Source organism: Sphaerisporangium corydalis (assembly GCF_025506355.1).
GTDB lineage: Bacteria > Actinomycetota > Actinomycetes > Streptosporangiales > Streptosporangiaceae > Sphaerisporangium > Sphaerisporangium corydalis.
The window spans coordinates 1-85,487 of record NZ_JANZYP010000044.1; the positions used below are offsets into that span (position 1 = coordinate 1).

91 protein-coding genes and 2 pseudogenes are annotated in these 85,487 nt (G+C 71.3%); 46 read left to right on the top strand and 47 right to left on the bottom strand.

The window, feature by feature from the left end; translation table 11 throughout:
- Positions 1-187, top strand: a 187-nt coding sequence (locus tag NYZ98_RS26405) for a hypothetical protein (protein WP_262846059.1), incomplete at its 5' end; no start/stop codon positions are given.
- A gap of 268 nt (positions 188-455) precedes the next feature.
- Here the strand turns inward: NYZ98_RS26405 and NYZ98_RS26410 are convergent.
- Positions 456-1,358 (bottom strand): alpha/beta fold hydrolase, encoded by a 903-nt coding sequence (locus NYZ98_RS26410; RefSeq protein ID WP_262846061.1) that lies wholly within the window; start codon positions 1,356-1,358, stop codon positions 456-458.
- A 155-nt stretch (positions 1,359-1,513) separates the two neighbouring features.
- Between NYZ98_RS26410 and NYZ98_RS26415 the strand changes: the two genes are divergently transcribed.
- Together NYZ98_RS26415 and NYZ98_RS26420 are read left to right on the top strand one after the other, a co-directional pair.
- Positions 1,514-2,683, top strand: a complete 1,170-nt coding sequence (locus NYZ98_RS26415) for a sensor histidine kinase (protein WP_262846063.1) — start codon at positions 1,514-1,516, stop codon at positions 2,681-2,683.
- A complete protein-coding gene (locus NYZ98_RS26420) occupies positions 2,680-3,324 on the top strand; it encodes a response regulator (RefSeq protein ID WP_262846065.1) in 645 nt (214 codons plus the stop codon). Before NYZ98_RS26415 ends, NYZ98_RS26420 begins: the two co-directional genes overlap by 4 nt.
- 725 nt (positions 3,325-4,049) lie before the next feature.
- On the opposite strand, the gene NYZ98_RS26425 is transcribed toward NYZ98_RS26420, so the two are convergent.
- The 4 genes from NYZ98_RS26425 to NYZ98_RS26440 all read right to left on the bottom strand — a co-directional run bounded on the left by NYZ98_RS26425 (position 4,050) and on the right by NYZ98_RS26440 (position 6,957).
- A complete protein-coding gene (locus NYZ98_RS26425) occupies positions 4,050-4,523 on the bottom strand; it encodes a GNAT family N-acetyltransferase (RefSeq protein WP_262846067.1) in 474 nt (157 codons plus the stop codon).
- 86 nt (positions 4,524-4,609) lie between these two features.
- A complete protein-coding gene (locus NYZ98_RS26430; RefSeq protein ID WP_262846068.1) occupies positions 4,610-5,116 on the bottom strand; it encodes a pyridoxamine 5'-phosphate oxidase family protein in 507 nt (168 codons plus the stop codon).
- A gap of 64 nt (positions 5,117-5,180) precedes the next feature.
- Positions 5,181-5,621, bottom strand: a complete 441-nt coding sequence (locus tag NYZ98_RS26435) for a VOC family protein (protein WP_262846070.1) — start codon at positions 5,619-5,621, stop codon at positions 5,181-5,183.
- Positions 5,622-5,712: 91 nt separating this feature from the next.
- Positions 5,713-6,957, bottom strand: a complete 1,245-nt coding sequence (locus tag NYZ98_RS26440) for an MFS transporter (protein ID WP_262846072.1) — start codon at positions 6,955-6,957, stop codon at positions 5,713-5,715.
- A gap of 99 nt (positions 6,958-7,056) precedes the next feature.
- Between NYZ98_RS26440 and NYZ98_RS26445 the strand changes: the two genes are divergently transcribed.
- Positions 7,057-7,932 (top strand): LysR family transcriptional regulator, encoded by an 876-nt coding sequence (locus NYZ98_RS26445; protein WP_262846074.1) that lies wholly within the window; start codon positions 7,057-7,059, stop codon positions 7,930-7,932.
- A 20-nt stretch (positions 7,933-7,952) separates the two neighbouring features.
- Here the strand turns inward: NYZ98_RS26445 and NYZ98_RS26450 are convergent, their stop codons facing one another.
- Both NYZ98_RS26450 and NYZ98_RS26455 read right to left on the bottom strand, forming a co-directional pair.
- The gene (locus NYZ98_RS26450; RefSeq protein WP_262846076.1) at positions 7,953-8,642 is read right to left on the bottom strand and encodes a response regulator; all 690 of its coding nucleotides are present in this window, start codon (positions 8,640-8,642) and stop codon (positions 7,953-7,955) included.
- Positions 8,643-8,670: 28 nt separating this feature from the next.
- Entirely contained in the window at positions 8,671-9,477 is an 807-nt protein-coding gene (locus tag NYZ98_RS26455; RefSeq protein ID WP_262846236.1) for a sensor histidine kinase, read from the bottom strand.
- A 113-nt stretch (positions 9,478-9,590) separates the two neighbouring features.
- Here NYZ98_RS26455 and NYZ98_RS26460 point away from each other — a divergent pair, with 113 nt between their 5' ends.
- Both NYZ98_RS26460 and NYZ98_RS26465 read left to right on the top strand, forming a co-directional pair.
- Entirely contained in the window at positions 9,591-10,286 is a 696-nt protein-coding gene (locus NYZ98_RS26460) for an ABC transporter ATP-binding protein (protein WP_262846078.1), read from the top strand.
- On the top strand, positions 10,283-12,565 hold the full coding sequence (locus NYZ98_RS26465) for an ABC transporter permease (protein WP_262846080.1): 2,283 nt from the start codon (positions 10,283-10,285) through the stop codon (positions 12,563-12,565). Before NYZ98_RS26460 ends, NYZ98_RS26465 begins: the two co-directional genes overlap by 4 nt.
- A gap of 9 nt (positions 12,566-12,574) precedes the next feature.
- Here the strand turns inward: NYZ98_RS26465 and NYZ98_RS26470 are convergent, their stop codons facing one another.
- Positions 12,575-13,423, bottom strand: a complete 849-nt coding sequence (locus NYZ98_RS26470; protein ID WP_262846082.1) for a helix-turn-helix transcriptional regulator — start codon at positions 13,421-13,423, stop codon at positions 12,575-12,577.
- A gap of 140 nt (positions 13,424-13,563) precedes the next feature.
- On the opposite strand from NYZ98_RS26470, the gene NYZ98_RS26475 reads away from it, so the two are divergent.
- From NYZ98_RS26475 to NYZ98_RS26485, 3 genes are all read left to right on the top strand, one after another.
- Positions 13,564-14,343 carry an NAD(P)H-dependent oxidoreductase gene (locus NYZ98_RS26475; protein WP_262846084.1) on the top strand — a complete coding sequence of 260 codons (780 nt, stop codon included), beginning with the start codon at positions 13,564-13,566 and terminating at the stop codon, positions 14,341-14,343.
- 127 nt (positions 14,344-14,470) lie between these two features.
- Entirely contained in the window at positions 14,471-15,418 is a 948-nt protein-coding gene (locus tag NYZ98_RS26480; RefSeq protein ID WP_262846086.1) for an RNA polymerase subunit sigma-70, read from the top strand.
- Positions 15,415-15,846, top strand: a complete 432-nt coding sequence (locus NYZ98_RS26485) for a nitroreductase family deazaflavin-dependent oxidoreductase (protein ID WP_262846088.1) — start codon at positions 15,415-15,417, stop codon at positions 15,844-15,846. The genes NYZ98_RS26480 and NYZ98_RS26485 overlap by 4 nt, the downstream gene beginning before the upstream one ends.
- Positions 15,847-15,903: 57 nt before the next feature.
- Here the strand turns inward: NYZ98_RS26485 and NYZ98_RS26490 are convergent.
- Positions 15,904-16,326 (bottom strand): annotated as a pseudogene (locus tag NYZ98_RS26490) (phosphotransferase); the annotation flags it as partial.
- On the bottom strand, positions 16,266-17,060 hold the full coding sequence (locus NYZ98_RS26495) for an endonuclease/exonuclease/phosphatase family protein (RefSeq protein WP_323802298.1): 795 nt from the start codon (positions 17,058-17,060) through the stop codon (positions 16,266-16,268). The gene NYZ98_RS26495 and the pseudogene NYZ98_RS26490, both read right to left, overlap by 61 nt.
- A gap of 187 nt (positions 17,061-17,247) precedes the next feature.
- Between NYZ98_RS26495 and NYZ98_RS26500 the strand changes: the two genes are divergently transcribed.
- On the top strand, positions 17,248-17,877 hold the full coding sequence (locus tag NYZ98_RS26500) for an acyl-CoA-like ligand-binding transcription factor (protein ID WP_262846090.1): 630 nt from the start codon (positions 17,248-17,250) through the stop codon (positions 17,875-17,877).
- Positions 17,878-18,035: 158 nt separating this feature from the next.
- Positions 18,036-19,601 carry an FAD-dependent monooxygenase gene (locus NYZ98_RS26505; RefSeq protein WP_262846091.1) on the top strand — a complete coding sequence of 522 codons (1,566 nt, stop codon included), beginning with the start codon at positions 18,036-18,038 and terminating at the stop codon, positions 19,599-19,601.
- Between the two features lie 54 nt (positions 19,602-19,655).
- Here NYZ98_RS26505 and NYZ98_RS26510 read toward each other — a convergent pair whose 3' ends face one another.
- On the bottom strand, positions 19,656-21,326 hold the full coding sequence (locus NYZ98_RS26510; RefSeq protein WP_262846093.1) for a CocE/NonD family hydrolase: 1,671 nt from the start codon (positions 21,324-21,326) through the stop codon (positions 19,656-19,658).
- Between the two features lie 103 nt (positions 21,327-21,429).
- Here NYZ98_RS26510 and NYZ98_RS26515 point away from each other — a divergent pair, with 103 nt between their 5' ends.
- Entirely contained in the window at positions 21,430-21,954 is a 525-nt protein-coding gene (locus NYZ98_RS26515) for a GbsR/MarR family transcriptional regulator (RefSeq protein ID WP_262846095.1), read from the top strand.
- Positions 21,955-22,101: 147 nt separating this feature from the next.
- Here NYZ98_RS26515 and NYZ98_RS26520 read toward each other — a convergent pair whose 3' ends face one another.
- Both NYZ98_RS26520 and NYZ98_RS26525 read right to left on the bottom strand, forming a co-directional pair.
- Positions 22,102-22,479 carry a GntR family transcriptional regulator gene (locus tag NYZ98_RS26520; RefSeq protein ID WP_262846097.1) on the bottom strand — a complete coding sequence of 126 codons (378 nt, stop codon included), beginning with the start codon at positions 22,477-22,479 and terminating at the stop codon, positions 22,102-22,104.
- On the bottom strand, positions 22,476-23,291 hold the full coding sequence (locus NYZ98_RS26525; protein WP_262846100.1) for a hypothetical protein: 816 nt from the start codon (positions 23,289-23,291) through the stop codon (positions 22,476-22,478). The genes NYZ98_RS26520 and NYZ98_RS26525 overlap by 4 nt, the downstream gene beginning before the upstream one ends.
- A gap of 182 nt (positions 23,292-23,473) precedes the next feature.
- Here NYZ98_RS26525 and NYZ98_RS26530 point away from each other — a divergent pair, with 182 nt between their 5' ends.
- Both NYZ98_RS26530 and NYZ98_RS26535 read left to right on the top strand, forming a co-directional pair.
- Positions 23,474-24,139 carry an FAD-dependent oxidoreductase gene (locus NYZ98_RS26530; protein ID WP_262846102.1) on the top strand — a complete coding sequence of 222 codons (666 nt, stop codon included), beginning with the start codon at positions 23,474-23,476 and terminating at the stop codon, positions 24,137-24,139.
- Positions 24,140-24,329: 190 nt separating this feature from the next.
- Positions 24,330-24,797: a MarR family transcriptional regulator gene (locus tag NYZ98_RS26535; protein ID WP_262846104.1), complete on the top strand. Its 468-nt coding sequence runs from the start codon at positions 24,330-24,332 to the stop codon at positions 24,795-24,797.
- Positions 24,798-24,812: 15 nt separating this feature from the next.
- Here the strand turns inward: NYZ98_RS26535 and NYZ98_RS26540 are convergent, their stop codons facing one another.
- The gene (locus tag NYZ98_RS26540) at positions 24,813-25,544 is read right to left on the bottom strand and encodes an ankyrin repeat domain-containing protein (protein ID WP_262846106.1); all 732 of its coding nucleotides are present in this window, start codon (positions 25,542-25,544) and stop codon (positions 24,813-24,815) included.
- Between the two features lie 85 nt (positions 25,545-25,629).
- Between NYZ98_RS26540 and NYZ98_RS26545 the strand changes: the two genes are divergently transcribed.
- Complete coding sequence (locus tag NYZ98_RS26545; protein WP_262846108.1) at positions 25,630-26,481, top strand: aldo/keto reductase; 852 nt, start codon at positions 25,630-25,632, stop codon at positions 26,479-26,481.
- A gap of 33 nt (positions 26,482-26,514) precedes the next feature.
- Here NYZ98_RS26545 and NYZ98_RS26550 read toward each other — a convergent pair whose 3' ends face one another.
- Both NYZ98_RS26550 and NYZ98_RS26555 read right to left on the bottom strand, forming a co-directional pair.
- Positions 26,515-28,038, bottom strand: a complete 1,524-nt coding sequence (locus NYZ98_RS26550; protein WP_262846109.1) for an alpha/beta fold hydrolase — start codon at positions 28,036-28,038, stop codon at positions 26,515-26,517.
- Positions 28,035-28,991, bottom strand: coding sequence for an EamA family transporter (locus NYZ98_RS26555; protein WP_262846110.1), 957 nt, complete (start codon positions 28,989-28,991; stop codon positions 28,035-28,037). The genes NYZ98_RS26550 and NYZ98_RS26555 overlap by 4 nt, the downstream gene beginning before the upstream one ends.
- A gap of 97 nt (positions 28,992-29,088) precedes the next feature.
- Here NYZ98_RS26555 and NYZ98_RS26560 point away from each other — a divergent pair, with 97 nt between their 5' ends.
- The gene (locus NYZ98_RS26560) at positions 29,089-30,006 is read left to right on the top strand and encodes a LysR family transcriptional regulator (RefSeq protein ID WP_262846112.1); all 918 of its coding nucleotides are present in this window, start codon (positions 29,089-29,091) and stop codon (positions 30,004-30,006) included.
- Positions 30,007-30,082: 76 nt separating this feature from the next.
- Here the strand turns inward: NYZ98_RS26560 and NYZ98_RS26565 are convergent, their stop codons facing one another.
- On the bottom strand, positions 30,083-31,159 hold the full coding sequence (locus tag NYZ98_RS26565; RefSeq protein WP_262846117.1) for a Glu/Leu/Phe/Val dehydrogenase dimerization domain-containing protein: 1,077 nt from the start codon (positions 31,157-31,159) through the stop codon (positions 30,083-30,085).
- A 77-nt stretch (positions 31,160-31,236) separates the two neighbouring features.
- On the opposite strand from NYZ98_RS26565, the gene NYZ98_RS26570 reads away from it, so the two are divergent.
- Complete coding sequence (locus NYZ98_RS26570) at positions 31,237-31,695, top strand: Lrp/AsnC family transcriptional regulator (protein ID WP_262846122.1); 459 nt, start codon at positions 31,237-31,239, stop codon at positions 31,693-31,695.
- Here NYZ98_RS26570 and NYZ98_RS26575 read toward each other — a convergent pair.
- On the bottom strand, positions 31,685-32,788 hold the full coding sequence (locus NYZ98_RS26575; protein ID WP_262846127.1) for a sensor histidine kinase: 1,104 nt from the start codon (positions 32,786-32,788) through the stop codon (positions 31,685-31,687). The genes NYZ98_RS26570 and NYZ98_RS26575 overlap by 11 nt on opposite strands.
- Positions 32,781-33,476: a response regulator transcription factor gene (locus NYZ98_RS26580; RefSeq protein WP_262846129.1), complete on the bottom strand. Its 696-nt coding sequence runs from the start codon at positions 33,474-33,476 to the stop codon at positions 32,781-32,783. Before NYZ98_RS26580 ends, NYZ98_RS26575 begins: the two co-directional genes overlap by 8 nt.
- 87 nt (positions 33,477-33,563) lie before the next feature.
- Between NYZ98_RS26580 and NYZ98_RS26585 the strand changes: the two genes are divergently transcribed.
- Together NYZ98_RS26585 and NYZ98_RS26590 are read left to right on the top strand one after the other, a co-directional pair.
- Positions 33,564-34,256 (top strand): M15 family metallopeptidase, encoded by a 693-nt coding sequence (locus NYZ98_RS26585; protein WP_262846131.1) that lies wholly within the window; start codon positions 33,564-33,566, stop codon positions 34,254-34,256.
- Positions 34,257-34,306: 50 nt separating this feature from the next.
- Positions 34,307-35,380, top strand: a complete 1,074-nt coding sequence (locus NYZ98_RS26590) for an endonuclease/exonuclease/phosphatase family protein (protein WP_380708651.1) — start codon at positions 34,307-34,309, stop codon at positions 35,378-35,380.
- A 46-nt stretch (positions 35,381-35,426) separates the two neighbouring features.
- Here NYZ98_RS26590 and NYZ98_RS26595 read toward each other — a convergent pair whose 3' ends face one another.
- Positions 35,427-35,822: a RidA family protein gene (locus tag NYZ98_RS26595; RefSeq protein WP_262846240.1), complete on the bottom strand. Its 396-nt coding sequence runs from the start codon at positions 35,820-35,822 to the stop codon at positions 35,427-35,429.
- 108 nt (positions 35,823-35,930) lie between these two features.
- Between NYZ98_RS26595 and NYZ98_RS26600 the strand changes: the two genes are divergently transcribed.
- Positions 35,931-36,905 (top strand): helix-turn-helix transcriptional regulator, encoded by a 975-nt coding sequence (locus tag NYZ98_RS26600; RefSeq protein ID WP_262846135.1) that lies wholly within the window; start codon positions 35,931-35,933, stop codon positions 36,903-36,905.
- A 10-nt stretch (positions 36,906-36,915) separates the two neighbouring features.
- On the opposite strand, the gene NYZ98_RS26605 is transcribed toward NYZ98_RS26600, so the two are convergent.
- The gene (locus NYZ98_RS26605) at positions 36,916-37,761 is read right to left on the bottom strand and encodes an NAD(P)H-binding protein (RefSeq protein WP_262846137.1); all 846 of its coding nucleotides are present in this window, start codon (positions 37,759-37,761) and stop codon (positions 36,916-36,918) included.
- 108 nt (positions 37,762-37,869) lie between these two features.
- Between NYZ98_RS26605 and NYZ98_RS26610 the strand changes: the two genes are divergently transcribed.
- Positions 37,870-38,493, top strand: a complete 624-nt coding sequence (locus NYZ98_RS26610; RefSeq protein WP_262846139.1) for a TetR/AcrR family transcriptional regulator — start codon at positions 37,870-37,872, stop codon at positions 38,491-38,493.
- 194 nt (positions 38,494-38,687) lie between these two features.
- A complete protein-coding gene (locus NYZ98_RS26615; protein WP_262846141.1) occupies positions 38,688-39,749 on the top strand; it encodes a helix-turn-helix domain-containing protein in 1,062 nt (353 codons plus the stop codon).
- Here NYZ98_RS26615 and NYZ98_RS26620 read toward each other — a convergent pair.
- Together NYZ98_RS26620 and NYZ98_RS26625 are read right to left on the bottom strand one after the other, a co-directional pair.
- Positions 39,746-40,171 (bottom strand): peptidase inhibitor family I36 protein, encoded by a 426-nt coding sequence (locus NYZ98_RS26620; RefSeq protein ID WP_262846143.1) that lies wholly within the window; start codon positions 40,169-40,171, stop codon positions 39,746-39,748. The two genes, NYZ98_RS26615 and NYZ98_RS26620, sit on opposite strands and share 4 nt — an antisense overlap.
- Before the next feature lie 131 nt (positions 40,172-40,302).
- Positions 40,303-40,836 (bottom strand): DUF1062 domain-containing protein, encoded by a 534-nt coding sequence (locus NYZ98_RS26625; RefSeq protein ID WP_262846145.1) that lies wholly within the window; start codon positions 40,834-40,836, stop codon positions 40,303-40,305.
- Between the two features lie 345 nt (positions 40,837-41,181).
- Here NYZ98_RS26625 and NYZ98_RS26630 point away from each other — a divergent pair, with 345 nt between their 5' ends.
- Positions 41,182-41,715, top strand: a complete 534-nt coding sequence (locus NYZ98_RS26630) for a GNAT family N-acetyltransferase (protein ID WP_262846147.1) — start codon at positions 41,182-41,184, stop codon at positions 41,713-41,715.
- 22 nt (positions 41,716-41,737) lie between these two features.
- On the opposite strand, the gene NYZ98_RS26635 is transcribed toward NYZ98_RS26630, so the two are convergent.
- From NYZ98_RS26635 to trpB, 3 genes are read right to left on the bottom strand one after another with little or no spacing between them, the layout of a single operon-like run.
- Positions 41,738-42,484 carry a GntR family transcriptional regulator gene (locus NYZ98_RS26635; RefSeq protein ID WP_262846149.1) on the bottom strand — a complete coding sequence of 249 codons (747 nt, stop codon included), beginning with the start codon at positions 42,482-42,484 and terminating at the stop codon, positions 41,738-41,740.
- Positions 42,481-43,266 carry a tryptophan synthase subunit alpha gene (gene trpA / locus NYZ98_RS26640; RefSeq protein WP_262846151.1) on the bottom strand — a complete coding sequence of 262 codons (786 nt, stop codon included), beginning with the start codon at positions 43,264-43,266 and terminating at the stop codon, positions 42,481-42,483. Before trpA ends, NYZ98_RS26635 begins: the two co-directional genes overlap by 4 nt.
- Entirely contained in the window at positions 43,263-44,480 is a 1,218-nt protein-coding gene (gene trpB / locus NYZ98_RS26645; protein ID WP_262846153.1) for a tryptophan synthase subunit beta, read from the bottom strand. Before trpB ends, trpA begins: the two co-directional genes overlap by 4 nt.
- Positions 44,481-44,652: 172 nt before the next feature.
- Between trpB and NYZ98_RS26650 the strand changes: the two genes are divergently transcribed.
- From NYZ98_RS26650 to NYZ98_RS41585, 3 genes and pseudogenes are all read left to right on the top strand, one after another.
- Positions 44,653-45,507 (top strand): SDR family oxidoreductase, encoded by an 855-nt coding sequence (locus NYZ98_RS26650; RefSeq protein ID WP_262846155.1) that lies wholly within the window; start codon positions 44,653-44,655, stop codon positions 45,505-45,507.
- Positions 45,508-45,576: 69 nt separating this feature from the next.
- Complete coding sequence (locus tag NYZ98_RS26655) at positions 45,577-45,993, top strand: tautomerase family protein (protein WP_262846157.1); 417 nt, start codon at positions 45,577-45,579, stop codon at positions 45,991-45,993.
- A 79-nt stretch (positions 45,994-46,072) separates the two neighbouring features.
- Positions 46,073-46,288, top strand: a pseudogene (locus NYZ98_RS41585) (class I SAM-dependent methyltransferase); the annotation flags it as partial.
- 207 nt (positions 46,289-46,495) lie between these two features.
- Here NYZ98_RS41585 and NYZ98_RS26660 read toward each other — a convergent pair.
- From NYZ98_RS26660 to NYZ98_RS26675, 4 genes are all read right to left on the bottom strand, one after another.
- Positions 46,496-47,185, bottom strand: a complete 690-nt coding sequence (locus NYZ98_RS26660; RefSeq protein WP_262846159.1) for a 2-phosphosulfolactate phosphatase — start codon at positions 47,183-47,185, stop codon at positions 46,496-46,498.
- 80 nt (positions 47,186-47,265) lie between these two features.
- Positions 47,266-47,673 carry a hypothetical protein gene (locus NYZ98_RS26665; protein ID WP_262846161.1) on the bottom strand — a complete coding sequence of 136 codons (408 nt, stop codon included), beginning with the start codon at positions 47,671-47,673 and terminating at the stop codon, positions 47,266-47,268.
- A gap of 114 nt (positions 47,674-47,787) precedes the next feature.
- The gene (locus NYZ98_RS26670; RefSeq protein ID WP_262846163.1) at positions 47,788-49,023 is read right to left on the bottom strand and encodes a serine hydrolase domain-containing protein; all 1,236 of its coding nucleotides are present in this window, start codon (positions 49,021-49,023) and stop codon (positions 47,788-47,790) included.
- Between the two features lie 425 nt (positions 49,024-49,448).
- Positions 49,449-49,760, bottom strand: coding sequence for an EthD family reductase (locus NYZ98_RS26675; protein ID WP_262846165.1), 312 nt, complete (start codon positions 49,758-49,760; stop codon positions 49,449-49,451).
- Between the two features lie 239 nt (positions 49,761-49,999).
- Between NYZ98_RS26675 and NYZ98_RS26680 the strand changes: the two genes are divergently transcribed.
- Positions 50,000-50,902, top strand: a complete 903-nt coding sequence (locus tag NYZ98_RS26680; RefSeq protein WP_316249608.1) for a LysR family transcriptional regulator — start codon at positions 50,000-50,002, stop codon at positions 50,900-50,902.
- A 14-nt stretch (positions 50,903-50,916) separates the two neighbouring features.
- On the opposite strand, the gene NYZ98_RS26685 is transcribed toward NYZ98_RS26680, so the two are convergent.
- Positions 50,917-51,555, bottom strand: a complete 639-nt coding sequence (locus NYZ98_RS26685) for a TetR/AcrR family transcriptional regulator (RefSeq protein ID WP_262846167.1) — start codon at positions 51,553-51,555, stop codon at positions 50,917-50,919.
- A gap of 238 nt (positions 51,556-51,793) precedes the next feature.
- On the opposite strand from NYZ98_RS26685, the gene NYZ98_RS26690 reads away from it, so the two are divergent.
- The 3 genes from NYZ98_RS26690 to NYZ98_RS26700 all read left to right on the top strand — a co-directional run bounded on the left by NYZ98_RS26690 (position 51,794) and on the right by NYZ98_RS26700 (position 54,572).
- Positions 51,794-52,537, top strand: coding sequence for an SDR family NAD(P)-dependent oxidoreductase (locus NYZ98_RS26690; protein ID WP_262846169.1), 744 nt, complete (start codon positions 51,794-51,796; stop codon positions 52,535-52,537).
- Between the two features lie 66 nt (positions 52,538-52,603).
- A complete protein-coding gene (locus NYZ98_RS26695) occupies positions 52,604-53,791 on the top strand; it encodes a hypothetical protein (RefSeq protein WP_262846171.1) in 1,188 nt (395 codons plus the stop codon).
- A gap of 43 nt (positions 53,792-53,834) precedes the next feature.
- The gene (locus NYZ98_RS26700) at positions 53,835-54,572 is read left to right on the top strand and encodes a hypothetical protein (RefSeq protein WP_262846173.1); all 738 of its coding nucleotides are present in this window, start codon (positions 53,835-53,837) and stop codon (positions 54,570-54,572) included.
- Positions 54,573-54,605: 33 nt separating this feature from the next.
- Here the strand turns inward: NYZ98_RS26700 and NYZ98_RS26705 are convergent, their stop codons facing one another.
- Positions 54,606-55,763 carry an erythromycin esterase family protein gene (locus tag NYZ98_RS26705; protein ID WP_262846175.1) on the bottom strand — a complete coding sequence of 386 codons (1,158 nt, stop codon included), beginning with the start codon at positions 55,761-55,763 and terminating at the stop codon, positions 54,606-54,608.
- Between the two features lie 89 nt (positions 55,764-55,852).
- On the opposite strand from NYZ98_RS26705, the gene NYZ98_RS26710 reads away from it, so the two are divergent.
- The gene (locus NYZ98_RS26710) at positions 55,853-56,536 is read left to right on the top strand and encodes a TioE family transcriptional regulator (protein WP_262846177.1); all 684 of its coding nucleotides are present in this window, start codon (positions 55,853-55,855) and stop codon (positions 56,534-56,536) included.
- Positions 56,537-56,542: 6 nt separating this feature from the next.
- Here the strand turns inward: NYZ98_RS26710 and NYZ98_RS26715 are convergent, their stop codons facing one another.
- Complete coding sequence (locus tag NYZ98_RS26715; protein ID WP_262846179.1) at positions 56,543-57,274, bottom strand: VOC family protein; 732 nt, start codon at positions 57,272-57,274, stop codon at positions 56,543-56,545.
- 133 nt (positions 57,275-57,407) lie between these two features.
- On the bottom strand, positions 57,408-58,286 hold the full coding sequence (locus tag NYZ98_RS26720; RefSeq protein ID WP_262846181.1) for a sigma-70 family RNA polymerase sigma factor: 879 nt from the start codon (positions 58,284-58,286) through the stop codon (positions 57,408-57,410).
- Between the two features lie 83 nt (positions 58,287-58,369).
- Between NYZ98_RS26720 and NYZ98_RS26725 the strand changes: the two genes are divergently transcribed.
- Positions 58,370-58,819, top strand: a complete 450-nt coding sequence (locus tag NYZ98_RS26725) for a carboxymuconolactone decarboxylase family protein (protein ID WP_262846183.1) — start codon at positions 58,370-58,372, stop codon at positions 58,817-58,819.
- Positions 58,820-58,934: 115 nt separating this feature from the next.
- On the opposite strand, the gene NYZ98_RS26730 is transcribed toward NYZ98_RS26725, so the two are convergent.
- Positions 58,935-60,230: a DUF1479 domain-containing protein gene (locus tag NYZ98_RS26730; RefSeq protein ID WP_262846185.1), complete on the bottom strand. Its 1,296-nt coding sequence runs from the start codon at positions 60,228-60,230 to the stop codon at positions 58,935-58,937.
- Between NYZ98_RS26730 and NYZ98_RS26735 the strand changes: the two genes are divergently transcribed.
- Together NYZ98_RS26735 and NYZ98_RS26740 are read left to right on the top strand one after the other, a co-directional pair.
- Positions 60,217-60,804, top strand: a complete 588-nt coding sequence (locus tag NYZ98_RS26735; protein WP_262846187.1) for an ROK family protein — start codon at positions 60,217-60,219, stop codon at positions 60,802-60,804. The two genes, NYZ98_RS26730 and NYZ98_RS26735, sit on opposite strands and share 14 nt — an antisense overlap.
- 229 nt (positions 60,805-61,033) lie before the next feature.
- On the top strand, positions 61,034-61,597 hold the full coding sequence (locus NYZ98_RS26740) for a TetR/AcrR family transcriptional regulator (RefSeq protein ID WP_262846189.1): 564 nt from the start codon (positions 61,034-61,036) through the stop codon (positions 61,595-61,597).
- A 91-nt stretch (positions 61,598-61,688) separates the two neighbouring features.
- Here NYZ98_RS26740 and NYZ98_RS26745 read toward each other — a convergent pair whose 3' ends face one another.
- Both NYZ98_RS26745 and NYZ98_RS26750 read right to left on the bottom strand, forming a co-directional pair.
- The gene (locus NYZ98_RS26745) at positions 61,689-62,615 is read right to left on the bottom strand and encodes an SDR family NAD(P)-dependent oxidoreductase (protein WP_262846191.1); all 927 of its coding nucleotides are present in this window, start codon (positions 62,613-62,615) and stop codon (positions 61,689-61,691) included.
- Complete coding sequence (locus tag NYZ98_RS26750; RefSeq protein ID WP_262846193.1) at positions 62,612-63,265, bottom strand: NAD(P)-dependent oxidoreductase; 654 nt, start codon at positions 63,263-63,265, stop codon at positions 62,612-62,614. The genes NYZ98_RS26745 and NYZ98_RS26750 overlap by 4 nt, the downstream gene beginning before the upstream one ends.
- An 80-nt stretch (positions 63,266-63,345) precedes the next feature.
- On the opposite strand from NYZ98_RS26750, the gene NYZ98_RS26755 reads away from it, so the two are divergent.
- Positions 63,346-63,900 carry a TetR/AcrR family transcriptional regulator gene (locus tag NYZ98_RS26755; protein ID WP_262846195.1) on the top strand — a complete coding sequence of 185 codons (555 nt, stop codon included), beginning with the start codon at positions 63,346-63,348 and terminating at the stop codon, positions 63,898-63,900.
- A gap of 17 nt (positions 63,901-63,917) precedes the next feature.
- Here the strand turns inward: NYZ98_RS26755 and NYZ98_RS26760 are convergent, their stop codons facing one another.
- Positions 63,918-64,760 carry a helix-turn-helix transcriptional regulator gene (locus tag NYZ98_RS26760; protein ID WP_262846197.1) on the bottom strand — a complete coding sequence of 281 codons (843 nt, stop codon included), beginning with the start codon at positions 64,758-64,760 and terminating at the stop codon, positions 63,918-63,920.
- A gap of 140 nt (positions 64,761-64,900) precedes the next feature.
- On the opposite strand from NYZ98_RS26760, the gene NYZ98_RS26765 reads away from it, so the two are divergent.
- The 4 genes from NYZ98_RS26765 (at position 64,901) to NYZ98_RS26780 (ending at position 69,512) form a co-directional block, all read left to right on the top strand.
- Complete coding sequence (locus NYZ98_RS26765; RefSeq protein ID WP_262846199.1) at positions 64,901-65,923, top strand: aldo/keto reductase; 1,023 nt, start codon at positions 64,901-64,903, stop codon at positions 65,921-65,923.
- Between the two features lie 188 nt (positions 65,924-66,111).
- Positions 66,112-67,539, top strand: a complete 1,428-nt coding sequence (rox, locus tag NYZ98_RS26770) for a rifampin monooxygenase (RefSeq protein ID WP_262846201.1) — start codon at positions 66,112-66,114, stop codon at positions 67,537-67,539.
- 91 nt (positions 67,540-67,630) lie between these two features.
- A complete protein-coding gene (locus tag NYZ98_RS26775; protein WP_262846203.1) occupies positions 67,631-68,110 on the top strand; it encodes a GbsR/MarR family transcriptional regulator in 480 nt (159 codons plus the stop codon).
- A 40-nt stretch (positions 68,111-68,150) separates the two neighbouring features.
- A complete protein-coding gene (locus tag NYZ98_RS26780; RefSeq protein WP_262846206.1) occupies positions 68,151-69,512 on the top strand; it encodes a cytochrome P450 in 1,362 nt (453 codons plus the stop codon).
- A gap of 6 nt (positions 69,513-69,518) precedes the next feature.
- On the opposite strand, the gene NYZ98_RS26785 is transcribed toward NYZ98_RS26780, so the two are convergent.
- Positions 69,519-70,178: a TetR/AcrR family transcriptional regulator gene (locus NYZ98_RS26785; protein ID WP_262846208.1), complete on the bottom strand. Its 660-nt coding sequence runs from the start codon at positions 70,176-70,178 to the stop codon at positions 69,519-69,521.
- Positions 70,179-70,183: 5 nt separating this feature from the next.
- Positions 70,184-71,506 carry a cytochrome P450 gene (locus NYZ98_RS26790; protein ID WP_262846210.1) on the bottom strand — a complete coding sequence of 441 codons (1,323 nt, stop codon included), beginning with the start codon at positions 71,504-71,506 and terminating at the stop codon, positions 70,184-70,186.
- Positions 71,507-71,953: 447 nt separating this feature from the next.
- Here NYZ98_RS26790 and helR point away from each other — a divergent pair, with 447 nt between their 5' ends.
- Both helR and NYZ98_RS26800 read left to right on the top strand, forming a co-directional pair.
- On the top strand, positions 71,954-74,107 hold the full coding sequence (helR, locus tag NYZ98_RS26795) for an RNA polymerase recycling motor ATPase HelR (protein ID WP_262846212.1): 2,154 nt from the start codon (positions 71,954-71,956) through the stop codon (positions 74,105-74,107).
- Between the two features lie 60 nt (positions 74,108-74,167).
- Entirely contained in the window at positions 74,168-74,848 is a 681-nt protein-coding gene (locus tag NYZ98_RS26800; protein WP_262846214.1) for a class I SAM-dependent methyltransferase, read from the top strand.
- 84 nt (positions 74,849-74,932) lie between these two features.
- Here the strand turns inward: NYZ98_RS26800 and NYZ98_RS26805 are convergent, their stop codons facing one another.
- Positions 74,933-75,523: a class I SAM-dependent methyltransferase gene (locus NYZ98_RS26805; RefSeq protein WP_262846244.1), complete on the bottom strand. Its 591-nt coding sequence runs from the start codon at positions 75,521-75,523 to the stop codon at positions 74,933-74,935.
- Positions 75,524-75,780: 257 nt separating this feature from the next.
- Between NYZ98_RS26805 and NYZ98_RS26810 the strand changes: the two genes are divergently transcribed.
- Positions 75,781-76,818 (top strand): aldo/keto reductase, encoded by a 1,038-nt coding sequence (locus tag NYZ98_RS26810; RefSeq protein ID WP_262846216.1) that lies wholly within the window; start codon positions 75,781-75,783, stop codon positions 76,816-76,818.
- Positions 76,819-76,830: 12 nt separating this feature from the next.
- On the opposite strand, the gene NYZ98_RS26815 is transcribed toward NYZ98_RS26810, so the two are convergent.
- Positions 76,831-77,313, bottom strand: coding sequence for an RrF2 family transcriptional regulator (locus tag NYZ98_RS26815; protein ID WP_262846218.1), 483 nt, complete (start codon positions 77,311-77,313; stop codon positions 76,831-76,833).
- Between the two features lie 142 nt (positions 77,314-77,455).
- Between NYZ98_RS26815 and NYZ98_RS26820 the strand changes: the two genes are divergently transcribed.
- Positions 77,456-78,187: an SDR family oxidoreductase gene (locus NYZ98_RS26820; protein WP_262846220.1), complete on the top strand. Its 732-nt coding sequence runs from the start codon at positions 77,456-77,458 to the stop codon at positions 78,185-78,187.
- A gap of 5 nt (positions 78,188-78,192) precedes the next feature.
- Here NYZ98_RS26820 and NYZ98_RS26825 read toward each other — a convergent pair whose 3' ends face one another.
- Both NYZ98_RS26825 and NYZ98_RS26830 read right to left on the bottom strand, forming a co-directional pair.
- Positions 78,193-78,585, bottom strand: a complete 393-nt coding sequence (locus tag NYZ98_RS26825) for an ArsR/SmtB family transcription factor (RefSeq protein ID WP_262846222.1) — start codon at positions 78,583-78,585, stop codon at positions 78,193-78,195.
- On the bottom strand, positions 78,582-79,028 hold the full coding sequence (locus tag NYZ98_RS26830; RefSeq protein WP_262846223.1) for an SRPBCC domain-containing protein: 447 nt from the start codon (positions 79,026-79,028) through the stop codon (positions 78,582-78,584). Before NYZ98_RS26830 ends, NYZ98_RS26825 begins: the two co-directional genes overlap by 4 nt.
- Positions 79,029-79,208: 180 nt before the next feature.
- Between NYZ98_RS26830 and NYZ98_RS26835 the strand changes: the two genes are divergently transcribed.
- From NYZ98_RS26835 to NYZ98_RS26845, 3 genes are read left to right on the top strand one after another with little or no spacing between them, the layout of a single operon-like run.
- Positions 79,209-79,718 carry a PadR family transcriptional regulator gene (locus NYZ98_RS26835; protein WP_262846224.1) on the top strand — a complete coding sequence of 170 codons (510 nt, stop codon included), beginning with the start codon at positions 79,209-79,211 and terminating at the stop codon, positions 79,716-79,718.
- The gene (locus NYZ98_RS26840) at positions 79,715-80,407 is read left to right on the top strand and encodes an ABC transporter ATP-binding protein (RefSeq protein WP_262846226.1); all 693 of its coding nucleotides are present in this window, start codon (positions 79,715-79,717) and stop codon (positions 80,405-80,407) included. Before NYZ98_RS26835 ends, NYZ98_RS26840 begins: the two co-directional genes overlap by 4 nt.
- Entirely contained in the window at positions 80,404-82,896 is a 2,493-nt protein-coding gene (locus NYZ98_RS26845) for an FtsX-like permease family protein (protein ID WP_262846228.1), read from the top strand. The genes NYZ98_RS26840 and NYZ98_RS26845 overlap by 4 nt, the downstream gene beginning before the upstream one ends.
- A gap of 53 nt (positions 82,897-82,949) precedes the next feature.
- Here NYZ98_RS26845 and NYZ98_RS26850 read toward each other — a convergent pair whose 3' ends face one another.
- From NYZ98_RS26850 to groL, 3 genes are all read right to left on the bottom strand, one after another.
- Entirely contained in the window at positions 82,950-83,609 is a 660-nt protein-coding gene (locus NYZ98_RS26850) for an SRPBCC family protein (protein ID WP_262846230.1), read from the bottom strand.
- Positions 83,610-83,688: 79 nt separating this feature from the next.
- Positions 83,689-84,003, bottom strand: a complete 315-nt coding sequence (locus NYZ98_RS26855; RefSeq protein WP_262846232.1) for an ArsR/SmtB family transcription factor — start codon at positions 84,001-84,003, stop codon at positions 83,689-83,691.
- 56 nt (positions 84,004-84,059) lie between these two features.
- Positions 84,060-85,487 (bottom strand): chaperonin GroEL (groL, locus tag NYZ98_RS26860; RefSeq protein WP_262846234.1); only part of this gene is annotated, 1,428 nt, incomplete at its 5' end.

The following is an 85,487-nucleotide window of genomic DNA, read 5'->3' on the forward strand; positions in this document are numbered from 1 at the left end:
CGGCCTGGCCTCCGTAGTCGCTCTCTTTCTCACCTTCGATGCCGGCCTGCCCTCGGGTGCGATCGAACGCGGCTCCGTCTACACCATCGTCATCTGGCAACTCGCCGTCGCCGCCGCGCTCCTGCGCGGCCGGGGCAACTCTCGCGCACCCCGCGACGCCGCGACCGGTGCATCCACAAGCAACTGAGCCGCCGACTCCACCACCTGATCGACGACCAGAATAGCGGGCGACCTGCTCGTGGGAGAGAAATTCGAATGGCATGGGCTAGGAACGTAAGCCCAGCAAGTAGGGCAAACCGGTGCCGTCATCGAACCGGTACGAAGATCATGTTCCTCGCGCCAATTCCTGCACTCAGACTCCCGAAGGCCGGTGGCGCGGTGTGAGATGACGACCGGTCGCGGCCGCGTGCCGTCCTGCCCGGGCCCGGTTCGAGACCGCGCATCGGCATGCGTGCTCAGGTGAGGGCCGCGTGGAGTTTCTCGGCGAACTCCCGGGGGCGCCAGATGTAGCCGGTGTGGTCGCCCGGGAAAGTTGTCGCCTGGGTGCCGAGCCGATCGGCCAGGGTCGAGACGATGCGGGTTGCGATCTTCGCCCGATACCGGCCGACTCCCAGCACCAGTTCGGGCAGTTTCGCGCGGAGGGCGGCGAGGTCGGGACGGTAGCGGGTGAACGGGAGCATCTCGTGGGCCAGCAGGAATTCCTGGTTGCCCTGGATTCGGGGGGCGAAGTCCGGATCAGCGGGATAGTCGGCGTCCGCCGCAGGATCTTCCTCGCCTGGGTCAATTGTCATGAACTGCTGAAATGCCTGCTGTACGCCCCTCGCGCGATACGTCTGGTAGACGGCCTCGTACTTCTCCTGCTGCGCCGCGGCGTCCTGAAGCACGGCCGGCACCGGCGGCTCGTGTGCGACCACCGTGCCGAGGCGGTCCGGGTAGCGGGTGGCGAGTTCGAGCGCGACGATGGCGCCTCCGCTGCTGCCGAACACGTGCGGCGGCGTGTCGATCAGTGTCTTGAGCAGCAGGGCGGCGTCGTCGGCCTGCTGGTCGAGTCGTAGGTCGGCGGACGGCCCGTCGAGGTGGCTCCTGGAGTTCCCGCGGCGGTCGTAGGTGATGACCGTGTAGTGCTCGGCCAGTTCGGGCGCTATGGCGGTGAAGGAACCGGCGTCGGTCCCGCCGCCATGGATCATGAGCAGGGGTGACCCGGAGCCGCGCGTCTCGTAGTACAGCCGTGCTCCCGGTACCTTCAGGTATCCCGTACGGGCCCTGGGCCGGGCTGTCGTCGTGCTTTTCGCGCATGCGCCGAGCAGTATCGCTCCGGCGGCGGCGGATCCCAGCAGCAGTGTTCGTCTGTCGAGCATGAGTCGATTCCAGCCTGGCGCAGACCGCCCGCGACAGCGCGTGAGGTAGGGATTCGCGATGCTGAAACGCCGTGAAGGAGGTGGTGTATGCGACTTTAGTAGGGTTCTCGGTCGGCTTCGGCCGTCAGCTGAATGGCGTTGGCTAGGGTTTCGCCATGGGGCGCGAGCGGGTGGCGGACATCGTCGTGGTGGTCCTGGCCGGCGTCCTTTCCCTGTCGGGAACGGTGACCCAGGTCCCGATTCTCCGCGAGCCGTATGACCTCTTCGTCTTCTGCCTGCTGGTGGCGAGCGCACTGTCGCTTTGGTTCCGCCGCCGGGCACCGGTAGCGGTCGCCTGGCTCATGGCGACGCTCGCGATCATCTTGGTAGCGGCGGTGCGAGTGTGGCCGGGGCTCACGCCGGGGACCCGCCTGGAGCCGGAGATCACGCTGCTCCCGGCGGCCGTCCCCTTCGCCGCGTACGCCGTGGCGGTCTTCGCCCGCAACCGTCGCCTGGCGTGGCCACCGCTGGTCGTGGTGGCCGCCATCGCGTTTTTGGGCGCGCCGCCCTCGTCCCGTGCGATCGCCGTCGCCGGCATGGCCCTCATCCTGGTCGGCGCGCCCGCCGTACTGGGCAGGTACGTCGTGGCACGAGCCGAACGCGTCAGGCGCGGTCACCACCTGCGTGCCGAGCAGGCCCGCAGGCAGGAGCGGCTGCGAGTGGCGGCCGAGATACACGACGTGGTGAGTCATCGGGTGAGTGTCATGGTGCTGCAGGCCGGAGCGTTGCAGCTGACGGCGGCCGACGAGGCGTCCAGACAGGCGGCGGGACAACTTCGGACGACCGGTTGCCAGGCCCTCGACGAACTGCGTGACCTGGTCGGCCTGCTCAACGCCGCCGGTCCTGCGGGCTCGGCGAACACGGGCCTGCTCGAGCCGATGCCCGACCTGTCCGGGCTGGTCGAGTCGGCGCGGTCGATCGGGACGATCGTCGAAGTGGACGGCGCGGAAGGCCCGTGCCTGCTGCCGCCCGTGGTCGGCCGTACCGCGTATCGAGTCGTTCAGGAGGCCCTGACGAACGTGCACAAGCACGCACCAGGGGCCCGGGTCCGGCTCCAGGTGCGACATCTCCCTGCCGGCATCCAGGTGTGTGTCCGCAACACCGCACCGACCAGAGCGGGCGATGCGGTGCTGGCATCGGCGGGTGCCGGTGCCGGTCTGCTCGGCCTGCGACGGCGTATCGAACTGATCAACGGTACGCTGCACGCCGAAGCGTGCGCCGACGGCGGCTATCGGGTTCAGGCGGACCTGCCCTCGGTCCTCCCGGCGGCGGGGGAGAGCCCGTGATTCGCGTCCTTCTGGTCGACGACGACCCGCTGGTCTGCGCACACCTGCGAACGATCCTTGGCACCTGCGAGGACGTGGAGATCGTCGACGAGGCGTACGACGGCGCCGAGGCGCTCGACGCCGTGACCAGGTACCGTCCTGATGTCGTCCTCATGGACCTCCGGATGCCGGGCGTCGACGGCATCACCGCCATCCGTCACATCGCCGCACTGCGCGAGCCGCCGATCGTGGTCGCGCTCACCACCTTCGACACCGACCACCACGTCCTCCGAGCCCTGCAGGCGGGGGCGGCCGGCTTCCTGCTCAAGTCCACCCCGCCTCAAGACCTGATCGGGCTGGTCCGGGTGGCGGCCGACGGCCACACCGTGCTGTCCGACGCCACGACGCGGCGGCTGCTGAACGCCGCCGCCGGCCGCCAGGCGAGCCGGGACGGCAGGCTCACGCTGATCGAGGCCCTCACCAGAAGAGAGCGCGAGGTCCTCGACTGCCTCGGCGAGGGCCTGTCCAATGCCGAGATCGCCCGCCGGCTGCACCTGTCCGAAGCCACCGTCAAAGGGCACGTGTCGCGCATCCTGGTCAAGCTGGACTGCCCCAACAGGACCCGGGCCGGGCTGCTCGCACAGCAAGCCACGCTCGGCTGACACCCGGTGTCGGTACGGCCGAAGCGGAACTGTCACCAGCGGCAGGGGCTTGATCCTCCTGTGCGGCGATCGGCATCCCGGTCGTCCGGCGATGTCGTAGGACTCGACGACGCGGTCGTCCCGCAGCGGGATCATCTGGTCGATGATGCCTGCCCGTTGAGTGATCCGTCCCTGCCGGCAGCGTACATGGCCCAGTCGGCTGGGTTGTCCCCGTCTTGGAGGAAGGCAGGAACGATCTCCATGGAAGCCGGGTTGGAGCAGGTCCAGGTGCGATTAGCGGGTGCGGCTGGGTTGAATTTGGTGAGGTCAAGCGGGGTCTGATTCTGGTCGGAGCGTGGTTGATGCCCCAAAACTGCTCGACGGCATCGCCGCCAGGCGCCCCACCAGCCGGTGATGCACCCGATCCGCGCGACCAACATGTCCCTGCGGACGCAACCCGGCCCTGAACCTCTTCTGCGTCGCGGGAGTCTGAGGACCGGCAGACGCGGTCGGCAGCGTCCCGTGAACTCGTTTCCTGACTTGCGTGGGCACAAGCCGTCGAAGTCCCACCCCCACCGCGAATACAAGGAACTCCTGACCCGATGCCCCAGCGGACCCGGCGCGGGGCGCCCCGCCTACGCCGACCTCTGTCCGAGGAGGATACGAGGGGATGAACGCTCCGGCCTCCGGTGTTCTCCTCAGACTCCGGGACGGTGAGGATCAGGCCGTACGAGGGTGTTCGTGGATCAGGTGGGTGCGATGGGGAGTTCGAGTAGTTCGGTGGGGGAGTCGTAGCCATGGCGCCGGTACAGCGGGGCGCTGCGGTGTGAGGGCCAGACGATGAGGGTGTCCAGGTCATGGTCATGGGCGTAGCGGTTGAGCGCGGTCATCAGGGCGCCGCCGATGCCCTGGTCGCGCCGCTCCGGGGTGACGTAGAAGTTGGTGACATATCCGAGCATGTCCGGGCCGGGGTAGGGACTGGGCACCTTCTCCACCAGGCACAGGAACACGTGCCCGCATGGTCTGCCGTCCCCTTCGGCGAGCCAGGCCCGCCACGGGCCGGCGATCCGGGCGCGCAGCCACTCCTGGCACCCCGCGACGAACTCCGCCTCATCCTGCGGGATCCCCGCATCCTCGTCCTCTGTCTTGAAGCGCCAGCGCAGTTCCGCCAACGCGCGCACGTCACTGATCTCCGCCCTGCGGATCACGGTGTCACCCATGCTCACACTCTCGCACCCGGCATTCCGTGGTGCGTCAGACGTTCACGCGGCGCGGCCACCGGGTCGCCCGGTGACCGGTGCGGCGCTCAGGCGGACCGGCGCTCCTCCCGCTGCCGGATCAGTTCCTCGACCGCGCTTGGCAGAGTCGTCTCGAAGTCGATCAGCTTCGCCCAGGTCGGGGTCACGACGATCCGGACCATGCCGTCGCGGTAGAGGGAACGCACCTCCGCCTCCCATTCGACGCGTTGCTCGGGCGTCATCTCGTAGGTGCTGGTCGTCTGGAGATATTCGGTCGGGATGTCGTCGACGTAGTCCAGATCAGCCCGGCCGCGGACGAGCAGGATCTTCGGCGGGTGCGACTCGGTGTCGATCGTCAGGGCGACCATCGGGTTCACGCTCAAGGCCGTGAGCTTCGGGGCGTTCTTCGGAGTGCACATGACGATCTCCGAGCCGTTCCAGGCGAAGATGATCGGGATGTTGCGGGGTGTGCCGTCCTTGGCGACGTAGGCCAGGCGGGTCACGTCGCGAGCCAGCAGTTCCTGACTGGTCGGCCGGTTCAGAACCTCGGTGATCTCGTTCGGTCGCACGGTCATCCCTTTCGTTGTCGTTTCTCTTGGTCCGTCCAACGGGTCGGCCGTGGTCGGCCGCGACGGGCTGTCAGCTGAGCTGCTCGCTCAGCGCGATGATGATCCCCTCGGGGCCGCGGACGTAGCAGAGCCGGTAGTCGTCCCCATACCGGGCCAGCTCACCGACGAGTTCGGCGCCGTGAGTGCGCAGGCGGGCAACGACGTCCTCGATGTCGTCGACGGCGAACATGACCCGATGCATGCCCAGCGTGTTGTGCGGCGGGTCGTGCGGTCCGGCGCCGATCGCCGCGGGGTTGTGGTACTTCGCCAGTTCCAGCCGGCCGTGACCGTCCGGGGTCGCCATCATCGCGACGTCGCAGCGGACGCCGTCGAGCCCGACGGTGCGGTCCGCCCACAGGCCCTCGATCTGCGCCTTGCCCTCCAGTTCCATGCCGAGTTCTACGAAGAACGCGACGGCGGCCTCAAGGTCGTCGACGACAATGCCGACGTTGTCCAACCGCTGGAGCGTCATGGTGGTTCTCCTTCTTCGTCGCGCGGCCCGTTGTGGGCCGCTGGTGTGCACCTGGCACGGAGTCATCGCCACGTTCTCGACCCCGGACCCGTTACGCGTGAGCAGCTGAGGTAAGCCCACGCGGCTCACCCGGCGCGGGGCCGTCCCCCGGGCCGGTCCGGCAGGGCGGCTGAACCCGGTCCGACAGCCGCAGACCCGGGCTGAGAGCAGCGGTGACGGCGAGCGAGGCCATGGCCATCACGGCCATCGCCGCGCTCGCGGGTACGTACTGCGCGAGCAGGCCGGCCAGCGTGGCCCCGATCGCCTGCATCGCCTTCATGCCGTTGACGTGCAGGCCCAGTGCCTGGCCGCGGACGTTCTCGCCGGTCAGCGCGATCAGGCGCTCCTGCAACAGCAACGTGGCGGCGAAGCCGACCGAGGCCACCGCGGCGGCGCCGGCCGCGACCGGGGTGCTGAGCGGCAGCGCGAACAGCAGGTACGGAGCCGCGAGCAAGAACCGCAACGGGGTGACGAACCGTCCCCGCGCCCCCGGCGGCACGAACCGCCCGGCCGCCAGATCGCCGAACAGCATCCCCAGCGCCGCCGCGACGAACAAAACGGCGGCCGCCCCAGGCGCGTACGGGACGAACAGCGCCTCGCAGCCCACCATCAGCCCGTTCGGCACCCACATCGACAGATAGACGGCCCGGCGGGCACGCGTGGACAGCAGGTGACGATTGACCCGCCAGGTGGCCGCGACGGACGGACGCCCGGCCGACCGCGCCGGCCGGGCCGCGAGCCCGCACCGCAGCACCAGCGCGGCGACGAGCGCCAGCGCCGCGCCGATGGCCAGCGTCATGCGCGGCGACACCACTGTCAGCAGGACGCCACCGGCCGCGAACCCGGCGATCTGCGTCGCGCCGACGGAGATGTTGAGCACCGAGCGGCCGAGCACGTACCCGTCCGGCGGCACGATGTCGCTGAGCAGCCCGTACCGGACGCCACTGCCGACCGAGTTCACCAGGCCCAGCGCGAGGATGACCGCGAACATCGCCCACAGCGGCATGCCCGGCACGGCCAGCGCCGCGCCGGCCGCACCGCCGGCGAGCGCGGTCAGCGTCAGCGCCGTGCGCGGCCGCACCCGGTCGGCCACCGACAGCAGCAGGGTGGCGCCGGCCAGCTCGGCGAACGACGGGCCGAACATGCCCAGTGCCGCCAGCAGCGCGGAGTCGGTAAGGTCGTACACCAGCGTGGCGAGCGCCAGCCCGTTCAGGGTGGTCGAGGCGACCTGCGCGCACGAGGCCGTGAACAGCGGCGCGAACTCGGGCGTGCGGAACAGTTCCCGGTACGTGTGCATGTCGACGAACCTCCAGGTGATCTCGGATACGAGTCTGCCCAGAGGTGTCACATGCGTCGAATGCCACTATTGGCGAAAATCCATAGATACCCTTAATGAATGCTCGATATCGTCCGCCTGCGCGTCCTGGCCTCGGTCGCCGCCCACGGCTCGGTCACCGAAGCGGCCAAGGCCCTGCACTACTCGCAGCCCTCGATCAGCCACCACCTGGCCCGGCTGGAGGCGGCGACCGGTGCCAGGCTCATCCAGCGCGTGGGGCGCGGCATCCGGCTCACCCCCGAAGGTGAGCTGCTCGCCCGCCGCGCCACGGAGATCGTCGGCCGGGTCGACGCCGCCGGCGCCGAACTGGCCGCCCAGCTCGGGTTGCGCACCGGCCGGGTCCGGCTCGCCGCATTCAGCTCCGCCCTGAGCGTCCTGGTCCCTCCGGCGGCCGTGGCCCTGCGCGAGGCGTACCCGAACATCGAACTGCACCTCGGCGACGCCCATCCCACCGCCGCCCGCCGGATGCTGCGCGAGGGATCGGCGGACCTGGCCATCGTGTTCTCCTACGAGGACACGATGCCGGACGACGACATCCGCTACACCTACCTGCTCGACGACCCGGTGTACCTGCTCAGCCGCGAGTCCGGGCAGACCATCGCCGGCCACCGGGACTCGGCGTGGATCGCCGGGTGCCCGAACTGCCGCGGCGACCTCGTCCGGATCTGCGAGGCCGCTGGGTTCAGCCCGGACATCGCGTACAGCAGCGACGACATCCTCGTCCAGCAGGCCTTCGTCGCCGCCGGGCTGGGCGTCACCACCATGCCGGGACTAGCCCTGCGCACCCACCACGCGGACGGGGTCGAGGCCACCGAACTGACCACCGTGCGACGCCGGATCCACCTGGCGGCCTTCGGCGAGCCACCCGACCCCCCGGCCACCGCCGCCTTCATCACCGCCCTGCGCACCACCCTCGACGAGCGCCGTCCCGGCTGACTCCGACGACGAACCGTCTATCACGGGCCTGGGGAGACCAGGCCTGTCTCGTACGCCACCACGACCGCCTGGGCGCGGTCCCGCAGGTTCAGTTTCATGAAGATGCGGGCGGCGTGGGTCTTCACGGTGGCTTCGCTGAGGGTGAGTTCCCGGGCGAGTTCGGTGTTGGACAGGCCGCGGCCCATCAGGGTGAGGACCTCCAGCTCGCGGGGCGTCAGCGCGGAGAGTGCCGGGTGTGCCGACGGCGACGGCGGGGGGTCGGGGGCGAAGCGTTCGACCAGCCGCCGGGTGATGGACGGGGCCAGGAGGGCGTCGCCGGTGTTGACCAGGCGCACGGCGGCGGCGAGGTGTTCGGGGGTGACGTCCTTGAGGAGGAAGCCGCTTGCGCCGAGGCGTAGCGCCGTGTAGACGTACCGGTCGAGGTCGAAGGTGGTCAGCATGATGACGCGGCATTCGGGGACATGCTCGAGGGTCAGCCGCGCCGCCTCCAGGCCGTCCATGGTGGGCATGCGGATGTCCATGAGGACCACGTCCGGTCGCAGGCGGCGGGCCGCCGCCACCGCCTCGGCGCCGTCGGCGGCCTCGCCGACGACCTCGATGCCGCGCACGGTCAGGATCAGGCGGAAGCCCGCGCGGACCAGGGCCTGGTCGTCGGCGATGAGGACGCGCGGGCCTGCGGCGGTGAGGACGCGCGGTTCAGCGGCGGTCATGGTGCCGGGCGGGGGGTACGGGCGGCGGTCATGGCGCCTGCAAGGGGATGCGGGCGCGTACGCGGTAGCCGCCGCCGAGGCGCCGGCGGGCGTCCAGGTGGCCGCCGTAGACGGCGACGCGTTCGCGGAGCCCGAGCAGGCCCCGGCCCGTGCCGTCGCCCTGGTCGGCAGGGGCCGGCGGGGGGTCGCCGGACAGGACGCTCGGCCCGCCGTTGAGCACCTCCACCCGCAGCGAGCGCTCCGCGTACCGGATGGAGATCTCGGCCGGTTCGCGGTTGCCGTGCTTGAGCGCGTTGGTGAGGGCCTCCTGCACGATGCGGTACGCGGTGGCGTCGATGCCGGGCGGCAGCGGGCGCTGCTCACCCGAGATGCGCACCTCGACGGGCAGGCCGGCGAAGGAGATCCGGTCGATCAGCGTGCTGAGCCTGCTCAGGCCGGGCTGCGGGTCGAGCTCGTCGCCGGAGGCTGACGGGGCGAGCAGGCCGAGAAGGTGCCGCAGCTCGGTCATCGTGTCCCGGCCCGCGTTCTCGATGGCCAGCAGCGCCTTGGCGGACTCATCGGGCAGCGTGGCGAGCACGTCGCGGGCGGCGCCGGCCTGCACCACCATGAGGCTGACGTTGTGGCTGACGATGTCGTGCAGCTCGTGCGCGATGCGCGCCCGTTCGGCGTGCACGGCGGTGCGGGCGGCGCTCTGCCGCTCCCGTTCGAGCAGCCAGCTGCGCTCCTCGATGGCCGCGCGGTGCAGCCGCCGCGACCGGGCCAGCGCCGCGCCGAGCCAGCCGGCGGTGGCGCAGGCCACGGTCAGGCTCAGCACCAGCCACGCCGTACCGGACATCAACACGACGTCAGCTTCGCAGAATTCCGTACGGCGAGCGTCATCCTGCGGGTCCAGCGGCTTACATCTGTGGGCCGATGTACGGCGGCCGCAGGCCCTGCACACTTTGCGGCATGACCGAGGACAAGAACGTCGTACGCCTACAGGACGTGCGCAAGGAATATGGCGACACGACCGCGCTGGACGGCGTGAACCTGGAGATCCGCGCCGGGGAGGCGGTCGCCGTGATGGGCCCGTCCGGGTGCGGGAAGTCGACCCTGCTCAACATGGTCGCGGGGCTGGACCGCCCCACCTCCGGAACCGTCGTCGTGCAGGGTGAGGACCTGGGGGAGCTGAACGAGACGCGGCGCGCGCTGTTCCGCCGCCACCGCATCGGCATGGTGTTCCAGTTCTTCAACCTGCTCGACGACCTGCCCGCGCTCGACAACGTCGCGCTCGCCGCGCAGCTCGTCGGCACCCCCGCCAGGCAGGCGCGCGCCCGGGCACTCGAACTGCTCGGCGAACTCGGGGTGGCCGACCGCCGCAACCTGTACCCGGCCACGCTCAGCGGCGGTGAACGGCAGCGGGTCGCGGTGGCCCGCGCGCTGATGAACCGGCCGGCCCTGCTGCTCGCCGACGAGCCGACCGGTGCCCTCGACAGCCGCTCCGGCGAGCAGGTCATGGACCTGCTGCTCGACCTCAACCAGATCGGTCAGACCCTGCTGATCGTGACGCATGACCAGCGCCTCGCCGACCGCTGCGCGAGCCGCGTCGTCGAGCTCGCGGACGGCCGGGTCATCCGCGAACGCGCCCTGGAGCGTACGGCGTGAGCGCGGTGTGGCGTGCGGCGCGCGCGGCGGTACGGCGACGCCGGCTGCAGACCACCGTGATCGGGATCGTCGTCGGGCTCTCCTCCATGCTGATCGTGGTGGGGCTCGCGCTGGTGGGCGCCACCTTCGGCCCGTTCGACCAGGCGTACACCCAGCAGCAGGGCGCCCACCTCGTCGCCTCCTTCGACGGCGGCAAGGCCACCGGCGCCGCGCTCGCGGACTCGGCCCATCGGTCAGGGGTGTCGGCCGCCGCCGGCCCGTTCGGTCAGGCCACCGTCGAGATGACGATCGCGCCCGACCAGCCCCGGATGGTGATGACCGTCGTGGGCCGCGACAGGCCCGACACCGCGGTCGACAAGGTTCATGTCTGGCAGGGCCGCTGGGTCGCCGGCCCCGGCGAGATCGTCATCGACGCGGAGCCCACCGCCGACCCGCCTTCGAGGCTCGACACGGTGACGCTCGGCGACGGCCGTACGGTGAAGGTCGTCGGTTTCGCCTACACGGTGAGCCATTCGGCGCAGGCCTGGGTCTCCTCCGAGGAGATGCGGGCCCTGCGCCCGACCACCCAGCAGATGCTCTACCGGTTCACCGCCGCGGCCACCGCCGCGGAGATCAGCGCGGGCCAGGCGGCCGTGACGGCCGGGATGCCGGCGGGCGCGCTGCTCGGCACCCAGTCGTATCTCACGCTTCGGGCCAACGCCGAACTGAGCGCGGGGATCTTCGTCCCGTTCCTCATGATCTTCGGTTGTTTCGGTCTCGTCGTCGCCGTGCTCATCGTCGCGAACGTGATCAGCGGGGCGGTCGTCGCCGGGCTGCGGCACATCGGCGTGCTGAAAGCCCTCGGTTTCACCCCGAACCAGGTGATGGCCGTCTACCTGACCATGGTGCTGCTGCCCACGGTCGCCGCCGCCGTCCTCGGCACGATCCTCGGCAACGTCCTGGCCATGACCGTGCTGTCCAGCGCCTTCTTCGAAAGCTACGGCGCCGGCGCGTTCCACGTGGCGCCCTGGGTGACCATCACGGCGCTGCTCGGGGTGCCGGTCCTCGTCGGCCTGACCGCTCTGCTCTCCAGCGTCCGCGCGCGGCGCCTGTCGGCGGTCGAGGCGATCAGCGCGGGAAGCGCACCACGGCGCGGCCGGGGCCTTCTCGTCCAGCGCTGGCTCGGCGGGACCCGGCTGCCCCGGGCGGTCAGCCTCGGCGTCGGCCTTCCGCTGGCCCGGCCGGCACGCAGCGCGCTCACCTCGGCCGCCGTCCTGCTCGGGGTGGCCGGTGTGACCGTCGCGATCGGGCTGTCCGGCTCGGTGACCGCCTACGTGGACGCGGACACCCGCGCGGACGCCGTGCAGGTCGAGGTGCGCCCGGCGAGGGGCGGGCCGACGCTGGGCGACCAGGCCGATGAATCGATGCTCCGCGCCCTGCCCGGTGCCGAGCGCGTCGTGGCGCGCAAAGAGCTGACCATGCGGTGGATCGGCGGTCCCGGGCCGGCCGAGGTGCGGTTCTACCGGGGTTCCGACGCCGGCTACGAGATGCTGAAAGGGCGCTGGCCGACCGCCGCGGGCGAGGTGGCGGTATCCTCGCGCTTCCTCACGCAGAGCGGGCTCGCCCTCGGCGGCACCTTCACCCTCGAAGGGGACGGCGGGCGGCTGCCCGTGCGCGTCGTCGGCGAGGTCCTGATGGGCGCCGCAGAACCGGTGCTGGCCAACTGGGCCACGCTGACCCGGATGGCGCCCGGCAGCCGAGCCGACGCGTACGAGGTGAAGCTCGCGGCCGGAGCCGACGACTCCGCGTACGTGGCCGCCGTGACGGCCGGCGACCCCGGTCTCCGCGCCAGGCCGACGCGCGTACCAGGCTCGGTCATCGCCGCCATCTATTCCACCATCACGGTGCTCACCCTGCTGCTGGGCGCGGTCGCCGCCCTCGGTGTCTTCAACACGGTCGTCCTCAACGTCCGTGAACGCCGAAGGGATCTGGGAACGCTCAAGTCGATCGGCATGACCCCCCGCCAGGTGGTCCTCATGATGGTCACCTCGATGGCCGCGCTGGGCTTGGCGGGTGGCCTGGCCGGCATCCCGATCGGCGTCGTGTTCCAGCGGTACGCCATGAACGCCATCGCGCACGCCGCCCAGATCGTCATCCCGGACCACATGCTCGACCTCTACTCCGCGCCGATCGTGGTCCTGCTCGTCCTGGCGGGCGCCGTGATCGCGGCAGCGGGTGCCTTCCTTCCGTCGCGCTCGGCGGCCCGTCTCACCATCGCGGACGCCCTGCGCACCGAGTGATCGACAAGGTCAGTCGCGGGCCTGAGCGTTCGCCGCGGGACGCGGGTCACCGCCGTCCGCGCCCAGGCCCGCGAGCAGGCGCAGCCCGTCCTCGGCGGGGCTTCCGGGGGGCGCGGACAGAACCAGCAGCTCCATGCCTGATTCGCCCGGTAGTGCGAAATTCTCCTGGTGCAGTTCCAGCAGCCCGACCAGCGGGTGCCGGTACGCCTTGCGTCCATGTGTGCGGGCGCGCACGTCCGCGCGGGCCCAGAGGCGGCGGAAGCGCTCACTGCCCATCGCCAGCTCGCCGATGAGCGAGGTCAGGCGGGGGTCCTCGGGGTACTTGCCGGCGGCCAGGCGCAGGTGCCCGACCACGTCGAGGGTGCAGTTCTCCCAGTCCGCGTAAAGGCCGCGCTCGGCCTCCTCGAGGAAGATGTGCCGGGCGGTGTTCAGGCCCGGCATCGGCCGGCCGAAGAGGAGCCCGGCGAGGCGGTTCCCCGCGAGCACGTCCAGGCGGTGGTCCATGATCAACGCGGGCGCGTCGGCGACCAGGTCGAGGACGCGCAGCAGCTCCGGCCGGACCCGCCCGCCCGGCGCCTTCGCGCGGCGGCGGCGCTGCCGGGCGAGCCGGTAGAGGTGCCCGCGTTCGGTCTCGTCGAGGCCGAGGACGCGGGCGAGCGCGTCGATGACCTGCTCGGAGGGCTGGGTCGCGCGGCCCTGCTCCAAGCGCACGTAGTAGTCGACGCTGACCCCGGACAGGTGCGCCACCTCTTCGCGGCGAAGCCCTTCGACCCGGCGGCGGTTGTCGGTGGGGACGCCGACGGCCGCCGGGTCGACCCGGGAGCGCCGGGTCCGCAGGAAGCCCGCGAGATCGTCCATGTCCCCAGTATGGGCCTCGGTGGTGCCCGTGAAGATGGCCCTGTCGTTACCAGGAAGTCCCGTCCGACGGAAGAGGCGCCCCTGAACGCCGGCCGCCGCGGCCCTCCAGGATCGAAGCCATCCGATCCGAAGGAGTTCCCATGAAGACGCTGATCGTCTACGCCCACCCGGAGCCGACGTCGCTGAACGGCTCGCTGAAGGACCTCGCGGTGTCGACATTGGAGACCGCCGGGCACGAGGTACGGGTGAGCGATCTGTACGCGATGAACTGGAAGGCGGTCGTGGACGCCGCGGACTACGGCCCCGACGCCTCGAGTCCGCTGAAGGTCGCCCTGGACTCGGGCCGGGCTTTCGACGCCGGGACGCTCACCCCGGACGTCCGTGCCGAGCAGGGGAAGCTGCTGTGGGCCGACACGATCATCTTCCAGTTCCCGCTGTGGTGGTACGCGATGCCCGCGATCCTCAAGGGCTGGGTGGACCGGGTGTTCACCTACCACTTCGCGTACGGCGTCGGCGAGCACAGCGACACCAGGTACGGCGAGCGTTTCGGCGAAGGCACCCTCGCGGGCAGGAAGGCCCTGCTGTCGGTGACCGCCGGCGGCCCGGAGTCGCATTACGCCGCTCGCGGGATCAACGGCCCCATCGACGATCTGCTGTTCCCGATCCACCACGGCATCCTGTACTACCCGGGTATCGAGGTGCTGCCGCCGTTCGTGCTGTACGGCACCGACCGGATGACCGGCGAGGACTACCCGGACGTCGCCAAGGCCTGGGAGCAGCGCCTGCTCACCCTGGAGTCGACCGAGCCGATCGCGTTCAGGCGGCAGAACTTCGGCGACTACGAGATCCCCTCGCTGCACCTGAAGGAGGGACTGGAGCCCGCGGGCCGCACGGGTTTCCGGCTGCACGTGCGCGGCTGACCGCCGGAGCGCGATTCCTTTCGGGGGCGTCGACGGTCTGTATTACCGAGGCCCTTTGGGACGCTGGAGATCCCGAGGCGGCGGATGATCGCGAGGATATGGTGATGACGGACCGTCAGAGGAATTCGTGGAGCGCACCGAGGCGTTCCGGCGGGAGCTGCTCGCGCACTGCTACCGCATGCTCGGCTCGGTGGACGAGGCCGAGGACCTCGTCCAGGAGACGTACCTGCGGGCATGGCGTTCGTACGGCACCTTCGAGGGCCGTTCCTCGCCGCGTACCTGGCTCTACCGCATCGCCACCAACGCCTGCCTGACCGCGCTCGAAGGGCGCACCAGGCGGGCGCTGCCCTCCGGTCTCGGCGGCCCCGCCGAAGATCCCGATGCCGTGCCGGGGGCGGCCGGCCCCGAGGTGGCCTGGCTGGGGCCGCTTCCGGACACCGTGGTGACCTTCGAGACCCAGGACCCGGCCGCGATCTTCACGGCGCGTGACAGCGTGCGGCTCGCGCTCGTCGCCGCCCTGCAATATCTGCCCGCCCGGCAACGCGCCATCCTCCTGCTCCGGGAGGTGCTGGGCTTCAGCGCCGCCGAGGTGGCGACCATGCTCGGCACCTCGGCCTCGGCGGTCAAGAGCGCGCTGCAACGAGCCCGCGCCCGGCTCGATGAGGGCGCCCTCTCTCCCGAGAACATCACCGAGCCCACCGAACCGCACGCCCGTGACCTGCTCGGCCAGTACATCGCCGGTTTCGAGAACGCCGATATCGCCGCCCTGGAGAAGGCGCTGTGCACCGACGCCGCCATCGAGCTGGTGGGCACGCGGACCTGGTTCTCCGGCAGGGTGACGTGCCTGCGCTACCTCGCGCACGTGATCGGCTCTCCCGGCGACTGGCTGATGACCCCCACCCGTGCCAACGGCCAGCCGGCCGCGGCCACCTACCACCGCACCGGCGACGGAACCCATCAGGCCCTCGGGGTCGCCGTCCTCACCGCCACCCCCACCGGGATCGCCCGCGTCACCGTTTTCCCCGGCGGCCCCGGCCTCGTGGCGAGATTCGGGCTGGACAAGGAGAAGACATGAACGCCGTGCCGTCCGAAGAGGAGTTCCTGGCCTACAACCAGGGCGTCATCAGCGAGTTCCGCGCCAATCACGGCGTGGTCAGCCGGCCGCCGTTCCCGATCCTGCTGCTGACCACGACCGGGGGACGGACGGGGCGGCGGACGACCGTGCCGCTCGGCTTCGCGGTCGACGACGAGGGGCGGGTGTTCGTGGTGGCCTCCAAGGCGGGAGCCCCACGGCACCCGGCCTGGTTCCACAACCTGCGGGCCGACCCGGCCGTGACGGTCCAACTCGGCGACGACTCCTATCAGGCACGGGCCGTCGTGACCACGGGGGAGGAGCGCGACCGGCTCTACCGCAAGGTCTCCGACGGCACCTCCGCGTACGAGAAGAACACCGACCGGGTGTTCCCGGTCGTCATCCTCGAAGGCGTTCCCGCTCCGGCTTGACCGACCCGTCCGCCCTGGCCAGGCACTCGCGGGTGGGCACGGCGCCGCGTGGCACCTCTAGGTGAGCAGCACCTGGTCGAGGACGTGATCACCGATGGCCGCCATGCCGGGATTGTCGGCCGAGTGGGCGGCCAGTGCGGTGCCCATGGCCAGGGCCCAGCCCCGGGCGCGCTCCCAGGTCACCTCGTCGGCGGACACGCGTGACCGGAAGACCTCGCGCGCGTCCTCGTCGAACACCAGCCACGCGGCGGCCAGGTCGGTGGCGGGATCACCGCTGGTGAGATCGCCGAAGTCCAGGACGGCCGCCAGCCCTTCCCGGTTGATCAGGAGGTTTCCCGGGTGCGGGTCGCCGTGGAGCCAGAGGGCGGGGCCCTGCCAGGGGCCGGGTATGCCGGGTCGTTTCCCTGCTTGGCGGGTGGCTAGATGTCGAGGACCAGTGCGCGGTGGTCCGAGATCTCCGGCTCGGCGAGGATCTCGAACCGCCTGACGGCGGCGACGTCGGAAACCAGCAGGTAGCTCGCGTGTCGCACCGGCTTGCGGTAGTGAGACGAGCGGGTGTCGGCCGTGCCGACCAGGTCGGTGAGACCGAGTTCGGCCAGCACTCCGAACGTTTCGCTGTCGGGCAGCAGGTTGAAGTCCCCGCAGACCACCACCAGGTCGCGAGGACCGCGTACCCGGCGTACGAGCTCCGCGAGCCGTTCGGCCTGCCGGCGCCGTGCCGGGGTGTCGCCCTTGCCCAGCGGGTCGCGCAGCCCGTGCACCTGCACGACCGACACCGACCGGCCGGTGGCGCGGTCGACGGTACGCACGGCCAGGGCGATACGGGGCCGGTCCGCGACCGTCCACTCGTCGTGGTCGGCGAACCGCCCGTGCACGAAGTCGGAGTCGACACCGCAGACCGGCAGGTGTTCACCGACCAAGGTAGCCAGACCGAAGTCCTGCCGGTGGCGGCCGCCCGCGCCGTCGTACACCGGACCGGAGTCGCTGGTCACGAAGTACGCCTGGTGGCGCGGCAGCGCGACGCGGACGTCATCCAACAGATCGGCACGTTGCGGCAGGGTGCGCTCACCGTCGTCGAAGCGCGTCCATCCGGTCAGCCCCGGGGTCCTCGTCACTTCCTGCAGGCAGACGATGTGCGCCCCGCTGCCGGGCAGCCAGGTGACGAGCTCGTCGGACAGCGCGCCGCCCCAGGCGTTCACACTCGCGATCCGCACGACGACACACCTGCCATCCCTCGCCCGAGCCCCGCACGCCGACCACCGCCCGCCACGGGCACCTGATCTTAGTCGCCGGAGCCGAAGCGACTGGAACAGGGGCACTGATCGACTCATGCGGCTTGCGGGCGAAATTGTGCGGGATCGGAATTAGTGCGCAATGCGCAAAATGCGGTAGTGTCGTGGCATGGGTACCGACGACGGCGGGCGCGGGGGACTGCGTGAACGCAAGAAGCAGGAGACCCGCATCGCGCTGAGCTGGGCCGCCATCCGCCTCACCGTCGAGCGCGGGCTGGAGAACGTCCGCGTGGAGGACATCGCCGCCGAGGCCGGCGTCTCTCCCCGTACCTTCAACAACTACTTCGCCAGCAAGGGCGAGGCGATCGCCGCCCGGCACCTCGAGCGCACCCGGTCGATCGCGGACGAACTGCGCGCCCAGCCGGCGTCCAAACCCCTGTGGGAGGCCATCAACGACGCGGCGCTGGCCCGGTTCGCGCTCGGCCAGGAAGGCGACGCCCGGCACACGCGCGACCAGCAGTGGGTCGCCGGCATCCGCCTGATGATCGCCGAACCGGCCCTGCAGGGCGAGATGATCAAGGCGGGTGCGGTCGCCGCGGCCGAGCTCGCCGCGGCGGTCGCCGAGCGCACCGGCACCGACGTGACCCGCGACATGTACCCCAAGCTGGTGGCGGGCGCGGTGGGAGCGGCCTTCACCGTGGTCACGGAGCACTGGCTGCTCGCCGACCCCCCCGTCCCGATCATGACGCTCCTGGACGACGCCCTGCGCCGGCTCGCCGCCGGACTGCCCGCACCCTGACCCCACCGCACCACCAAAGCGGATCCCTCCACATCCCTAGATATCCGGCGCACGCCGCGCGGCCGTCATGGCGGGCGGCCCCGGATCCATGTGCCATGCCCTTTTCCGCGCCGGATCGACGCGCCATGCCGTAAATCCCCGCCACAAGGAGGACCACCATGCCCGCCACCGCCCCCGAAGACGTCGTCATCGCCGGAGCAGGCCCCAACGGGCTGATGCTGGCCTGCGAGCTCAGCCTGGCCGGAGTACGGCCGCTGGTACTCGAGCGCCTGCCCGAACGCACCCAGGAGAACCGGGCCAACGGCCTGGTCGGCCAGGTGGTACGCATGCTCGACCGCCGGGGCCTGTACCAACGCCTCAGCGGCGGCACCGAACCACCCAGCCCCAGTCCCTCGTTCGTGTTCGGCGCGATGCCCCTGGACCTCCGCACCCTGGACGACAACCCGCTGTACGGGCTGCCGGTGCCGCAGCGCCGCGTCGAGCAGATGCTGGAGGAACGCGCCACCGAACTTGGCGTCCGGATCCGCCGGGGACACGAACTCACCGGGCTGTCGCAAGACGACCAGGGGGTCACCGCCGAGGTCACCGGCCCCGACGGCCCCTACCGGCTGCGCACCCGCTATCTGGTCGGAGCCGACGGCGGGCACAGCCTCACGCGCAAGCTGTCCGGCATCGGCTTCCCCGGCGTCACCACCGACGGCACCATCTCGCGCACCGCGCACGTCTCCATCCCGCCCGCGATGATCGACCCGGCAACCGGCGGCCTCGACGTACCCGGCTACGGGATCATCCCGCCGTTCATGCACCACCGCACCGAACGCGGCCTGTTCGTGTTCGCCCCCTTCCCCTCCGGCCCGCCCCTGCTCAGCACCACCGAATGGGACCCCGCTGACGACGGCGACCGGCCGCTGACCGTGGAGGAGCTACGGGAAAGCGTCCAGCGCGTGCTCGGAGCCGACCTCCCGCTCGGCCCGCCCCCAGGTCAGGGCCCTCACCTGCTGCGCCGCGGGGCCGGCCGCAACACCCGGCTGGCCGGCCGGTTCCGCGACCGCCGGGTGCTGCTGGCCGGCGACGCCGCCCACGTCCACTCCGCGATCGGCGGCCCCGGCCTCAACCTGGGCCTGCAGGACACGGTCAACCTCGGCTGGAAGCTCGCCGCCGAGATCCACGGCTGGGCCCCGCCCGGCCTGCTGGACAGCTACGAGACCGAACGGCGCCCCGCCGCCGAGCGCGTGGTCATGCACACCCAGGCACAGACCGCGCTCATCAAGCCCGGCGGTGAGATCACCGCGCTACGCGAGCTGTTCACGGAACTGCTCGCCGACCGGCACAACGTCCAGCACGTCGCCGACATGATGGCCGGCGCCGACATCCGCTACGACATGGGGATCGACGACCCGCACCCGCTGGTCGGGCGATGGGCCCCCGACCTGCTGCTGGACACCCCGACCGGCCACGTCCGGCTCGCCGGCCTCACCGCGACCGCCCGGCCGCTGCTGCTGGACCTGACCGAGGACGCCTCACCGGCCAAGGAGGCGGCGGCCTGGCACGATCGGGTCGACACCCTCACCACGCGCTGCCTGGACCCCAACCCCCCGGCCACCGCCCTGCTGCTCCGCCCGGACGGCTACATCGCCTGGGCCTCGGCCGCCCCCCGCCCCACCCCCCACGAGCGCGACACCCTCCACGCGGCCCTGACCCGATGGTTCGGCGCGACCGGCTGACCAAGACGCCACGCCCAGCGGCGGCCGGGTTGGAAGGGTTTGGCAGCGGTGTCTTCATGCCCCGGGCGGTCGGGTGACCGGTAGCACGACCCGTGAGACCGACAGGTCGATCGTCCGGTGTGACGGCAGCATCCTCGTCGAGGTGGCCGGGTCGTCGCCCGTCCCCAGGTTCCGCTCCCAGCGCGGATGCGACCCGCCCGCGACGACCAGCCGAATCCTGTTGCCGCGCGCGAACCGGTGCGCGACGGCGTCGAGCTCCACCCGGACCACGCCCTGGGGCGCCGAAGGGCCGAGCCGGACGAACCCGTCGCCGACGTTGCGTGAGCGGCCCCGGGCGTCCACTTCCGACACGCGTACGAACAGGTCGGCGAAGGGGTTGTCGGAACCGTGGCCCAGTTCCACGACCGGGCTGCCGACGACCTCGACCTCGGTGGTCAATGGGTCCGACGTGAACGCCAGCACGTCGGGACGCGAGGCGAGCGCGCTGTCATCGGTGTAGCCCGCGGTCACTCCGGGGGAGACCTGCGTGACGAACGCTCCACCGTACGTGGGGGTCGGCCGGGCCGGGTCGTAGGTGAACCCGGTCACTTCTCCCGTGCCGGCCGGTCGGGCGGCCAGGAGTCCGCCGGAGCGGGGATACAGGATCCGCTCGTCCGTCACCGGCGGCCAGCGGGGGAGATCGCGCCAGCCCTCGTTCCCACCGCTGACGAACACCTTGACCGGCATGGCGCGGTGCCGGGCACCGGATCCGGCCAGATGCTCGTCGAACCAGGCGAGGGCCTCGGGAAGCAGGACGCGGGCACCCTCGGCACCCCCCTGGGCATGCGTCCACGGGCCCATGGTGAGTCCGGCGTCGACCCCCCGATCGGCCAGCCGCGTGTACCCCGCCAGCGTCTGGCGGAGGAAGCCGTCCTGCCAGCCGCCCTGGATCAACACAGGGACGCGCACCCGATCCAGCGCTTCACTCAGGTCGGCGCGCTTCCACCATGGGTCGCCCAGATCCCGCCGGCCGACCCACTCGCGGTACCAGGGCGCCTTCCCGTCCATCAGCTTCTCGGCGGCGCCGGTCAGGGGAAGCGCCGCCAGGGCCTTCCTGATACGGCCCCGGGACGAGAGGACCGCGAACATGCGCGGCAGGATGGGCTTGTCCTGCTTGGTCGTGACGAACGACCATTCGACCATCGTGCTGAGCAGGAACGCCCCGCCGGTGTAGACGAACGCGCCGAAGTCGTGCGGCGCGCAGGCGATGACCGCGGTCGCCAGTTCTGGAGGCGGGTCCACCAGCGACGCCCACGCGGCGAAGCCGACAGATGAGTAGCCGTGGGCGGCGAAGCGCCCGTCGAACCACGGCCGCTCGCGCATCCAGGCGACGATGTCGGCCGCGTCGTCGACATCCCGCATGTGCGGCTCGAAGGTCCCTCCCGATCCGAACGTCCCCCGGCACCGGACCAGCACGACCCGATAGCCACGGCAGGCGAACATCCCGCCCGTCATCGCCGCGCCGACCATGTTGTAGCCGTAAGGCGAGGTGACGAGAATGGTTCCTGACGCCGTCCCCTCCGGCTCCAGGAGATCCGCCAGCAGCTCGACGCCGTCCCTCATCGGGATCCGCACGTCGCGGGTCACGCTGTAGTCGTTCCTCGAAGCGGGCAGCCGGGCGTACTTCGTCCACAGCAGGTCGGCGAGCCGTCGCCCGAGCGTCCGATCCCTGGCTCGTTGGTTCATCTCTCCTCCACACCACAACTTCCGTCGCCTCGCTTGGCACACAGTAACACCAACTTTCAATAATCACTGAAAGTTCATGCCACTGCGGTACTCTTGCGACGAGATGATCGAAGGGAGCGCCGTGCGCGAAGACGAGATGTTGGAAGCGAGTGTCGTGCGCGAGAACAAGATGGACGAGCTCGGCAAATTCGTCGAACGCTTCGCCTCCACCCTCGCCGACGCCGGCTTCCCCCGCCTCGCCGCCCGCGTCTTCGCGACCCTCCTGGCCAGCGAGAGCGGCCGGATGACCGCGACCGAACTCGCGGAACGCCTGCACGCCAGCACCGGCGGGGTCTCGGGCGCCGTCCGCTACCTGGTCCAGATCCGCCTCATCCGCACAGAACGGGACCCGGGAACGCGCCGCCACGCCTACGTCGTGGACGGCTCGTGGTACGAGTCCACGTTCCTCGCGAACCCGTTCCTCGAAAAAGGCGAGGCCGACCTGCGAGAAGGCATCGCCGTCCTGGGCGACTCACCAGCGGCCGACCGGCTGAACGAGACGCTCGAACTCATCCAGTTCCTCAGGGACGAGACCCGCGCGATGATGCGCCGCTGGCACGCCCGCAAGGCGGCACCGCGAACACGGTGACTCATCTTTCCCAGAGAGGCCGAGCACGGCGACCGCCACGGGAATGGTCCGGCGCACCATGGTGTCTCAGAGCACGGACGCTCCGCCCCGCGTCTGACGGAGAGATCAGAGCCCGCTTCCGCGCTTTTAGGAATAGCGGGGTTTCGGTCAACCGGCAGGGTCGGTGAGGTGGTAGCGGGCGGTGGTGAGGGCCACGTCGATGTCGATACCGAGTTCGCGGACCGTGGCCGCGTAGGCGCGGGCGGCGTCGGTGAGGCGGGCGGTGCGCTCGGTTTCGAGGACCGCGGGGATGTCGCGCACGACGGTGCCCTGGCCCGCCCGGCCACGCAGGTAACCCGCGGCCTCCAGTTCGCGGTAAGCGCGAGCGACCGTCCCCGCTGCCAGGCCGAGGTCGCGGGCGAGTTGCCGAATGCTCGGGAGGCGAGCGCCGACCGCCAGCTTCCCGGTACGGATCAGCGCGGCGATCTGGGTCCTGAGCTGCTCGTACGGCGGAGTGGCCGCGTCCGGATCGATCTCAACGATCACGCCGGGACCTTCGTGGCGGGGCGCGGCCGGGTCCGGATGCCGAACCAGGAGTACAGCGCCGCCAGCAGCATCGCGCAAGCCAGCACGTTCATGACCCAGTTGTAAGGCTCAGGGGCGTCGAGGTCGAGCAGCATGGCCCACATCGCGTCGAGGGCCGCCAGGCACATCAGGGCCAGCGACGCCCCGCTGATGGTCTGCAGCGAGCTCGCCCGGATCCCGTCGTCGGCCTCGCCGAGGTCGGCGGCGCGCACCGGCCGGGGGCGCATGACGATGAACCGGCACGCCAGCCACAGGACGGCCGTGGCCAGCACGATGCCCGCCAGGTCGAGGATCACCTGGGACGATGGCACCTTGGCCTGCGCGGCTTTGGGCCACACCTGGTAGAGCCAGGTATGAACGCCCAGCGCCGCGACGATGAGAACCGGACCCCAGCGCGCTCCCCAGGTCAGGCGGTCACCGGGTCTGCGCACCACGAGGGAGGCTCGGCGCCGGCCTTCGGGCATCGGCAAGGGCGCCCCGACCTCGGCGGCTATCGCACCGACCAGGTATCCGGCGACGCCCAGGAAGTAGTGGTAGCCGCTGGAGGTGAGCACGCCGGCCGCGAGCCAGCCGATCGCCCCGCCCCCGGCCCGCCATCTGCTTGTTCTGGCCAGGTAGGCCGAGAGAACCGGTCTGGTACCGCGAGTGAGGGTGACGTCGTATTCGGTGGCGAACCGGGCGACCCGCCTCCCGGACACCGGCCGGAAACCGATCAGCAACACCAGGACGGGTACGACCAGCAGTCCGACGAGCTTGGCCGTCATCGGTGACATGGCACGCCTCCCTTGCCCACCAATGTACCAATGCGCCGATACATTTGATACGTCGAATCCGACGTTGGAATCGCCCAGCCGTGGCAACTCGCGAAGACCCCCCACGCCGAAGTCGCCCGGGCCCACGTATGATGATGAATGCTTCATGGTAAAGTCACGGCGCGGACGGCGCGTGGTCGCGGGTGCGGCCCCTGCTCAGCGACGCCACCCCCGAGTACGGCGGCACCTCGTTCGTGGAGACCTTCCTGTTCGACGGGGACGACCGTCACCCGGCCACCGCGAAAGCGGTCGGTGGCGGGTCGCTGTTCGTGTTCGACCCGAATGCGAGCTGGAAGAGGATCGATGTCCACCGGGAGGGCGACAGGACCCTGCACGCCTACCTGACGCTGTCCAAGCCGCTGGACTGGTTCGCCGGCATCGACTTCACCGATCCCGCCGCGGCGACCGCCCGGATCGCGCGGGAGGTCGACGGCTGGGCCCCCGAACTGGCCGCGCTGATCACCGGCAGTGACACCGGCCCGGTCCACCGCCCCCACTACGCGCTGCCGGTCGAGCACCGATGGGACAGGGTGGCGGGGGTGACCCTGCTCGGTGACGCCGCCCACCTGCAGCCCCCGAACGGCGAGGGCGCCAACCTGGCCATGCAGGACGGCGCCGAACTCGGCGCGGCCATCGCCGCGCACCCCGGCGACATCGAGGCCGCGCTCACCGAATACGAGCAGGCGATGTTCCCCCGCAGCGCCGCGGCCGCGGCCCAGGGCGCCGCCTTCAACAAGGTACTTCTGGGCGACAACGCGCCCCAGAATCTGATCGGCATACTCACCGGGTCATACCAGTGGTCGGAGTGAGGGCCGGGAGGTCTCACCGGGGATGTGAACGGTGACCGGGCGGCTCCGGGCGTTCCTCTTCCGCCAAGTGGCTTCACGGTAAAGTCACTTGGCGACGAGTACATGGCCGAGCGGGAACGCGGCGACAGGTCGCGATCCGCGCCCAGGAGAAGGGATCCTCGCTTTGACGGAAGGAACGTATCGCGAGGGCATGCCCCAAGGGGACCGCGTCATCGACGCGATGCGGGTCTACTCCGCCGACTATTCCGAGATGACGCACCATTTCGCTCGGTGGCTCGGGGTGCACACCGCGGACGCGGCCGCGTTCGCCGAGATCCTTTCCGCGCAGCGGGCGGGCGCGCCCCTGACCCCGATCAAGCTGTCCAAGAGAATCGGGCTGACGTCGGGTGCGACCGCGACCCTTCTCAATCGCCTCGAAGGCGCCGGGCTGGTCGCACGCTCCCGCGAACACAGCGACCGCCGGCGGGTGACCCTCCGCGCCACACCTGGCAGCGGCCGCGACGCGAGCGTCGTCTTCGAGCCGGTCGCCGAACGAGTGGGCGCCATGATGAACGAGTATCCCGCCGAGTTCCTCAAGGACGTCGAGTCGTTCCTCGACCACCTCCATTCCGTCCTGCGGGAAGCGATCCGGACGCTGCAGGAAACGGCACCGAAGTAGTGGGCGGGCGTCGCCTCAGCCGAGGTCGGACGTTGAGCGTGCCCCCTGGGTGCGCAGCCAGGTGGCGAGGTCGTCGGCGCCCGCGCGCAGCGCGGCGTCCAGCGGTGTGAGGTCGTCGTAGCCGACCCAGTTGACGTCCCCGCCACGCTCCAGGAAGAACCGCGCGGCCTCGCGCTGACCGCCGTGGCAGGAGGACCACAGGCCGTGGGTGATCTCCTCGGCGCCCGGCTGCCGCTCACCGGTGAAATGGGCGGTCACGCGATCCATCAGGCCGAGGGTCGCCGACTCCCACAGCGTGGTGGTGGCCCCCCGTTCGACCAGGCGGCGGGCGGCGTTCCACTGGCCGAACGCGCACGCGTCCGTGATCGCGGTGCCACCGGTGCCAATGCACGATCCGGGCGCCTCGATTTCCGCGCCGGCGTCCAGGAGCGCGTCCAGGACCGGGACGTCGTCACTGCTGGCCGCCCAGTGCAGCGGCGTCTCGGTGTGACCGCCCTCGAACGGGGCGTTCGGATCCGCGCCCGCCTCGACCAGCGCGGCCACGGTCTGCGGGCCGTTCGGATAATGGCCGGGCCAGTCGGTCACCACATGCAGCAAGGTCCGTGACATGCCGCCCTGATCCCCGAACCGGGCGGTCGCCAGCCCCGGATGCTCCCGCAGCAGGCGTCCCAGCCGTTCGACGTCGCCGTCGTGAACCGCGCCGATCGCCGCGACGGCGACCGGGTCCTCCGTGCCCAGATAAGCCATGCCCGACATCCTCCCGCCCCGTAACGATCTTTGGTCGGCGCAGCTGTTATCGTGACCAACTCGATCGAGGGGGAGAGACCAGCACATGACATCGAGCACGTTCCGCATCGGGGGTGAGCGCAGCGTGCGGCGGCTCGGGTTCGGTGCCATGCACCTGCCGACCGCACCCGGACCGGCTCGGGACGCCGCCATCGCCGTGGCCCGGCGCGCCGTCGACCTGGGTGTCACGCTGATCGACACCGCGCACCTGTACGGGTGGGGCGCCAACGAGGAGCTCCTCGCCGAGGCGCTGTACCCCTATCCGGACGACCTGCTCATCGCGACGAAGGTCGGGGTCGCGCCGCCCGACCCCCCGCACGACGCGGCGATCTGCGGGCGGCCGGACTTCCTGCGGGACCAGGTCGAGCAGGGCCGGCTCCGGGTCGACCGGCTCGAACTGCTCCAATTGCATCGCGTCGACCCGGAGGTGCCGCTCGCCGACCAGCTGGGGACGCTGCGCGAACTCCAGGTCCAGGGCTCGATCGGCCACATCGGACTGTCCGAGGTCACCGTCGCCGAGCTCGAAGAGGCGCGGAAGATCATCGACGTCGCGAGCGTGCAGAACCGCTACAACCTGCTCGATCGCGAGCACGAGGCCGTGCTCGACGCCTGTGACGCGGCGGGGATCGCCTTCCTGCCCTGGCGGCCCGTCCACCCCGCGGTGTCGCAGGCGACGACCGAGATCGTCGCCGTGGCCGCCGAACTCGGCGCCACGGCGGCGCAGGTCTCGCTCGCGTGGCTGCTCGGCCGTTCGCCGGTCGTGCTGCCGATTCCGGGCACCGGCACGATCGGCCACCTGGAGGAGAACGTCGCCGCGGCGAGCCTGCGGCTGAGCGGCGACCAGTGGCGGCGGCTCGACCGGATCCAGCCGCGACGGGCCTTCCCGAGCACGGCCTGACGCGGGCACCGCCGGCCGGATCGGGTGCGGTGGTCAGGGACGGCGGGCGGTGACGATCCAGGCGCTGGAGTCGAAGTACACGCCGTCGCCGGTGGAGTGGGCGGCGAGGGTGGCGCGGAGCCGTGTGCGCGCCCGCTCGGCCGCCGCGGTGTCGAGGGTGGCGATCAGGTCGCCGTACTCCCGGAGCAGGAGCACGTTGTCGAAGGCGGCCGCGGTGTCCGGGCCGTAGAAAACGGGCTCGTGCACGTCGGTGAAGCTCACGTCGGTGAAGCCCGCCGCCGCCAGGATGCCTTCCGTGACGGCCGGGTCGGCGAGCGAGAACGGGCCTGGACCACCGGTGGGAGGGGCGGGTGCGGCGGCGGTGAGGCTCCGGCGGATCGCGGAGGCCCATTCGTTGCGGTCGCGATCTCGCCAGACCAGCAGCACGAGGCGCGCTCCGGGACGCAGAGCGCGCCCGATGTTGGTGAACGCGGCGACCGGGTCGGCGAAGAACATCGCCCCGAACCTGCTGACGCACACGTCGAAACGCGCCGACGGGAAAGGGTGGACCTGAGCGTCCGCCTGCCGGTAGGTGATGTTGGACAGCCCCTCGTCGTCGCTGAGCCGGCGGGCCCGTTCGAGCATCGGACCGGAGAGGTCGACGCCCACCACGCTCCCGGCGGCGGCCGCGCGAGCGGCCTCGCGCGTGGTCTGGCCCGTACCGCAGCCGATGTCGAGCACACGGTCGCGCGGGCCGACGCGGGCGGCGGCACGGAAGAGTTCGTTGTGCCGCCGCAGCTCCGCGTCGTAGTCGAACACGCCGGTGGGCCTGGTCCGGTGAGGCCGCGTCCGGGTGCCCTGCCGGTCGGACGGCACCGTCTCCGGATCCTTGCGATACCGGGCCGCGTAGCCCGCCAGCAGGTCCGCCACCTCCTTGGGGCGGCTGAGCGCGACGCAGTGGCCGCCCGCGATCTCGTCGGGGACGATGCCCAGGCGCTCGGGCACCAGCCGGCGGAAGAAGCCGGGCGGGAAGAAGCGGTCCTCGGCGCAGAGCACGAACCTCGTCGGCACGTCCGGCCACGCGTCCAGCGGCCACGGGGCGGCCGACGCGGCCGTGGACGGATGGGCGCGCTGCCTGCCCATCGCCTCCTCGGCCAGCTCCCGGGGCACGTCGTGGTAGAAGCTCACGAACGGATCCGCGTCGCCGGTCAGGCCGCCGTCGCGCCCGGCCTGCTCCGCCACCGCGCTCCGGTAGCCGGTGCGTGCCCACCACTCGTCCGGCGGCTCACCCGGCGACGGGATCATGCCGGCCAGCAGGACCAGCACGTCGACGGGCAGCCGGTCGGCGACCAGCGGGGCGGTGAACGCCCCGAACGAGTGGCCCACGACGACCAGGTCCCGCCTGTCACCGACGGCCTCGACCACGACGTCGGCGTAGTCCGTCAAAGTCTTCGACTCGTCGTCACCCGGAAGGTCGGGGGCCAGCACGTCGTGCCCACGCGCTCGTAGTTCGGCCGCCACCAGGTGCCAGGACCATCCGGTGTCTCCCGCGCCGTGGATCAATACGAACGTGCTCATCGGACTCTCCTTCGATCGGTGGGACCCGGATTCGCCGGGCGGAACTCGGAGCGCACGACGACGGCGACCGCGAGCACCACGACCACGCCGCCGGCGAGGGTCGGCACCGTCACCGGTTCGGCGAGGGTCAGCCATCCCAGGCAGACGGCCACCAGCGGATTGACGTACGCGTACGTGGCCGCCAGCGAGGTCGCCGCCGACTGCAGCAGCCAGATGTAGGCGGAGAACGCCAGGACCGAGCCGAACAGGACCAGGTAGCCCCACGCCGCCCAGGCTCCGGCGGAGTAGGCGAGCGGGTCGAAGCGCTCGCCACCGGCCAGCCCGATGACCGTCAGCGCTCCGCCACCGGCGAGCATCTCGTAGACCGTGACCACGAACGGGTCACGCGGCAGCTCGATCCGAGGCTGGTACCACGAGCCGAACGCCCACGACAGGCCGGCGAGGAGGACGACCGCCATGGTCCAGACCGGAAAGGCGCCACCGAGACCGTTCGCGGCGACCACCACGACCAGGCCGCCGAACCCCATCGCCACGCCCGCCACCGTCCGGCCGGCGGGGCGTTCGCCCGACAGGACCCGGTAGCAGATCACCCACAGCGGCACCGCCGCGATCAGCAACGCCGTGATCCCCGACGGGGCCCCGCCGTACTCGGCGAGGGTCACCAGGCCCTGGCCCATCACGACCAGCAGGAGCCCGATCCGCGCGCATCCCAGCAGCTCCCGGCGGGTCACGGCCAGCCGGCCCGGGCCGCCGCGCACCACGAGCGCCCCGGCCACCAGCACGCCGGCCGTCAGGAAGCGGACCCCGGCGCTCACCAGGGGTGGCATCTCCTCGACCATGATGCGGATCGCGAGGTAGGTCGAGCCCCAGACGACGTAGACGATCGCCAGGGCGGTCCCGACGAGCAGGAGCGGGCTCCGGGCCTTGGCCGGTGTAACGGTGGTCACTGTCATGCCCGCCACGTTAGGAGCCCGGGCGCCATCGTGAAAAGCGATTGTTCCCGATCGACTCGATCGCCAGAAACGATGGCTTGGCCGTACTCTGGGACCCGTGAACGATCTCGAACTGCGGCACCTGGCCGCGATGGCCGCCGTCACCGAGGAGGGCTCGTTCGGCCGGGCGGCGGCCCGCCTCGGCTACACCCAGTCGACCGTGAGCCAGCAGATCGCCGCGTTGGAGAGGTCCGTCGGCGGCCCGGTGTTCGACCGGCCGGGCGGGCCGAGACCGGTACGGATCACACCGCTCGGCGCCGTCGTCCTCGAACACGGGCGCGAGCTGCTGGCGAAGGCGGTGGCCCTGGCCGAGGCCGTGGACCGGTTCCAGGCGGGCGACGGCCGGATCGACATCGGCACCCTGCAGAGCGTGTCCTCGGTGATCCTGCCGGTCGTCGTACGCCGGTTGCGCGACGAGCATCCCGGCTGCGACATCCGGCTGTCCGAGGAGGAGCCGGAGGCGCCGCAGATCGGCGATCTCGACCTGCTGTTCTACGACGGCCCCCTCGGCGGCGACGTCGAGCACGTCAAGCTGCTCGACGATCCGTACCTGCTGGTGGCCGGGCGCGGCACCTTCTCCGGGCGTTCCGTCCCGCTGGACCGGCTGGACGGCGCACCGCTGGTGGCCTGGCCGGCGACCTGCGACCAGCCCAGGATGGAGGAGGCGTTCACCCGGGCGGGCGTGAACCCGAAGGTCGTCTTCCGCACGGCGGGCAACGAGACGCTGCTGTCGATGGTGCGGGCCGGGATGGGGTCGGCGGTGCTGCCGTGGCTCGCCGTCCACGCCGCCGGCGCCGAGCACGACGACCGGCTCCGCGTCCACGAGCTGCGACCGGCCATACCCCCGCGCGAGATCTGCCTGCACTGGCGGGCCGGCCGCACCCACTCTCCCTTGGCGGCCCGGGCCATCGAGATCGCCGTCGAGGCCGCGTCCGGCCTGGCCGGCGAACTGGCCCTGGAGCACTCCGTCCCGTGAGCGGGCCGACGGTCATCGCGGCCGTCCCGTGAGCAGGGGGATGGTCACCGCGACCGTCCCATGAGCAGGGCGACGGTCACCCCAGTCCGCCGCGCACCCGCTGCTCGGCGAGCAGCCTGGCCGCGAACGCGGGTGTGCTCTGGTGGGCCCGGGCCGTCTGGAAGACCTGCCGGAGTGTGGCGGCGATGCCCTGGATGCGTTCGGTCAGCCGTTCCTCCGGCTCCTGACGCAGTTCCACGCCGATGGCGTGGATGACCCCTCCGGCGCTGACGACCACATCGGGCGCCCACAGGATGCCCCGTGCCGCCAGGAGGTCGCCGGTGGCCGGTTCGTCGAGCTGGTTGTTGGCCGGGCCGGCGACGGCGGCGCACCGCAGCGACGGCACCGTGCCGGCGGTCAGCAGTCCGCCGAGGGCGGCGGGGATGAGGACGTCGACCTCCATCGTGAGGGCGTCGCCTGGATCCACCCAGGTCGCGCCCAGTTCCGTGGCCAGGCCGCGTTTGGCCGGGTCGACGTCGGTGACGACGAGCCGCGCGCCGGCCTGGTCCAGGAGCCGGGCCACCTGGCCGCCGACCGCGCCGAGGCCGATCACCCCGAAGGTCCTCCCGGCGAGCTCCGGTGAGCCGAAGGCCTCCTCGGCCACCGCGCCGAGTGCCGCGAGGGTGCCGCGCGCGGTGTGCAGGGAGGAGTCGCCGCTGCCGCCGTCCTCGACGGGCCGGCAGCAGGCGTGCGTGGTGCGTTCGCCGATCACGGACATGTCGGCGGGGCCGCTTCCCACGTCCGGGCCGGTGATGTAGCGGCCGCCGAGCGACTCGATCGCGTCGCCGAGGTCGTGGAGCAGCGCCGTGCGCTCCGCGCCGGCCGGCCGGCCCGGGGCCGGGAGCGCGACGACCGTCTTCCCGCCGCCGTGGTCCAGTCCGGCCAGCGCGTTCTTCTCGGTCATCGCCGCCGACAGCCGCAGCACGTCCGTGATCGCGGCGGCAGGGTCGGCGTAATAGGCGATCCGGCACCCGCCGGCCGCCGGGCCGAGAGCGGTCGAATGGATCGCGATGCTGATCGCCAGTCCGCTGCGACGGCCGCGGACGATCTGGATCAACTCGTGCGAGAAGTTCGGGACATTGACGGACAGAGTTTGCTCAAGTGCGGCGGTCATGGCGCGAAGCTAGCAGTCATGACAACGCCCACTATGATCGGCCGAATTTAATTCGATCTGGATGCCATACTCGCCCCATGGACGAACTTGATTCGGCGATCCTCCGGCATCTGCAGCGCGATGCGCGGCAGACCAACCGCGACCTCGCCCGCACCCTCGGCATCGCCCCCTCGACCTGCCTCGAACGCATCCGCGTGCTGCGCGCCCGCAAGGTCATCCGCGGGTACCACGCCGACGTCGACCCGGCCGCCCTGAACCGCCACGTCCAGGCGCTGATCCACTTCCAGATCCGCCCCTTCAGCCGGGCGATCATCGAGGCGTTCAAGGCCTATGCCGCCGGCCTGCCCGAGGTCAGCACGGTCTACGTCGTCACCGGCGGCGACGACATGATCGTGCACGTTTCCACGCCGAGCGTGGACTACCTCCATGGCTTCCTCATGGACAAGTTCACCGAGCGCCGCGAGGTCGTCGGATTCCGCACCTCCGTGATCTACCAGCACACCCACAACCAGGTCCTCGAACCCCTCACCCCCTGAGGTGGGACCGGGAAGCCGGGGTGGTCGCGGGGAGTTCCACGGTGACGTGGAGCCCGCCGGCCGGGCGCGGGGTGAGCGTGAGCCTTCCGCCGTGCGCCTGGGTGATGGACTTGACGATCGCCAGGCCGAGCCCGACGCCCGGGTGGCCGGTGTGGACGCGCCCGGTGCCGCGCTGGAACGGCTCGGTGAACGTCGAGGCGAGCCGAGGGGAGATGGTCTCGCCGGTGTTCTCGACCGTGAGCACCACACTGGTGGGGCGGACGCCGGTGGTCACCCACACGAAGCCCCGCTCAGGCAGATTGTGGACGATCGCGTTCTGCACGAGGTTCGTGGTCAGCTGCAGCAGGAGCGCCGGCGACCCGATCGCCGGGGTGATGTCGCCGCGGGTCTCGATGGTGACGCCGTGCTTCTCCGCGAGGGGCAGGAGCGTTTCGGTGGCCTCCTCCGCCAGCAGGGACAGGTCGACGTGTTCCCGGGTGAAGGACCGCTGCTCGGCGCGGCTGAGCAGGAGCAGTGCCTCGGTGAGGTCGATCGCGCGGGTGTTGACGGCGTGCAGGCGGTCGATGACCTCGCCGGCGTCGTGGTCAGGATCGGTGCGGGCCACGTCGATAAGCGCCTTCGAGATCGCCAGCGGGGTCCGCAACTCGTGCGAGGCGTTGGCCGCGAAACGCCGCTGTTCGGCGACGTGCGCCTCGAGCCGGGCGAGCATGGTGTCGAAGGCGTCGGCGAGTTCGCGGAACTCGTCCTCGCGGCCCGGTAGCCGGATCCGGTGGGAGAGCGATCCGTTGGTGGCCATGCGTGTGGCGTTGGTGATCCGGGTCAGCGGGGCGAGCATGTGACCGGCGACGATCCATCCGCCCAGGAGACCGAACACCAGCAGGAACGCCAGTACCACGGCCGTCGCCGGGCCGTAGGCGTGCAGGATGACGTAGCGGACGGGCACGAATTCACCGGGGCGGTGTGAGACGACGTCGACGTCGCGCAGGAGGTACACCCACACGGTGGCGAGCAGCAGGGCGCCCGCGACCATGAGGAACCCGGCGTAGCTGAGCGTGAGTTTGAGGCGGACGCTCAGCCCGGGCTCCCTATCCACGGTCTTCTCCCGTACGCCCGGTGCCGGGTGCCGTGTCGATGCGGTAGCCGACGCCGGCGACGGTGGCGATGATCCACGGTTCGCCGAGACGCTTGCGCAGTGCCGAGACGGTGATGCGCACGGCGTTGGTGAACGGGTCGGCGTTCTCGTCCCACGCGCGTTCCAGGAGCTCTTCGGCGCTGACGACACCGCCCTCGGAGGCGACCAGGACCTCCAGCACCGCGAACTGCTTCCTGGTCAGCGCGACGTAGCGGCCGTCCCGGTAGACCTCGCGGCGGAACGGGTCGAGGCGCAGGCCCGCGATCTCCCGCACGGGAGGCCTGTTGTGGGCGCGCCTGCGGTCCAGCGCCCGCAGCCGCATGACGAGCTCCCGGAACTCGAACGGTTTGGTGAGGTAGTCGTCGGCTCCGAGCCCGAACCCGGTGGCCTTGTCGTCGAGCCGGTCGGCGGCGGTGAGCATGAGGATGGGCATGCCGCTGCCGGAGGCGACGATGCGTCCGGCGATCTCGTCACCGGAGGGTCCGGGGATGTCGCGGTCGAGGACGGCGATGTCGTAGGCGTTGACGCTCAGCAGCTCCACGGCGGTGTCGCCGTCACCGGCGATGTCGGCGGCGATCGCCTCCAGGCGCAGGCCATCGCGAATGGCCTCCGCCAGAAAAGGCTCGTCCTCGACGATCAGCACGCGCACGCTCTCGATGCTATGAGCAGGCGCATATCGTCGGCATATCCAAAACCCCATACGCCCCGGCAACACCACACTGCCTTGACTGGCAGCATGCCTCACCTCCCGAAGACAGCACGAAAGGCGCCCCGCACGATCTACTGGATCACCGGCACCGGCCTGACCGTCGTCATGGCATTGGGCGGCGCGGCCCTCGGCTACCAGGCGCGGAATCCCTCGCCCTCCCTGGCGGCGTCGTGGTCCGCCTCCGCCGTGGCGCCTCTGGATGTTCCACGCAGGGAGCAGCGCGCCACGCCCGGCAGGAACACTCCTCGCCGTGAGCCCCCTGGCGCGGTCGGCGAGGCCGACGGTGTCGTCCCCGACGGGGTGACGGTCTTCGACGACGCGGTTCCGGCCGTGGCCCGCCTCGATCCGGATCTCCTGAAGGCCCTGCGCCGGGCCGCGACGGACGCCGCGAACGACGGTATCGAATTCTTCGTCAACAGCGGCTGGCGTTCCCCGGCGTACCAGGATCGGCTTCTTCGCGAGGCGGCCGCCGAATACGGATCGGAGAAGGCGGCGGCCCGGTGGGTGGCCACCGCGGCGACCTCACTCCACGTGAAAGGAAAGGCCGTCGACATCGGGAAGTCCGATGCGACGGCTTGGCTGTCCGGCCATGGTGCGCGGTACGGGCTGTGCCCGGTCTACCGGAACGAACCGTGGCACTACGAGCTGCGGGCCGGCGCGATCGATCGTGGGTGCCCGCGAATGTACGCCGACCCGACCGAGGACCCGAGGATGCGGTAGTGAGCAGTACTTTTCGCAACAGCGACACCGACAGTGAGCGAGGACGGCCGATGGCGCGGGTGGACACGGCGGAGACCGGGCAGGACGGCGGCGGCCGTGACACCTGCCCGGCGACCTGGCGCGCGGGCGTCCGCCGGGCGATCCGCGCCGCCACCCGGCCGGGGCCCTGGAAGCGCGGCCTGGTCCTCGCGGCGCTGGCAGTGCTGCTGGGCCTGGTCATGCTGCTGCACGCGGAGATCCCCAACCGGATCGGGAACCTCGGCAGCCTGGTGGAGACCTTCCTGCCGTGGTTCGGCCTGTTCGTCCCGGTGCTGCTGGCCGGGGCGCTGTGGCGCCGCTCCGCCGCCGCGGTGGCCGCGCTGCTGCTGCCGGTCGTGGTGTGGGCGTCCCTCTTCGGCGGGCGGCTCGCCGACAGGTCCCACCCGGGCGGCGACCTCGTCGTGGCCGCTCACAACGTCGGCGCCGCCAACCCCGACCCCGCCGGCACGGCCCGTGACCTGGCCGCCTCCGGGGCGGACGTGCTGGCGCTGGAGGAACTGGTCCCGCAGACCACCGGCACGTACGAGAAGGAACTCGCGAGAACCTACCCGCACCACACGGTGCTCGGCACGGTCGGGCTGTGGAGCAAACTGCCGCTGTCGGACACCCGGCTGATCGACATCATGAACTTCGGGCCGGCGGCGAAGACCATTCCGGCCGACGAGAAGATCGCCCCGAACCGGGCGCTGCGCACCACGGTCGCCACCGCCCATGGGCCACTGGCGGTGTACGTGGCCCACCTCGGGTCCGTACGGGTGAATCCCGCGGCGGGCTTCTGGACGGCCTCGCGGAACATCGGCGTGCAGGCGATCGGCGAGGCCATCGCCGCCGAGAGGACCACGCGGGTGGTGTTGCTCGGCGACCTGAACGGAACCATGGACGACCGCGCGTTCGACGATCTCACCGCACGGCTGCTCCCGGCCCAGGAGGCGGCCGGGGACGGCTTCGGCTTCACCTGGCCGGCGGCCTTCCCGGTGGTACGGGCCGACGCGATCCTGGTCCGCGGCGTGCGGCCGGAGCGGTCGTGGGTGCTGCCGGCCACCGGCAGCGACCACCTGCCGGTGGCCGCCGCGATCAGCTGGTGAGCACCCGCCCTCCTCGTGCCGCCTCCGGCGGCGGCACGAGGCCGCGTCACGCCACGGCGGTTCCTTCGAGCTCGACGATCAGGTCGGGGATCGCCAGCCGTGCCACCCCGAGCATCGTGGTGGGCGGTGCCACCCCGGCGGCGCCCAGCCGCGACGCCAGCACCCCGTAGTGCTGGAAGAGCAGGTCGACGTCGGTGGTGTGGACGTTGAGCCTGACGAGGTTCGCGAGGGACATGCCGGCCCCGCCGAGCACGGCCTCCAGGTTGTCCAGGCTCAGCGCCAGCTGCGCCGCCATGTCACCGGCGTGCTCGGGCTTGCCGTCGCCGCTCATCGCGGTCTGCCCGGCGCAGTACAGGGTCCGGGTGTGCCCGGAGACGACCTCGCCCTGGTTGTACCCCAGCTCCACCGACCACGCCCACGGGTTGACGGCCGTTCGCTCCATGGCCACATCAGCTCCTTCGTCGACAATCCATCGGCCCTGGTGGCCGTGATGATCAGCCTCCCGGCAAATCACGACATCCTGTGTCGTGTATTCCTCTAGGGTTTCCGCATGCGCGCCGACCGGCTGGTCTCGCTGGTGCTGCTGCTGCGGCGGCACGGCCGGATGTCCGCGGTCGCGCTGGCCGGCGAGCTGGAGGTCTCCACCCGCACCGTGCTGCGCGACATCGAGGCGCTGTCCGCGGCCGGCGTCCCGGTCTACGCCGAACGCGGCCGGCACGGCGGTTTCGAGCTGCTGCCCGGTTTCCGTACCGAGCTCACCGGGCTGAACCACGACGAGGCCCTCGCCCTGCTGGTCGCCGGATCACGGCGCGGCGCGCAGGCGTTCGGCCTCGGCTCGGCGCTCGCGTCGGCGATGCTCAAGGTGGTCGACGCGCTGCCCGACAGCTATCGGGACACCGCGGCCGGCGCGTCCGAGCGGCTGCTCGTCGACCCGGAGACCGATCTGCTCTCGCGCCGGCTGGTCGCCGAGGAGGCGCCCGACACCGTCGTGGCCGAGGTCCTGCGCGCGGTGCTCGCCGGGCACAAGCTGCGCATCCACTACGCGGCCGTGGACCAGACCCCGAAGTGGCGGACGGTGGACCCGATCGGGCTGGTCACCGTACGCGAGCGGAGCTACCTGCTGGCCACGAGGTCCGGCGCGGACCGCACCTACCGGTTGTCCCGGATCCTGGCCGCCCAGGCGCTCGCCGAACCCGCCCAGCGGCCCGACCGGGTCGATCTGGACCGGGCCTGGCGGGAACGGAGCACGCGGTTCAGGGCCGGCGGCGACCAGGTCACCGTGCTGGTACGGGTGCACCCGGCTCGGCGGGAGGACCTGGTGGGCACCGCGCTGGCCGTCCTGGCCGAAGAGGCCGGCCCGGACGGCCGGCTGCGGATGGAGGTGACCTTCCAGGATCGGAGACACGCCGAATGGGCGCTGTGGCAGCTCTCCACGAACGCGGAGGCCCTGGCCCCGCAGTGGTTGCGCGACGCCCTGCGCGACCGCGCCGCCGCGATCGCCGCCCGCTACGCGGCGCCGTCCTGAAAGCATGTGGTCATCTGAAGGCGGCGATGTTGCGGACCGCCCATTCGGCGTACGCGCGGGGCGTGCGGCCGAGGACCCGTTCGACGTCGGGGCTGATCAGCCGCTCGGCGGGGGTGGGCTCGCCGATGATGTCAAGGGTGGTCTCGACCACGGGCTCGGGCATGAACCGCAGCATCTGCGCGCGGGCCTCCTCGCGGGTCTGCTGGATGAACCGGATCGGCTCGCCGAGCGCGTCGCCGATCTCCTCGGCTCGTTGCCGGGGCGTGCTGAGGGCGGGCCCGGTCAACTCGTACACCTGCCCGGCGTGACCGTCCTCGCGCAGGGCCGCCGCGGCGACCTCGCCGATGTCGGCCGGGTCGACGAGCGGCAGCCCGGTGTCGCCGAACGGTGCGGCGGCCGTGCGGTGGGTGCGGATCGTCTCGGCCCACGCGAAGGTGTTGGAGGCGAAGCCACCGGGCCGCAGGATCGTCCAGTCCATGCCCGACCGCCGGATGGCGTCCTCGATGGACCGTCCCACGCGCCCGTGGGAGGACGACCCCGGTCGGGTCGCGACTCCTTGGGAGGACAGCAGGACGACCCGTCGGACGCCGCCGGCCTTCGCGGCGTCGAGGAGGCCCTGGGGGTTCAGCAGGTGCGCGCCGGCACCGCCGTCGTGGAGGAACACCGCGTCGGCGCCGTCGAGAACGGGCCGGAGGCTCTCGGCGTCGGCCAGGTCCGCCTGGCGGTGCCGGACGCCCTCGGGCACCGCCACGCCCGAGGCTCCCCGGGACACCGCCGTCACCCGCTCACCGGCTGCCGCGAGTGCCTGTACGAGCGGCCGGCCGACGTTGCCGGTGGCTCCCGTTACTACGATCATGAACGTCCCCTTTGATCAGTCATGCCGGAGCTTTCCCCGGTCGAGTTAGTTGACTGACTTAGGTGCGACCATAGCCAGCCTGACCGGCCGTTGTCTATGGTTAGTTAGGTGACCGACTTGAAAAAGAGCGATCGGCCCCCGGCCATCGCGAAGCGGGGCAAACGGGAGCGACTGACCGCCGCCGCCGTGCGGATGCTGCACGAGCAGGGCGTGGAGAAGACGACGCTCGCCGACATCGCACAGGCGGCCGACGTCCCCGTGGGCAACGTCTACTACTACTTCAAGACCAAGGACGACCTGGTCGAGGCGGCCATCGGCGCGCACGCGCAGGGCCTCCAGGCGATGATCGCCTCACTCGACGAGCTCCCTGCTCCGCAGGACCGGCTGAAGTCACTCATCGGCGGCTGGGTGCGGCAGCGCGACCTCGCCGCCCGGTACGGCTGCCCCACCGGGACCCTGGCCTCGGAGCTCGACAAACGCGCCGACGGTCTCGACCGCACCGTGGCCGAGGTCATGCAGGGCCTGATCGACTGGGCCGAGCGGCAGTTCCGTTCGATGGGCCGGAGCGACTCCCGCGACCTCGCGGTCGCCCTGATCGCCGCCTACCAGGGGATCTCGCTGCTCACCAACACCTTCCGCGACCCCGAGCTCATGACCCGCGAAGGCGACCGGCTGGCACGCTGGATCGACTCGCTCGGCCGGCCGTCAGGAGATCCCGGCGGCCCTGGGTAGACCTTCACCTCTCCATCGTGGCGAACGTCCTCGTCATACGGCCCCGGGGTAAATGGGAAGACGCATCGCGCCGCGGGCTAGTACGATGAACGTCGTAGTTCGCATCGACGTCGGGGGTCGTCCGGGTGGTACCCGCGAGCCTGATCGGACGATGCCGGGCAGGGCCCAGAGCGTCACTCCGATGGGGAGAAGCCATGGATGTGGTCACCTTCGCGAAGGTCCCGGTGGACGAGCGGTTCGCCTTCTGGCGCGAGATGAGCGCGAAGATGTGGATGCCGCTGGACGCCCACTGCGAACCGGGTACGGAGAGCGCGTTTCAGGCTCAGGTCGCCCTCAACGGGCTCGGCCCCGTTCAGGCGACGGTGCTGACCGCGCCGTCGCTGACGATCCGGCGCACGCCCCGGCTGATCCGCCGGTCCGACCCCGAGACCCTCTTCGTGACCTGCACCGTCCGCGGGCACGCCATCGGGGAGCAGGCCGACCGGCAGGCGGAGCTGCGTGTCGGAGACCTGATGCTCCGTGATAGCTCGCACCCCTACCTGACCAGGTTCGGGTCCACGGACCCCGCGGGCGGCCAGGTGCTGTCGCTGCAGTTCCCGCGCTCGTCGCTGCCGTTACCCGAGCGGGGCCTGCGGGAGCTCAGCGCGCTCCGCATCCGGGGCGACCGGGGCATCGGCGCGCTGGCCTCGCAGTACCTGCTCCAGCTGGTCCGGCGGCTCGGGGAGTTCAGCCCGGACGAGGCGATGCGGGTCTCCACCCTGACCCTCGACGTCCTGACCGCCGCGCTGGCCGGCGCACTGGACGCCAACAGCGCGGTACCGCCGGGCAGCCGGCGGCGCGCGCTGCTCGCCCAGATCCACGCCTTCGTCCAGGCGAACCTGGGCGATGCCCAGCTGACCCCGGCCGCGATCGCCGCGGCCCACCACATCTCGGTGAGCTACCTGCACCAGCTGTTCCGCGACGAGGAGCACACCGTCGCCGGCTGGATCCGCGAACGCCGCCTGGAACGGTGCCGGCGCGACCTGGCCGAGCCGTGGCTGGCCGCCCGCACGATCACCGCGATCGCGGCCCGGTGGGGCTTCACCAACCTCCAGCACTTCAGCCAGGCCTTCCGCGGTGCCTACGGTCTGTCCCCACGGCAGTACCGGCAGCAGTGCGCCGCCGTGCGCCTGCCGGCCGTGCGGGAGGATCGGTCCGATCCCCCCGCACGGCCGGTCGATCTCGCGATCGAGTGGTCCCGGCCGTCACCGGACTAGCGGATGCGGTACCCGCTGACCCAGTCGCCGATCGAGCTGTAGCCGGTTCTGTCGACGACGATCGCGCCCCCGGTGCAGTTGGAGTTGTCCCACAGCTCCACCAGGCGGCTGCTCTCGGTACGGGCGGAATTGATGGTGTCGTTCCAGCCGGAGCCGACGTAGTAGCACTGGCCAACGTTCCCGTCGAGCCAGGTGTTCGGGCCCGAGAAGCCCGTTTCCGCGAATACGTGGACGCCACGGACCGCCGCCGCCTGACGGGCGGTGCCGGCGGAGGACGCCTGGGCCGAACCGGTGGCCAGTGCGGGCACCAGCACGGCCGCGGCGGCGAGGGCGCCGAGAAACCTCAGCTTGGCGGCCCTCACGAAGATCCTCCGCTGCCGGGGAAGGCGGGAGGCGAAGTCCACCTGCGTTCGCTGCGACATGAGCAGTTCTCCTTTCGAATCGTTCTTCCTGCATGTCGTGAACAATGCCTGCCGCGCTCCGGCCTGTCGTTACGCGTGAGTACACGCTCCTTAGGTCTGCGTGCACTGTCTGGGCCGATGGCCGGGTCACCTCACGACAGGGCCGTGAAGGTGAACCCGGTACTCCTGGAACGGCGCAGCGGAATGTCGCACTTGATCCGGCGCGCCACCTCGTTCCTGCTGAGGCCGAGCCCCTGCGCGATGAGCCGGTCCGGGCGCACCGGCACCGGGTCGTCGAAGACGACGTCCACCTGGAACGGCAACGCCTCGTCGAGGCATGCCGGCGGGGCGTCCAGCCGCCAGGCCCCGTCCCAGTCCAGGGTGAAGCGGTTGCGCCGGGCGAACAGTGGATCCAGCAGCCTGGACGCCACCAGCCTCGGATCGCCGGCGCGGTAGCCGTCGAGCTCGGCCGGGTCGAAGGAACTGACCGGCGCGCGCTCGCGCACGGTGAGCTTGCTCGTCCGGTCGCAGGACACGCAGCGGACCAGCAGCCACACGTCCAGCAGCTTGCCGTTGGCGTTGACGCGGAACCTGCCCTCGCCGGTGGTGGCCGACTCCGACCCGCAGCCCACGCACCGCATGGAAAGCAGAGGCAGCCTGGTCCGGCGGACGACCCAGGGCAGCACGATATGAGGTTGTGAAGACATGATCTCTCTGGACCTGACACGAGGCCGATTGCGCGCGGCCTCAGACGCCGTATGACCGGGCGCGCTCGGGCAGCCCGGCGGAGCCGGCGGGAGGGCCGGCTTGACGGTGATCGATAGAAGGCGTCAGGCCTGGAGAGCGGGCGGGGTCACGCGGTGTGTCCTTTGTCCTCACTGTGACGGGGTCGCAGGCAACCTACGGGACCGCGGAAGGACGGCTCAAACGGTTTTCCAGCGGCGGCCCCGCCCCCGTCCCGCGCTCTGCGATCTTGCGAGGTAAGGTCCAGGCCAGAGACGCGATCGGACGATCACCAGGGAGGTGGCGCGGTGGGCGCGCTCGAGGTACGCCTGCGGCCGGTGGCCGAGGACGATCTCGCGATGTTGCGGCGTTTCGCCACGGAACCAGGACTCATCGGTCTGGACTGGACGGGGTTCCGCGACGCGCAGGCCCCGGCGCGGCGTTTCGCCACCGACGGATACCTGGGCGCGGCCGACAGCCGGGTCATCGTCGAGGTCGACGGCACGGCCGCGGGCATGATGAGCTGGGCGGCGCGGGGGTCGGAGGTCTCCCGATACTGGGAGATAGGGATCGTCCTGCTCCCCGACTGGCGTGGCCGAGGCATCGGCTGGCGCGCGCAGGCCATGCTGTGCGACTACCTGTTCGCCCACACCCCGGCCCAGCGCATCGAGGCGGGCACCCACCCGGAGAACATCGCGGAACAGAGATCGCTGGAGAAGGCCGGCTTCCGGCTGGAGGGCGTCCTGCGCGCGGTGGAGTTCCGCGCCGGGCGGTGGCGCGACGGCTGGATGTACAGCAGGCTGCGTGACGATCCGCCGCCTCCGGTCCCGGCCCCCTCGTAGCCGCCGGTGGCCGGTGGTGCCGTCAGGGCTGGGAGACCCAGTGCAGGGACAGGTCCGTGGCCTTGCGCTCGGCCCTGATCTCCAGCAGTTCGCCGAGGATCGTGGCGTGGTCCAGGACGACCAGGGCGCCCTGGTCGTCATAGGTCGCCCGTTCGCTGACGAAGACCGGGCCGCCCGCAGGACGCCGCAGCAGCGCCGCGACCGGGGCGGTGAGCAGGGCCGGCCTGACCCGTTCGGTCGCCCGGTGCACGCGCGCGCCGGCGTCGGCGAGCGCGGTGTACAGCGGGGTCTCGGTGAAATCGGTCCCCTTGACCGCCGAGGCGTGCGGCTCGGCGATCCAGGAGATCTGGTGGACGGCGGGCCGGCCCAGCAGGTGCCGTACGCGGACCAGCCGGAGGGCGCGGTGGCCGGCCGGCGCGTCGCCCAGCAGGCGGGTGAGCGAGCGCGGGGCCCGCCGGACCGCGACCGACAGCACCTCGGTCCGCAGGGGGTGACCCTGCCTGCGCAGGTCGTCGCCGAGACTGCGCAGCGTGTCGAGGGGGTACTCCGCGCTGGCCGGCGTCACGTAAGTGCCGCGGCCGGCCCGCTGGACGATCAGACCCTCGCCGCTGAGGACCTGCAACGCCTGCCGCAGCGTCATCATCGTTACGCCGTAGGAGGCGCTGAGCTCACGCTGCGCGGGCAACGCCTCGCCCGCGCGGTAGTGGCCCGACCTGATCTTGCCGGTCAGGTCGTCGGCGATGGCGCGGTAGCGGGGCGTACTGCTCATCTGGCTCCCTGGTCGAGTGCGCGTCGAAGGCTCGCCACATATGCTCCCAGCTCGCGTGGCCGGGCGCCGTCGAGAAGCCGGCGCATCAGCGCGGAAGCCACCACGACGCCGTCGGCGTGACCCGCCAGCTCGGCGGCCCGCGCCGGGCTGGAGACGCCGAAACCGAACAGGACCGGCCGGTCGGTGAGTTCCTTGAGCTCGCGGCCGAGCCGGGCGGCCCCCTCGGAGATCTCGCCGCGCTCGCCGGTGGTGCCCATGCGGGTCAGGGCGTAGACGAAGCCCCGGCTGCGCTCGGCGATCTCGCGCAGCCTGGCCCGGGAGGACGACGGGGCGGCGAGCAGCACGAGATCCAGGCCCGCGTCCGCCGCGGCGTCGGCCAGCTCCCCGGCCTCCTCCAGGGGCGAGTCCGGCACGATGAGCCCGCGCAGCCCGCTCGCGGCGAGCGCCGCGCAGAACTCCGCGACGCTCCGCTGCACCACCAGATTGCTGTAGGTCATCGCGATGAGCGGCACGCCGGCGTCGAGCGTCGCGACCTCGTCGAGGATCCCCCTGACCGTGGTCCCGGCCGCGATCGCCCGGCCCGCGGCCTCCTGGATCGTGACGCCGTCCAGCATGGGATCGGAGAAGGGGAAGCCCAGCTCGACGGCGTCGGCTCCCGCGTCGGCGTAGGCGCGGACGATGTTCGTCCAGTCGGGGGTGACCCCGGCGGTGACGTAGGGCACCAGCAGGGGACGCCCCGTGCCACGGCGGGCGGTCAGGAACTCTTCCACAGATCCGGTCACAGCAGCTCCTTGATGGAGGCGATGTCCTTGTCGCCCCTGCCGGAGAGGGTCAGCATCACGGTCGACCCCGGCGCGATCTCGCCGGACCCGGCGGCCCGGATCACCCAGGCCACGGCGTGCGAGGACTCCAGCGCGGCCACGATCCCCTCGGTGCGGGCCAGGCGCAGCAGCGCCTTGACCACCTCGTCGTCGTTCACGGTCTCGTAGCGGGCGCGCCCCCCGTCGCGCAGGTGGGCGTGCTCGGGGCCGATCCCTGGGTAGTCGAGGCCGGCCGCGACCGAGTGGGCCTCCCGCACCTGGCCGTGCTCGTCCTGCAGGACCAGCGAGCGGAAGCCGTGCAGCACCCCGGCCCTGCCGAAGGTCGCCGCCGCGCCGCCCTCGGCCTCGACCCCGACGAGCCGGGCGGTGGTGCCGGCGAAGCCGGCGAACGTGCCCGCGGCGTTGGAGCCGCCGCCGACGCAGGCGACCACGTAGTCGGGCACGCCGACGGGGAGTTCGGCGGCGCACTGGGCGCGGGCCTCCTCGCCGATCACCCGCTGGAACTCGCGGACCATCCACGGGTAGGGGTGCGGGCCCATCACCGACCCGACGCAGTAGTAGGAGTCGTCCACCGACGACACCCAGTGCCGCATCGCCTCGTTGCAGGCGTCCTTGAGGGTGCGGCTGCCGGTCGTGACCGGCACGACCTCCGCGCCCAGCACGTTCATCCGCAGGACGTTGAGCTCCTGGCGTTCGATGTCGCGCTCGCCCATGAACACGGTCGCCTTGAGGCCGAGGAGCGCCGCGGCGGTGGCCGTGGCGACGCCGTGCTGGCCCGCGCCGGTCTCGGCCAGCAGACGTTCCTTGCCCATCCGGTGGGCGAGCAGCGCCTGGCCGACCACATTGTTGATCTTGTGTGAGCCGGTGTGCACGAGGTCCTCGCGTTTGAGTAACAGGGTGATGCCGAGCTCGCGGGAGAGCCGCCAGGCGGGGGTCAGCGGGGTGGGGCGGCCGGCGTAGACCCTGAGCAGGGTGTCGAGCCTGCCGCGGAACTCGGGGTCGCCCCAGGCCGCACGGAACGCCGCCTCGATCTCGTGGCAGGCCGGGATCAGCGACTCCGGCACGTACCGCCCGCCGTAACCGCCGAACCGGCCGGTGGCGCCGGGGTCGCCCATCGCGCGGGCCCCGGGGGGCACCGCGACACCCTGCCGGCCGGACCAGGACATCTCGCCCATGATCGCCTTCTCTCCTCGACTGTTCTAGAACAGTAACTCAGGATCGGCCGTGGTGACCACTGGACGGCCGCCGGGTACGAGCTGGAGCCGCGCCCTCCGGCCTTCGTTCAACGTATGGAGGTGTCCGGCGTGGTGGATGGCTTGTCTGGTTCGTGGTTGGGATGGTGCTGCCATGACACTGAGGAAGGTCCTCATCACCGGAGCGGGTACCGGCTTCGGGTACGAGGCCGCCATGCGATTGGCCGAAAAGGGCTTCGACGTGATCGCCGGGGTGGAGATCTACGCCCAGGTGCAGACTTTGAAGTGGCAGGCGGTCGAGCGAGGTGTCAAGCTGCGCGTGGAGAAGCTTGACGTCACGAACGCCGGAGACCGTCGAAAGGCTCTCGAGTGGGGCGTGGAGATCCTCGTGAACAACGCGGGGATCGGCGAGGGCGGCGCGACGGTCGACGTTCCTGAGGCCAACATCCGGCATCAGTTCGAGGTCAATGTCACGGGGCCGCTCGTCCTCACCCAGGGGATCGCCAAGCAGATGATCAAACGCGGCGCCGGCCGCATCGTCTGGGTCTCCTCGCGGGAAGGCTTGAACGTCAATCCGTTCACCGGTGTCTATTCCGCGTCGAAACACGCGCTGGAGGCGATCGCGGAGACCATGGCGTACGAGCTGCAGGAGTACAACATCGAAGTCGCCACGGTCAACCCGGGGCCGTTCCTGACCGGGTTCAACGACCGCATGTTCCAGACCTGGGAGAGCTGGGAGGACGACCCGTCGCAGCGATTGTTCGACTACTCCAAGCTCGCCTTCCCCCGGGCGCAGTTCGACCCCGAAGCGGTGTACGCGACGCTGACGGCCGTGGTCGCCGGCGAGGTCGACGACTTCCGCAACCTAGAGCCCAAGTCGATGGTCGACGAGACCAAGCGGCTTCAGCAGGTCCCCTGGCAGCGGAAGGTCACCGATGGCCTCGGTACCCGGCATCAGGCCATCCAGCACTCCTACGAGATGCGCCCCGAGACCCCTGTCACCACCTGACAACGTCTCGGGAGACCGCGAGCACTCTTGGGGCACCGCGCCTCTCCACATAAGGGAAGGACGTTTGTCATGCCACTCGCGCGGATCGATCTCGTGGCGGGGAAGTCGGTGGAATACCGTAGAACCATTGCGAACGTCGTGTACGACAAGATGGTCGAGCATCTGGGCGTACCCGAAGATCGCTTCCAGGTCATCACCGAACACAAAATCGAGAACTTCCTCTATGACCCCGATTACCTGGGCATCCACCGGTCCGAGAATTGTGTTTTCATCCAGCTCGACTTCATTGACGGCGCGAGCCCTGAGCAAAAGGCTGATTTCTACCGGACTGTTGTGGACGAACTACACGAGAAGCTGTGTCTACGGCGGGAGGACGTCTTCTTCAACCTGTTCACCGTCGGCACGGCGGACTGGTCGATGGGCAACGGTGTGGCCACGTACAACAACGGAGTGCCGACTGATCGTCTCGACCCCGGCTCGGTCTAGTGCCGTGACCGGCCGACATGGTGGAATGGCGATCAAGTGGCATCCCGCGTGGTGACGCCGAGGTGATGGCCACGGCGTCGGGGGCGGGCACCGGGTCCTACGAGCCCCCGACCGCCACGTCCTCGCGGTGGAACCGTCGGCGCTCATGCGTTCGCAGCGCCCAAAGGACGCGGCGCCGTGCCTGGTCGGGCCCGCCGGGCACCTGCCGTTCGACGACCAGTCCTTCGACGCCGCGATGTCCGTCGCCTCCATTCACCACTGGCCGGACCCGATCGCCGGGCTGCGCGAGATGCGGCGGGTCGCCCGCCGTGTGGTGGTGTTCACGCACGACGGCAGTGACACCGCGTGGCGTCATCGGTTCTGGCTCACCCGCGACTACCTGCCTGAGGTCGCCGACCTCATCGCCGGCCGCCCTTCGGTGACCGAGCTGGCCGACGCGATAACCCGCACCGCCCCGGCGAGGACCTGCGGCCGGACCACCCGGAGCCACCGTCATCGGCGATCAGATCGGGGCGTTGCCCATGGTGTGTGGACGCAGGACCATGAGCGAGCCTTCCAGGGTCGCCACCATGGCGAAGGGGAACCGGTCGACCTCAAGGCAGAGCGCGACGTCATCGGGATGCACTCCTTGTCGCACACCTTCCGCCAGCTCGGCGGCGGCGCGCGACCCGGCGGCGCGGCGGAGGAACCCGGCGGCGTCCGTCCCAGGATCGGCGACCCGCTGAGCGATGTACTGAGCGCACGCCAGATCCTCATCGGCCCGCCCGTCTTCGCCGGTGACCACGAACGTGACACTGTCACTCTCGCACGTCCGCAGGAGCCGGGCCGTCGCCTCCGCCACCACGAAGCCGGCGCACAGCACCAGCGGCGCTTCCTTGACCGCGAGCGCGCCGACCGTCCCTGCCGTGGTCTTCTGCACGATGGTCCGTCCGCCAAGGTCAACGGACCGCAGCAGGCCCGGCGAGTTGAGCAGGTCGAACCCGGGCGCGGGCGGACCGTCTTTGAGCGCCACCCAATCCGGGTGGCGAGCCTTGAGCGCCAGGGCTTCGTCCAGCGACCCAGCAAGAACGATCTTCTCCGCCCCCTGGGCGATAGCCCAGGCGGCCACGGTGTACGCACGCATGACGTCGACCACGACCGCCACGGACGGGATTCCGACCAGATCAGCGATACCAAGAAACCGAGTGTCCATCCCAATCATGATCCCGCATGCCCGCGACGGCCCATCACTGATCGATCGCTTCCCATGTGACGGCGCGGGCCGGAGGCCGCTCAGCCGGCGTCGAGGGCGGCGGTGATCTTGCGGGTCATGTCCTCCAGGGTGGGGCTGGGCCGGTCCTGGTGGGCGCGGGCGGACGCTTCGACGGCGATCAGGACGATGCCGCGGAAGTTGTCGGCCTCGGCCGGATCCTGCTTCTTGAGCAGGGTCACGGCCGCCGTCAGGGCCGGCAGCACGTGGTCGGCGAGGTCGGCGACGGTCTTGCCCTTCAGGTCGATGTTCCTGGTCTTCTCGGCGAGCACGTGCCCGATCAGGCCGGTGGCGGAGTACAGGGCGAGGGAGCCGTTGGTGGCGGTCTTGTGGGGCTTGCCGGCGACGTCGGCGGCGGACATCAGCGTGACGGCGCCGTAGGCGGCGGTGCGCAGGATTCGCTTGTCATCGTCGGTGAGGGTGACGGACATGGTGGTGCTCCTTTGAAAGCGTTCTGAAGTTCGGTCGAACGGGTGGGCGGACGGGTCGGCCGCCAGGGGCCGACCGTCGGGGTGCCGTGAGTCGAGGACCTGCCGGGCGCGGGGTCAGTCGTCGAGGGCCTGGTAGAGGGTGGTCCAGAAGTCGTGGATCAGTCGTGCCGGATCCGGGACCGTCATCCCGACCTGGGTGAGCAGGATTCCGGTGAGCCGGTTGCCCGGGTCGGCGTACGTCGAGGTGCCGGCTCCGCCGTCCCAGCCGAACTGCCCGACGGGGGCGTAGTCGCCGCGGTAGGTGCGCACCGCCATCCCGAAGCCCCAGCCGCCGTGCTGCCCCTGGCCGAACGACACGTGGACGTTGCCGGTGGCCAGGGCGGTCCGGGCGGCCGTCTGCTCGGCCGTGAGGCGGTTGGTGGTCATCAGCTCGACGGCGGGCCGGGACAGGATCCGTTCGGTCCCGTGCGTCCCGCCGTTCAGCAGCATCCGGAAGTAGGCGTGGTAGTCGTCGGCGGTGGACACCAGCCCGCCACCGCCGCCCTGGAACGCCGGAGGCCCGCTGTGGCGTCCGTCCTCGGCCTCGTCCCAGACGTGGAACTCGCCGGTCTTCGGGTCGGGGGCGTACAGGGGCGGCAGCCGGTCGATCTTGTCGGCGGGCACGTGGAAGCCGGTGTCCTTCATGCCCAGAGGGCCGAAGACGCGTTCACCCAGGAACGTCTCGAACGACTGGCCGGTGACCCTGGCGACGAGCACGCCGAGGAGGTCGTTGCTGATGTGGTACTGCCACTGCTCTCCGGGCTGGTACATCAGCGGAAGCGTGCCGAGGCGGCGCAGCCACTCGTCCGGCTCGGGCATCGGCTCCGGCAGGTCGGGCGTGAGCCCCCGCTCGAAGACCGCGCTCATGATCGGGGTGCCCAGCGCCGTCAGGTCCATGCCGAGCCCGAACGTGGAGGTCAGCAGGTCCCGTACGGTGATCGGCCGCCGCGCCGGCACGGTGTCGTCCAGCGGGCCGTCGATCCGCTTCAGCACCCTCCGGTCGGCGAGTTCGGGCAGCCACCGCTCCACCAGGTCGTCCAGCCGCAGCCGGCACTCGTCCAGGAGGATCATCGCCGCCGCGATCGAGACCGGCTTGGACGTCGAGGCCATCCGGAAGATCGTGTCCCGGCGCATCGGCGCGCCGCCGTCGTGGCGCATCGTCCCGATCGCTTCGACGTGCGTCTCACCGCCCCGGCCGATCAGGGCGACGAGCCCGGGGATCTTCCCGGACTCGACGTGCCGTGCCAGCACCTCACGTACTCTGCGCAGCCCTGCTTCGGAGAAGCCGCTGTCGGTGTTCCTCAGGTTCATGGCTCAACCATCGCCCGCCGCTCTGATACCGGGCCGTCACGGCCCTGACACCACCGCTGACACGACGGTGCCCGGCTGCCGGTGACGATGGGGGGTTGATCCTTGATGAGAACGACCGCATCCTGCTCTGCCGGTTCGACTTTCCTCACCCGGCGGTGCCAGGGCGGGCGAAGGTCGTTTGGGCGGCCCCAGGCGGCGGCATCGAACGACTACTTCCTCATTCGCGCGAACCACTTCCAGCCCCGCGGCGAGCTGACGGACGACCACCTCGCCGCGGAGGAGAACCTGACCGCGTTCCGGTGGTGGCAGCTCTCGGAGATCGCTGGTCATACGGGGCCTGAGCTGTTCTCGCCCCGCGACCTCACAACACCCTTGACAGCGCTTCTCACAGCGGGGACGCCGGACCGGCCGGTCCAACTCGGCCTCTAGCCGGTGCCGTCCTGTACCGGATAGTGGATGACGACCGCACCGCCGGTGGCGTAGTTGGCGACGTCGGCGGCCACCCGCCGGCCTTGCGGCGACGCCCGCGCCGCGGCCAGGGCGGCGGCGTCGGCGAAGTCTCCTTCGAAGACCGCGAAATACGACTCTTCTGCCTTGGTCGCCGCCACGTCGAAGCTGTAGCGCCACCCAAGCAGGCCCGGCCACTCCATGACGAGCGGAAGGTGCTTGGTCACGTAGTAGTCGCGGAAGTGGTCAGGGTCGGTGGGCTTGGAATACAGGACCACCAACTTATGCATGACGACCCTCGTTCAGAGACGAGACCGTAACACTCCGGGTGACCTGGGAGCTCCTGCTGAGAACCGCCGCCGACCTCGTCAGGGCGGACTCGAAATCGGCGGTGTGCGTGCGTGCGATGTCCAGTACCGCGGTCCGTTGAATCGTCATATGCGCAGGTTAGGGCTTGATATGCGGTCGGGGGAAAGACCGGTTCGGGATAGACTCAGAACGGATCGTTATCAATCGGCGGGGAGGGCGCGTGGCGCCGGATACGGTGAGCCTGCGGTACTTCCTGGTGCTGGCGCAGGAGTTGAACTTCACCCGCGCGGCCGCACGGATCGGTATCGCACAGCCCGCACTCAGCGCCCGGATGCGCCGATTGGAGGCGGAACTCGGTACGGCCCTGCTGGTCCGCGACACGCGTAGCGTCGCATTGACCACGGCCGGTGCGGCTTTGGTGGAGTCCGCGCCGCCCGCGCTGGCGGCCCTGGACCAGGCATGGGACACCGCCCGGAGCGCGGCGGCCGGTGAACTGGGCACGCTGCGCATCGGATACAGCCTCAGCGCCGGGGCCGAGACGGCACCGGCACTGGTGGACAGGCTGATTCGCGGCAACAGCGGACTCGAGGTCGGCGCGGTCCCGATGGCGACACCGGAGATCTCCCCCGCGGTCGCCGACGGCCGCATCGACGCCGGGATCACCCGCGGTGAACAGCCGGGCCGTGGCGTGCGCCTGTTCCTGCTGCGGCGTGAGCGCATCGGGGTCCAGCTGGCGCGGCACCATCCGCTGGCCGAACACCCGGAGATCGAGATCGCCGACGCGGCCGCGTATCCGCTGCGACTCCCGGACCGTGCGGCCAACCCCGTGATCCACGATCAGTTGTCCGCACTGTTCCGTGACACCCGGCCACACCCCCGATTCCACACGCCCGCGGTCTCTTTCGACATGTCTCAGCGCGACCTGTGCGACGGGGTCACCCTCGCCCCGGCCGGAGAAGCCGCGGTCACGGCATCACCGGCCGGTCTCACCTGGCGACCGCTGCGGGGCGCGCCCAGCCTGACGATCCACCTGGTCCTCCCACGCGAGCAGTCGCCACTCCACCGCCGCGTCCGTGCCGTCGCCACAACCCTGGCGCACGAGCTGCACTGGCTGCCGGACTGACGCGCGGCGAATGACTACGCCACTGTTCTGACCGAGAATTCGACGACGGTCATCAGTTCCTCCCGGGTGGCGCCGCCGCCGGCCTGCACGGCGAGCCCCTGACCAACGGTGGCGACATAGCGGGCGAGGGCACTGGCACTCTGGTCGGCGCGAAGGCCGCCCTCGGCTTTCAGCTGTTCGAACCGGTGCTCCAGCGCATCTTGGACGGCGCGCCGCAGAGCGGTCAACAGGTCGGTGACCTCATGCTCACCCTCGCGGCAGGCGGTGCCGCCCTGGATCGTGAGGCATCCCGCGGGGCAGTCCGCCTCAGTGGCGCTCTCGATGACTCCGGTCAGGAACCGACGAACCACCGACTCGACGTCGGGACAGGCGAGCGCCACCTCGAGGACACGGCCGTTCAGCTCGGCGTAACGCCGCACGGCACGCTCGAACAGCTCCTGCTTCGACCCGAACGCCTTGTACAGGCTCGGTGGATTGATGCCTATCGCGGCGGTGAGGTCGGCGACCGTCGTCGCCGCGTAGCCCTGGCGCCAGAACAGCTCAAGGGCGCGATCGACCGCTTCGTCGACATCGAACGCCCGAGGCCGGCCCCGGCCGCGCTTCCGCGACAAGGGGAACCCGTCGGCGGGCTTCTCCAGGTCAGGCGTGGTCATGACGCCATCCTATCGCCGCCGTACCCCGACTGGACAGGATTGGATAGTGGGCGCTACATTAACGGCAACCGGTTTGTATACCGATCGCTACATAATCGAGGCCGCGGCAAGCATGCCGGCCAGGATGGCTCGGGCCCACGTAGGGACCGGACCGCCTCCGCGTTCACGTAACAGACATGTCGTCTGCCTGGATCAGGGAGATCGAGCTGTCTGACCACCAAGTTTGGAGAGTACGAGCGTGAGTGACTTCACCGGCAGGACCGCCCTGATCACCGGATCGACCTCGGGCATCGGCCGAGGCATCGCCGACAAGCTGGCCGGCTCCGGCGCCCGGGTCCTGATCACCGGCCGCGACCTCGAGCGCGGCCACAACGCCGTCGCCGAGATCCGGGCCGCCGGCGGTAAGGCCGACTTCATTGCCGCTGATCTGCACGATGCCGCCAGCGCCAAGGCCCTGGCCGCCGAGGCGGTGGCCCTGGCCGGGGAGGTCGACATCCTCGTCAACAGCGCGGGCATCTTCATTCTCGGACCGACCGCAGCCCTCACAGAGGCCGACTTCGACGCGACGTACAACATCAACGTCAAGGCTCTGTACTTCCTGGTCGCGGCGCTGGCTCCGCCGATGGCCGAGCGCGGGCGCGGTGCCATCATCAACATCACCACCGCTTTCGCGGAGAAGGGCGCGGTGGGCCCGGCGATCTATGGCTCCTCCAAGGCGGCGGTGGGCCTGCTCACCAAGTCGTGGGCGGCCGAATTCGGCCCCAGTGGCGTCCGGGTCAACGAGGTCAGCCCCGGCGCGGTGCTCACCGAAGGTACGCAGCGGGTGTTCGGCGAGGCCGTCCATGATTTCCCCAACGGGACTCCGGCCAATCGCGTCGGCACACCCGCGGAAATCGCCGCCGCCGTGGTCTTCCTCGCCTCCGACGAGGCGTCTTACATCCACGGCGCGAGCATCGCGGTCGACGGAGGAATGGCCATCTGATTCGCCTTCCAGGGCGATGATCAGACCGGCTGGCCGTCTTGGCGGCCTGTACAAGAGGAGACCATTGTGACCACGATCAACCAAGTCACCCTGCAATCGGCGGGAGCTCTGACCTTCAGCCCCGACGGGGTCCTGTTCGTCGGCGACAGCAAGCTCGGGGCCGTCTTCGCCTTCGAGACGGAACGCGGGCAGGTGCCATCCTCGCTGGATCCCTTCCTCTTCGAGTCGATCGACGAGAAGATCGCCGCGGCGCTGGGCGTAACGGCGAAAAGCCTGGTGATGAACGGGATGGCCGTCCACCCTGTGACGCGCGAGCCGTACCTGTCGGTCGGCGTGCGCGACGGCGATCGCCTGGAGCCCGCGGTCGTGAGCGTCTCGCTCACCGGCGAGATCCGCCCGTTCGACCTCTCATCGTCGAAGGTGACGGTGCACCGACTGTCCGACGTTCCCGACGAGGGCAAGACCTTCGCGTCGCGGGCCGGTATTTTCCCATTGCCACCGGCGGCCTTCTTCGAGGAGAAGGCGCGCACGCCGCTGCGATCCATGACGATCGTGGACCTGAAGTTCCACGCCGGGGAGGTGTTCGTCGCCGGCGTCTCGAATCAGGAGTTCTCCTCCACGTTGCGGCGGATCCCTTACCCGTTCACCGGGGCCGCAGGCGAGACCCAGTTGGAGATCTACCACCTCGCCCACGGCATATACGAAACGCGTGCGCCGATCCGGGCCATGCAGTTCGCCACCATTGACGGCGAGGACACGCTCATCGCCGCCTACGCTTGCAGCCCGCTGGTCACCATTCCGGTCTCAGAGCTGAAGCACGGCGCGCAGGTGAGGGGCAAGACGATCGGTGACATGGGCAACGGCCAGCCCATCAGCATGGTCGCCTACCGTGACGGGGAGGGGGACAAGCTGTTCATCACCAATGTCGGCCGCGGGCCCATGGTGGTCCCGCTCGCCGGGATCCGCTCCGCCGAAGGTTTCACCCCCGCCAACCGGCCGACCCAGGGACCGATGCTGGACCAATCTCCCTTCATGCCGGCCGGGCCGGTCGGCAAGCAGGTGCTGTTCGTCGGATCCTCGCTGCGGGCGGATCTGTTCAGCGATCGCTTCTTCGTCTCGCTGACCCGCTACGCGGATACCGGCGATCTGACGCTGGAGACCCTGATGGTCGCCCCGATGCCCGCACGGCTGGACAAGATCTGGGTGGAGATGGATTTCCCGGGCGCCGAGAGCCCGCACAAGCTGACGGCGTGAAACTTTGAGCGAGCCCGAGGTGTGTGTCCAAGCTTCCCCAGAGGTGCCGATCGCCATTTCTCCTCAGGCCACGGTCCTCCCCGCCAACACCCTGCGTTTCTACATACACTTTCCGAGACCAGCGGAGGCACACTTCGATCGTGACCACCTCTGGCTGCTGGACGAGGAAGAACAGGTGGTGCGTGACCCCTTCCTCGTCCTGTCGCACGAACTCTGGTCCGTCGACGGGCACCGCCTGACGGTCCTGATGGAGCCGGGAAGGATCAAACGCGGTCTTGGAACCGACCCGGCTCACGAGCCGGCACTCGTCGTCGGACGCACTTACAGCCTTGTCGTCACGGCGCTCGGGCGAACAGCGGGCCATACCTTCCGCGTCAGCGATCCGGTTCTGAAGGCGGTCGACGAGACCCACTGGCGCCTCGTCTCCCCGGCGATGGGGAGCCTCGAACCCGCCGTCGTGCACTTCGACAGGGTGATGGACGCCGCCCTTTGCGAGGACGAGATCGAAGTCCTGGCCCCGTCAGGAGAGGTCATTCAGACGCGTACGTCACTCGCACCGGACGGAACCGCGGCGCGGCTCACCCCGGACCACCCGTGGCGCGCCGGGAAGCACCTCCTCGTCGTCTCTGAACGTCTCGAAGACGTTTGTGGCAACAGGTTGGGCGAGGCCCTGGACCATGACCTGGGCGCGGGTGGACCGCCGCGGGCCGGGATGATCGACTTCACGACTCGCAGCGTCACCACGCCCTCATCTGCCCAGGCGGTGGGGTCTGCCCGGTAGACGGCTCTGTCCTCAACCCCCGATGCGGCCCTGTCAGTCCAGGCGTACGGCGTGGTCGAGGAAGACGATGCCGTCGATCTGGTCGAGCCGGGCCGGGTCCAGCGGGAAGTAACGGAAGTCGGGGGACACGCGCGGGGTGGGCTCGGTGACGGCCCCGGCCAGGCGTCGGGCGTCGACGAGTGAGCGGTCCCACGGGAGCGTGGACAGGACGCCCTCGATGGTGTCCGGGGACGGGACGTCGTCGCCGGTCGTACCGAGGGCCGTGGCCAGGAAGGCGTACCGGTCGCCCAGGTGGGTGGCGGCGATCGCCCCCGCGCTCCACCACTCCAGCGTCTGGTCGCCGAGCGGCATGAGGCTCTTGTTCCGCTGCAGGTGGAGGTTGTGGCCGAAGACCAGGGCCGGGCCGCGCTCGGCGACGGCGCGCAGGTTGGCGGCCATCATCGCGTCCCGCAGGGCCGACAGCCGGGTCCACCGCGCCGGGGACGCGTCGGCCATCCAGTGGTGGTAGCGGAGCAGGCCGACGGCGGTGCGCCCGTACAGTTCGGCCCGCTCCAGGTCCGCCGCGCTCAGGCGGGGCACCTGCGTGCCCAGCAGGCCCACCAGGTCGTCGGCGATCACCCGCAGCCGCTGGGCCTCGGGGGACCGGCCGATCGACAGGGACGGATCCCTGGCCGCGGCCTCGTCCGCCCACGGCTCGTCCGGGCCGAGCAGCGTGTCCAGGGTCTCCATGGTGCAGGGGAGCGGGCCGTCGAGGAGGGCGTGGAGGGCGGTGAGCGCCTGGCGCGGGCTCGCCGCCCAGTACTCCAGCGGGCCGTCGAACCCGAAGAACCGGAGCTTGTCGTCGTGCTCCTCGTTATAGGCGCGCATCCAGTCCACGAGGTCGCGGTTGGCCGGGGACGCGCCGAAGGCGTGGCTGAAGCCGCGTTCCATGACGTCGTCGAGCGTGCCCGCGCCCGTCGCGATGTGGTCGTCGACCACCAGGCCCATGAGGCAGTCGCTTTCGATGGCGAACGACCGGTAGCCCTCGTGCTCGACCAGATGCCGGAAGATCTCGTTGCGCGCGTCGCCCAGTTCGCCGACGAAGTGCCGGGCCTCGCCCAGGCCGAGCACCAGGGGTTCGGCGGGAAGCGACCGGAGGAACGCCGATACGCCCGCGCCATCGAGGGGCCGGGCCATGTCCTTGATGTCCATGCCTAAACGGTATCGTTGAACATTCGGTGTAAACTTTGGCGGGAAAATGCCCGCTCCGACGTGATGGACCTTCAATCGGTGATGCACCCATGAGGCCGGTGGACCTGGCGCGCGAGCATGGCCTGTCCACCCAGGCGATCAGGAACTACGAGGACGCCGGCATCCTGCCCGCCGCCGAACGCACCGTCCACGGCTATCGCACCTACACGCCGTTGCACGCGCGGGCCCTGCGCGCGTTCCTCGCCCTCGTGCCCGGGCACGGTCACCAGACGGCAACGTCGATCATGCAGGCGGCCGGCCGGGGCGCCGTCGAGGACGCGCTGCGGATCATCGACGAGAGCCACCGCCGGCTTCTCGACGACCGCCGCACCCTCCAGGCCGTCGAGGCCGCGCTCCGCGATCTGGCGCCCGTGCCGCAGGAGCGCGGCGACACCTTCATCGGCCCGCTGGCAGGGAGGCTCGGCATCCGCCCCGCCACCCTGCGCAAATGGGAGAACGCCGGGCTGGTCCGGCCGCGCCGGGATCCGCGGACGGGCTACCGGATCTACGGCGCGGCCGACGTACGGGACGTCCGGCTGGCCCACCAGCTCAGGCGGGGCGGCTACCTGCTGGAGCAGATCGCCCCGCTGATCGCGCAGGTCCGCTCGGCCGGCGGTGTCGCCCCGCTGGAGTCGACCCTGCGGGACTGGCAGGCCCGCCTGTCGGCCCGTGGCCGCGCCATGCTCAAGGGCGCCGCCGACCTGGACGCCTACCTGCGCGCCCGCGACCTCTGAGGACGATCAGCCGGCAGGCGGACCGGCCAGCAGGCAGAACTCGTTGCCGTCAGGGTCGGCCATCGCCACCTGGCCGGCCTCGCCCTGGCCGGTGGCGAGGCGGGTCGCCCCGAGGGAGACCAGGCGGTCGGCCTCCGCTTCCTGGTCGCCGCCCGCGGGCGGGGCGAGGTCGAAGTGCAGCCTGTTCTTGCCGGTCTTCTCCGCCACCGGCGGGCCACCCCAGGTGATCTTCGGGCCGCCGTGCGGCGAGCGGATGGCGGTCTCCTCGTCCTGGTCCCAGACCAGCGGCCAGCCCAGCGCCTCGCTCCAGAAGTACCCGACCCGCTGGGTGCCGTCGCTGGACAGCGCGCCGATGAAACCGCAGTCGGCGAGGAACTTGTTGTCCGGCTCGATGACGCAGAACTCGTTGCCCTCGGGGTCGGCGAGCACGACGTGGCGCTCTTCGGGGAGCTGCCCGACGTCGATGTGCCGCCCGCCGAGTTCCAGCGCCCTCGCCACCGTCGCCTGCTGGTCCTCAACAGAGGTGCTGGTCAGATCGAAGTGCGTCTGGTTGGGGCCGGTCTTCTCCTCCTGGGTCGGCAGGAATCGGATCCGGAACCCGGTGTCGTCGTTCGGCAGGAGCGTGACGCCGTCATGAGGGTCGTCCACGATCTTCCAGCCCAGGACCCCGGCCCAGAACCGCGCGAGAAGGTGCGGGTCGTTCGCGTCGAAGCAGAGCGCGACGAGCTGAGAAGGCATCCGCGTCCCCGATCTGTTGGCTCACGGGCGCGGACAGGGCACGTCCCGCCGCGCATGACGAATGCCCACGCTAGCCCGCCCCCTGACCGGGACGCCAAGCATTTAAGCCGGGGGCGACGGCTCCGGCGGTGACTCACTCCGGATCCGGCAGGGTCATCGCCGCGAGCCTGGCCGGGTCGCCCACGACAGCGATGCCGGTGATCAGGCCGCCGGTGACGGTGAACGCGATGACCGAGAGCGGGGTGCCGTCCTCGCGCCAGGACACCAGCCCGGGAAGGCCGTCGACGAGCACCGCCCGCCCCCGCGCGGCCGCGCCGGCGCCGAACCGCGCGTTGGCGATGACCTCGGTCGCGCCGAGGATGACGACCTCGCCATGAGGGGTGTCGGCGGTCAGCCGCACCTGGGGGTCGAGCACGCGCAGCAGCCCTTCGAAGTCGCCGTCGCGGGCCGCCGCCAGGAAGGCCTGGACCACCTCACGCTGCTCCCGTCCAGCGGCGGCCGGCCGCTCGGTCGCCCGCACCTTCCTGCGGGCACGGCTGGCGAGCATCTTGGTGGCGTCGGCGGACCTGCCGAGGATCTGGCCGATCTCGGCGAACGGCACCGCGAACAGGTCGTGCAGCACGAACGCCAGCCGCTCGCTCGGCCCGAGCGACTCAAGGACGACCAGGAGCGCGAGCCCGACCGAGTCGGCGAGCTCCACGTCGTCCTCGGGCGCGGAGCCGTCGTCGGCCGTCACCACCAGTTCGGGCAGCCGGTCGTCGTAGGACGCCTCGGGATGGACCTGGCGCGATCGCAGGACGTCGAGGCTGATCCGGCCGACCACCGTGGTCAGCCAGCCGGCGAAGTTGTGGATGGCCGCCGTGTCCTGGCGGGAGAGCCGCAGCCAGGCCTCCTGGACCACGTCCTCGGCGTCGGCGTGCGAGCCGAGCATGCGGTAGGCGACCGCACGCAGCCGGTCGCGCTGGGCCTCGAACGCCGCGGCCACCGGGTCCGCGGGGCTGGGGTGGGGCATGTCGTTACCTTCCTCGCTTCCGCCTCGTCATGGGTGATGACGAGCCCGGATGGGCGCAGGTAACCGATGAAGGGGCAGGACCCATGGAAGCACGAATGAAGAGCCGGGCGAACGCCGACGTGACGACGGCGATCCAGCACCTTTTCACGGCGATCCACGCCGGTGGGGTCGACCCGCGCCTGCTGGAACTGGTCCACCTGAGGGCCAGCCAGATCAACGGCTGCGGCCCGTGCGTGTTCGCCGGGGTCGAGTCGGCCAAGAAGCACGGGGAGACCGACGAGCGGCTGCACAATGTGGTCACGTGGCGGGAGACGCCCTTCTTCGCCGAGGACGAGCGGGCGGCGCTCGCGCTGACCGAGGCCGCCACCCGGATCCAGGACGGCGCGCCGGGCGTGACCGACGAGATCTGGGACGCCGCCGCGGGCCACTTCGACGAGAACCAGCTGTCCGCGATCATCCTGGAGATCGCGCTGACCAACTTCTTCAACCGGATCAACCGCACCACCCGCGAGCAGGCCGGCAAGACCTGGTGAGCCGGGCGGGGCGTCGTCCACCCAAAGGGATGGCGCCCCACCGGCCGGGACGCCGGGAGCACGAGCCGTCACGCGCGCGCACCCTCGCCCGCGCGACGACCGGGAAGAACGCCGCCTAGAAGCCGAGGCCGCGGCGGCCGGTGGCGTTGAGGCCGGCCTCGGGGAAGCGGTCGGGCCAGGAGCGTTCGTAGTGTTCCGCGGGGAAGTCCGCGGGGCTGGAACCGGTGGCGAACGCCTGCCGGACCGTGGCGGCGTAGCGTTCGTTGCGCGGGCACCACGGGGCGGCGGGAATGTACATGACGTTGCCCCAGCCCTTCTGGCCGGTGACCGGTGCCACGCTGTGGATCATGTCGCAGTGCCACCAGACCGAGTCGCCGGCGCGCACGTCGGGGATGCCGGTGAGGGCGCGCAGGAGCAGCGGGTGCCAGCGTTCGCTCGCGGGGAAGACCTGGTTCACGGTGACCCCGCACATGTCGTCGCCGGGTACGTCGCCCAGCAGCGGCCGGAGCATCAGGTAGGCCATCGCCGAGGGGATCGGGACGGTGTGCAGCACGCCCTGGTCGTGGTCCATGTCCGACAGGGCCGTCCAGCCCTGGAAGGTGCGGAACACCGAGCACATGGTGGTGCCGGGGTACTGGGGGCCGTCGGTGCGGTGGGCGGCGTCCCAGGGGTCGTAGGCCTCGGGCGTGCCGTCGAACAGGTGCCGGAAGGCCCGCTGGTAGGACCCGGTCATCCACAGGTCCAGGGTGCCGGGGTCCAGGTGGGTGCCCAGCCCGCCGGAGTCGGTGCCGGGCGGGCGGCGGCGGATCCGGTCGGGGTACAGGGAGTCACGGCCGGGGTCGAACCACTGGACGCCGTCGGAGTGGTGTTTCCACTGGGCGTTCAAGAACGCCTGGACCTGGGCCATCCGGTCGCTCTGGCGTGCCCGCATCTGCGCGGCGGACCAGTAGATCGGGTAGATCTCGGGCGTGGATCCGACGCTGCCGAAGAAGTCGTCGCCCGGTCCCCGGTAGGCGTCGGAGAAGCCGTTGCGTTCGGTGTAGCCGACGATGTCGCGGTCCCAGGCCAGGGTCTGCCCGCGCGGGAAGTGGCCGCGCACGACCAGGCAGCCGCGCCGGCGCAGCGCCTGGACCTGTCCGGCCGTCACGGTGCCCGCCTCGATGTCGGCGTAGTCGATGACCGGCCAGATCGTCTCGCCACGGCCTTTCGCCGCGGCGATCTCGGCGACCTCGGCCTCGATGGCGCGCTCGACGACGGCGAAGACCTCCTCGACGGTTCGTCCTGAGGCGGCGATGCGGGCGCGCAACGCGGTCTTGATCTGCCGGATCGCGGCGGGCAGGTCGGCCGGGGGTTCCTCCCAGCGGGGGAGGGGCGGCAGGGGCCTGCTCGCGGGGAGGGTGGGCGCGGTCACGGCGGCCTCCTTCGAAGACAACGACGTCAACTGGGCCGCGCGCGCCGAACTCGCCGCCCGCCCCGGCGGCGGCACCTTCGCCTACCTGTATCTGGGGGAGGGCCTGGGCTGCGCGATCATGAGCGACGGGCTGGTCCTGCGCGGGCACCGAGGGCTGGCCGGTGAGATCGCCCACCTGACGACGACCGGCCCCGGCGGCCGCGCCACCACGCTGATCGAGGTCTTCGCCCTGCTCGGCCTGCGGCAGCCCGGCTCCACCGCGATCGACGTCGACCGGCTCCTGGCCACGGCCACCGCGGCCGGCCCCGGCGCCGCCACCGTCCGCGCGACGCTGGGCGAGGCCGTCGGCGGCGCCCTGACCGCGATCACCTCACTCGCCGATCCCGCGCACATCGTCATCGGCGGCCCCTGGGGACCCCACCCGAAGATCTTCACCGCGATCCGGGACGCCGCGGCCCGCGACCCCCGCGGCCCGGTCCTGCGCCCGGCGGCCGTCCCTTCGCCGTCCTTCACCGGCGCCCGCGCCGACGCCTTCACCCGCCTGCGCGACAGCGTCATCGCCGCACCCCGCTGAGACGACGTCCGAGGTGCGGGTCTATCTGCGACGGGAGGAGGCGGGCCAGGGCCTGGGTGCCGATCTCCACATGTTGCCGGCGAGAGACCGATACTCCATGGAAGATCCTTTCGTGCGCGGCCGGGAACCGGTCGCGGTGGATGACGTACCATTGGGCGCGCCGACAGGCGGATAGCCTGTCCACTTGACCCTGAGGCTTATCGGATAGCCTGTCCACTTAAGGTGCCCAATGCAGCAGACCTCTCCCGCGTCCCGGCGGGCCGACGCCGAGCACAACCGCGACAAGATCCTCGCCGCCGCCCGCGCCGCGTTCGCGGTTCCCGAGGCCGAGGTCTCCATGGCCGAGATCTCCAGGAGGGCCGGCGTCGGCATGGCGACGCTCTACCGGAACTTCCCCGGCAGGCGCGAGCTTCTCGAGGCCCTGTACGCCGACGAGGTCGCCACCATCTGCGCGGCCGCCGAGACGATCGACGCCGAGACGGCGGGAGCGGCGCTCATGGCCTGGCTGCGGGGGTTCTTCACCTTCATCACCGGCAAGCGGCACGTCGCCTCGGAGCTGCTCAAGCACGTCGACAGCCTTGATCGGATGTTCGACGACAGCCGCTCACGGGTCATGGCCGCCGGCCGGCCCCTGCTCGCCGCCGCCCAACGCGCCCACGAGGTCCGCGAGGACGTCACCCTGGAACAGGTCCTCGACATGGTCCACGCGATCGCGACGATCCAGGGCGACGACCGGTACCTCGAACCGATCCTGCGCACCGCGCTCGACGGGCTCCGCCCCGGGCCGGCGTAGCCGCGGCGGGCCGCCTGCCGGTTCGAGTCCGGACGGTTCGAGTCCGGGCGGTTCGACGCGCTGGACGGTCGGCGAGCGGTCATCGGCTCGGTCACACCACCGCGTCGGCCCAGGCCAGGCTGAGCTTCCAGGCCGCGGCACGAGTCGCGGGGTCGTAGGAGATGTCGGGTGAGCGCGTCTCCCGATCGCGGACGTAGTAGCGGCCGGTGACGCCGGCGAGGCCGGGGGAGGTGACCAGGCGCAGTGCGGCCTCGGCCCCCTGCTCGGGAGTGAGCAGGCGTCGGTGGATGAACGACCGGAACGGCGCGAGGACGGCGGGGACGAGGTCGTTGACGATGCCGGTGCTCACGATGCCGGGATGGACGGCGTTGACGGTGACGCCCGCGTCGCGCCAGCGTTCGGCGAACTCGTAGCCGCAGATCGTGGCCAGCAGTTTGGCTCTGGCGTACGCGGCGAAGGGGACGTACCCGTCGGCGGGATTGATGTCGCGCGCGTCGGTGACGCCTGACAGGTCGAGGGGGACGGGCCGAGGGCGGCCGAACAGCGGCACGGGGCGGGCGTCGGACATCGTGGCCGACACGACGTTGACGACGCGGGCGTCCCCGGCGGCGAGCAGGTGGCCCTCCAGCAGGTGGGTGAGGGTGAATCCGGCGAGGTGGTTGACCGCCAGGTGCGCTTCCACGCCGTCGGCGGTCAGCAGGCGCTCGCGGTAGTGCGCGCCGGCGTTGTTGACGAGCAGGTGCAGGCGATCGTGGCGGGCGGTGAACTCGGCGGCGAGCCGGTGCAGGTCCGCGCGGGAGGCCAGGTCGCCGGTCAGGACCTCGACGAGGTCGGCGCCGATCTCCTGGGCGATCCGCCGCCGCAGCGTCTGGCCGCGGTCGTGGTCGCGGCTGGTGGTGACGACGTGCACACCGGCCCTGGCGAGTGCGGTGGTGATGACCTGGCCCATCCCGCCGGTGCCGCCGGTGACGAAGGCGGTGCGGTGGTGCGGGTCGGCCGGGAGGCGTGCGGCGCTCACGAGGCGATCCGCAGGGCGCGGCGCAGGTAGGCCGGTTCGATGGTCTCCTTCACGAGGAAGTCGGCCAGGTCGGCGCGCGAGACGGCTGTGGTCAGCCGGATGCGCAGGTCGGTGCCGGTGCGGTAGTGGCCGGTCGGCGCGGTGTCCCTCAACGCGGGTGGCCGGACGATCGTCCAGTCGGTGTCCGACGCGCGGATCAGCTCCTCCATCGCCTCCTTGTCGCGCATCTTGGCCCCGACCGAGGCCCACAGCGCCAGCGAGTAGGGGGAGCGGTCGCGGCTCTCGGCCGCGCCGTGGGCGCTGACCGCCACCAGCCGGCGGACGCCGGTCACGTTCATCGCGTGCAGCGCGGAGCGGATGCCGTCGGCGCACACCGTGGCGGGGCCGCGGGCCGAGGGGCCCAGGGCGCTGACGACCGCGTCGTGTCCCGCGATGACGCCGGCGAGACGCTCGTCGGCCGGGCCGGGGAGGCCCAGGTCGGAGATCACCTCGACGGTGAGCCCGGGGGCGGGCGGCAGTGCGCCGGCCCGGCGGGTGACGGCGGTGACGGCGTGCCCGGCGCGCAGGGCGGCCTCGACGACGGCCCTGCCGGTACCGCCCGTGGCGCCGAGGACGACCATCCCGGCGACTTTTGAGTCATTCTGTCTCATAGTCGAATCTTGGCATTCATTCGACTTTTGAGTCAAGTTGTCTCATAAGATGAGGCATGGCCGACACTCCTGATCCGCGGGTGACCCGCAGCCGTGAGGCGATCCTCGCCGCCGCGCGAGAACTGTTGCGCGAGGAAGGCCCCTCCGCCGTCACCCACCTGCGGGTGGCCGCGCGAGCCGAGGTCGGCCGCGCCACCGTCTACCGCCACTGGCCCCGCTCAGAACAGCTGCTGACCGACGCGATGGCCGACGTCCCGATGCCCTTCTTCCTCGCCCCGGCCACTCCCGTGCGACCGTGGCTGGAGCGGCACCTGCGCGTACTCGCCGACCAGCTCGCCCTGCCCGACGTCCTGGCGGTGACGACCACACTCGTGCAGGGCGCACGGTCGCGACCACAGATCACCACCCAACGCGACCAGCTCGCCACCACCATCGGGCGGCAGCTCCGTGCGGCGCTGACCTTGGCGGAGCAGGCGGGGGAACTCCAGGCGGCGGGCGATTCCCGCGACGCCCCGGCCCTGATGATCGGCCCCCTGCTCTATCGCGCCCTGCTCGAACCCGGCCCGGTGTCCGACGATCTGATCGACCGCCTGCTCGCCGCCGCGGGCACGTGGACCACGGACCGCCACGCCTGAGCCGGCCTGCCAGCGGGTCAGCCGAGGGTCAGGTCCTGGAGGCCGACCACGCGCAGCAGTTCCAGCCGCTCGTAGGACCCGCTCCCCGGCTGGGCGGTGTAGACGATCAGCCGCTGGTCGTGCTCGGGGTTCAGCAGCACCTCGCAGTCCAGCTCCAGCAGGCCGACGACCGGGTGCAGGAAGCGTTTGACGCCGCCGCGGCGTACGGCGACGTGGTGGGCGTCCCACAGCGCGGAGAACTCCTCGCTGCGGGCGCGGAGCCGGCGGACGAGCCCGGCCACCCGCGCGTCGTCCGGGCGGCGGGCGAGCGTGGCGCGCAGGTCCGCCACCGCCACGCGGGCGGCATGGTCCCGGTCCTCGGCCGGGAAGAGCTCCCGCGCGGAGGGGTCGGTGAAGTAGCGCCAGGTGACGTTCTGATCCGCCCCGGAGCGGGCGGACGCGTCGCCGTGCAGCGCCTTGTCCATCGCGTTCTGCGCGAGGACGTCGCCGCGATCGCTCATCACCTGGGCGGGGACGTCGGTGAGCCGGTCCAGGACGAGGAGCAGGCCGGGGCGGACGTGCTCGGTGGACGGTCGGTTGCGCGGGGGCTCCTCGCCGGCCAGATGGAACAGGTGGTCCCGTTCGTCGCCGGTCATCCGCAGCGCGCGGGCGACGGCGGCGAGCATCTGGCGGGACGGGTGTGAGCCCCTGGCCTGCTCCAGCCGCGTGTAGTGGTCGGTGGACATGCCCGCGAGCTGCGCCACCTCCTCGCGGCGCAGCCCCGGGGTGCGGCGCCGGGCGCCCGACGCCAGCCCCACGTCTGCGGGGGCGAGCCGGGAACGGCATCGGCGCAGGAAGTCGGCCAGTTCGGTTCTGTCCACACCCCCACCATGCCCCGGGACGCCGGCCGCAGCCAGGGACCGCCCGTCCCCGGATAGGGACGTCTCTCCCGCCGGCGCCCGCGCCGCCGCACGCTGGCATCACCTCATTGACGAAATTCACGAAGACAGGGTTGATCCGCATGCAGTACCGCACGCTCGGCCGGACCGGCATCAAGGTCAGCCCCTACGCGCTCGGCGCGTTGATGTTCGCCACCTCCGTCGGCAACCCCGACCCCGGCGACTCGGCCCGCGTCATCCACAAGGCGCTGGACGCGGGGATCAACCTCATCGACACCGCCGACGCCTACGGCGACTCCGAGGAGGTCGTCGGCAGGGCGCTCAAGGGGCGGCGGGACGACGTCGTCCTGGCGACCAAGGTCGGCCGCCCGACGGGTGAGGACCCCAACCACCAGGGCGCCTCACGGCGCTGGATCATGACCGCGGTCGAGAACTCGCTGCGCCGCCTGCGGACCGACCACATCGACCTGTACCAGCTCCAGCGGCCCGACCCCACGACCGACATCGAGGAGACGCTCTCCGCGTTCTCCGACCTGATTCACGCCGGGAAGGTCCGGGCGATCGGGACGTCCACCATGCCGGCGTCCGACATCGTCCACGCCCAGTGGGTCGCCGATCGGCGCGGCCTGCACCGGTTCCACACCGAGCAGCCGCCGTACTCGCTGCTCAACCGCGGCATCGAACGCGAGGTGCTGCCGGTCGCCCAGCGCCACGGGATGGGCACGCTGGTGTGGGGCCCGCTCGGGCAGGGGCTGCTCACCGGGCGCGTCCGCAGGGGCGGGCGGAACGAGCTGCGCCGCGCCGGCTTCTTCGAGCACCTCAACGACGAGCGCCGTCTCGACACCGTTGAGCGGTTCATCTCGCTCGCCGAGGAGGCCGGCCTGCCGCTGACCCACCTGGCCATGGCGTTCGCGACCGCCCATCCCGGCGTGACCAGCGCGATCGTCGGGCCGCGCACGATGAGCCACCTCGACGACCTTCTCGCCGGCGTCGACGTGGCGCTGAGCGGCGACGTCCTGGACCGGATCGACGAGATCGTCCCGCCGGGCACCGACGTCGGAACCCTGGACCAGGCGTACGTGCCGCCGGCCCTCCAGCGGGCGGGCCTCCGCCGCCGGCCGACCGGCGAACGCGCGGCCGCCTGACGAGTCCCGGGCACAGCGGGGGATGCGGAAAAGGAGGACGCTCACTCCCCTCCACTCTCAACCTATAGCGCACCTGGGGTCTTGCGGCAAGACCCGGGTCGTGCCGCAGAATCGTCGGCCGGAGCCGGAACCCACGGGAACCGGCTTCCGGGGATCAGGGATTCGACGTCGACGATCTGGGGGGTTCGATGATCGACGTGATCGTCGCCGGCGGGGGGCCGACCGGCCTGATGCTGGCCGCCGAGCTGCGGCTGCACGACGTGAGCACGCTCGTGCTGGAGAAGGACGCGGAGCCGGCCAAGTACGTACGCTCGCTCGGGCTGCACGCGCGCAGCGTCGAGGTGATGGACCAGCGCGGCCTGCTGGAGCGCTTCCTCGCGCACGGCCGCAAGCACCCGGTCGGCGGCTTCTTCGCGGGCATCCCCAAGCCGGCGCCGGACCGGCTGGACACCGCGCATCCGTACGTCCTCGCCATCCCGCAGACCACCACCGAGCGCCTGCTGTTCGAGCACGCCGCCGAGGCCGGCGCCGACATCCGGCGCGGCCACGAGGTGGCCGGGCTGAGCCAGGACGAGGACGGGGTGACCGTCGAGCTGGCCGACGGCACACGGCTGCGCTCGCGCTACCTCGTCGGGTGCGACGGCGGCCGCAGCACGGTGCGCAAGCTGCTCGGCGTCGGATTCCCCGGCGAGCCCGCCAAGGTCGAGACGCTGCTGGGCGAGATGGAGGCGACCGAGGATCCGGCGACGATCGCCGCCATCGTCGCCGACGTCCGCAGGACCGAGCTGCGGTTCGGGCTCGGCCCGCTGGGCGACGGGGTGTACCGGGTCGTCGTGCCCGCCGAAGGGGTGGCGCCGGACCGCGCGGTCCCGCCGGTCCTTGAGGAGGTCAGGCGCCGGTTGCGCGCCGTCGCGGGCACCGACTTCGGCGTGCACTCGCCGCGCTGGCTCTCCCGCTTCGGCGACGCCACCCGGCTGGCCGAGCGGTACCGGGCCGGCCGGGTGCTGCTGGCCGGCGACGCGGCGCACATCCACCCGCCGGCCGGCGGCCAGGGGCTGAACCTCGGCATCCAGGACGCGTTCAACCTCGGCTGGAAACTGGCCGCCGAGGTCGGCGGGTGGGCACCGGAGGGCCTGCTGGACAGTTACCAGGCCGAACGCCGCCCGGTGGCGGCCGACGTGCTGGACAACACCCGCGCGCAGATGGAGCTGATGTCCACCGAGCCGGGTCCCCAGGCGGTGCGCCGGTTGGTGGCGCGGCTGATGGACTTCGAGGAGGTGAACCGGTACCTGGTCGAGCAGAACACGGCGATCGGGGTGCGCTACGACTTCGGCGGGGGGCACGAGCTGCTCGGCCGGCGGATGCGGGACGTGCGGCTGAAGCGGGGCCGCCTCTACGGGCTGACGCACGCCGGCCGAGGGCTGCTGCTCGACCAGACCGGCCGGCTCTCGGTGGCGGGCTGGGCGGATCGGGTCGACCACGTCGCCGACGTCAGCGAGGAGCTGGACGTGCCCGCCGTGCTGTTGCGGCCGGACGGCCACGTGGCCTGGGCCGGCGAGGACCAGCGGGACCTGCTCGGCCGGCTGCCGACGTGGTTCGGCGCCGCCACCGGCTGAGCGCGCGGCCGTGGCGATCGCACTTGCCCCGGGCGGTGAAGCTCGTATACTTCGTCAAGTACGTACTTTACGATGTGCTCGGAGTTGACGGATGGATCCGCGGGAAAGCGAGTTCGTCGACCGGATGGGCCTGGTCATGGACCGGCTCGGCGCGACGCGGACGATGGGCCGCCTGTACGCCTGGCTGATGATCTGCGCGCCGCCGCACCGGTCGCTCACCGATCTGGCCGCCGAGCTCGGCGTGAGCAAGACCGCGATCAGCACCGTCGCCCGGCAGCTCGAGGCGGCCGGGATGATCGAGCGCGTCCCCACGTCGGGCCGCGAGCACTGCTACCGGGTGGTCGGCGGCGGATGGGCGCACGTCATGCGGGTCCAGGTGGCCGCCCTGCGACCGGCCCAGGAGGCGCTGGAGTTCGCGCTGTCGGTCGTGGACGACACCCGGCCGGAACAGCGGGCCCGGCTGAAGGAGACCCAGGAGTTCTTCGCCTTCACCGAGCGCGACGCGGACGAGTTCCTCCTGCGCTGGCAGGAGTACCGCAAGAAGGAAGACGACGTACGGAGCGCCGGATGAACGGGAGAAGATCGACTTTCGCGGCCTCGCCGGCGAGGAGGTGGCCTGGACGCTCGTCGGCACCCTGTACCTGCGCGCGTGGGAGAGCCGCCTGCCCGCGCCGATCCTCGGTGACCACTACGCGGCCGAGGCCGTCGACCGGATCGACTACGACTTCGCCAGTGTGCTCTGCCGCAGTGAAAACCACGACCAAGGAGAGACGATGACCGACATCGTCAAGCGCTACGACATCCCCGACCGGCTCTTCTGGCTGCACGGCACGCGATCGGGCCCGCCCGTCGAGTACGACGCCGCCGCCGGCATGTGGAACGTCTACGGCTACCCCGAGATGCAGGCGGTCCTCGGCGACCCCGCGACGTTCTCCTCCGACACCATGCGCGTGGTGCCCCCGAGCATGAAGCCCGACAGCTCGGAGTTCTCGCTGGACGGCTTCATCACCCAGATCGACCCGCCGGAGCACGGCAAGCTGCGCAAACTGGTCAGCAGCGCCTTCACCCGCAAGGTGGTCGCGGACCTCGAGCCGAGGATCGCCGCCCTCACCCACGAGCTGCTCGACGAGGCGCGCGACCGGGGCCGGGTGGAGCTGGTGACCGACCTGGCCTACCCGCTCCCCGTCATCGTCATCGCCGAACTGCTGGGGGTGCCCAGCAGCGACCGCGCCCTGTTCAAACGGTGGGCCGACGCGCTGTTCCAGCGGGACGCCAAGATCTCGATCGCCGAGTCGGCCGGCCCGCAGGAGGTGGACCTCCAGGCCACGCTGGGGCCGTGGAAGGAGATGGCCGACTACCTCGCCGCCCACGCCGCCGAACGCAAGCGGCAGCCGCGCGCCGACCTGCTCACCCGGCTGGTCCAGGCCGAGGTGGACGGCGAACGCCTGCCCGACGACCAGGTGGTCAACTTCGCGATCGTCCTGCTGCTCGCCGGGCACATCACCACGACGATGCTGCTCGGCAACACCGTCCTGTGCCTGGACGCCCACCCCGAGCAGCAGGACAGGATACGGGCCGACCGCGCCTCGATCCCGGCCGCCATCGAGGAGTCCCTCCGCCTGTTCACCCCGTTCGCCCTGCTCGCCCGGGCCACCACGCGCGAGACCGAACTCGGCGGCGTGACGATCCCGGCCGACCAGCTGGTCATGATCTGGCTCGGATCGGCCAACAGGGATCCCCGGCAGTTCGCCGACCCCGCCGCCTTCGATCCCGGCCGCGCCCCCAACCCGCATCTCGCCTTCGGTCACGGCATCCACTTCTGCCTGGGCGCGCCCCTGGCCCGCCTGGAGGGACGTGTCGCGCTGAACATCCTGCTCGACCGGTTCGACCCCCTGCGCACCGACCCGAACGACCCCGTTCAGTTCATGCCCGCCCCGACCATGACGGGAATCCGGCACCTCCCGCTGGTCTGACCCTCATCAGGGCGCGGGGGTCACCCCGGGGCGGTCCAGGCCGGCGGCCAGGTCGGCGATGGCGTGGTCGATCTCCCGGCGCAGGATGGCCATGGGCGGCGTCTCGTCCGGGCCGGCGTGTTCGAGCCACCGGCCCAGGACGACGCGGAGCGCCGTCAGCGCGGTCGCCGCGCACAGCGCCGGGTAGATGTCGGTGACGGCGGGTCCGGCGCCGGGCTGGAGCCGGTCGGTGATGGCGTCGGCGAGCGCCTTCTCCTGGGCGGCCAGCACGGCCAGCTCGTGGGGGAGCAGCGACGGCGTCCGGCGGATGAGCTGGATCGCCCTGATGTAGTCCCGGCTGGTCGCGGCGTCGTGGTCGATGAGGGCGAGCGCGGCCTGGCGCAGCGCCCGCAGCACCGACTCGGTGGCGGGCCGGGCGCGGAACCCGGCGATGAGCGCTTCCGCGCCGGCCGCGGCGGCCGCCGCCACCGCCTCCTCCTTGCCGGAGAAGTAGTTGAAGAAGGTCCGCGTCGCGATGTCGGCCTCGACGGCGATCTGCTCGACGGTGATGTTCTCCACGCCGTGGCGCAGCGCGAGGCGCAGCGCCGCCTGGCGGATGGCGGCCCGGGTGACCAGCTTCTTGCGCTCGCGGCGTCCGACCACGGCCGCCTCACCGGCCTGGGACATCCCGGTCAGGACCATGTGACGGGCAGGGAGTGGACCCCGAAGATGAGCATCTCGTTGCGCAGCGGCACCTGGTCCGCGGGTACGGCGAGGCGCAGGTCCGGCATGCGGGTGATCAGCTCGCTCAGGCCCACGCGCATCTCCGACCGGGCGAGCTGCTGCCCGAGGCACTGGTGGATGCCGTGGCCGAAGGCCAGGTGCGTGGACCGGGGCCGGTGCACGTCGAAGCGGTCGGGGTCCTCCCACTGGCGGGGGTCACGGTTGGCCTCAGGCGTGGCGATGATCACGGTGCCGCCGGCGGGGATCCGCACGCCGTCGACCGTGACGTCCTCGATGGCCACCCGGCTGACGCCCATCTGGATGATGGACAGGTAGCGCAGCAGCTCCTCGATCGCGTTGTCCATCAGTGCCGGGTCGGCGCGCAGCGCGGCGAGCTGGTCGGGGTGCTCCAGCAGGGCGAAGGTGCCAAGGCCCAGCATGTTGGCGGTGGTCTCGTGCCCGGCGCCGAGCAACAGCAGGGCCACGTCGGTGAGCTGGGCGTCGGTCAGCGGCGGGTCGGTGTCGTGGATGAGACCGTACAGGATGTCGTCGCCCGGCTCGGCACGCTTGGCCGTCACCAGTCCCTGGATGAAGCCGTACAGTCCCAGACCTGCTTGGACCCGCTCCTGCTCGGGGGTCGTGGAGTTCAGCGCGATGGCGGTGCGTTCCTGGAACTCGGCCCGGTCGGCGTAGTCGACGCCGAGCAGCTCGCAGATCGCCAGCGAGGGGATCGGCAGCGCGTAGGCGGGCACGAGATCGGCCTCGGTGCCGGCCGCCATCATGGCCTCGATGTGCTCCACGGCGATCTCCCGCAGCCGCGTCTCCAGCGCCTTCATCCGCCGGACGGTGAACTGGCCGGTGAGCAGCCGCCGCAGGCGCGTATGCTCGGGCGGGTCCATGAAGACGAACATCCCGTCGGTGCGGCTCTCGACCTTCGGCGCGATGCCGCCGGCGGACGGGCCGCTCCCGGCCGCGGCGGCCAGCCGCTCGACCTCGTGCGGCTGCAGCGTGGTGACGTCGGGGTAGCGCATCCGGTCGGAGCTGAAGCGGGGGTCGGCGAGGATGGCGCGGGCCTCGGGCAGGCCGCTGACCAGCCAGGTGGGAGCGCCGTTGAGGAGCGTGAGCGGCTGGACCGCGCCCTGGTCACGCCGCTCCCGTACGCCGGACGGCGGATCGAAGGGGCACCGGCCCCGCTCCACCATGTCGGCCGGCAGCATCCGGCGGATCTGCGTCGGGGACTGCGTCGTCGCCCTTCCGTCACGGCCATCGGTCTGCTCACCGGGAATCGCCATCACCACATCCTCGTCTCGCGGCACGCCGCGCTCACCCGTCGCCGTCTCGTGCCACCCTACCGACCGAACGTGCACGATGCGCATGAATGCACGATACGCACGATTTATCCGGGCAGGCGTCCACGAGACGGGAGGGGTCGTCGAAGACGGCCTTGAGCGGAGGAGGGCCGGGCCGAGGGGGATCACCGCCGCTTCGCGAGCACGCGGCGCGGGGCCAGGGGAAAGGAGGTCGTCCCACTCCTTTCCACTCTCAACCTATAGCGCACCGGGGGACTTGCGGCAAGCCCCCGGTCATGCCGCAGAATCGTCGGCCGTAGGCCGGCACCTGACCACCGGCCGAGACCAGATCCACGAATACGGGGAATGCGGAATGCGTGTGTTGTCGTCGACGTACGGGTCGTGCGGGGACCGGGAAAGTGCCTCGTCACCTCAGATCGGAGCCGATGCGTGAGCCCTCTGACCACCAGCGCGTTCGACCTTCCCGGCCACCTCGCCCCCAAGGCCGCCCCGGCGCTGATCGCCGGTGACGAGCGGCACTTCGCCGCCATCGCCGAGAGCCTCGAGCAGACGATCATCGACCTGTCCGGCCGCCTCGACGCCGAGCTGAGGTCACCCGGCGGCAAGGGCAGGCAGGCGCTGGACCGGGACCTGGAGATCCACCGGCTGACCGCTCGCCTGCGCGCCCTGCGCCGCTTCGGCCTGGACCTGTGTCTTGGGCACATGGTCGGCGCCGACGACCCCGAACCCGTGTACGTCGGGAGGCTCGGCCTCACCGACCCCACGGGCCGCCGGCTGCTGCTCGACTGGCGGTCCCCGGCGGCCGAGCCGTTCTTCGGGGCCACCCACGCCAACCCGATGGGGCTGGCGAGCCGCCGCAGGTACCGCTGGACCCGCGGCCTGATCAGCGACTACTGGGACGAGGTGTTCACCTCCGAGGGGTTCGAGGGGCACGCCGCCGCGCTCGACGACCAGTCCGCGTTCATCGCCAGCCTGGGCGGCGACCGGTCGGGCCGGATGCGAGACGTGCTCGGCACCATCCAGGCCGACCAGGACGCCATCATCCGCGCGGGCTCTCGCGGCGCCCTCGTCGTCGACGGCGGACCGGGCACGGGGAAGACCGTCGTCGCCCTGCACCGCTCGGCCTACCTCCTGTACGCCGACCCCCGCCTCGGTCACCGCCGGGGCGGGGTGCTGTTCGTCGGCCCGCACCAGCCCTACCTGGCCTACGTCGCCGACGTCCTGCCCAGCCTCGGAGAGGAGGGCGTACAGACCTGCACCCTGCGGGACCTGGTCGCCGAGGGGGCCGCGGCCGCGACCGAGACCGACCCGGAGGTGGCCCGGCTGAAGTCGTCGGCGGACCTGGTGGAGGCGATCGAGCCGGCCGTCAGGTTCTACGAGAACCCGCCCACGACGGGGATGACGATCGCCACCCCCTGGTCCGACCTCTGGCTGGGCACCGACGACTGGGCCGAGGCGTTCGAGGCACCGGAACCCGGAACCCCGCACAACGAGGCGCGCGACCAGATCTGGGAGGAGCTGCTCACGATCCTGATCGGCAAGACCGACGGCGAGGAGGTCCCGCCCGGCCCGCTCCGCAGGTCGCTGCTGCGGAACAGGGAGCTGCTCACCGCCCTCAACAAGGCGTGGCCGCTGATCGAGGCGGCCGACCTGGTCGGAGACCTGTGGACGGTGCCCGCCTACCTGCGCAAATGCGCTCCCTGGCTCAGCACCGACGAGGTCCGCAGGCTTCAGCGCGAGGACGCCCAGGCCTGGACGGTGTCCGACCTGCCGCTCCTGGACGCGGCGCGGCAGCGGCTCGGCGACCCCGAGGCGTCACGGCGCAGGCGCCGGCACCAGGCCTCGGTCGCCGCCGAACGCGAGAACATGGCCAAGGTCGTCGACGCCCTGCTCGAGGCCGACGACGACGGCGAGGGCGCGGTGGCGATGCTGCACGGCCAGGACCTGAAGGACGCCCTGGTCGACGGGACCGCGGTGCCCGGCACCGAACCGGACCTGCTCGCCGGCCCGTTCGCGCACATCGTCGTGGACGAGGCCCAGGAACTGACCGACGCGGAGTGGCGGATGCTGCTGCTGCGCTGCCCGTCCCGGAGCTTCACCATCGTCGGGGACCGGGCCCAGGCCAGGCACGGGTTCACCGAGTCCTGGCAGGAACGGCTGCGGCGGATCGGGCTCGACCGGATCACCCTGGCCTCCCTGAGCGTCAACTACCGGACGCCGGAACAGATCATGGCCGAGGCCGAACCGGTCATCCGGGCCGTGCTCCCGGACGCCAACGTGCCGACCTCCATCCGAAGCGGAGGGGCCCCCGTCGTCCACGGATCCGCTGCGGAGCTGGACGCGGTCCTGGACACCTGGCTCGCCGGGCACGCCGACGGGATCGCCTGCGTCATCGGCGATTCTGCGGTCAAGGCGAGGCCCCGCGTCCGGTCGCTGACCCCGGAGCTGTCGAAGGGGCTGGAGTTCGACCTGGTCGTCCTCGTCGACCCCGAGGCGTTCGGCGAGGGTATCGAAGGGGCGGTCGACCGCTATGTCGCGATGACCAGGGCGACCCAGCGGCTGGTCATCCTCACGAGCCCCTGACGTCTTGCCTTATCGGCAACAGGAGTTGGCGGCCGGGCCGTCGTGGGCCACAGTGGTCCGATGACCGACGACATCACGGCAGGTCCGACCACGTCCGACGCTCCCTCGCCCGCAGGCGCGTACCTCGGCGACCCCGCGGCGCGGGCGGAATGGGACAAGCGGTACGCCGAACGGGACCGGCTGTGGAGCGGGCGGCCCAACGGCGCGCTGGTGGCCGAGGTCGCCGGGCTCACGCCGGGGCGGGTGCTCGACGTCGGCTGCGGCGAGGGCGCGGACGCCGTCTGGCTGGCGGGCGGCGGCTGGGAGGTGACCGCGCTGGAGGTCTCGGGCGTGGCGCTGGAGCGGGCGGCCGGGCACGCCAGGGACGCCGGCGCTGAAGTCCGATGGGTGCACGCCGGCCTGGCGGAGGCCGGGCTCCCGCCGGCGTCCTTCGACCTGGTCTCCGCGCAGTACCCGGCATTGCCGCGCACCGCAGGCGCCCTGGCCGAGCGGGCGCTGCTCGCGGCGGTCGCGCCCGGCGGGGTGCTGCTGTTCGTGCACCACGCCGGGGTGGACGCCCACCAGGCGCGGGAGGACGGCTTCGACCCGGCCGACTTCGTGTGGCCCTCGATGGTGCTCGCGCTGCTCGACGACGACTGGGAGGTGGAGGCGCACGAACAGCGGGCGCGCGTCGCACCCGAGGGCGGGGCCGGCGCGCACCATGCCGAGGACCTGGTGGTACGCGCGCGCCGGCTGCGCTGAGGCCTCCTTCCGCGCCGAGGCCCCTCTCGCGTTGAGGCCTTCGTCCGCGCTGAGGCCTCCTTCCGCGCTGAGGTTTCGGCGGGGTCACCTGTCCTTGCGCATCAGCAGGTGCCCCCGGCGGTACCGTTCCCCCTCGCCCGGCTCACGCAGCATCCGGCCGATCTCGGCGAACCCGGCCTCGCCCGCCAGCCCGGCGAGCTCGTCGATCGGCCACCGGTAGGCCGTCGTCACCTTGTGGTCGAACGCCGTGACCGCCTCGCCCTCGGACTCGAAGAACCCGAGCAGGAGGTGGCCGTCCGGGGCGAGCACCCGCCGGAACTCGGTGAAGTACGAGGGCATGACGTGAGGTGGGGCGTGGATGACCGAATACCAGGACACGACGCCGCGAAGCTCACCGTCGGCCAGGTCCAGGGCGTCCATGGAACCGACCTCGAACCGCAGGCCCGGGTAGGCCCGGCGGGCCAGGCCGATCATCACCGGCGACAGGTCGACGCCGAAGACGTCCAGCCCCAGGCCCCGCAGGTGCGCGGTCGTCTGCCCAGGCCCACATCCCAGCTCGGCGACGAGCCCGGTGCCGGCGGCCTGGACGAACTCGGCGAACACGGCGAGCACCGCACGATCCAGCGGCAGGGCGTCGAGCGCGTCACGCGCGAACTCGGCGTAGACGACGGCCATGGCGTCGTAGGCGTCCGCCGTGGCATCGAGGTGTGTGGAGGATTCGGTCACAAGCGAGCAGATTCGCCGAACTTCGCGCCCGATGCCAACTCGGCGCGTCCTCCCTGCGGCCAGGCCATGGGCACCGGGAGGCGGACGGGCCGCCCGTTTGGTAAGCGGACAGCCTATCCGCTACAGTCATGTGGACAGGCTGTCCGCTTCGCTGCGGACTCCGTCTCCCCGCCGTGATCCGCTCACGGCAGCACAAGGAGCTCTCCATGGAATACCGACCCCTGGGACGCACCGGCGTCTCGGTCAGCCAGTTGTGCCTCGGCGCGATGATGTTCGGCGCCTTCGGCAACCCCGACCACGAGGACTCCGTCAAGGTCGTCCACCGCGCCCTCGACGCCGGGATCAACTTCGTCGACACCGCCGACTTCTACTCCGGCGGGGAGTCGGAGCAGATCGTGGGCGAGGCGCTGAAGGGCGGGCGGCGCGAGAACGTCATCCTGGCCACGAAGGCCGGCCTGCCGTTCGACGAGAACCCCAACCACCGCGGGGCGTCGCGGCGGTGGATCACCCAAGCGGTCGAGGGCTCGCTGCGGCGGCTCGGGACCGACTGGATCGACCTCTACCAGATCCATCGTCTCGACGCGGCCACCGACGTCGACGAGACCTTGGGCGTCCTGTCGGACCTGGTGCACGCCGGGAAGATCCGGATGTTCGGCGCGTCGACGCTCGCCGCCTCCGAGATCGTCGAGGCCCAGTGGACCGCCGAGCGCCGCGGCCGTGAGCGATTCCGCACCGAGCAGCCCACGTACTCGATGCTGACCCGCGCCATCGAGTACGACGTGCTGCCGGCCTGCGTGCGCTACGGGATGGGCGTCCTGACCTACAGCCCGCTGGCCGGCGGCTGGCTGTCCGGCTCCTACCGCAAGGACCGGGAGATCGCCGGGCCGGGCTCGCCGGCGCGGCGGAACCGTTTCGCCGCGAACTACGACACCACCTCCGCGGTCAACGCGGCGAAGCTCGACGCCGCCGACGCCCTCGGGGCGCTCGGCGACGAGGCCGGGCTGACCCTGGTCCAGATGGCGGTGGCGTTCGCCACCCACCACCCGGCGGTCACCTCCGCGATCGTCGGCCCGCGCACGATGGAGCACCTCGAGTCCTACCTGGCGGCCGACGGCATCACCCTGCCGGCCGACGTCCTCGACCGCATCGACGAGATCGTCCCCCCGGGGCACACGGTCAACGTCGCCGACAACATGTGGGGCACCAGCACCTCGGCGCTGAACGCCGCCTCGCGCCGCCGGTGAGACGGCCGGGGCTCAGGCTTCGGCCGCGCCCAGCCATTCGCTGATCCCGGCCAGCGCGCCGGGGCCGTAGTCGGAGGTGACGTCGCGGGCCAGGTCGGCCACGGAGACCGACCGCAGGGCGTCCCGCCAAGCGGCCTCGGCTCCGGCCATGGCGCGGGTGATGGCACAGGGGGCGGTGCAGGCCTGCGGCGGGGCGGCCAGCGGGCCGCGCTGCCGGATCTCGGTGCAGACGAACGCGGGGCCGGGCCCGTCGACGGCCTCGACGACGTCGAGCACGGTGATCAGCGCGGGGGAGCGGGTGAGGACGTAGCCGCCCGCCTTGCCCTGGACCGAGCGGACCAGCCCGGCGCGCGAGAGGGCCTGGAGCTGCTTGGCGAGATAGCTGGGGGACACGTCGTGCAGTTCGGCCAGCCGGGCGGCCGGCGCCGGTTCCCGCACCGACGTCAGCACGACACAGCAGTGCAGTGCCCACTCGACACCACCCGACAGCTTCACTTCTTCACCCTAATCCACCTCCCCGTTAACTCGGACCAGATTTGTCCGTGTATCATCTCGGACATCGAGTGTCCGAGTTAGCGGGCACCGGACATCTGGGTCATCTGGGTCATCTGTGTCGACAAGGAAGGCAGGACGTGTCATGAAGTTCGCAGTCATCGGCGGAACCGGGCTGATCGGGTCGCAGGTCGTGCGGGACCTGAACGCGGCCGGGCACGAGGCGGTGCCGCACTCGCTGTCCACCGGGGTCGACGTGCTCACCGGCCAGGGCGTGGACGCGGCGCTGGCCGGCGCCGACGTGGTCGTCAACCTGACCAACTCCCCGACCTTCGACGACGCCTCGCCCGCGTTCTTCCAGACCTCGATGGACGTCCTTCTGGCCTCGGCCCGGCGGTCGGGCGCCGGGCACTTCGTCATCCTGTCCATCGTCGGCGTCGACCAGGTCCCCGGCCTCGACTACTACCGCGCCAAGACCCTCCAGGAGGACATCCTCAAGGCCGGGCCCGTCCCCTACTCCATCGTCCGCGCCACCCAGTTCATGGAGTTCGTCGAGGCCGTCCTGTCCTGGACCGCCGACGGCGACACCGTCCGCCTGCCCCGCACCCCCGTGCAGCCGGTCGCCGCCGCCGACGTCGCCGCCACCGTCGCCGACGTCGCGGCGGGGCCGCCCCTGGGCGGCACCCTCGACCTGGCCGGCCCCGACACCTACCCCCTGGACGAACTCGGCCGGATCACCCTCGCCGCCAAGGGCGACACGCGCTCGGTGACCACCGACGACACCGCCGGCATGTTCGCCGCCGTCCACGGCGACGTCCTCACCGCCGGGCACGGCGCCCGCATCGCCCCCACCCGCTACACCGACTGGCTGAAGTAAGCGGGCTAGCGCGAATCGCGCTCCGCCTGTTCGGCGAGGCGCTTGATGGTCGCCAGGCGGCGGTCCCAGTCGGAGGCCAGGGCGGCCATCCACCGCGCCGTCGCGTCCAGGGCCGCGGGGCGCACCGCGTACCGCACCTCGCGTCCCACCCGGCCACCGGAGACCAGCCCGGCGGCCTCGAGGACGGCGAGATGCTTGACCACCGCCTGCCGTGAGACCGGGACCCCTCCGGCGAGCATCGTCGCGGTGGCCTCGCCCCGCGCGGCGAGCAGGTCGAGCAGCCGGCGCCGCATCGGGTCGGCCAGCGCCACCAGGACGCCGTCGACCGCCTCCGCCGCGCCGCGACCCTCCTCCGCCCCACCGGCGACGGCCGGGCCCGCGCTTCGTTCGTCCGTCACACGGACGACTGCTCGGCGCGCTTCTTGAACGCGTCCAGCACCTGGGGCCAGCCTTCGGTGTTGTCCTTCACCGCCCGGCCGCGCACCTCCTCGGTCCCGTTCAGCGCCGCGAACCCGCTCTCGACGACGCGCAGGCGCGTCTTGTCTCCCTCGGGGGTCAGCGTGAACTCCACCAGCGTGCTGTTGTCCGCGCGCAGCTCCTGTCCGGGGAACGCGCTGGTCCAGCGGTAGGCCACGTAGGTCTGCGGCCGGACCTTCTCCACGCGCACCGGGAACTCGCCGTACTGCGGGTTCTTGGCCACCATCGTCTCGCCTTCCCTGGCCACCGTGCCGACCAGGCTCGCCTCCTCGGCCACCCAGAACCCGGGCTGGTTCACCAGCGACCACACCCGCTCCAGGGACGCCGCGATCAGGGTCTCGCGCTCGATCCGATCCTCGCTCATGAGGGACTCCTTCGTCTTCACCGTCACCAATTGACGCAACCCCAGAGTTGCACATCGCGTCATCGAAGCGCAACTCGAGAGTTGCACCCCATTGGGCCGTGCGGTGGAACACCCTTCTCTTTTGCGGAAATAGGCGGATCCGCTTGAGGAGTACATACTGAATATGCATACTTGGTATCCATGTCGATCAGACACGGGCTGCTCGCCCTGCTCAGCAGAGGGCCCCGGCACGGCTACCAGTTGCGAGGGGAGTTCGAGGCGTCGACGGGGGCGACCTGGCCGCTCAACATCGGCCAGGTCTACACGACGCTGTCCCGCATGGAACGCGACGGACTGGTCGCGCCGGGGGAGTCGGACGAGCAGGGCCGGGTCGTCTACACGATCACCGCGGACGGCCGGGCGGAGATGGCGCGATGGTTCGGCACCCCCATCGCCCAGTCCGACCGTCCGCGGGACGAACTGGTCATCAAGCTGGCCATGGCCGTCGCCGCCAAGGAGGTCGACGTCGCCGAGGTGGTCCGCAGGCAGCGGACGGCGACCATGCGCGCCCTCCAGGAACTGACCAAGGCCAAGCGGGCCGTCACGCAGGGCACGGCCCAGCGGCTCGTGCTCGATTCCATGATCTTCCAGGCTGAGGCCGAGCAACGGTGGCTGGACCACTGCGAGGCCGTTCTCAAGGAGGAACGATGACGGTCGTACGGCTGTCCGAGGTGGCCAGGGTCCACGGCGAGGGGGCGACGGCCGTACACGCCCTGAGGGACGTGAGCCTCGAGGTCGGCGCGGGGGAGCTGGTCGCGGTCATGGGCCCGTCCGGGTCCGGCAAGTCGACCCTGCTCAATCTCGCGGGCGGGCTCGACCGGCCCACGTCGGGGACGGTGCGCATCGGCGAGCGGGACCTCGCCACCGTGCGCGACCTGGCGGCGCTGCGCCGCCGCGACGTCGGCTACGTCTTCCAGGACCTCAACCTGATCACGTCGCTGACGGCCGCGGAGAACGTGATGCTGCCGCGCGAGCTGGACGGCGTGCGCTCGCGCCTGGCCCGGGAGGAGGCCATGGCCGTGCTGACGGAGACCGGCACGGCGCACCTGGCCGACCGCTTCCCCGACGAGCTGTCGGGGGGCCAGCGCCAGCGGGTCGCGATCGCCCGCGCCCTGGTGGGCGAGCGGCGCCTGCTGCTGGCCGACGAACCGACCGGCGCGCTCGACACGCGCGCCGGTGACGAGGTCCTGGAGATATTACGCACCCGCTGCGACGCGGGCGGGGCGGTGCTGCTCGTCACCCACGAGCCGCGCTACGCCGCGTGGGCCGATCGTGTGGTGTTCCTCCGCGACGGAATGATCAGCGACGCCACGGACGCGCCGCTGACGAGCGCCCGATGAGCGCCGTCCGCGCCGCGCTGCGCATCTCCCGCCGCGCCGCGTGGCGTTCCCGGGGACGAAGCGCGCTCATCATGGTGATGATCGGCCTGCCCGTCCTGGTGATCACGGCGATCCTCACCCTCTTCGAGACCATGACCGTCACTCCGCAGGAGGGACTGCCCGCCGAGATCGGCGCCGCCGAGGTCCGCCTCGTGCGGGTACCCAAAGGCACGGTGCTCCAGCAGCAGCCGAACGGGTCGAGCTGGGAGACCGGCGTCGACGGAACGGCCGCTCCCGAGCCCGGCGCGGCGGAGGTGGCGGCCCTGCTCGGACCGGGCACCCGGGTGATCCACCTCAGCACCGGCGTGCTCCGGCTGGGCACCGGACAGGTCGACGCGGTGGAGACCGACCTGCGCGATCCCCTCACCAGGGGGATGCTGACACTGAGCGAGGGCAGGTTCCCCGCCGCCCGCGAGGTCGCGGTGACACCCGCGTCCGGGCTTCGGCCCGGCGACCTCCTGCGGCCGTCCGGCGCGGCGCCGCTGACGGTGGTCGGCGTGGTCGACCACCCGAACCGGCCCTCGCTCCGCCAGGTCGTGGGTCCGGATCTGCCGCTGGTGCCCCTGGACGGCATCTGGTCGCCCAACCTGTACGGCCCCGGCTGGCTCGCCGGCACCGCCAGGCCCGTGTCCTGGGCCGACGTGCCCGCGCTGAACAGGGCCGGTCTGTACGTCATCTCCCGCACGATGCTCGCCGACCCGGTCATGGCCCGCGCGTCGGCCCCCGGCGTCCAGGGCGTGGTCGGGATCGGCGCCATGGTGATCGTGGTGATGCTGGAGATCGTGCTGCTCGCCGGGCCCGCCTTCGCGGTCGGGCTCAGGAGGCGGCGCAGGGAACTGGCCGAGATCGCGGCGCAGGGCGGTTCCGCCGGGCACCTGCGGACGATCGTGCTGGCCGACGGGCTGGTCCTCGGCGGTGCCGCCACCGTCGTGGCGACGGTGCTGGGCATCGGCGCAGGAGTGCTGGGCGCGTCGGTCCTGGCGCGATGGGGAGGGCAGGTAGGCCCGCCGGGGGTGCCGTGGACGCCGGTCCTGTGCGTCGCCGCGCTGGGCCTGCTCACCGGGCTGGTGGCGGCGCTGGTACCCGCCGCGCAGGCGGCCAGGCAGAACACCGCGGCCGTGCTGGCCGGCCGCGCGCCCGCGCCGGCCGATCGGCCGGGATGGCCGCTGGCGGGGGCCGTGCTGGTGCTGGCCGGGCTGGGGGCGACGGTGGTCGCGCGCCGCCAGCCGGGCTCGGTGTGGGTGCTCGCCTCCGCGGTGCCGGTCTTGGTCGGGCTGGTGGCGCTGACGCCATGGCTGATCCGCCTCACGGGACGGCCGGCCGCGCGGCTGCGGCTCCCGCTGCGGGTGGCGGTCCGCGACGCGGTCCGCAACCGTTCACGGACGGCGAGCGCCGTGGCGGCCGTCATGGCGGTCACGGCCATGGTCGTGGCGATCGGCATCGGCACCCAAAGCGAGTACATGGACCGGCGGAACGCCTACACCTCGGCGCGCCCGACCGGCATGCTGGCGATCTGGGGCGGCAAGATGGCCGACGCGACCTGGAACGGACTTCGCGCGGAGACGGCCCGGCGGTTGCCGGGCGTGCCGCTGGCCGCCGGCTACCAGGCGAACGACGCCAAGGGTCACCGCTACGCGTTGCGATACACCGTGCGATGGAACGGGACGCGCACGCGTCGCTCGGTGGCCATCGGCGACCAGACCCTCCTCAGGCTTTTGCAAGGGCGCCACGACCCGCGGGCGGCCGCGGCGCTGGCGAGCGGCAAGGCCGTGGTGTTCGACGCGGCCGCCGTGCGGGACGGCAAGCTGGCGCTGCGGGCGAGCTCCACGTCCGGCCCCCCGCGCAGGTTCGAGGTGCCCGCCGTGACGGCCACGCCCGCCGACGAGTACCAGGGCGGTGCCCTGCTGCCGCGCGCCCTGGTCGAACAGGCGGGTTTCTCCACGGTGGAGCGCCAGCTCTACGCCATGTACCGGCCGCCGGCCGGCTCGACGTTGTCGGGCGATCTCCACAAGGTGGCCTCCCGCGTCACGGTCGCCTCCGAGGAGGGCTACCGCAACACGCCCGATCCCGGACTGTGGGGCTGGCTCGTCGGCGCCCTCGTCCTCGTCGTCGGCGGCACGCTGGCCGCCACCCGCCTGGCGGCCGCCGACATGCGGCCCGACCGGGCGACGATGGCGGCCATCGGCGCCCAGCCAGGGACCCTGCGGATGGTCGTGGCCGGGCAGGCCCTCTACATCTCCGGACTCGGCGCGCTGGTGGGGCTGGTCGCCGGAGCGGTCACGGGCGTGGCGCTGAGCAGGCCGATGACGACGCAGGGCGCCGGTGATCCCGCCACGTTCGCCATACCGTGGCCGTTCGTGGTCGCCGTCGTGGTCGGCCTGCCCGTTCTGGCGACCGTCGCGGCGCTGGTCACCCGGACCGTGCCGCCCCTTGCGCGCCGGCTCCTGTGACGCCGACCCCGAATCGGTCCTGACCGCTCTAGGCCGCCCTGCAGTTGCCTGGGTCAGCCGTCGCCGTTCCCCGTCGGCTCGGGGGCGAAGTGCTGAACGGCGAACGCGACGGCCGCGGCGATGTCGTCGTCCCCGGTTCCCCAGGCGGCCTGGATCACCGCTCCCCAGGCGTGGCAGCCACGGGTGGCGAAGTCCCGCACCTCGGGCGCGTCCTGCCAGGTCACGGGGTCGAGGTCGGTGCCGCGCAGGAACAGGTCGAGGCCGAGCAGCGCCAGATCCCAGCCGCCGCCGATCCCGATGGTGCCGCCGGGCCCGTAGGTGCGCACCAGCTCGTCGACGATCTCGGCGGGGGAGGCGTGCTCCAGCTCAAGGACGGTGCCGCCGTCGCCGCCGCGCGCGAGGCGGACCTCGACCTCGGTGACCATGCCCTCACCGAGGCCCCAGGTCACCTTGATCAGGTGGGGTTCCTCGCAGCGCAGGATCTCCCCACCGGCGTTGCCCTTGAGCTGGAACCTGCCGCCGGGCCGCAGGTCACCGTCGATCGGGGCCAGCCATCGGCCGATCCGGTCGGGCTCGGTGCAGGCGCTCCACACGTCCTCGATCGGGGCGTCGTAGGAACGGCGCAGCAGCAGCGACCGCCCGTCGCCGGTGGTGACCGGGTGGTCGCCGATCTCCCGGTGGGTGGCGTTGATCTGGTCAACGATGTCGATCACGTGTCTTCCTCGTTCGTCGTCGGAGGTGGCCGATCCGCGGCGCTGCGTCCCGGCGGTGTTCTCGTGCCGTGCCCGGCGTTCACGCCCGCCGCGTGAGTTCGGTGTCCAGCGCGTCCAGGCGCCGGGTCCAGAACCGGCGGAAGCGGTCCAGCCAGATGTCGACCTTCTGCAGGGGCGCCGGGTCGACGGCGTACAGGCGCCGGGAACCGTCCGAGCGGACGGTCGCGAACCCCGACTCCCGCAGCACCCGGAGGTGCCGCGACACCGCCGGCTGCGAGATCCCGAACTCGGCCAGGATGGCCCCGCCGACCGCGCCGGCGGTCTGCTCGCCGTCGGCGAGCAGTTCCAGGATCCGGCGCCGCACCGGATCGCCCAGCACATCGAAGGCCTGCACGGCACAGAGAATTTCACCAACGGGTTATATAAGTCAAGCCTGAAATAAGGCCGTGACTAGAAGTCCATGTCGCCGCCGCCCGGCATGGCCGGACCGGCCGGGGTCTTCTCGGGCTTCTCGGCGATGACGACCTCGGTGGTCAGGAACAGGGCGGCGATGGAGGCGGCGTTGCGCAGGGCCGAACGCGTCACCTTGGCGGGGTCGATGATCCCCGCCGCGAACATGTCGACGTACTCCCCGGTCGCGGCGTCGAGGCCCTCGCCCGGCGCCAGGCCGCGGACCCGCTCGGCCACGACGCCGCCTTCGAGGCCGGCGTTGATCGCGATCTGCTTCAGCGGCTCCTCCAGGGCCTTCTTCACGATCGCGGCGCCGGTGGCCTCGTCGCCGGTCAATTCGAGCAGTTCGAACGCCTTGGCACCGGCCTGCAGCAGGGCCACGCCGCCGCCGGGGACGATGCCCTCCTCGACGGCCGCTTTCGCGTTGCGGACGGCGTCCTCGATGCGGTGCTTGCGCTCCTTGAGCTCGACCTCGGTCGCCGCGCCGGCCTTGATGACGGCGACGCCGCCGGCCAGCTTGGCGAGGCGCTCCTGGAGCTTCTCCCGGTCGTAGTCGGAGTCGGTGCGCTCGATCTCGGCGCGGATCTCGCCGACCCGGCCGGCGATCGCGAGGGCCTCGCCCGAGCCGTCGACGATCGTGGTCTCGTCGGAGGTCACCACGACCTTGCGGGCCCGGCCGAGCAGGTCCAGGGTGGCGGTCTCCAGCTTGAGGCCGACCTCCTCGGCGATGACCTGGCCGCCGGTCAGGACGGCGATGTCGGCCAGCATGGCCTTGCGGCGATCGCCGAAGCCCGGCGCCTTGACCGCGACCGACCGGAAGACGCCCTTCATCTTGTTGACGATCAGCGTGGCCAGGGCCTCGCCCTCGACGTCCTCGGCGATGACCAGCAGCGGCCTGCCGGACTGCACGACCTTGTCGAGCAGGGGCACCACCTCCCTGTTGGCGGACACCTTTCCACTCACGATCAGGATGTACGGGTCGTCCAGCACCGCCTCGAACCGGTCGGAGTCGGTGATGAACAGCGGGGCGATGTAACCCTTGTCGAAGCGCATGCCCTCGGTGAGCTCCAGCTCCAGGCCGAAGGTGTTGCTCTCCTCGACCGTGATGACGCCTTCCTTGCCGACCTTGTCCATGGCCTCGGCGATCATCTCGCCGATCTGGGTGTCGCCGGCGGAGATGGAGGCGGTCGAAGCGATCTGCTCCTTGGTCTCCACGTCCTTCGCGATCTTCGAGAGCTCCTCGCTGACGCGCTCGACGGCGGCCTCGATGCCCTTCTTCAAAGACATCGGGTTGGCGCCGGCGGCCACGTTGCGCAGGCCCTCGCGTACCAGTGCCTGGGCCAGCACGGTCGCGGTGGTGGTGCCGTCACCCGCGACGTCATCGGTCTTCTTCGCGACCTCCTTGACGAGCTCGGCCCCGATCTTCTC

Excerpts from the sequence above, each read along its gene's own strand:
- NYZ98_RS26410 (WP_262846061.1), bottom strand. The coding sequence starts at position 1,358 with ATGCTCGACAGACGAACACTGCTGCTGGGATCCGCCGCCGCCGGAGCG.
- NYZ98_RS26415 (WP_262846063.1), top strand. The coding sequence starts at position 1,514 with ATGGGGCGCGAGCGGGTGGCGGACATCGTCGTGGTGGTCCTGGCCGGC.
- NYZ98_RS26425 (WP_262846067.1), bottom strand. The coding sequence starts at position 4,523 with ATGGGTGACACCGTGATCCGCAGGGCGGAGATCAGTGACGTGCGCGCG.
- NYZ98_RS26430 (WP_262846068.1), bottom strand. The coding sequence starts at position 5,116 with ATGACCGTGCGACCGAACGAGATCACCGAGGTTCTGAACCGGCCGACC.
- NYZ98_RS26435 (WP_262846070.1), bottom strand. The coding sequence starts at position 5,621 with ATGACGCTCCAGCGGTTGGACAACGTCGGCATTGTCGTCGACGACCTT.
- NYZ98_RS26440 (WP_262846072.1), bottom strand. The coding sequence starts at position 6,957 with ATGCACACGTACCGGGAACTGTTCCGCACGCCCGAGTTCGCGCCGCTG.
- NYZ98_RS26445 (WP_262846074.1), top strand. The coding sequence starts at position 7,057 with ATGCTCGATATCGTCCGCCTGCGCGTCCTGGCCTCGGTCGCCGCCCAC.
- NYZ98_RS26450 (WP_262846076.1), bottom strand. The coding sequence starts at position 8,642 with ATGACCGCCGCTGAACCGCGCGTCCTCACCGCCGCAGGCCCGCGCGTC.
- NYZ98_RS26455 (WP_262846236.1), bottom strand. The coding sequence starts at position 9,477 with ATGTCCGGTACGGCGTGGCTGGTGCTGAGCCTGACCGTGGCCTGCGCC.
- NYZ98_RS26460 (WP_262846078.1), top strand. The coding sequence starts at position 9,591 with ATGACCGAGGACAAGAACGTCGTACGCCTACAGGACGTGCGCAAGGAA.
- NYZ98_RS26470 (WP_262846082.1), bottom strand. The coding sequence starts at position 13,423 with ATGGACGATCTCGCGGGCTTCCTGCGGACCCGGCGCTCCCGGGTCGAC.
- NYZ98_RS26475 (WP_262846084.1), top strand. The coding sequence starts at position 13,564 with ATGAAGACGCTGATCGTCTACGCCCACCCGGAGCCGACGTCGCTGAAC.
- NYZ98_RS26485 (WP_262846088.1), top strand. The coding sequence starts at position 15,415 with ATGAACGCCGTGCCGTCCGAAGAGGAGTTCCTGGCCTACAACCAGGGC.
- NYZ98_RS26500 (WP_262846090.1), top strand. The coding sequence starts at position 17,248 with ATGGGTACCGACGACGGCGGGCGCGGGGGACTGCGTGAACGCAAGAAG.
- NYZ98_RS26505 (WP_262846091.1), top strand. The coding sequence starts at position 18,036 with ATGCCCGCCACCGCCCCCGAAGACGTCGTCATCGCCGGAGCAGGCCCC.
- NYZ98_RS26510 (WP_262846093.1), bottom strand. The coding sequence starts at position 21,326 with ATGAACCAACGAGCCAGGGATCGGACGCTCGGGCGACGGCTCGCCGAC.
- NYZ98_RS26515 (WP_262846095.1), top strand. The coding sequence starts at position 21,430 with ATGATCGAAGGGAGCGCCGTGCGCGAAGACGAGATGTTGGAAGCGAGT.
- NYZ98_RS26525 (WP_262846100.1), bottom strand. The coding sequence starts at position 23,291 with ATGTCACCGATGACGGCCAAGCTCGTCGGACTGCTGGTCGTACCCGTC.
- NYZ98_RS26535 (WP_262846104.1), top strand. The coding sequence starts at position 24,330 with ATGCCCCAAGGGGACCGCGTCATCGACGCGATGCGGGTCTACTCCGCC.
- NYZ98_RS26540 (WP_262846106.1), bottom strand. The coding sequence starts at position 25,544 with ATGGCTTATCTGGGCACGGAGGACCCGGTCGCCGTCGCGGCGATCGGC.
- NYZ98_RS26545 (WP_262846108.1), top strand. The coding sequence starts at position 25,630 with ATGACATCGAGCACGTTCCGCATCGGGGGTGAGCGCAGCGTGCGGCGG.
- NYZ98_RS26550 (WP_262846109.1), bottom strand. The coding sequence starts at position 28,038 with ATGAGCACGTTCGTATTGATCCACGGCGCGGGAGACACCGGATGGTCC.
- NYZ98_RS26555 (WP_262846110.1), bottom strand. The coding sequence starts at position 28,991 with ATGACAGTGACCACCGTTACACCGGCCAAGGCCCGGAGCCCGCTCCTG.
- NYZ98_RS26565 (WP_262846117.1), bottom strand. The coding sequence starts at position 31,159 with ATGACCGCCGCACTTGAGCAAACTCTGTCCGTCAATGTCCCGAACTTC.
- NYZ98_RS26570 (WP_262846122.1), top strand. The coding sequence starts at position 31,237 with ATGGACGAACTTGATTCGGCGATCCTCCGGCATCTGCAGCGCGATGCG.
- NYZ98_RS26585 (WP_262846131.1), top strand. The coding sequence starts at position 33,564 with ATGCCTCACCTCCCGAAGACAGCACGAAAGGCGCCCCGCACGATCTAC.
- NYZ98_RS26590 (WP_380708651.1), top strand. The coding sequence starts at position 34,307 with ATGGCGCGGGTGGACACGGCGGAGACCGGGCAGGACGGCGGCGGCCGT.
- NYZ98_RS26595 (WP_262846240.1), bottom strand. The coding sequence starts at position 35,822 with ATGGAGCGAACGGCCGTCAACCCGTGGGCGTGGTCGGTGGAGCTGGGG.
- NYZ98_RS26600 (WP_262846135.1), top strand. The coding sequence starts at position 35,931 with ATGCGCGCCGACCGGCTGGTCTCGCTGGTGCTGCTGCTGCGGCGGCAC.
- NYZ98_RS26605 (WP_262846137.1), bottom strand. The coding sequence starts at position 37,761 with ATGATCGTAGTAACGGGAGCCACCGGCAACGTCGGCCGGCCGCTCGTA.
- NYZ98_RS26615 (WP_262846141.1), top strand. The coding sequence starts at position 38,688 with ATGGATGTGGTCACCTTCGCGAAGGTCCCGGTGGACGAGCGGTTCGCC.
- NYZ98_RS26620 (WP_262846143.1), bottom strand. The coding sequence starts at position 40,171 with ATGTCGCAGCGAACGCAGGTGGACTTCGCCTCCCGCCTTCCCCGGCAG.
- NYZ98_RS26635 (WP_262846149.1), bottom strand. The coding sequence starts at position 42,484 with ATGAGCAGTACGCCCCGCTACCGCGCCATCGCCGACGACCTGACCGGC.
- trpB (WP_262846153.1), bottom strand. The coding sequence starts at position 44,480 with ATGGGCGAGATGTCCTGGTCCGGCCGGCAGGGTGTCGCGGTGCCCCCC.
- NYZ98_RS26650 (WP_262846155.1), top strand. The coding sequence starts at position 44,653 with ATGACACTGAGGAAGGTCCTCATCACCGGAGCGGGTACCGGCTTCGGG.
- NYZ98_RS26655 (WP_262846157.1), top strand. The coding sequence starts at position 45,577 with ATGCCACTCGCGCGGATCGATCTCGTGGCGGGGAAGTCGGTGGAATAC.
- NYZ98_RS26660 (WP_262846159.1), bottom strand. The coding sequence starts at position 47,185 with ATGGACACTCGGTTTCTTGGTATCGCTGATCTGGTCGGAATCCCGTCC.
- NYZ98_RS26665 (WP_262846161.1), bottom strand. The coding sequence starts at position 47,673 with ATGTCCGTCACCCTCACCGACGATGACAAGCGAATCCTGCGCACCGCC.
- NYZ98_RS26670 (WP_262846163.1), bottom strand. The coding sequence starts at position 49,023 with ATGAACCTGAGGAACACCGACAGCGGCTTCTCCGAAGCAGGGCTGCGC.
- NYZ98_RS26675 (WP_262846165.1), bottom strand. The coding sequence starts at position 49,760 with ATGCATAAGTTGGTGGTCCTGTATTCCAAGCCCACCGACCCTGACCAC.
- NYZ98_RS26685 (WP_262846167.1), bottom strand. The coding sequence starts at position 51,555 with ATGACCACGCCTGACCTGGAGAAGCCCGCCGACGGGTTCCCCTTGTCG.
- NYZ98_RS26705 (WP_262846175.1), bottom strand. The coding sequence starts at position 55,763 with ATGGACATCAAGGACATGGCCCGGCCCCTCGATGGCGCGGGCGTATCG.
- NYZ98_RS26710 (WP_262846177.1), top strand. The coding sequence starts at position 55,853 with ATGAGGCCGGTGGACCTGGCGCGCGAGCATGGCCTGTCCACCCAGGCG.
- NYZ98_RS26715 (WP_262846179.1), bottom strand. The coding sequence starts at position 57,274 with ATGCCTTCTCAGCTCGTCGCGCTCTGCTTCGACGCGAACGACCCGCAC.
- NYZ98_RS26720 (WP_262846181.1), bottom strand. The coding sequence starts at position 58,286 with ATGCCCCACCCCAGCCCCGCGGACCCGGTGGCCGCGGCGTTCGAGGCC.
- NYZ98_RS26725 (WP_262846183.1), top strand. The coding sequence starts at position 58,370 with ATGGAAGCACGAATGAAGAGCCGGGCGAACGCCGACGTGACGACGGCG.
- NYZ98_RS26740 (WP_262846189.1), top strand. The coding sequence starts at position 61,034 with ATGCAGCAGACCTCTCCCGCGTCCCGGCGGGCCGACGCCGAGCACAAC.
- NYZ98_RS26750 (WP_262846193.1), bottom strand. The coding sequence starts at position 63,265 with ATGAGACAGAATGACTCAAAAGTCGCCGGGATGGTCGTCCTCGGCGCC.
- NYZ98_RS26765 (WP_262846199.1), top strand. The coding sequence starts at position 64,901 with ATGCAGTACCGCACGCTCGGCCGGACCGGCATCAAGGTCAGCCCCTAC.
- rox (WP_262846201.1), top strand. The coding sequence starts at position 66,112 with ATGATCGACGTGATCGTCGCCGGCGGGGGGCCGACCGGCCTGATGCTG.
- NYZ98_RS26775 (WP_262846203.1), top strand. The coding sequence starts at position 67,631 with ATGGATCCGCGGGAAAGCGAGTTCGTCGACCGGATGGGCCTGGTCATG.
- NYZ98_RS26785 (WP_262846208.1), bottom strand. The coding sequence starts at position 70,178 with ATGTCCCAGGCCGGTGAGGCGGCCGTGGTCGGACGCCGCGAGCGCAAG.
- NYZ98_RS26790 (WP_262846210.1), bottom strand. The coding sequence starts at position 71,506 with ATGGCGATTCCCGGTGAGCAGACCGATGGCCGTGACGGAAGGGCGACG.
- NYZ98_RS26800 (WP_262846214.1), top strand. The coding sequence starts at position 74,168 with ATGACCGACGACATCACGGCAGGTCCGACCACGTCCGACGCTCCCTCG.
- NYZ98_RS26805 (WP_262846244.1), bottom strand. The coding sequence starts at position 75,523 with ATGGCCGTCGTCTACGCCGAGTTCGCGCGTGACGCGCTCGACGCCCTG.
- NYZ98_RS26810 (WP_262846216.1), top strand. The coding sequence starts at position 75,781 with ATGGAATACCGACCCCTGGGACGCACCGGCGTCTCGGTCAGCCAGTTG.
- NYZ98_RS26820 (WP_262846220.1), top strand. The coding sequence starts at position 77,456 with ATGAAGTTCGCAGTCATCGGCGGAACCGGGCTGATCGGGTCGCAGGTC.
- NYZ98_RS26830 (WP_262846223.1), bottom strand. The coding sequence starts at position 79,028 with ATGAGCGAGGATCGGATCGAGCGCGAGACCCTGATCGCGGCGTCCCTG.
- NYZ98_RS26835 (WP_262846224.1), top strand. The coding sequence starts at position 79,209 with ATGTCGATCAGACACGGGCTGCTCGCCCTGCTCAGCAGAGGGCCCCGG.
- NYZ98_RS26840 (WP_262846226.1), top strand. The coding sequence starts at position 79,715 with ATGACGGTCGTACGGCTGTCCGAGGTGGCCAGGGTCCACGGCGAGGGG.
- NYZ98_RS26845 (WP_262846228.1), top strand. The coding sequence starts at position 80,404 with ATGAGCGCCGTCCGCGCCGCGCTGCGCATCTCCCGCCGCGCCGCGTGG.